The sequence below is a fragment of the Paraglaciecola sp. IT1134 genome, assembly GCF_058068185.1.
The window spans coordinates 4,670,901-4,786,243 of the sequence record NZ_CM176486.1; the positions used below are offsets into that span (position 1 = coordinate 4,670,901).

Sequence of the window (115,343 nt, forward strand, 5' to 3'; positions counted from 1 at the left end):
CATCCCAATCAGTCGAAGCACAGAAATGACCTTCGCCATTTGGTCCAGCCGAACCACCTGCAGGTGCCTTGCAATCTCCCCATACTGTATCCACGTTTGCAACGGGGTCAGCCAGTTCAGCTGCGGCTACAATTTCATCAAAGTCAGCAAACCAGATCCTATCGAATAAATCATATTCACCTTGAGTGGCGGTACCAGAGAAGTCACCTGATTTTGCTTCAAATTTGTCTAAAATTGTATCTTCTTTCCAATTAACTCCAGCAAAATCCCCTTCTACACCGACACCACCCCAGTCAGCACGCTGAACTTGAGTATGACGGAAACGGTTATTAACGGTATTAATTGATGCGCCAAAATCGATGTTGAATTTATCGGTTAAATGGTACTGACCTGTTAATTGCGTTTGGTCAATTTCAGAGGTGTAATAATCATTCGCAAACCAGCTACCTGAGAGGCGTATTGTTTGTGGATTGAACTGCTCAATATTGCCGGTCGCAATACCGGGCAATTCACCCGTTAAGTCCAACCCTGTGCGATTACGAGTATAAGAAGGCAATTGAATATTGTTGCGCGTACCATGGCGAGGATCCGTTGCTTTCATTTCGGCTTCTGAACTATGGTGATCAAGTTCGAATGAAAGATCATCTGTGGCTTGCCATTCTATGTTTAAGCCGATTGAGTCTGTGGTTTGTTCATCTCCCCAAGCTCCAACTGTTAAAGATGTATCGCGGTAATCGGTACCAGCAGCGTTAATTGTATATATCTCAGAATAGATTAGCGGTACGGCACTTGGACCATCGGTCCAAACTGACTCGCTGCGGTCGCCGTTATAACCAAACCATACAGAAGCATCGGTATGTTGCTCCTCAATCGTATTTTTGATCAAGGTGTAATCAAGAGTCGCAGTAATATTATCAGTTGGTTTGAACTGTAATACCAATTGCCCGTTCAAACGTTCACGTTGACGCTCTTCGAACGAATAACGTGGCTGTTGTGGGGTAGAATATATTCCTGAAGTAGGACGATTTGTGCCGCCTGCAGCACCGGCAGGTACGCCACCCCAGCCTGTATTTTCGAATGTGCTGCCACGATAGCCTTGGGTATCAATAAATTCTTGCGTGCCACTTTCACGCTCTTGGTAGCTACCAGAAATGGATACACCAAATGTGTCATCAGCGAACGTTTGTGAATACAAACCACTAATTTCTGGCGTTGTGCTGCCTTTATCTGTAGACGTATCTTCGACAAGTTTTGCACCAATAGTCGCTTTAATACCTGGGCTGCTTAACGGTCTATGTGTAGATATATTAATGGTTGCACCAATACCACCAGAAGTGACGGCTGCGTCAGCAGTCTTATATACTTCTACACCAGAAACACTTTCTGACGCTACATTTCCAAAATCAAAAGTTCTATCACCCGTGGTATTGGGTAATTGACGACCATTTAAGGTAATAAGGTTGTTGGCTGCGCCAAATCCACGAACCGTTACTTTGCTACCTTCACCATTTGAGCGATCGATCGAAACACCAGTAATACGCTGAAGTGACTCTGCAAGGTTAGTATCAGGGAATTTCCCCATATCTTCAGCTGAGATAGCATCTACAATGCCAGAAGACCCTCGTTTTACATCCATTGCACGAATTAAGCTGCCGCGAATACCACTGACTTGAATAACTTCTACGTCACCCTCTGCCACTTCTTGGGCCATAGCAGGCATTAGCACTGCACTTGAGAGGAGAATTGAAATGCTTCGAGTCAGCAATGATTTGTTAAATTTTTTATTGTGTCTCATTTATGTGTGTCCTGTATTTCTGTTGATTTACATTAACTAAAAACCGCAAACATCTAAACGCAAACGCATTCACAAATTTGTTTGCCGCCCTATGTCGTCCTTTCAAAACCTAGGTTTCACCAGAAAACGTATAGACTCTAAAGCCAATAAGTAGTGAAACGATATAGCTTCTAAAAGTTTCCAGTTGCTCTACTTTTATTCAAAATCTACACTTCAATATGTCAATAAACGTTTTCATAATGTGTGATTTAATTTAACAACTTATCAACAATATACGCGCGGATTAATATAGGATATTCATTATCTTCTTGAGACCATTATGTTTTTCCACATTCTTATCTTGTAAGGTTAACGTTAAAAATCGGGTTTTATGCAAAATAGCTTTCAATGACGTTGAATTGTATTTTGAGATCAATTTTTTGACGACTCTAACCCTGAGGGATCCCCACGAATTTAATTGACACCTGCTGAAGCCTCCCGAATGCCTTGCTTGAGTAAATCTATTGCGTCTCTTAAATGCCGCTTGTGTAACCTCAATCGTTTATCAGCCACCGCTCGTAGGCCTAAAAAATGAAATGATAGTATTGTTCTGGTTTTGACTGAATTTGCTTGGTAGCGTCGGTGCAGGTTGGCACTTTTAACGGCTAGTCCTACCAACATGAGGACTAAACTAGCCAACGTGGCAATCAATATTAGTAAAGTGAGTCGGCGTTTTAGAGTGCTTTTATTTTGTTCAAAACCCAGCCCATATAAGCGACTTTTCATATCTCTGAAGCCTTCTTCAATCTGCATTCTGGTGCGATAAATAGCCACCACTTGTTTCGCCAATTTACTACTTTTGGGCAATGAAGTACTAAGCAACCACGGGTCTTGGGCGCCTCTGGCATGGGTCTTTGATGTTTTAGACTTTCGCGGTACTCCAACACGATTTAGGTTATGCCGCCCTTTGCTTTTTTGTTTGTAACTTATCAGTCGACAGGAAAGCGGATTGCTGCGGTTAATACTGCCACTGATGAGTTTAGGTGTGCTGGTGGCGATGGCATATAAATCCGTAACGTTGTGCCAACTTTTGCCTTTATCAAGTGTATAGAAATTAGGTTTTCGTGTCCGTCCTACGAAGTCCCCATCCAGCGCTATTACCGCTCTGAACCAGGGCGTTTTGAACCCTGCATCAGTCGCAACGACGGGCTTAACATCCTTGCCTACCATGGTTTTCAGTTTACTCAGAAACTGTTTGTGAGTGGCAGGTTTCTCTTTCGTTTTAAGACCATGCACTTCTTGATAAAGTGTGACACTGCGGCCATCAAAGGCTAGCGATGCACGCAGCAGAAAATGGCCTTTGTGCTCATCTAAATCTGACCAGTCTACCAATATGATCGGACGGGATGAGATGCGACCAAACAGGTAACATATTGCGGTATAAATGTGATCCGACTCAATCAGCAGATGTGGATTGGAGCACAGCCTGTCGGTGCGTTTAATGTTATGTTTTTCAAACGCTTTATGATCTATCCTCCGGCCCTTGCCGGTCACGCTGGCAGCGCCACCGTGCAACAGGCTATGCACACATGCACAAAGCGCCTGAAAACGCATTTTGTGCATATTGAGGGTGACAAGTGACAGCGTATTGTTCAAGATAGTGTTTACATTCATGGTGTTTACCGGTTAGTGATTTTTGGCGATTGATCTGATCACCAAATGCCATGAATGTTCCCCAGTTTTTCAACTATCCTTCTGATTTGTATATATTATTCGTGGGGATACCTCAGACTCTAACCCTTTGTTTTAAATATCAAAATGTGAACCTGATATGATTGAATAACCAAGCATCGTTGGAAAAATGACTATTCATTTCGCTAGATAAGTTCAACTTTATTTTTTGGAACGTGATGGGGGGTGATACTTTTATTCAACCGTTAAATATGATTTCTGAACAACGTTCCGTTGCTGCTCAGCTTTACACAGCAACGGTATAAGTTCAAAATCTTGATGGGAGATAACTGGTTTTTCTTTGCCCTTTTTACAAGGAAAAGAGGTTGGGTTCATTGGCCGGAGTTAATGCCCACTACATTATCAAACTGGCAGTTGCTAGTGCATCTTCGAACAGCTATTTCTGATCTATTCCAGTACCAATGATCAACATATCGGGTTCTGAATCCGGCAATTGTAAGGCTTCAATTTGGCTTGTGAGTAAGCCGTTCGCATAAAATGGTCCAAGCGCGCTTGCAACCTTTGGCTTAAAATTTCTGGACTGGTGTGCAAAAGCATAAAAAGAGAATTAAAACCAAGAGCGCGAAATCGTTACCGATGTTGGTGCCGCAAACCTGAATATGCCAGCACCGTATTGCTTTGAAATGGCGGTGTTAAATGCTGGCACAAACGATTTATCCAAGGCTCACGCATCGTATTATCTAGTGGCAAACCTCTTGCCATATGATCTATCGTAGCAGCACTATGAAAATCGTCAGCTTCAACAAACCGATAACCCAATTTTATCGCCAGTTGACTGCCTATTGTCGACTTTTCCCTCGTCATCCAAAGCGGAACCAAACACCCTGCCGGCATCGTTTATACCCCGGGCAAAACGCTGACGATCAAGGCATAACCCATATGCTTAAAGACGGCTTTGACCAAGGTTTGTGAACAGCCACCATGGAGGGCCATCTTCTCGACATAAGGAAAAGACCCTTAGCCTGTGGCTAACTGTATTTTCAATTTTTTCTGGGGGGAAACTTCATCAGCGGTTGGGAAAAATGACAACAAAAAATCGAGAGGGGTCAGGCAAACAGTGTTGAAACTTTACCCACAGCGTTATGACGTACTATATATATACCCAAGTAACCTTTTAACGGTATCGGATCACCATTCGTTTCAGTCCAGTAGCTGATCGATACGTGGCACATCGCTGCCGCTGTTAGTCACGGGTTCAAATCCGGTTCTGGGCTCACTGTCCAAATCGTTGATGGCATTTTCAAAACGCTTAAGGAAATCTGTGGTGCAGGGATCTGGATGGTTTGCGCTGGTGCCTGGCTCACCTTGGCTTGACTCGCTTTAGGTTCGCTTACCACTGATTGTTTGGCTACAGTTTTTTTGCTATCCGTCTCATCCTGGCTTCGTATTGCTTGGGGACGGGCAACATCATCTGGACTTGAACTCTGGGTTGCTACCTTAACAACATAATGCTCACGAGTCCGACAAACTTGAACGCCTGCGGGGCTACATTAGTCCCCCGCAATAAGCGAGCAGCGCTTAAGCAAGAAAAAAAACGGATAGGTCAGATATGAGCTAAAACCCCATATCGTGATGGCACTACCGGTGACCGGCTCGGGCACGTCTTCTTTTCCCCATCGATTTCATCGGCAAACTTGCCGCATTCTCTTTATAAAAAACGCCACCACCTAAACGGGATCTCACTCGATTTTACGGTTGCCCTTGTGAATAAAGGGTGCGCCTAATAGTAACCTTAGAGCGGCAGTAACGGCGTCACAAAGGGGAAAGAACAGTCCCAACTTACCATCAAAAGAAAATAATGAGTCCGACAAGCCCTACCAGGCAAGAAGCATGAGTTAGGCGCAACGATTCAAACGGGTATTCAACATTGATATCACTGAATGTGAAAAATGTAACAAACACAATGTGAGAATTATCGCCTGTATTACCGCCCCCCATGGTTATCCAAAAAGTACTGTCATACCTAGATAAAAAGACGTCACCGTCACCCATACCAAAGCCGCACAACTTACTGCCACCGGTGCGTCCGCCACCACAACATGTTGTCGACTGCGAACTTAGCGTACACCCATTACCGTTACGTATTGTCTTTTTCAACACATTGACGCGCTCACAAAGAGTGGGGTGGGGCTGTGTCATTAAGACCGATTTTGAGGCAAGGCTAACCATACCTGGCCGATCCACACATTTAAACAATATAGTGTGCCCAAGTTTTATGCATACATAAAAAAGGCCACTTAAAAGTGGCCTGATAAATATATTTCAAAGATGCTGAAATGCTGCAGGTCTTAGCCTGGCATATCTTCCAGCTCTTTGCCTTTGGTTTCAGTCACAAACTTCACCACAAAGAATGCAGAAACAAGGGCGCCAATGGCATATAAGCCATATGCTCCCGCTAGGCCAATACCACTAAGCATAATGGGGAAAGACCAGGTAATAAGGAAGTTTGCACTCCACTGGGCAAAGCCGGCAATGGCCAGACCCGAGCCGCGGATTTGATTGGGGAACATTTCGCCCAACATGACCCACATCACTGGCCCCCAAGACAGATTAAAGAAAAACACATAAGCGTTGGCCGCGATTAACGCCACGATCCCTTGCTCACCCAGGGATAAATTACCGTTGGCATCCACGCCTGAATTAGCAAATACATAAACCATAACCGACAATGTGATAGTCATGCCGATAGAGCCAATTAATAAAAATGGTTTACGACCCAGTTTATCAATCAGATACATGGTCACAAACACCGCAGCAATGCTTACTGCGCCACCGATCATGTTGATCATCAGGGCATCAGATTCGGAGAAGCCAGCCGCCTGCCACAACACCGCGCCATAATAAAATACCACGTTGATGCCGACTAATTGTTGAAATACCGCCAGACCAATGCCGACCCACATAATAGGTCTGATTTTGCCCGTCACTTTATCAAGTAAATCTGACAAGCGGGGTTTATGGTGATCGGTCGCTAGAGAGGTTTCAATTTCACGCATTTTTAGTTCACCATCTAATACGCCGTATAGGTTGCCCAACACTTTTTTAGCTTGTTCGGTATTTTTGCTGATCACCAGGTAACGGGGACTTTCTGGGATAAAAAATAACGCGATTAAAAAAGCCGTGGCAGGAATAAGTTCAATCCAAAACATCCAGCGCCACGCCTGATAACCCAGCCACAACTGTGCCATTGACGAACCGGCAAAATCAGCCAGAAAATAGTTACTGACAAAAGCGGAAAACAACCCAAAAATAATCGCAAACTGCTGTACTGACGTTAGGGTGCCACGGAAACGAGCCGGGGCAATTTCACTGATATAAGCCGGCGCCATAACCGAAGCGGCACCAACGGCTAAACCACCCAAGATGCGAAAAAAAACAAATTCCATTGAGGTACCGGCGATACCCGACCCCCAGGCGCTGATTATGAAGAATACGGCTGCAACCATTAGCAATGGACGACGGCCAAATTTATCCGCCAGTCTACCGGCAGAAAAAGCGCCCACAGCACACCCCAACAACATACTTGAGACGTTAAAACCGGTACCGACACTGTCAGATCCAAACGCATTTTGCAGACCATCTACCGTACCGTTGATGACGCCACTGTCAAAGCCAAATAAAAAACCGCCTATGGTGGCCACGCAGCTGACCAGGATGATCATTATTATATTTTCGTTATTTTGAGCCAAAATTCTTTCCTCATTGAAATTACCGCAAGGGTACATCGCACCAGTTTTGATATTAGTAATATTTGTTTGCTAGCCGATGTTGATGTTTACTGATTAAAGCCTAAGCGCACTTGCTCAGGTTGTTGAAAAATTAGTCATAATAAGCCATAAAGGGAACAATAGAACCATCATCGTTGTATTCTAACGGGGCCATTTTGACACTGCGCAAATGGGTTTTGCCCTCTGATAAGGTACTGTCATGATAGAACAAATACCATTGACCGTTAAATTCAGCAATGGAATGATGGTTGGTCCACCCTTCTACAGGAGACAGTATTACCCCACGATAGGTATAAGGTCCCATCAAGTCTTTACTGGTAGCATAAACAATCCGATGGGTATCTCCAGTCGAATAAGAAAGGTAGTAGTTATCTTGATATTTATGTACCCAAGCGGCTTCGAAAAAACGACGTTGGCTATCGCCTTGCGTAATGGGCTGGCCTTGTTCGTCGAGGATCATGATGTCTTGTGGCTCACCGCTCATGGATAACATGTTATCGCTAAGCTTGACTGCCTTAGGCATTAACGCCGGTTCATCATCTTTTGGATAATGATCCTCGCCTGTATATTCACCGTCTTGGAATTGTTGTAACTGTCCTCCCCAGATACCACCAAAAAATAAATAGTGTTGGCCATCATCATTGGCATAAACAGCGGGATCCATGCTGAAACTGCCCGAAATTGGTTCGGGTTGTGCTTTAAATGGCCCGGTAGGTGAATCGCTAATAGCGACCCCGATACGAAAAATATCTTGTTTGTCTTTCAGGGGGAAATATAAATAATATTTGCCATTTTTAGTGGCAGCATCCGGCGCCCATAATTGACGTCCGGCCCAGGGTATATCATCTACCGACAGCGCGACCCCGTGATCCGTTACCTTGCCCCCCACGTCCTCCATGGATAAGACGTGATAGTCGCGCATCGCAAAATGATCGCCATTGTCATTTTGGGCAATACCGGCCTCATAATCATGAGACGGGTAAATGTAAAGCTTGTCCTCAAACACATGGGCAGAGGGATCGGCAGTGTATATGTCTTTTATCAAAGGCAGCGATTTAGACTTGTATTGATCCAGATAGGTTTGTTGTTCACCCGTTGCCGGCAGTTCCGCCGGTGCATTTTGCGATACGTGTGGATCATCTAGTGCTGGCTGGCAAGCACTGAGTAGTGCAGTAACATAACTTACGGCAAGTATAGATTTGATTTTCACGTTGTCTTCCAAAAAGAGTAGTTATAGTCATGTTAACTACTTGTTATGATCCCTGTCCATAAATTATCTGCACAAAGCCACCTTTTCGCAAAAATAGTAAAGCGAGAAGGAGATAGCTGAACTAAAAAAGCGTGGTACTTAAAACTCGAAATTAAAGCCCTGCTCACACAACTTTTGATATACCACCGTGTCAAACCTATACAGGCTAGCAGCCCGGTGTGTTACCCCGCGTTGCTTCTCGCGACAATTGATCAGCATGTTCATTTTGAGAATTTTACGGCGAAAATTGGGTTTATCTAATTTGACATCCAGAATAGCTTCGTACACTTCCTGAAGCTGCAATAAGGTAAATTTCTCTGGTAATAAGTTAAAACCCACGGGCTCATGTCTAATTTTATTCTTGAGGTGGATCAATACCTGCTCAACAATTTGACCATGATCATAAATCAATTCGGGCAGTTGACGAGCGTCTTTCCATTCCACATGGGATGCGGTACCCCCGGGTATAAGGTTGTAACGTTCAGGGCGAACCAGGGCATAATAAGCAATAGTCACCACTCGCTTGGCCGGATAACGCTGCACTTCCCCAAACGCCCGCAATTGCTCCAAATAAAGATCATCCACACCGGTAATGGTTTTTAATACCCGTTTTGCGGCCGCGTCGATGGGCTCATCTATCGCCACCCAGCCTCCTAGCAATCCCCATAGTCCGTCTGCCAAACCCGCCTTATATTTGGCCGTCAATACCATCAGGCGCCCCTGCTCAATGCCCAAAACCACATTGTCTATCGACAGTTGTTCAATAGTATTTGTGTGAGCCTTGCCAGCTGTTAGGTCAGATGTTCGTTGAACATTCAAAAGTAAGTTTCCTGTGCTGTAACTTAAAGGAATGATAAGGGCGTAATAAACATTCGGATCTCACCGCGCCTATCAGCCTTCTTATATCCATTAACTGAAAAATAGTAAATGACTTACAAATTGTCATAATGACTATTATATTAGTAACCCGCTAGTATTATATTTTTTGCAAACTCAATGCACTGGCTAGGCTTAACAAACCCATCATACACTTGTTGATTTACCACCTTATTAGAGATGAAATATGAAAATGCATACATTGCCGCGCCTGTTAGGTGTCAGTCTATTGACCTTGATGTTTAATGTCCATGGCGCCACTGGTTATCAAGACGCCAGCCTACCGACCGAAAAACGGGTGGCAGATTTGTTGCAGCAGATGACGTTGTCAGAAAAGATAGCCCAGTTACAAACCATCTGGCATGAGGGGCGTCTATTACATAGCGATACAAATCTGATTGATACCGCCCAAGCCGAGAAAATTCTGCCTTTGGGCGTCGGTCAGGTGGCTCGGCCCAGCGAAGACAAGTCGCCATTGGAGTCGGTCCGATATACCAATGCCATTCAGAAGTGGTTAATTGAAAATACCCGTTTGGGTATTCCGGCTATTTTTCATGAGGAAGCCCTGCATGGCCATGCAGCGAGTGAGTCTACCAGCTTTCCTCAAGCTATCGCTTTAGCGAGCACCTGGGACCCAAAGTTAATATATCAGGTCTACGCTGTTAGTGCGCAAGAGGTGCGAGCGCGAGGTGGTAATCAAGCGTTAACTCCCATACTGGACGTGGCTAGAGACCCGCGCTGGGGACGTATAGAAGAGACCATGGGTGAGGATCCCTACCTGATTGCCGAACTGGGTGTGGCTGCGGTCAAAGGTTTTCAAGGAGAAACCAGCAAAATCCCAGCCGACCGTGTTATGGCAACCTTAAAACACCTGGCGGGACACGGTCAACCCGAGGGCGGCTTGAATATTGCCCCGGCTCCCATAGGGGAGCGCGCCCTACGGGAAATTTTTCTTTTCCCATTTGAAGCTGCGATCACCCAGGCAAATGTGCGAAGTGTCATGGCATCTTATAATGAAATAGATGGCATTCCTTCTCATGCCAATAAAATGTTGTTGACGGATATTTTGCGTGATGAATGGGGCTTCGACGGATTGCTAGTCAGCGACTATTACGCCTTAAATGAGTTAATCACCCGCCATGGGATAGCGGGTAGCAAAGAAAACGCTGCGCTCATGGCGATCAATGCCGGTGTTGACATAGAAATGCCCGATAGGGATGTTTTTTTGCTGTTGGAGAAGCTTGTGGCCGAAAATCATATCAACATGGCGCAAATTGACCAGGCCGTGGTGCGCATTCTGACCGAGAAATTTAATCTGGGGTTATTTGAAAACCCATATACTGCCGAAGAGGGCGTGAGTGAATTCATCGGCAATGCCGAGCACCGAGCATTGGCGTTGAAATCGGCCGAAAAAGCCATAGTATTATTGAAAAATGACGGTTTGCTTCCCCTCCAATTAAAGCAGTTAAGTAGTGTCGCGGTAATCGGACCTCATGCAGATGAAACCTTATTAGGTGGTTACAGTGATATCCCCCGGCAAACTGTGACAATATTGGATGGCTTAAAAGCCAAACTGGCAGGCAAAGCGACGATCGAATTTGCCCGTGGCGCCCTGCTCACTCAAGACATTGCCAACCCGTTGCCCGCCTCTGTTGCTGCCCAAAGCTATTCCAAAGAACGCTGGAATAAAGAAAATATGCAACTGGCGGATCAATCAAACAGCCAGCAATTGCTTGAAGATGCAGTGGCGTTGGCAAAGCGCAGTGATGTGAGCATAGTGGTCGTGGGCTCAAACGAGGGTACGTCTCGAGAGGCCTGGGCAGAAAATCATTTAGGGGATCGCTCATCGCTCAACTTGCTGGGCGGCCAGCAAGCCCTGGTTGAGGCGCTACTCGATACAGGTAAACCCATAGTCGTTGTTATGGTAAATGGCCGACCGCTGACTCTGGGAGATATTAACAATAAGGCACCTGCAATCATTGAAGCCTGGTATTTAGGTCAAGAAACCGGTACGGCAGTAGCTAATGTATTATTTGGCGACGTGAATCCAAGTGGTAAATTACCCCTGAGCTTTCCTAGAGAGGTTGGCCAATTGCCGGTATTTTACAATCACAAGCCGTCCGCGAAACGTGGTTATATCTTTGGCGATACATCCCCCCAGTATGCTTTTGGACACGGGTTAAGCTATACCAGCTTTAACTATGACAAGTTGAGCATTGACGATAGCCAGGCAAACGCAAATGGTGTGGTCAAAGCCAGTTTCCAGCTAACCAATAATGGCAAGGTGGATGGCGAAGAAGTGGTGCAATTTTATATTCGTGATGTGTTTGCCTCGGTTACACGCCCGGTAAAAGAGCTCAAAGGCTTTAAACGAGTACCACTCAAAGCAGGGCAAAGTGTGCAGGTTAACTTGGAACTGCCTATTAACTTGCTCGCTTTTTACGACAGTCAAATGAAGCTGGTAGTAGAGCCTGGGGATATAAAACTGATGATTGGCAGCGCGTCAGATGATATTCGTTTGGAAAACGTGTTTAAAATTACTGGGCAAACCAGTGAGGTTAAGCAGCAACAAAAGGCCTATTTAAGCACGGTGACTTTGGGTCGATAGCATAAACCGGGTAGCATTTGCTGTTATCAGTCAAGGCTCTCTGACTGATAACACCTGCGCCTAAAGCTGCAGCGACTTAGAGAGTTTTAACCGAATCTCGCCACACCAGCTCTGGCTGAAAGACATGTACGGTGTCCTGCTGTTTGGTTTTGTAAATATTCTTCAATATCCAGCTGGCGGCCATGCTGCCCATTTCCGATACCGGGTAATTTATGGTGCACAATTTTGGGTAAATATAGTTAGCCAAGATTACATTATCGAATCCCATGATAGAAATATCATCGGGAATGCTCAAACCTTTATCACGAGCCGTATGAATGGCACCGGCGGCAGTTTCATCGTTGGCGCAGACCACCGCACTAAAAGGGAGGGTTTTGTTTAATAATAGACTCATTCCTTCACTGCCTGCCTCCTCCTGAAAGGTACCTTCGAACAGCAAATCCCCTTTACAAGTTACGCCAAATTCGGCCAGGGCCTGTTGATGACCCAAATAACGATCGCTAGCATCCTTTTTCCACAAAGGTCCAGATATATAGGCGATATCCCGATGGCCGTGTTCCAAAAGGGCTTTAGTGGCGATGTAGCCACCTTGGCGATTGTCCAGGCTAATGCAGTTTTCGGCTATCTGCTCAATATGGCGGTTGATTAAGATGAAAGAATGGTCAGTTTTTGCCAATTCTATTAAATATTCGTCACTGACTGCTTCTACGTGCAGAATTAAGGCATCACAACTACGGTCAATTAAAAATTCGATACCGTCTTTCTCACTTGCCGCATCACTGTGCCCGGCGGCGATGATCACGTGTTTGCCGGCAGTGCGTAATTGTTTTTCTATGCCACTCATCATCGCACCGTAAATAGGCCCGTGTAATTCAGAGACCAATATACCCACACTGTTTGAGCAGTTAGAGGCCAAGGATCTAGCCATAGAGTTTGGCCGGTAATTCAAAGCGGCCATTGCTTCTATTACTTTTTCGCGAGTTTTATCACTAACCCGGGTACCGCCGTTCATAACCCGGGAGACCGTGGCCAATGACACTCCCGCCAACTCTGACACTTCGTAAATTGTCGCCATAGTTTATCTTTCTCGTTTGTATCTCATGCTTATTATTAAGCAGTTGAACTGGCCAATCTGGTCAGTTCAACTTGAATTTCCTCGACTTCTTTATGCACCAAAGTGTAATGACGCATAATAATAACTACCAACACAAAGGCAATAACAATAGCAAGAAAAATGGTAAAGCATGGCAGTATACCCTGGAGTGTTTCTGATGACTGGTTTATGTCTGGTTGGTAATCATAATAAGCCAATAACCAACCGCTAGGGCCCCACCAATAGCTAACCCCATCTTGATGAAAAAAACACAGCAGAATAGGTCATACCCGTAATTCTAACACCCGTTTACACCTGACCATAATCTACTGTATCGGCAATTTTGGCCCATAACAAAGGGGTGGCCATTTGTAACAGGACACGCCAGGCAAAATAACTGATAAATGCCAATATGACGTATTCTTGGTGGATAAATTAACTTAATACACTAAGAATCGCAGAGATCAGTTGCAGACCGAGGTAAGTTTTGACTTTGCACATATATTTGTGCCAGGTAAACGGCCAGGGCACAACCCAAAATATTAACCAGCCTACCTAAGGTAACAAACTGGGTAATCCGCTCTTCCCTACCTAAAGAATACTTGACGTAATAAATCGCCAAGGTCGAATGCATAACCAAGCCCATAAGCTACCTTCTTTTTAATTCTTAACATGTGGACTCCATAAACGGAATGCCTCAGTGATTTTCGTGCCTAAATTTCGAGCACTAATAGTATATTCAAACGCTGCTCGACCTTGCTTGATGGTCATTTTTTTGTAGGGTTAATCCAAAGGTAGATTACTTAAATGTTTGATGTTGCCAGCTTATTCTCGGTGCTCAAATTAGCAGCCATTAGATATTTTACGTAAGGAGATTTTCATTTTGTCGGTTTCTATTGTCGATTTTGACGAGGAAGTCCCGGCACGTTACCTAACTATATGTAGTGGAAAATCACGCTCTAAAAAAAACTAAGCCAAAATTAATAGCAAATTAAATTAATAATATGAAATGAAAGCGCTTACATAGATGTTATAACTTTGTTATCCTTTGGTCAATTAACTCCAATTTAGGTGGAACAATGACAAACCCTGCTGTACAAACTAACCAAACATCTGCTGCCCACTTGCATACTTCAGATGGAAATCGATTCGCTTTAATCTCATTAACCTCGTTATTTTTTATGTGGGGTTTTATTACCGCCATGAATGATATTCTCATTCCTCACCTAAAAGGCGTATTTTCCCTCAATTACACTCAAGCCATGCTGATCCAATTTTGCTTCTTTGGTGCCTATTTTATTGTGTCTGTACCCGCGGGGCGTTTGGTAAAACAAATAGGTTTTCAAAAAGGTATCAGTGCAGGATTAACCATTGCTAGCATTGGCTGCTTGCTGTTCATACCTGCAGCAACCAATAAAATTTACTGGGTATTTTTAGCTGCGTTATTTATCCTGGCATCAGGAATCACTATTTTGCAAGTGGCTGCCAATCCGTTGGTCACCCTGCTTGGTAACCCTGAAACTGCCTCGAGTCGATTAACACTGACTCAGGCGTTTAACTCGTTAGGCACCACTATCGCCCCCATTATCGGCGGCATTTTGATATTTTCTGCTGTAGCTGGCGAAAGTGAGGCTTCAGCAGATAGCGTCATTTTACCCTATGTGGCATTGGCTGCCATATTGTTTCTATTGGCTATCATTTTCCTTAAATTAGCCCTGCCTAATATGGACACGGCCCATCAAAGTACGACGGACAATCAAACCGTGCAATCTCCTCTTCGTCATCGTCACCTGCTACTCGGTGCGATTGGTATTTTTGTCTATGTGGGGGGGGAAGTTTCAATTGGCAGCTTTCTGGTTAATTTTTTCGGTGAGGCACATATTGCCGGGCTAGCAGAATCACAAGCAGCCGGCTATATTGCCTACTATTGGGGTGGTGCCATGGTTGGGCGCTTTATCGGTGCTGCGCTGATGCAAAGAGTGTCCGCCACAAAGCTGCTGGCGTTCAATAGTATGGCCTCTATAACACTGATAGCTATCGCCATAACGACAAGCGGTAGCCTTGCCATGTGGTCCATTTTATTGGTTGGTTTTTTTAACTCCATTATGTTCCCCACTATCTTTAGCTTGGCTTTAGCCGGTCTGGGCTCACAGACGAGCAAGGGTTCCGGGATATTGTGTTTGGCCATAGTCGGCGGCGCCTTAGTCCCCCTAATGCAGGGTGTTCTGGCAGATAACATCGGTTTGCAACTATCCTTCATCCTGCCCTTAACCTGTTACCTATATATTGCCTATTACGGCCTTTGGGGTTCAAAACCAAGGACATGGAAATGAAAAAACTTGTGCAACTAACAGATCCCCCCACAAAGACGAGACAAAATATGCGTACCCTGGCCAAAACATCTATCTATGCCGGACTGCTGACTATAGTTGCCTGTACCGGTAATGCTCCGCAAAATTCTGCTGAAATTGCTGAGAAAGGTTCACGTCAACCAGAGCTTATCTGGCCCAAACTGGATATCGCAGTACCAACGGATCCTAAAATTGAACAGCGCATAGCGAGTATTTTGCAAGGCATGACCCTGGAGCAAAAAGTCGCTCAGATGATCCAACCAGAAATCCGCGATATCACAGTGGCCGATATGCGACGCTATGGTTTTGGCTCTTATTTAAATGGCGGCGGTGCGTTTCCACAGGGGAATAAACACGCCACCCCAGGAGACTGGATTGCGTTAGCTGAATCTATGTACCAGGCTTCGGTTGACAACAGCATTGACGGTTCCACCATACCCACTATGTGGGGGACAGATGCGGTTCATGGCCATAACAATGTAATTGGCGCGACCCTTTTCCCGCACAACATAGGCCTGGGCGCCGCTCATGATCCAGAACTGATTAAGCAGATTGCCCAGATCACCGCCAAAGAAGTGTTGGTCACGGGTATTGACTGGATATTTGCACCCACCGTTGCCACCGTCAGGGATGATCGTTGGGGACGAACTTATGAAGGGTATTCCGAAGATCCGGAAATTGTCGGCCAATATGCTGAGGCCATAGTGGAAGGTTTGCAAGGTACACCTGACGTTAACTTTTTTGGCGAAGGACGGGTTATTGCTACGGTCAAACATTTTATCGGTGACGGGGGCACAGTTGGGGGTGACGATCAGGGCAATAACATCAGTGACGAACAAAGCCTGTTTGACATCCATGCCCAGGGATATGTGGGGGGGTTAAGTGCAGGTGCCCAGACAGTGATGGCGTCTTTTAATAGCTGGAATGGCGATAAATTACACGGAAACCATTATTTGCTAACGTCGGTGCTTAAGGAACGCATGGGATTTGACGGTTTAGTCGTAGGTGACTGGAATGGTCATGGTCAGGTAGCTGGGTGTAGCAATGAAAGTTGCCCCCAAGCGATAAACGCTGGTTTGGATATTTACATGGTACCAACCGGCGCCTGGAAACCATTATTGCAAAATACCCTGGCCCAGGTTAAATCTGGCGTGATCCCCCAAAGCCGTTTAGATGACGCGGTAACCCGTATTTTACGGGTTAAAATCAGAGCAGGATTACTCGATAATCCTTCTCCGGCCAACCGTGCTCTGGCGGGCAAAAAGGATATTATTGGTCAGCCAGCACATAGAGCCGTGGCGAGACAGGCGGTACGTGAATCTTTGGTACTCCTAAAAAACAGCGAGCAGTTGCTGCCCCTCTCTCCTTCTCTAAACGTGCTGGTCGCGGGCGAAGGAGCGGACAATATAGGCCAACAATCCGGTGGCTGGTCTATCACCTGGCAAGGCACTGGAAACGAAAATCAAGACTTCCCGGGGGCAACGTCAATTTATGCAGGGATCAAGCAAACCGTAACGGCGGCGGGCGGTACTGCTGAGTTGTCGCCTGCTGGCAACTACCAAAACAAACCTGATGTGGCGATAGTGGTATTTGGCGAGCAACCTTATGCCGAAGGCAATGGCGATTTAGACAATCTGGAATATCAGCGTGGTAAGAAGACGGATCTGGCACTGCTTCGCTCCTTGCAAGCCAAAGGCATTCCTGTGGTGTCCGTATTTCTTTCAGGCCGCCCCCTGTGGATCAATCCTGAACTAAATGCGTCAGACGCCTTTATCGCTGCATGGTTACCCGGCAGTGAAGGTGGTGGTATTGCAGAGGTGATATTTAGTCAACCAAATGGGCAAATAAATTACGACTTTACCGGTAAGTTGTCTTTTTCTTGGCCCAATACGCCGAATCAAACCAATATTAATCGTTATGATAAAGACTATCATCCGCTGCTTCCCTATGGGTTTGGTCTGGGATATGGCGACAAAAGCACGTTGCCCGACAACTTAGCGGAAGACACCCGTAGTGATGACCATCGGGCCTTGTCAGCTATGTCACTATTTGACCGTAGCGTGCAAGCCCCCTGGAAAATGGCTCTCAGTGACCAAGAAAATATAGTGCCAATCAACGCCAGCGCGGTTTCAGGCGAAAGTTTGAAATTCAGAACCATAGACAGACGAGTGCAGGAAGATGCATTCCAACTCCAGTGGCAACAAAGCACAAATGGGCAGTTACGCATATACCATGATTTTCCAGAAGATTTGCGTGCTTACAGTGAAATCGATGGTGTATTAACCTTTGACTACTTGCTAATTACCGCTCCCACCTCACCTGTATGGCTACAAATGGGTTGTAGGGATAAATGTGTTAGTGATCTGGATATTACGGAACACCTGAAACCGGATGCAGCTGGCGGCTGGCAAAGTATTGCAGTTGAGCTAGCATGCTTTACAAGCAAGGGAGTAGAATTTGGCCAGGTAATTTCGCCTTTTGCAATACGCACAAGTGGTGATCTCACTCTGTCCTTATCAGACATATCTATCCGCCCTTCTGCCACAAATAACCCTACTGTCAGATGTGATTAATGCTGAGTTGAATTTTAGCCCGTCAAGCCAGTAAAAAATTTATATGACAGCTGTCCTGTCTGTCATATAAAGCCATATGCCGAGTCGAATCGTATTTTGATTGACTCGGCATATCCTTCAAACTTCTGAAAACCTACGCCGATAGACCATGTCTATGCAGATTTCTTATATTTTATATCTAAATAAAATCTGTTGACTGGTTGATTTTGTAAGCGCTTACAGATATGTTGCTTAAATGTAAAATATACGTTAATTCTTACATTCGAGGAGTAATGTAACGGATAACTTCTGGGTATAATTAAGTATCCCACTATTCTGGGTACTTTTGCGTAGCTTTGCTAAGTAAAGCTGTGAAGAAACGTTATCAGATATAAATGTAAGCGCTTACAGGCTTGCGAAATAGCTCCTACAACGAAAACAAGAGAGAAGTCATGTATAAACTCAGTCGTACAACACTAGGTGTAGCGGTCTTAACGTCCGGCCTCGTCAGCTTTCCCTCATTCACCCTCGCACAGCAATGCCAAAACCCAACGCCAATCTGGGCCGACGAATTTGATGGCACTGAAATTGATACCAGTAAATGGGATGTCATGCTTGGCGACGGCTGTAGCTATGGCATTTGTGGTTGGGGCAATAACGAGTTGCAATCCTATCAAGCAGAAAATGTGACCGTTGCAAACGGCGTACTAAGCATAGCGGCCAAGAAAAAACGTGTTCAAGCAAAGAATTATACTTCTGGGCGTATTCGCACTGCCAATATGCCTAATGGCGGGCAATGGACTAATGGGCGCTTTGAAGCGCGCATAAAAATACCGAATGCTACTGGCTTATGGCCTGCCTTTTGGATGCTACCCACAGATCCTAACGTGGGTTGGCCGACAAGCGGTGAAATAGATATTATGGAAGCAACGGGCCAGGCTGACATGATTGCCTTTGGCACCCTTCATTATGGCCAAGCCTGGCCAGACAATGAGTGGACCAGCGGCAGGATCCTAAAACAACCTGACACTTGGTCGGCGGATTTCCATGAATATGCGGTTGAATGGGAACCTAACGAAATGCGCTGGTATATCGATGACGTATTGTACTCAGTGAAAACACCCGCCGAGATGAGCGATCCATCCTATTGGAGCTTCGAACAGTATCAGTACCACTTTATTCTTAACGTGGCCGTTGGCGGCAATATAGGTGGTGTAGTAGACGACAGCACGTTGCCTAATACCATGCAAGTGGACTATGTGCGAGCCTATGACTTTGCCCAGCCCTCACTTAGCGGTGAGCATATCGTTGAGCCTAATACTAGTCATAGTTACAGCGTGATTGATGAGGCAGGCACCGGCAGTTCATATAACTGGACATCGCCGACAGGTGAGGCATCAAGCATCAATAACCTGAATGTTAATTGGGGCACCGCAGGGGGAACCATCAATGTAGCGGTGACCAATAGTTGTGGCAGCAGTAATCTGGCCCTTGATGTACATGTACTACCTGTATTGTCTCAGGAAACCGTACTGGACAATTTTGAAGGCACGAGCAAGTTAAGCTATCAGAGCTGGGCGGGAGATTTCAACCAGAGTATTGGCAACCCTGCCCCTGATGCAGTAAATAGTTCGGCATTGGTGGCTCAATACACACGTGACGCCGCTTCACAATGGGATGTAATTGCCGCTGCGACCAGCACAATACCCGATGTTGCTCCTTACGTTTCCGGTGACAAAAGCTTCTTCATGGATGTGTATACCGCAGCCCCAGTCGGCACCGAGATATTAATCCAACTGGAAAACAGCAATGTCGCCACAGCCTCCAACTACCCTGCTGGTCGTCATTCAAAATACATTGCCCACACCGAAGTACAAAACGCGTGGCAGCGCCTGAAGTTTAAATTGGAAGATCGCATCGACGGCAGCACCACAGAGACTCAGGTTAACAGCGTGATCTTACTGATAGAGCCCAATGCATTTGGCGGCGATACCTATTACTTAGATAACTTTGATATCTATGGTGCAGACAGCAGTACTGGCACAGCAACCAGTATTTCTGTAGGCAGTGTCGTGACCGGCACACAGGCGGCAGGTAAAGGCAAAAATTTTGGCGCGGCGACAATCACCGTGGTGGATGATTTAGGCAATCCTGTTGCCGGAGCCAGTGTTTCAGGTGCATTTTCAGGTAGCTGGACAGAATCCGCTTCGGGCATAACCGATGTTAGTGGCAATGTCACTTTTGTTACCAGCACGGCCTTAAGTGGCGGGGTGACCGTTGACTTTTGTGTCAGCAGTCTAAGCGGCGACCTGCCACATGACTCAGCAAACAGCTTTGGATTATGCCAGTAGCACTGCATAGCTGAGAAGAACAAACATGAAAAACACCGAAGGTACTACCTTCGGTGTTTTTTAACGTTGGTGTAAGTTTAGTTGGGCACAACAAAACTAACTAATACTGAAATTTTTTGCTTATACAGCAAGGTTACGTATCAACATCGTGTACTGTTTAAGCAGCAACCTAAAACACTAAAACAACTGGGCCCAAAAAGCTGCTTACATTTATTTATTATAACTAGAGCCATTTTGTAAAATTCTTTTCCCCCGCAAAGTGCGCGCACTAACCTCTCGCCCAGATAGAATTAATACTAATATAATTCAAACGCTTATAAAAATAATTTCAGCAAAAACAAGTACACCATTATCTTCAATAAGGCGCCAACCCATTACTGTGCACAGAATATGTATCAGACTGTAAAAACCTAATGTTAACTTTTTGTTGACCTAACGAAACAATTGTTTTAACTTTAATGTAAGCGCTTACAAAAAAAGAGAGTTTTTTTGTCGTTGAATGAAAGCGCTTTCAGCCAGGTAAGCGCAAGCACCCGTTTAATATCGGAACAAAGGACACACACTAAAATGAAAAACTTTTATAAAACACGAATAGCGACCAGCATGTCTTTAATATTAGGGGCCTCAGTAATGGCCCCAGTATCAGCCCAAGAAATTTCTGAGAATGAGGTTGAAGTCATTCAAGTAAGTGGCATTCGTGGCAGCATGATTAAATCCATGGACGTCAAGCGCTCGTCAAGCGGCATTGTTGATGCAATTAACGCTGAAGATATCGGTAAGTTCCCTGATACTAACCTGGCAGAATCTTTACAGCGCATTACTGGTGTGTCTATCGACCGCAATAATGGTGAAGGTAGTAAAGTAAGCGTGCGTGGTTTTGGTCCGGAACGTAACCTGGTGACACTCAATGGTCGTCAACTGCCCACTACCACAGGTGATCGCTCATTCGATTTTGCCAATCTGGCGGCTGAAGGAGTAAGTGGAGTTGAGGTGTACAAAACCTCCAATGCCAGAATACCCACAGGTGGCATAGGCGCCACGATTAATATCTTGACCAATAAACCCTTAAACAACCCTGGCTTGCGTTCAGTGGTTAGCATACAAGCAATGGATGATACCTCCACTAACGAAGGGGGTATTACACCGGAGCTTTCTGGTATTTATTCTAATACCTCTGATGATGGCCAATTTGGTGTATCTATTTCTGGCAGTTATTCTGAGCGTGAAAGTGGTAACCAGCAAGCGAATGTCGGCACAGGCTGGCGTTCATTTGACGGTACAGCTGATCAAGATTGGAGTGGAGCGCCTGGTGCAAACCCTCAATGGGGTGGCGTACCTAAAGATGAGTTTCAAACCAATCGCCCGGGTGCAGGTGATATATATTCAGTTCCGCAAACGACCATCTACAAGTTTGAAGAACAGCAACGTAAACGTACTAACGCTCAGTTAGTCTTGCAATATAGTCCACTGGATGAATTTACAGCCACCCTGGATTACACCTATGTCAAAAAAGAAACAGATACTCAGTTCAACGACATTTCAGCATGGTACGGCTTTTCTCCTTCGAAAAACGTGTGGACAGATGGGCCCATTTCTTCCCCCTTACTCTATTCAGAAGATTACGAAGAAAATGGTGTGGGCTTGCAAGATGTCGCCATGGGCGGCGGCGATTACGGGGTGCGTGATGAAACAAAATCTTTGGGCCTGAATCTTGAGTGGCAAGTGAATGACAACTTAAACTTAGAGCTGGACTACCACAACTCTTCTGCTGAAAATACGCCGAATAATGAATTCGGTTCAAATAATACTTTAGCCATGGCGGGTTTTGTACGCCAAGCGGCAGCGACTGACTTTACTGGCGATCTGCCTATCCTGGCTGTACGTGGCGGTAACGCTATTCAGCCAGCAGATATGGTAGTTACAGGTAGTGTATTTACCAACAATCAAAATCATGCCGACACCGAACAAACCCAATTTCGCGGCGAATATATTTTAGAAGACGCCGGCAGTATCGATTTTGGCCTGTCATTGACTACCGCTGAAAACCGTGGTCAAACCAAAAATGTGCAACGCAATAACTGGGGCGGCGAAGGCGAACCAGGGGCTTACGATGCCGCTTTGTTCCCCCGTGAAACAATTCATGACAAGTTCACCGATGTCAGCGGTGGCAACTTCGCCGATTTTAATGGCCTGTATGGCGAAGACTACGAAATCATGAATACTTATTTTGCCTTCGATTTTGCTGGCGTGAGAGATCAAGCGGCGCAATTGTTGAGCGTGCAAGCTCTTGGCGATTGTGGCAACTCCTTCTGCCCATCGACCGATTATGCATCGGATACCGACCGCTATAATAAAGAGGAAATGACCTCAGTTTACCTGCAATATAATTATGACGGTGAATTTGGTGACATGCTGTATGACGTTCACGTAGGTCTGCGTTACGAAGAAACTGATGTCACCTCAACCTCTGCAGTACCCGGTTTTAATGGGGCAGTATGGAACGGTACGACCGAAGTATTTTTACTTTCGTCAGGCCAACGTGAATTCCAAACTCAAAATGCTAGCTACGACCATACATTACCGAATATCAATTTTAATATTGAAGTGGTTGAAGACGTTATGCTACGTGCGGCGTATAGTGAAACTATAGGTCGTCCCAATTATGGGCAAATGATAGGGGGTACTTCACTCAACGAAGGGGCGCGATTTGATGGGGGAAGAGGGACTTCTGGAAGTGCGGCATTGTTACCCCTTGAATCTGAGAACATAGATCTTTCAGCCGAGTGGTATTACGCTGAAGGAAGCTATGTGTCATTGGGTTATTTTAAGAAAACAACCACCAATAACGTGACCATTGAAGGTATCCCTATAACTACAGGTATCGCAAATCCTGCAGATGGACCCTACCAACAAGAGGCCCTGGCAGCTGAGGGTGCTGATGGCGCCTTGCAACGACAATATATATTCGCTACCTATGGTGCCACCGACCCATTAGTCAGCTTGGTTAATGGCAACATTGAAATTCAAGGTAATCCCGCCACAGATAACTTGATGGTTTTCGAGATTGATACCCCAGTTAACGAAGCAGGTGAATCAACATTTGACGGGATAGAATTTGCGGTTCAACACCTGTTTGGTGAAAGCGGATTTGGTGGAATTATTAACTATACCAAAGTGGACACTGGTGCTGAATTTGACAACTTTAATATAGGGATTAGTACTCAAGACGTCGAATTAGGGATCAGTGATACAGCAAACCTGGTTGCTTTCTATGAAGATTACGGCTGGTCCGTGCGTTTGGCTTACAACTGGCGTGATGAATTTCTTGAATCTCAGTTCCAAGGCGATGTGGGTGTATCTCCAGTTTACGTTGAGGCCTATAGCCAGTTAGATATGACCATTAGCTATGATGTTCCTCAGGTCGAAGGCTTAAATATTTTCTTTAATGCCATCAACTTGACTGACGAATACATTCGCAAACATGGCCGTGCGGATCAACAAGTATTAAACGTAACTCAACAAGGTGCTCGCTACAACCTGGGCGCTCGCTATACATTCTAAGGATAGCGTAAGCAATCACTAGTGTGTTGCATAAGGCCGCTGAATTATTTAATAATTCATGCGGCCTTTTTCTTCTGACTCTTAATGAATACAGTTAAATGAGTGTTTTCTAAAGCTTCGGTTAACTAGACCTATAAACAGCTTGGGTTTAAGTTGACCCGATATTCGCTTCTAGTGAAGGCTTCAAGCGCAACAAACACAATCATCGTGCTGATTGTTGGAAGTTTCGGCCAGGTTGGTTAAATGCCTGGCAGTTTTACAAAATATTTTATAACTCGGGTGGCATAGTATGGGCGATAGGATAACCAAAATAGTCATAGTAGGGGGTGGGTCGGCAGGTTGGTTAACGGCCGGCATACTCGCGGCTGAATATGCCACAGACAAAGATTCATCAATTGACATTACCTTGATTGAATCCTCCGATATTCCAACGATTGGGGTCGGCGAAGGTACTTGGCCTTCCATGCGCACCACCTTAGAAAAAATGGGCATTGCTGAAACTGATTTTATACGCGAATGTGATGCTAGTTTTAAACAAGGTTCAAAATTTGCCAATTGGATCGATGACGACAACGACTATTACTATCACCCTTTTTCGTTACCTATCGGCCTGAATGAAATCAGCTTAGCGCCTTTTTGGCAACCTCATCGGCACAAAATATCCTTTGCCGATGCAGTGTGTACCCAAAGTCATTTATGCAATAAAGATCTGGCCCCCAAACAAATTTCGACTGCCGAATATTCGTTCAATGCTAACTACGGTTATCATCTCGACGCGGGCAAATTCAGCGCTTTTTTGCGCAAGCATTGTGTGGCTAAACTTGGGGTAAAACACATTATTGATCGGGTAAGCCAGGTTAATTCAGCCCCAAATGGCGATATCACCTCGTTAACCACCGACCAACATGGGTCTGTACAAGGCGACTTATTTGTCGATTGCAGTGGTTTTGCCTCAATTTTATTGGGTAAACATTTCAACATCCCATTTATCAGCAAAAAACACATCTTATTTAATGACTCGGCCCTGGCCATTCATGTGCCTTATGCACAGGCTGATAGTCCCATATCTTCCATTACATTATCGACCGCTCAAACTGGCGGTTGGATTTGGGATATAGGATTAACGACCCGGCGAGGGGTGGGCCATACCTATTCCAGTGCCCATGTTAGCCACGAACAGGCGGAACAACAATTACGCCGCTACATTATGCCAACCATGGGTAAAACCGCTGCAGAAGCAGCCACGGTGCGCAAAATCCCGCTAAACCCTGGTCACCGAGAAAAATTTTGGCATAAGAACTGTGTGGCTATTGGTATTTCCGCTGGCTTTGTTGAGCCGTTAGAGGCATCGGCACTGGTGTTAATCGAGCTGTCGGCGAAAATGCTCTGTGAACAACTGCCAACGACCAGGCAAACTATGGATATTGTCGCCAAGCGTTTTAACCAAAAATTTCTTAATCGTTGGCAACAAATTATCGACTTTTTGAAATTGCATTATGTGTTGAGCAAACGAACAGACTCACGTTATTGGCAAGATAATCGTGACGGTCAGAGCATTCCTGAAACTTTGCAGGAGCTGATTGCCTTATGGCAGTATTGCCCGCCGAGTAATTATGATATTACCCAAACCGATGCATTGTTTCCGGCAGCCAGCTTTCAATATGTGTTGTACGGTATGGGCTTTGAAACAAAGCCCATATTACCCGCCAAGCGAAAAAATCAAGCGGCGTTAGCGGAAAGGCTATTTAAGCAAAATATGCAACAAACCCGACAGTTGTTAGGTGCTTTACCGACTAACCGCGAGCTGATAAACAAAATAAAACAATATGGTTTACCTAAAATATAGAGATAAACATATCCGCGTCTCTACCGGGCTAGGCTTGTCTATTTAACGAAATGGGATTTAACATGGCAAACAATGTATTACTCAACAGTATCGATCATCAAAATGTAAAAGTGATTACCGATCATTCACCCGCCTATGGCGATGATTTATGGTACAGCCTCACCTTCCCGGGTGAATTCAGAAGTGTGCAAGCTTATTACCCGATTTTTTTTAACAAAGATCCCAACACCGGAAAATTTTTTGCCATAGCCTTGTTCGGATTTCAGGATCAAGAAAACTTGTTTCTCAAAAACAATAAATGGCAAGCAGGCTACATACCTTTAACTGTAGCCCGCCAGCCTTTCTTGATCGGGGTACAAAAGGTCAACGAAGATGGGGTCGAAAAAGAACAAAGAGTATTACATATCGATCTTGATAATCCGCGAGTCAATCAACAACAGGGCGAGCCTTTATTTTTAACCCATGGTGGCAACAGCCCCTATTTAGACCGGGCCGCTGACATGCTAGAGGTGATACATCATGGCTTTGTGGATAGCGCAGTATTTATCGACTGTTTGCTTGAGCATGAACTGTTAGAGACCTTTACTCTGGACATCACCCTTAATGATGACACTAAATACCAAATGCTCGGATTTTATACGATTAACGAAGACAGACTGAATGAGCTCGATGGAGATGTATTGGCCAAGTTGCATGAAAAAGGCTATTTGCAGGCCATTTATATGACGATCGCCTCGCAAGCTAATATCAGAACCTTGATGAACAAGAAAAACGAACTATTAGGGCTATAACGGCCAGTTGAGCCGAACCTAGCTGGGTATTATACAATGTTGGCAGTCAAAAAAACCGTTAAACAAATTACCAATTGTCGGCCGGGCGACATCCCGCCGTTTGTTTTATCGTCCACCGAACCCCTTATATTAAATGGGTTCGCGGGTGCCTGGCCAATAGTCGAGGCTGGGCTGAAGTCTGCTGAGAAGGCCGCCGACTATTTGCGCAGTCTGTATAATGGCAAGCCAGTGTTTAGTGCATACGGTGAGCCAGAAACCCAAGGCCGGGTTTTTTATAATGATGATATGACAGGGTTTAATTGTCAGGGGGTAAAAGCAGATCTCAATCTGGTATTGGATAAACTGATAGCCCATTTTGGCGATCCCAAACCACCCACCATTTATGTGGCGTCCGCGGACGTAAACAACTGGCTACCCGGCTTTAATCAACACAACAATGCCGGGCTTGATGCTTTTAATCCACTGACCAATATATGGATTGGTAACCAAAGTAAGATTGCCGCGCATTATGACGTGCCAAATAATTTGGCTGTTTGCGTCGTAGGCAAAAGACGCTATACGGTTTTCCCCCCGGAACAAATAGCCAACTTGTATGTTGGCCCCATGGAGTTATCGCCAGGGGGACAAGATATTAGTTTGGTAGATTTCAGCAATCCGGATCATGCCAAATTTCCAAAATTTAAACAGGCGTTGGCCGCAGCTCAAGTCGCTGATTTAGAGCCAGGTGACGCATTATTTTTGCCCAGCATGTGGTGGCATCATGTTGAAGGGTTAACCCCATTTAACGTGTTGCTGACCCATTGGTGGCGAGATAGCCCGGCTTATATGGGCAGACCAGAGAACGCGTTAAAACTGGCGATATTAAGTTTGCGCAATCTGCCACCGGAGCAGCGCAGAGCGTGGAAGGCAATATTTAACTATTATATTTTCGACCACCAGCCAGGGGATTTAGGGCATATTCCCGATGCCGTAAAAGGCATGTTATCGCAACCCTTAGACCCCATAGCGGCCAAGAAAATTAGAGCGGAATTACTTAATAAATTGAAAATATGAATGCCGCTGGTTTTTTATTGAATATCCTGATTATTGAGGAATAATTTTGCACACAAACAATAGAGCAGTAAAAAAAGTCGTGATTGCCGGTGGCGGAACGGCCGGCTGGATGACCGCCGCAGGATTAAGCAAATTATTAGGCAAAAACTTACAGGTTAGTTTGGTCGAATCAGATGACATCCCTACTGTCGGCGTAGGCGAAGCGACCATCCCTACCCTGCATATTTTCCATAAGTTATTGAGCATAAATGAAGCCGAATTTATGGCGGCCACTAATGCTACCTTTAAACTGGGGATCTCCTTTGAAAACTGGCGAGACGTAAGCAAAGACTATATTCATTCGTTTGGTTTTCTTGGCCAGGATTGCTGGGCGGCGGGTTTTCAGCATTTTTGGCTGAAGGGCAAAAAGCATAATATGGTATCCCAAATTGGCGATTATGTGCCGGAACATCTAGCCTGTCGAGAGGGGCGCTTCGCGGTATTAGCTAATCAGGACTTGAATCACGCTTATCATCTAGACGCCGGTTTATATACCCAGTTTTTACGAAAAATTGCCGAGAAACATGGTTGTAAGCGCATTGAAGGCAAAATACAGCAAGTCACCCTGGACGAAGATTCCGGCCATATCAATTCCTTGACCCTAGCCTCAGGCGAAGTGGTCGAAGGGGATTTATTTATTGACTGTACCGGTTTTAGGGGCTTGCTCATCGAGCAGGCGCTGCATACTGGTTATGATGACTGGAGCCACTGGTTGCCCTGTGACAGTGCCATCGCCGTGCAAACCAAAACCGTGGGTAAGCCAGTACCCTATACCCGCTCTATCGCTCGGGATGCTGGATGGCAATGGCGGATCCCGCTGCAAAACCGCACGGGAAACGGTTTTGTATTTTGCAGTAAATACTTGTCTGATGAACAAGCCAAACAAGCCTTATTGGCTAATATTGAAGGCGAATTGCTCACCGAACCCAGGGTGATTAAATATAAGACCGGCACCCGCCGTAAACATTGGAATAAAAACTGTGTGGCGATAGGGCTCTCTTCCGGTTTTATTGAGCCACTGGAATCAACGGGGATCCACTTATTTCAACGGGCGATTATTCGCCTGATGCTAATGTTTCCCTCTGCCGGCATCAATCAAGCGGATGTAGATGAATTTAATACCCAAACCAAGACCGAAGTGGATGGCATAAAAGATTTTATCATTTTGCACTATCATCTGACGGAGCGTAAAGACACTGCGTTTTGGCGATATTGCCGCAATATGCCCATACCCGACACCTTAAAACACCGCATGGCATTATTTCAGCAAGGCGGCAAAGTGTTCAAAAAAGCCGAAGAGTTATTTGGTGAAACGTCATGGATCCAGGTGATGCTGGGACAGGGTCTAATGCCAGAACAATACCACCCCATTGTGGATATGATGTCTGACGACGAATTGCGCGGGTTTTTAGATAACATCAAGGCTGGGGTTAAACGTAAGGTCAACAATTGGCCAGACCATATTGATTTTATCAACCATTATTGTAAGTCAAACTCGATGTAATCTAGACCGATGCAAAATTTTAGGGTAATGCTCAATTCGGCAAATCAAGCTCAAGTGCACTTCATAGGCTATGAAGAGACACCTGTGATGATCTTTGACGATTTTGCCCTAAACACACACCAATTAATTGAGCATGCCTGCAACAATGGTGATTTTAGCCGAGATAGTAATTCTTACTATCCGGGTATTCGCACTGCACTACCACGACAATATGTCATTGATGTACTGCAGTGCGTTTATCAGCAAGTCTGTGAACTTTACAAAATCCCCCTGAAACTGCAGCTAAAGGTACAACCGTCGTTTTATTCACTGTTAACGTTCGCGCCAGAAGAGCTTAATTTGCTGCAACGCTTACCCCATTTTGATACAAGTAAGCCGTTTTATTTTGCGGTCTTGCACTATCTAAATGCCGGCCCCCACGGCAATACTGGATTGTTTAGACACAAACAAACCGAATTTGAGCGAATTGGTGATAAACGGGTCGACGAATATCTCAAATCCGCCAATGACTATGTGCAACGAGTGGGCGAGCCAGAGGCCGCTTACTTTTCGTCGTCAAACGGCCAGTACGAGCTTTACCATGAGATAGAATACAAACCCAATCGATTGGTGATTTACCCGGGTAATTTGTTGCATTCCACTATCGTTTGCCCCGATAGCGATATAGATGCTGACCCGCGAACCGGCAGGTTAACCGCCAACCTGTTTATCGATTTCAAGTAACTCCTAGAACTTGCATGAAGAAGCCCTTACAGGGCGATATCGAGCAAAACAGGATAATGATCTGAATAGTATTTGGTGTGTGCTGTTTTCAAAACCTGAACGTTGTTAACCGTCAAATCAGCACTGGTCCATACGCGATCAAGGCGGAATAGCGGCCAAGACGTGGGGAAAGTTGCTCCCACACAATGCTGGATCAGCACCTTATTCAGCCGGGTAAACGCCCGGGTGAAAAACTGCCACTCATTAAAATCTCCAGCCACTATTATAGGCATAGACGACTGCCCCATGTTTTGCCTGATATATTCGTCGAGCAAGGCAAACTGTTTACGCCGCTCATGTTTTTTCAAACCTTTATGAGTATTGATTAACGTGAGTGGGCCGCGCTCTGTGGTAACGACTAATTCCTGGATATTACGCGGCTGAAATCCTTGCTGGCTGACATCAATAGTCTTATTGGTCACGACCGGGAAACGACTTAAAATAGCATTGCCGTACCAGCCCTGGGGCTCGGTAATAGCGGGGGAGGCAGTCAGAGAGCGAAAATGGTCTCCACAGATATCTCGCACGTCTTGCTCGCTATCCCGAGTAACATCTCTCGTGTCCATTTCCTGCAGCAGAGCGATATCGATTTTATGCTCTTTCAAAAAAAGACCAATACGCTGGTAACTCTGCACTTTATCGCTGCCCACTCCGCTATGGATGTTATAGGTTAAAAGACGCATCAACCTGTGGCACGGCTAGCTTGATACATTTTTGCCAATTTTTGTGAGACCACTATCATCAGGATCCAAAATATTAACCCTCCAACCAAATAACCAATGCTCTGAGGTGACGGATCGATGAATATTTTACTCAAAGAGTCGCCGACTAAGCCTTTGGCTATCATGGGCGGGAACATGCCTAAAAAGGTACCAGCCAAAAACTGCCACAGGCCGATGGACGAAATACCTGCCACCAAATTGACTAAACTAAAAGGCGCTATGGGTAACATGCGGATAGCCGCCACACCGACTATGCCACTGTCTTTAAACTTTTCATCCACGTTTTTTACTCGCTGCCCGCCTATTTCACGTAACCCTTTATCACCCATAAAATTACCGAGTATAAACATCAGGGCCGAACTCAATAATGCGCCGGCCATGCCATAAATTGGCCCCCAAATGGGCCCGAAAACAGCGGCCACTGCCAAGGACAATACAGTAACAGGGAAAAATACCAGGCCGCCGATCACGTATGCCAAACAAACAGTAGGTAGGGCCCAAAGGGTGCCCCGGGTATTTTCCAGAAATTGTTCGAGATTCTCCGCAGTTAACCAGGGGATCGCCTGACCAGCTAAAAAAATGGCCCCAGCAAATACTGCAATAAAGGCAAAAACGATTAAATACACAATCGTTTTTTGACGGGGATTACCAAATCCTATCAGTTTACCATTAGCCATTTGGATAGGGGCAATCAGAGGTTCTTCTGGGTCCGAAAGGGAACTGAGCATGGGTTGCCAGGTTTTGTTGGTAAATTGCTCATCCTCTACTTCAGCGAGTTGGTAACGATCTGGATGTTGATCACTCATTAAAGCGAATAAGGGATCGTATTGCGCAAATATCTTTTCAATTTGCCCAATACTACGCCCGGTATGTTCGGCTAACAGGTCATTTCTAACCCGGGCGATATCCTGTTTGTTTTGCTCAGAGTCACCGGCAAACACCAAATCAATTTCAGTGTCCAGGCTCATGGAGCGATTGCTTAAGTTAGATGAACCGATAACCAGATAGTTATCATCGATAGTCATTACCTTGGAATGTACCCTTTTATGGGCAACATTGCCGGTGGCATCAGTTAACGTAGAGTAGGTCATTTTGATGCGCTCTGGGTCGATACCATTTTCCAGAATATGTTTAAAATCGATCCTGCTTGCCCAGTATGCTTCAGTCTCAACTTTGCCTTTAGGTTCATAAGAGCTAACCACCACCACTTGTAAACCAGGGCAAGTTTTCAGGCGTTTGTTTAAGGCTTCTGCAATTTCTTGTCGAGTAGTAAACTGATTTTCGATGAAGATGAAATGCTGCGCTTTATCGATCAAGTCCAGCAACATAAGCCTCACCTCTTGCACGGGTTCGACTCCGTCCATAAAGGGAATAGTTCGCGCAAGCGCACAATTAATATGACTAATAGTAGGAGGGAAACCATCCGGCCACGACGGCGGAAGGTGTCCCTGATGCTGCGTGCCTTGATTGGCCAGTGGAATAGCGGCCATTTCGCTGATCCGATCCCAGCGCCAACGAACTAACTTAGCCAGCTCCCCAACCAAAGGACCGGCAGTGACAACTTGCACATCGTGTAAGGGACCATGCGGCCCGTCTGGTCCAACCCGTTCTGGATGCTCACATAAATGTTCTCTGGTATCCCATCTATTTGTTGACACATCCATGCCTCCGGTGAAGGCAATTTGATCATCGATAACCACTATTTTTTGATGCTGACTGCCCCCCATGGGAATAGTGTCATCCAGGTGGGTCTTGACGTTATCCGGGGTTTTTTCATCCCATACTTCTTTGGCCCACATTTCTCTTTGACTAAAAAATGCCAAAGACGAATCCCAGCGTAATAAATAGATTTTGATCTCAGGATCCTGCTCGGCTTTCCACTTAAGTAACTCGCTGATAACAGAAGGCGCTTGAGCATTGTTTTCCTCTTCCCCTCTGAGCAAGCGAATGCGGCTATCGATATCCCAACCCACAATGAAAATACTGTGTTTGGCTTTTACAATGGAACTATGTAGAGCCTGATAATAATTAGCCCCGTCAATTAAAGGGGTGGCATAGTCCACATGGTCTATTCTCCAGCAGTTTTCATCCAGCTTAAATAAAGATGAAGCTTTGGTTGTCATTCTCAGGTTCTCCTAATAATTCTTGGCGCCAATTTTAGGTTGTACGGTTTACTAAAGGGGATATACAAAACAAAGTAACTTCAAACGACCGTAAAAAATTTACACAGCCCTGCCCTTTTTTTAAATAGGTTGCCAGTCAACGCTGATCGCTCCGCGGTGGCGGTTAAGCCTAGTTTGCAACATGCATGGAGCACTTTTTGCTTAATAGCTGCCTCAGTAAAAAGCAAAAATTGCGCCAGTGAGGACGAGGTTGAAACACCTCAAGTAATGACTTGATACCTTGGGAGACTCTTTTGAACAAACATTTACTATTTCACCCACCAACATAATTAAGCAAACAAACGAGTATCCGGCACTGCCAAATTTTTGACGGGTACAAGTCGTGGTAGTGAGGTGTAAACGGCATATTCAACAAAAAATAGCGCTAAAATGGTGTCTTTTAAAATTAATTTAAAATATTTATTTTCCCTTGCCGCTGACCTGAGGGCTACTATTTACATGGGGTTAACCGGTTTTTGGCGTGGATTGATCAAGGCTCTTTGACCGGTTTTTCGTTAATTGTTCGGATTTAAAGCAGAATAGCGGTTATACTGTGCTCGCAGGTTTCTGCAAACAATGAAATTTATTAATTAAAGAGTATAGTATGAGTAAAGGTACAGTTAAGTGGTTTAATGCAGACAAAGGTTTCGGTTTCATTACTCCAGAAGACGGAAGCAAAGATTTATTTGTTCATCACTCAGAAATTAAAAACGGTGGTGGATATGCAACTTTAAACGACGGCCAAGCTGTTGAATTTGAAGTTGGCCAGGGTCAAAAAGGCCCATGTGCAAATAATGTTGTTCCTGTTTAATTTATTAAATAAATAACAACATAAAAGATTGTAAGTCGGACCGCCTCGCGGTCCGCAGCTTTTCATCTTAAACAGTCAGCATCAGTAAAACGCTTTATCCTCCCTTAGTTATTGAATAAACCCTCAGTCAAACTTTTCTTAAACATACGATCCAGTACATTCAAAAAAAGCTTATTAGTACCATAATACCCATCAGCCCATTATTGTTAACTCGGTTTACTATCTTGTTGTCCTAGCATAGGGAAATTAGGTCTTTTAGCGTTTTCAAATATCAAATTACCTGCAACGTCTCTGTACCGAGGTTAATTTTGCTCGTCTCTGCAAAATACCAGCTTGTGTCCGTCACTCATACGCTTATCAAAGTGGTAACCGGCCACATCAAAATCTTGCAGCTGTTTTACGTCACTTAACTGATTTTGAATTATAAAACGCGCCATCATGCCACGGGCTTTTTTGGCGTAGAAACTAATAATTTTGTACTGACCATTTTTGCGATCTTTAAATACGGGCTCAAATATTTCAGCCTGTAAGGCTTTGCGATTAACGGATTTAAAATATTCGTTGGACGCCAAATTAATCAGCTGTTTGTCGCCTTGCTCTGCCAGTGCATCATTAAGCTTATCGGTGATCTTGTCTGCCCAAAATTGATACAAATTGCTGCCGCGCTTGGTATCCAGTTTAGTGCCCATTTCCAAACGATAGGCTTGCATTAAATCCAGAGGTTTGAGTACCCCATACAAACCGGAGAGAATGCGTAAATGCTTTTGCGCGAAAGTTAGATCCGGTGAATTAAAAGATTGGGCATCTAATCCTGTATACACATCTCCGTTAAACGCCAATAAGGCTTGTTTGGCATTATCTTGCGTAAAAGGGGTCTGCCAACTGGCATAACGATCGGCGTTGAGCCCGGCTAGCTTGTCGCTGATTTTCATCAGTGAGCCGATTTGAGCCGGGCTTAACTTACGACAACGTTTAATTAACTGGCTCGAATCGGCCAATAATTCGGGCTGGGTAAAATGCTCAGTAACTGGAGCTGTCTCGAAATCGAGATTTTTAGCTGGGGAAACAACGAGTAACATTCTAAATCCAATAAGAAATCAGAAGCGGATGATACCAACTTAAGACGTTTTCACCAGCGCAAAAAATTGATGAGCTTAATCGTTCAATGCACCTGACTGCGTCCTAAAGCATTAAGCAGACTCTGATGGGTCATCTCATCAAAGGCACAAAAGATCACTTTGCGCAGGTGAACATAGTGCCCCAGTTCTTCAATCACAGTGTTAACGGCAATACTGCAGGCTTCGTCGATGGGAAAACCATAGGCACCACAACTTATGGCGGGAAAGGCTATGGAACGTATTGAGTATTGAGCGGCCAGGCTGAGTACGCTGCGATAACATAGGACGAGATCGTTGCGTTCGTTATTTAATCCACCTTGCCAAACAGGACCTACAGTATGGATAACATACTGACTAGGCAACAAAAATCCCGGAGTGATTTTTGCTTCACCAGTCTTGCACCCAGCCAGTTTTTTACAGGCACGCTGTAAATCTGGCCCGGCAGCGTGATGAATAGATCCATCGACTCCGCCGCCACCGAGTAAGCTGTGATTGGCGGCATTCACTATTGCTTCCACTTGCAGATGCGTTATGTCATCTTGCAATAACGTTATTTTTGCTGACATTGGCGTAGTTTTACTCGCGTCTGTAATTTAACGGTTATATCCTATGTTAAACTGTAACACGCCGTTTCGCCTGATACGCCAACGTTTGTGCAAGTAGTAAACCGTTATATAATAGGCACTAATAATGCCGGGAAAAGCCACAACAGTCCGCACAGAACATATACTTTTGTTGATTAAAATGTTGTAATTTTACAACATAATGAATTCGAGGTTACCATGACCAGTCAGTTACAAGCATTACGTGAAATCACCACTGTCGTTGCCGATACCGGTGACATTGAAGCAATAAAAAAGTATCAGCCTGTTGATGCCACGACGAACCCATCGTTACTGTTAAAAGCCACAGAGATAACACAGTACCGGCCCCACCTGGAAAATGCCGTCGCCTGGGCCAAAGAACAGTCGAATGACGCTGAGCAGCAAATCATTGATGCTGGTGACAAGTTGTCGGTAACTATTGGAACAGACATAGTCAACATCGTTCCCGGACGTATTTCCACCGAAGTTGATGCGCGTCTTTCATTTGACACCCAAGGCAGCATAGAAAAGGCCCATAAACTTATCGCTTTGTATCAAGATGCCGGTATCGACAAAAGCCGAATTTTGATCAAACTGGCTTCTACCTGGGAAGGCATTAAAGCGGCTGAGCATTTAGAAAAAGAAGGCATCAATTGTAACCTAACCTTGTTGTTTAGCTTTGCTCAAGCCCGTGCTTGTGCCGAAGCGGGTGCTTATCTTATTTCACCTTTTGTGGGTCGTATTCTCGATTGGTACAAGGCCAGTACAGGCAAAACCAGTTACCCGGCCAGTGAAGATCCGGGCGTGCAATCTGTTACCCAAATTTATAACTTCTACAAAGAACATGGTTATAAAACTGTAGTCATGGGTGCAAGCTTCCGCAATATCGGTGAAATTACTGAGCTTGCCGGTTGTGACCGTTTAACGATTAGCCCTGGATTATTGGAAGAATTATCCAACAGCGACGCGCCACTTGAAGTGAAACTAAAAGATAACGGTGCCACCAAAACAGCTGGCCAGCCTCTTGACGAAGCCGCTTTCCGCTGGGAAATGAACCAGGATGCCATGGCCACTGAAAAGTTGTCCGAAGGGATCCGCAATTTCGCAGCTGACCAAGTTAAGCTTGAAACACTGTTAAAAAACTACCTGTAATACTAGCATTATATAAAGAGCGTCTGATTAGACGCTTTTTTTTACTTTATACATTCTACATTAACTCCCAAGGAGTCCTGCATGACTGCGTTGACTGATACCCCTACTTGGCAAAAACTTGCTTCTTTAGCTGAAGATGTTAAACAACAGCATATGCGTGATTGGTTTGCTAACGATAGCGAACGCGCCAGTAAATATCAGCAGGTGGCCTGCGGAATCGAACTAGACTTCTCAAAAAACCTGATCACCGACGAGGTGATGCAAACCTTGTTCAAGCTGGCCGAAAAATGCCTAGTCAGCTCCAAACGGGATGCGATGTTTGCTGGCGAGTTAATCAACCACACAGAACAACGTGCTGTGCTGCATACCGCCTTACGCAATTTTTCTGGTCAGCCCATATTTCTCGATGGCGCAGACGTGATGCCTGATATTTTGGCCTGCCAACAAAAAATCAAAGACTTTGTGGCCAGTGTGCACAGCGGCAACCGCAAGGGGTATACAGGCCGCCCCCTTAAACAGATTGTAAGCATAGGCATAGGTGGTTCCTTTTTGGGTCCGAAAATCATGTCGGAAGCTCTTAAACCTTATTGGTTTGAAGGTGTTAAAGTGCATTTCGTGGCTAACGTCGATGCTTGTCACATTCAAGACGTACTGGCTACGCTGGATCACGAAGAAACCCTGGTGGTTATGTCGTCTAAGTCGTTTACCACCCAAGAAACCCTGCAAAATACCTTAACCGCCAAAGCCTGGTTTTTAAAGGCCGGTGGTACCCAACAAGACATTGCTAAACATTTTATAGCTGTGTCGTCTAACATCAAAGCAGCAACCGAATTTGGTATGGCCGAAGAGAACATATTCCCCATGTGGGATTGGGTCGGTGGACGTTATTCTTTGTGGTCAGCCATTGGTTTACCCATCGCCTTAACTATGGGTTACGACAATTATCGTCAGTTGCTTGAGGGTGCTTTCGCCATGGATGAGCACTTTAAAACCGCTCCACCCGAGCAAAACTTACCAATGATAACGGCTCTACTTGGCGTATGGTATATCAACTTTTTTGGTGCCCAAAGCCATGTTCTTTTACCCTACTATCACTATTTACGTGGATTCCCTGCTTATGTCCAGCAGCTGGATATGGAAAGCAACGGCAAAAATATTGCCGGTGATACTACCCAAGTCGATTACGCCACAGGTCCGATTATTTGGGGTAGTGAAGGCACTAATGGTCAGCATTCATTCCACCAGCTTATTCACCAAGGTACCTTGTTGATCCCGGCTGACTTCATGCTGCCGTTAAATGTAGCCAACCAAGATCCCACCCATCACGCCATGTTGGCGTCAAATTGTTTCGGCCAAACTCAAGCCTTGATGCAAGGTAAAACCTTTGAGGAATGTTACAGCGACCTTGCTAATAAAGGTTTAAACGATGCCGAACGGGTTGAATTGGCCACACATAAAACCATGCCAGGTAACAAACCCAGTAACACCTTGTTGTTTGAAAAAATGGATCCAAAAACGCTAGGAGCACTTGTGGCCATGTACGAACACAAAGTGTTTGTGCAAGGGGCAATATGGGGTGTGAATTCATTTGATCAGTGGGGAGTAGAGCTTGGCAAAGAGTTAGGTAATCAAGTGCTGGATAAAATCGTCAACACCGACGCGACGCTGGCATTTGACAGCTCAACCAATGCATTGATCGCGCGCTTCAGACAAGCTAACAGCTAGCCTAAACGGAAAAGGAGGCCCTAAGGTCTCTTTTTTCTTAACCACCGATACCGACGTGAAATGATAAAGGGCATTATACAGCAAGTCTTGTTGTGACGATCAATACTGACCAAATAGACTGCCCATTATGGTCATTGCCCCAAACCAAGCACCAGGGCCGCCGCCTTCAAACATATGATAACGACCGAATGGCGTCACCCTGTCTTTTAGGCTTTAGGTGATATCAGACAACCGCATGCTGAGCTGGACTTAGTTCAGTGCTTGCTCAAGCGCCACTTTAAAGCGCGCAAAGTCCTCGATCTGCGGCAGATGTCCCACGCCAGCTAAGTTATATAATTTGCCGCCATCAATCTTTTGCAACACCCGCTCTCCGAGCAGATCGTAGCGACCCAGTTCGTAGGTATTGCCCATTTTTTGCCAGTTTCGCCCTGGGCCTGTTCTGTCTCTGGTGCCCAATATTAAGCGAACCGGCACTATCAGGTTTTCAAATTCGTTGATGACAGGTTGAGTGAATATCATATCGTAGGTCAAAGCATTTACCTTAGCGATCCTCTCTTTGTCTGGCCCCTGGGCTTGGCCAATTAAAAAGTAGGTTAGCTGGGCGTAATCCTGATTCCATTTACCAGCGTAATAATTACGTTGTTGATAAGCCTGAATCGACTCTGCATTTTTTTTCAGTTCTTGCTGATAGAAAAAATCCACGTCTTTATAATCACTATAAGTCAGGTAGTTCTCAAGCCCGATGGGGTTAACTAACACTAAGCGGAATGTTGTTTCAGGAAACATCAAGGCAAAGCGGCTGGCCAACATGCCCCCCATTGAGTGGCCAAGCATAATGCCTCGCTCTACCCCAAGGGCGTGCATTAACGACTTGGTATGCTTGGCTAACGCAGCAAACGAATATTGGAAATCCACAGGTTTAGAAGATTTCCCAAACCCTACTTGATCAGGGATGAGCACGCCGTAGCCCTGATCGTGCAAATATTTAGCGGTTGTCTGCCAATACGCGCCGTTGAAGTTTTTACCGTGTAATAACACCACCACTTCTTTTTTGGCGGACGCGGGTAAATACATATAAGCCATGTCTAAAGACTGGCCTTGAGACTGCAGTGCAAAGTGTTGCACTGGGAACGGATACTGCACTTCACTCAATGTAGCGTTGTAATTTAACGTTTTTAAATCTAGTGGTTTGGCCGATAACGACAAACTAAAGATTAAGCCTGCCAATATACATAACATTTTCATTTATAGCCCTTAATGCTGAATGCACAGAGTGTAACTCGGTAGAAATAGCGTAAAAATCACAATCAATAACGCGGATGCTAGCACGTACAAGCAACGCAAAACCTATTCATTAACTAATAGGGTGAGTTTTAAGTTAACGCTCGTCAAAGCCCTCATGTAAGGGGTTTTGCTACCTCATACGCGCCTTCAGCACTGAGCATACGTAAACTTTCTTCCGCCAAACCCGCTCCGGCTTCGGTAAACATGTTAAACACATAATCTGTGCCCGTAGACATCAGCTTTTCGACTTCATCGTCGTAACGCGCAATGGCAGCAATTTTACCCTGGTAATTGGCCACGCGAAGCTGCTGCGTTATATGCGCGGTGTCATCAATTGAGGGCAGCGCCAGCAGTATGAGTTTAACGTCTGTGGTGTCGACATTTTCCCACATGTCGGCATCTTCTCCGTCACCGACTATCACCCGCATGCCGTCTGCTTGCAACGTGTGAACTCGTGCCGGGTCAGCATCAACACCACACAATTGATGGCCTAAGTTAGGCCGCAAGGCGCCATAAGCCCCTTTGCCTACCCGGCCCATGCCGATCAACAAAACTTTGGCACCATCGGGTTGTTGATAAATATCTTCTTTGAGGCGTTTTTTACTTTCATATTTCCGCAACCTTAACTTAAGATCCAGATACTGGCTGTGGGCTGTTTTATAACGAAAACTGGTAAAAACAAAGGAAAATGCTACAGACAAGGCGATGATGACTAACCACTGTGCTTCAAGCCAGCCCGTTCCCACCGCGAGTGCCGCAACGATCAACCCAAACTCACTGAAATTACTCAAAACTAAGCCAGACAAGTAAGCTGTGCGGGCGCGTAATTTGAATTGTACCAAGGTAAAAAAGAATAATAGGAATTTAAGAGGAACCAGTGCACAAAGTAACAGAGCGATGGCAACCATTTCCAAGTTTGGTAAGGCGATCAGGCCAATCGATAAGAAAAATCCCACCAAAAATAAATCTTTAAAACTTAGCAATGATTTATTCAACTCGGCGGCTTTGGCATGAGGGGCGATCAACATACCCAGGATCAGCGCCCCTAAATCACCTTTTATACCAACGAGATCAAATAGATAGTAGCCGCCTAAAGCGAATAGAAAACCGGTTAATGGCAATAATTCGCCATGACCCGCGCTATGGACCAAGCGATACAATACCGGACGCACAAACCACAGGGCAAACAACGCCAAAGCCCAAATAGTGGGGACCTTGCCTGCGGCCACTACCAAAAATAAAACCGCAAAGATATCCTGCATAACCAGGATCCCGATGGCTATTCTGCCATGGCGGGTTTTGAGTTCACCGCTCTCCTCGAGTATTTTAACGATGCACACCGTGCTGCTAAAACTTAGGGCAAAAGCTAAAAGCGCACATTGTCCGGCACTCATGCCGCTAAAATAAGATAACCCCAAATAACTTAAAGCTAATAAGATAGCAGAGGAACCCAATACCCAAATTAACATATGCTGGGCGCTGGCAACCAACACTTCGGGCTTCAGTAAGTCTTTAACTTTGAGCTTTAAACCTATGGTAAAAAGCATCAAGGTAATACCCATATCCGCCAGGGCCTGTAAATTATCTGACGATTGAAAACCCATATAATTGAGCAAAAAACCTGCGCCCAGAAAACCGATCAGTGGTGGTAAGCCAAGCTGCTTCATGCTTAACCCACCGATAAATGCACATACTAACCAAATGATTTCCATTACGATTAAATCTTATAAACTTAGTTGGCTGTAGCATGGCAAGATTGAATTTTTTATCAAGAGCCAGGGACCATTTCGACGAGGAAAACCTAGAAAAACCTGCGGTTAACATATAAATGCGATTTGCCGAATTTTTTAGATCCGACTACATCGGTCAGAAAAAAATAAAGCTCAAATGAAATAGACTGGGAATATATCGGCTTCACTCGCAGTTTTTTGATACGCAAAAAAAAAGCGCCAAACCTGAATTAGATTTGGCGCCCTTAACGCAATCATTGACCGCGGATTATTTCTTTCTAAATAACAAACCGGCTAGTAATACTGACAGCCAACCAAATGATCCACCACCACCGGAACTTGGGGGCGTAGTCGGCGCTGGAGTAATGGGCGCTGCCGCTTCGTCATTATCCAGAATTTGTGCAGTCGACTGGCTATTGGTGATCACTATAGATTGGTCATTAGTAACCGTGACTGTAAAACCTTCGGTCTTCTCAACCAGTATATCGTCCGTGGTCGCAATATTAACGGTTTTCTGAGTTTCACCGTCCGCGAATATTACCGCTGTATTTTGCGCTGTAAAGTCACTAGCAGAAGCAGCATCTAAACTGGTAGTAGCTGTCATTAAACTGGTAGCCACATTCAGGGTGATCTCACCGTCCGAACCGTTAATTCGATCAAGAGTGACAACAACATTCCCACCCTCTGCTTTAGCGGCACTAACCGATACCGTAATTTCTCCCGGTGCAGGAGTAACTGCCACGCCATCATCGATCGTTAAGGTCGCCTGAGTCGAAGACACTGTGGCCGCACGAGGATAACGCAATGCCAGATCGACTGATTCTTGTGATTCACCGTCTCCATCGACGACCAAATCAAGTACAACCGTAGCCGAACTTTCACCAGAGGCGAAGATCACACGTTTGCTGCCAGATGCCACCGCAATATCGCCACCGACCGTAGCACTGCCATCTATTACCGCCACGTTCACTTCAGATTCACCGGTCAGACTGCCTTCTCTAGTCAGCGCGATGGACACCGTACCGTCTATTTCATTCACCGTATAATTTGCTTGGCTAAAAGAAATAGTGCCTGAACTAGCAGGAGCATCCCAACGATTAGCGGTCAGTACAGCGTTGGAGTTCAGTACCCTGGCGTTATCTGTCTTGCCCAATTCACCGCAAAACTCACCACCGAGCTGGATATTAGGATTTGAATAGACGTTCACAACATTATTTTTGACGTAGCCGCTCCACATAATAGTATTTTTGCCGCCATCACAGGTCGTTGCTCTCGCATCCGGGTCAGACAATATCGTAGATATGCTGCCCGCCTCGTGGTCGCCACCTAAGTTATGCCCAATGACGTGCATAAAGATACTGTAGGCTTCAAGTTCAAACTCTGCAGACAGGCCGTCATAACGATCGAAAACAGCGCTTAACTGCCCTTCGTTGGTACCGACACCCAATGAGAGTTCGGTTTGGTCCGATTCACGGAAATCCCGCACATACATCACCAAATCGGCGCCATAGGCTTCATATTGATTGTACTCGTAGTAGGGTCCCTCGGCACGCGCTTCTGCATTGAGCACGACAGAATTGAACCGATCTAACGCACCTTGAGTAATAACATTGCCACCACTATCTTTTGTACTTTGCAAAGGCAACTCATCTGATACATTTTGTAATGGCTCTGCATTTACCAAACGTACGGAAGCATCTACTTCACTGCGCACAAATGCTTCGTTTATTCCCGCGACCATCTCACTAAAGCGGGTATGGGCTGATTGCTCGCCAACCTTAGACAGGTAGGCTGGCTGGAACCACACAAAAAGATCTATTACCACCGGATCGGCTTTGGTCGAAGCGCCAGGCGACGATTTGGCACTCGCTTGATAGGCCAAAGGGCGAGATTTAAGTTGCTCAAGTGTGATCTCAAACTCGCTAGGAGCCAGTGCATCGTCTAAGTAAGCTGGAATTTGACTTTCGTTGGCTGCAGCTGAAGAAACCGCTAAACTCACACCGAAAGCCACAAGAGAGGTGAAGAAAACTTCTTTTTTAATCATATGACACCCTAAACATTAATTACAAAAAAGGTACCATTAATACTTTAATTATTAGTTTAGAAACCCACTTAACTAAAATCTAAAACATCAATGAAACTTTAGATACAAATTTAATATAGTCGGTGACATCATCAATACAAGAATTGAGTAACTACCAACGTCCATATCAGAAAATTCATTTTGACAACTTAATCTTAACAGTAGCTGAACAAACTAGCTGCTATTACTGTCACCGTGCAATATTTATCGAAATTCTTTAACGACTTCATTATCACCGTTCAGGCAATTTACAGCAATATATTAGTCAATGTTCATACAAATTTCACACCACTTTTATTAATCTATATAATACAATGACTTATACTTAATAAATGAGTGGTGACGGGAAAAAAAATGTAAGTACTGCGTACAGATTGCAAGTTTTTCATTACCGAACATAAAGATGTAAAAACACCTGCTGCATATTGGGTAGCCGACAAAATGTTCGATTTTAACTAGGCAATCTGACGCCTTTTCACGCCGTGGCATATACAGATATGACTGAGCCTTTACATTTAGTAACTACACTGCAAAGCATTGGAAAAAGTTGCAATCCTCGCGTAGTTATTACACCAAATGCGTGCTGCGATGGCAAAAAAACCAACTTAACAAACTGTTATTTAAGGACTTTTATTACTGGCATGCAAATTGTTTATTCGTTTCGTAGTTAACTATCCCGCTTAAGGGAATGTCATTTAAAGGAGATTCAATATGAACAGATTTACGTTAGCCTCAGTTATTGCCGCCATCTTAGCCGCGCCAGCTTTTGCCGAAGAGAATAGTTCAATGGACAAAATTAGCAGCTCGTTTGAGAGCTTAGATAATGACAGTGATGGTTTCATTTCTAAGGAAGAAGCCGATGACGATGATATATGGGAACACTTTGCCAAGATAGACGGTATGGTTGATGGCACTAAAGACGGTGAAATTAGTCGATTGGAGTTTAATGCATACATGGAAAAGCATGTCGGCGAAGTGGCAGAAAATAAAGAAGTCGCTGAATCCGCACAGACAGCCAAAGTTAAACAACTTGACCCTATTACCAGCTCGTTTTCAGATCTGGACGAAGATGACAATGGTTATATCTCTATAGAAGAAGCGTCAGGAAACAAGATGGATAAACACTTCGGATACATGGATGTAGACAGTGATAGCCGAGTAAGTGAGTCTGAATTTTCCAGCTATACTGGAACCACGCACGCTGATAAATACGTACCTAAGACTAAATAGTATACGTAATTATTCCATAAGTAATTCTCGCTGACTTTTGTGAGAATTACTTAACTCCCTTATTATCAACGATATAAATCTCTTAAGATAATAAAGTCGAATTACAACTCAACATACTGCTAAAGGTAACGGTACCAAGAGTCAACTGCCCACATTGGTGTTAATACTAGCCCAGCCCCCCCTTACTAATGCAACCTAACCCAACAAAAATCAAAAAAACTTCATTAGACGTTAATAAAAAGTAAACAAATGTATTCTATTTTAGCGGCTCCTATGGTAAACAGTTGTTTGAGTTTTTTATTTTTACTAAATAAAAAGTTTAAAGATTTCAATATTATGCACAAAGTAATCAAGGAGATCTCAATGGATAAGTCTGAATTATTGTCAGTGATTGATGCAGAATCCCGCCCTTCTAAAAACAAAGCAACTAAACGAAAGTGGAGAGAGATTGAGGCAATCCATGATCGCTACAGATTACGACAAGAATTAAAGGAATTGGGTATGAATGCCCAGGACGAATTGGAGATGTATTAACATTTGATGCTATTACCGGTTCTCTAAATAATATGTAGTACCAGCAATTTGAAAATGAGAAAATCCGATAACGAGTCATTCGTTATCGGATTTTTAGTATCTGTACAAAAGAAGCCGGATAACCGGCTTCTTTTTATCAGATTGAGTGACTATGCAAGTATGTCCAATAGTTCAACATCAAAAATCAGGGTACTAAACGGCGCAATTGCACCACCGGCACCCTGTTCGCCATAAGCTAACTCATGGGGTACATATAAACGTAACTTGGCGCCCACTTGCATCATCTGCAAAGCTTCGGTCCAGCCTTTAATGACACCGTTTACCGGGAACTCAGCAGGTTCGCCACGATCATAGGAGCTATCAAAAACCGTTTCATCGAGTAAGGTACCATGATAATGAACACGAACCGTTGAATCCGCTTGGGGAGTTTCTCCTTCACCGGCATTAAGTACTTCATACTGTAAACCGCTATCGGTAACGGTTATTTCTTGTCGCTGAGCATTTTCGGCCAGGAACTTCTCACCGGCGGCAACCGCATCGGCAAACTTGGCTGATTTTTCTGATTGCATACGTTCATGAATTTCGTTGAAAGCAACCCGTAGTATGTCATTAGTTACTTGCGCGGGTTGCAGATTAAATGCATCCGCCAAACCTTCCTGAACGGCAGAAATGTCTAAACCAGTGAACGGGTTGGCACGCAATTGCTCACCCATTTGCAAACCAATACCATAACTTGCCTGAAGCTCTACACTCGAAAATTTATCTGTCACATTGACTCCTAACTTAAAAAGCACACGTTTTATTACGTTGCTTGGTAAAAAATGGCGGGTATCATAACACAAAGGCACAGCGACCAAAAAGCCCACATACAGGGGTATTCTGGTAAGTGTGTTAGAAAACTTACAGGTGCAAATACACCTGTCACTGGGAGCTACTTTAAGGTAAAAGTATCTATCTTATTCAGCCAATCTCTCTCCCCTGACTTGGACAAAGCAACGCTTTGTCAGTATGGTAGGCGGCTGTTTTGGATATAATGTTAACTTTCTATTATTTCAGCGGAGGCAACTGTGCCAAAAATTCTCGACTCACAATTAAAAGAAACCGTACGTAATCTCGGGACAACTTTGGGCGACATGATCAGAGCCCAGCTTGGTGATGAATGGCTGCAACGAATAGAAACCATCAGATTAGACGGCCGTCAATCCTATCAAGGCGACAGTGAATGTTCCGACAAATTAAAAGCGCTTTTTAGCGAGCTCGAAGATGAGCAGTTATTGGTGGTTGGTCGTGCTTTCTCACAGTTTCTAAATTTGGCAAACATCGCCGAACAAGAGTTCAACAGCGTCCATCATGACGACGATCCCATACAAGAATTATTTAGCCATTTAGATAAAGCTAATGTGTCAGCTGAGACGTTCGAAAAAGCGGTTGATCAACTCAGTATTGAGCTTGTCTTAACGGCACACCCCACAGAGGTGACGCGTCGAACTTTGATCCATAAACACAGTGAACTTGCTCAGTGTTTGCGAAAAGTGCATCAAACAGGCTTATCCGAAATTGAGCGCGATAAAATACGCACTCGTATCGCAGACTTGGTTGCCCAAGCATGGCACACCGAGGAGATCCGTACTGTGCGTCCCACCCCGGTTGACGAAGCTCGCTGGGGCTTTTCGGTTATAGAGAACTCCTTATGGGAAGCCGTGCCCGATTTCGTCCGTGAGCTAAGCAGTCAATTCGAATCTAAGTACAATTTAGCGCTGCCACTTGACGTCGCGCCAGTAAAATTAAGTTCATGGATGGGCGGCGATCGGGACGGTAACCCGTATGTTACCTCTAAAGTAACCCAGCAAGTATTGTTGTTGGCCCGTAAGCGCGCCGCTAAGCTCTTTGCTCAAGACGTAGATATGCTGCAAGTCGAGTTGTCCATGAGTGACTGTGACGAAACCATACGCACACAGGTTGGCGACGAGCTTGAGCCTTATCGCGCACTGTTACGTCCTTTATTGAGCAAACTTACCGCTACAAAAACCGGTATTGCAGACTTCCTAATTGATGAATCAGTGGATGATAGCAAGTGGATTGCCAGTAAAGAAGAACTGCTAACCCCATTGATGCTGTGTTACAACTCATTGCAAGCCTGCGGTATGAGCGTAATTGCCGATGGTCGCCTGCTGGATACTATTCGCCGCGTACATTGTTTTGGGGTGCATTTGCTCAAATTGGATATTCGTCAGGACGCTGAACGTCATGCCGACGTATTTAGTGAACTGACTCGCCATCTGGGCATGGGTGATTACACCAATTGGAGCGAAGAAGACAAACAAGCCTTCTTGCTTAAAGAGCTTAGCTCTAAACGCCCCTTGTTCCCGTCAAATTGGCAACCTTCTGCTGAGGTACAAGAAGTCATAGATACCTGTAAGGTCGTGGCTCAGCACAGTGAAGAAGGCTTCGGCATTTACATTATCTCAATGGCAAGTTTGCCCTCAGACGTACTCAGTGTGCACTTGTTACTACGAGAGTTTGGTGTGACCTGGCCGATGCCGGTTGCTCCGCTCTTTGAAACCTTGGACGATTTGAATGCCGCTGCCAGCGTAATTGATGCGCTAATGAATATCGATTGGTACCGTGGCTTTATTCAAGGCCATCAGTACGTCATGATCGGGTACTCGGATTCAGCTAAAGACGCCGGTGCCATGGCAGCCGGTTGGGCACAATATGAGTCACAAGAAGCCTTAGTTGGCGTTGCTGACAAGTATGGTATTAACTTAACCTTGTTCCATGGCCGTGGCGGTACGATTGGACGTGGTGGCTTACCCGCTCACGCCGCAATTTTGTCTCAACCTCCTGGCTCGTTAAAAGGTGGCTTTCGTGTTACCGAGCAAGGTGAAACCATCCGCTATAAGTTTGGCATGCCCCAATTGGCTCAGCACAGTCTATCGTTATATGCCAGCGCTATCTTAGAAGCATTGATTTCACCGCCACCGGCACCGAAACAAGAATGGCGCGAGTTAATTACCGAGGTTGCCGCCAACGCTCGTGACAATTACCGGAATACTGTACGTCACGATCCAAGCTTTGTGCCTTATTTCAGAGTAGCTACTCCTGAACAAGAGCTAGGCAAGTTACCCCTGGGTAGCCGCCCTGCCAAACGTAAACCCAGTGGCGGCATTGAAAGCTTGCGTGCTATTCCGTGGATTTTCGCCTGGGCACAGACTCGTTTAGTGTTGCCGTCCTGGCTTGGTGCGATGAAAGCGGTGCAAACTGCGATTGATGCAGGTCAGCGTCCGTTAATCGATGATATGTTGCAGAATTGGCCTTTCTTCCATTCGCGTTTTTCTATGTTGGACATGGTTTTTGGCAAAGCTGACCCGCGTATCAGTGCTGAGTATGATAAACGCTTGGTGCCTGAAGAATTGCAGCATTTAGGCGATGCATTACGCGATGAGCTCAAGATGAGCATGGCGCTGTTACTTGACATATTGCAGCAAAAAGAAGTCATGGAATCGGATCCCAAGGGCAAAGAGTCGATGAATATTCGTGCTGGTTACTTACAACCCCTGCACTTCTTACAGATCGAATTGCTAGAGCGCATTCGAGCTAAAGGCGATGAAGCCGACCCTACCCTAGAGCGCGCCATGATGGTAACCATCGCCGGTATCGCAGTGGGCATGAGGAATACGGGGTAGCGGCTACCGGGTAGCGGCTACCGGGTAGCGGCTACCGAGTAACGGCTACCGAGTAGTACTCTAGCGGCCAGTCTAAACCTGGCCATTTTCATATTTGATAACTATCTCAAGGTGGTATTTAACCTGAGATAGTTTTATCACCTTGTTCACGTTTAATGCAGTTTCAAACCCTGTAATGATGGTACGCCTGTAATATTTGTCATGTCTTTAGCACCTTATTTCATTCCCAATGCCACCGCCTGCGCGACACAAGAAATAAAGCGCAGTCGATTTATTACCCAGTTGGCCCATACCCCTGGTATCACCAGTGCGAAAGCATTTATTCAACAGATCAGAGATGAGCACCCTACTGCTAGGCATCATTGTTGGGGATTTGTCGCCGGTGCACCTAGTGATCCCATGCAATTAGGATTTAGTGACGACAAAGAGCCTTCAGGCACTGCGGGAAAACCTATCCTGGCTCAGTTAAAAGGCAGTCGGATCGGTGAAATAAGCGCTGTGGTTACCCGCTATTCTGGCGGAATTAAACTTGGAACAGGAGGATTGGTGAAAGCTTACGGTGGTGGTGTACGCCTTGCGTTAGCACAACTCATCCTGATAAAAAAAATACCCAGCAAAACAGTAAACATAAATTATGTTTACCATCAGCAGAACGCCATAGATGGATTATTCAGACAATTTCAGGTGACAGTGGTTCGTTCTATTTTTACGACCACAGTCAGCCTCACCGTCACGGTTAACGCCATACAAGTAGATGAGTTTATTAACATGGCCAGAACCATCGGTTCACAGCAGATTGTGATCACTGAAGCAACCGACCACTAAATTTAGAGATAGGCTAATTAGCCCATCAAAATTCAGTGCCAACACTGATTATTGTTAGCACAATTTCAGGTAAAAAAAAGGCTCCCTAAGGAGCCTTTGTTAACTAGCTAAATTAGCTACTTATAGAATTTTAGCTACCACGCCTGCACCTACTGTGCGGCCACCTTCGCGGATAGCGAAGCGTAAACCTTCGTCCATCGCAATCGGTGCTATCAATTCAACAACAAATTTCAAGTTGTCACCAGGCATAACCATTTCTACGCCTTCAGGAAGCTCTACAGCTCCTGTTACGTCCGTTGTACGGAAGTAAAACTGTGGACGGTAACCTTTGAAGAACGGAGTATGACGACCGCCTTCGTCTTTAGACAACACGTACACTTCAGCTTCAAACTTGGTATGCGGGTTGATGGAACCTGGCTTAGCCAATACTTGACCACGCTCAACGTCTTCACGTTTAGTACCACGTAACAACGCGCCGATGTTCTCGCCTGCACGACCTTCGTCAAGCAATTTACGGAACATTTCAACACCCGTACAGACACTTTTGGTGGTGTCTTTCATGCCGACGATTTCTACTTCGTCACCGGTTTTCACGATACCGCGCTCAACACGACCTGTTACTACCGTACCACGGCCTGAGATTGAGAATACATCTTCAATAGGTAACAAGAATGGCTTGTCGATATCACGCGCTGGCTCGGGGATATACGTATCAAGGGCTTCGGCAAGCTCAAGAATTTTCGCTTCCCATTTCTCATCGCCTTCAAGGGCTTTAAGGGCTGAACCTTGGATAACGGGTAAATCGTCGCCCGGGAAGTCGTATTCAGAAAGTAATTCACGTACTTCCATTTCAACCAACTCAAGCAATTCTTCGTCATCTACCATGTCACATTTGTTCATGAAAACGACCATGAAAGGTACGCCAACCTGACGGCCTAACAAGATGTGCTCACGGGTTTGTGGCATAGGACCGTCTGTCGCCGCTACAACCAGGATAGCGCCATCCATTTGGGCCGCACCGGTGATCATGTTTTTCACATAATCGGCGTGTCCAGGACAGTCAACGTGGGCGTAGTGACGAGCCGGTGTATCATATTCAACGTGAGACGTTGAAATGGTGATACCACGTGCACGCTCTTCAGGTGCGTTATCGATTTGATCGAATGCAGAGGCAGAGCCACCGTAGGTTTTAGCCAACACAGTAGTAATTGCCGCTGTTAAAGTGGTTTTGCCGTGGTCAACGTGGCCGATTGTACCGACGTTTACATGCGGTTTTGTACGTTCAAACTTTGCTTTTGCCATTTTACAAATTTCCTAAGTTAACAATCCGGTCCTACTTCTGTAGAAAACCGGACCAGACCTTCATTAAGATTGACGAGCGTCAACAATGGCTTTCGCAACATTATTAGGCGCTTCTGAATAATTAAAAAATTCCATTGAATATGATGCACGCCCCTGAGTTGCACTACGCAAGTCAGTAGCGTAACCGAACATCTCGGATAATGGCACCTTTGCATGTACAATTTTTATACCTGCGATGCCATCTTCCATCCCTTCGATTACACCGCGTCGACGATTTAAATCACCAACTACATCACCCATCCAGTCTTCTGGAGTGGTCACTTCAACTTTCATCGTGGGTTCAAGTAACACAGGCTTTGCCTCGGCAGCACCTTTTCTGAAACCCATTGAACCAGCGATTTTAAACGCCATTTCTGAAGAGTCAACATCATGATATGAACCATCGAATAAGGTGACTTTTACATCTAGCACCGGGTAACCCGCGACCACACCATTTTGCATCTGTTCCTGAATACCTTTTTCTACTGAAGGAATAAATTCCTTAGGAACCGTTCCCCCAACAATAGCATTAACAAACGTGTATCCAGCTCCCTCTTCATTTGGCTCGATTGTCAACCAAACATGACCAAATTGACCACGACCACCTGTTTGGCGCACAAACTTGCCTTCAACGTCAACTTTGCCGCGGATGGTTTCGCGATAAGCAACTTGAGGTTTACCTACATTACATTCAACGTTGAACTCACGCTTCATGCGATCGACAATAATATCCAAGTGTAGTTCACCCATACCGGATATGATTGTTTGACCTGACTCTTCATCAGTTCTGACTTTAAACGACGGGTCTTCGGCGGCTAATTTCCCTAACGCCATGCCCATTCTTTCTTGATCGGCTTGTGAGCGAGGTTCAACTGCAATAGAGATAACAGGCTCAGGAAACTCCATGCGCTCTAGGGTTATAATGTGATTGGGATCACACAAGGTGTCACCTGTAGTCACATCTTTGAGCCCTATCGCGGCAGCAATATCCCCGGCACGCACTTCTTTAAGTTCTTCCCTGTCTTTGGCATGCATCTGGACTATGCGTCCGAATCGTTCACGTTTTGCTTTTATCGGGTTGTAAACACTGTCGCCAGAGTTAACTACGCCGGAATAACAACGAAAAAACGTTAAGGTACCGACAAAAGGGTCAGTCGCTATCTTGAATGCCAAAGCTGAAAAAGGTTCGCTATCCTCAGCCGCACGGCTCCCTTGGGTTTCGTCTTTATCGTCTAAAATACCGGTAATAGGCGGAACATCTCCAGGGGCGGGCAAATATTCAATAACGGCATCAAGCACAGCTTGCACACCCTTATTTTTAAATGCTGAACCGCAGGTTGCCAATACAATTTCGTTATTAATGGTACGGGTGCGCAACGCCGACTTGATTTCTTCCTCGGTTAGCTCAATGCCTTCCAAGTACTTGCCCATCAGTTCGTCATTGGCATCAGCAGCCGCTTCTACCAGTTCAATGCGTAATTGATCTGCGCGAGCTTGCAGCTCGGCCGGGATAGCTTCATAATTGAAGGTCATGCCTTGATCAGATTCATTCCAATTAATGGCTTTCATCTTGATAAGGTCGATGACCCCTCTGAAGTTTTCTTCGGCACCGATATTTAAGTGGATCGGTACACATATGGCACCTAGTCGTTTGCGGATTTGCTTCAAGACGCGGTCAAAATCAGCCCCGGCTCGGTCCATCTTGTTGACAAACACGATCCGCGGAACGTGATATTTGTCGGCTTGACGCCAAACCGTTTCTGACTGAGGTTCCACACCGGAAGACCCACAAAAAACCACCACAGCACCATCAAGCACACGTAAGGAACGCTCGACTTCTATCGTGAAGTCGACGTGCCCTGGTGTGTCTATAATATTAATGCGGTGTTGTTCGTATTGCTTATCCATCCCCGCCCAAAAGCAGGTCGTGGCCGCTGACGTAATAGTGATGCCGCGTTCCTGTTCTTGTTCCATCCAGTCCATGGTGGCTGCGCCATCATGGACTTCACCGATTTTGTGTGACATACCAGTGTAGAACAGGACACGCTCAGTCGTCGTGGTTTTACCCGCGTCGACGTGAGCGACAATACCAATGTTACGGTAGCGATCGATAGGCGTTTTACGAGCCATAGCTTTCTCTTATTACCAACGGTAGTGAGCGAAGGCTTTGTTGGCTTCAGCCATGCGGTGCACGTCTTCACGTTTCTTAACCGCAGAACCTTTGTTTTCAGCAGCGTCGAGCATTTCGGCTGCAAGGCGTTGAGCCATTGATTTTTCACCACGTTTACGAGCTGCGTCTACTAACCAGCGCATGCCTAGAGCATTCCGACGAATTGGACGAACTTCTACTGGTACCTGGTACGTAGAACCACCTACACGACGAGATTTAACCTCAACCGTGGGGCGAATGTTATCCAATGCGGTTTCAAATAACTCTAGGTGTTCTTTGCCAGCTTTTTCAGCAACAATTTCGAGCGCACCGTAAACAATTTTTTCAGCAGTCGATTTCTTGCCGTCTAACATCACGACATTCATAAATTTAGCAAGTAACTGTGATCCGAACTTAGGATCGGGTAGGATTTTTCGTTGACCTACAACTCTTCTTCTTGGCATCTTTAATTCTCCGTAGAATTCAGGAATATCCCAAAACTCAATTAATACTTTAGTTTGGCCTTACTAACGGAGAACCGTTAAGACTTAGGCCGTTTTGCGCCGTACTTAGAACGGCCTTTTCTACGATCGTTTACACCTGAGCAATCCAATGTTCCGCGGACTGTGTGATAACGAACACCTGGTAAATCTTTAACACGACCACCACGAATAAGAACCACACTGTGTTCTTGTAGGTTGTGACCTTCACCACCGATATAAGAAGAAACTTCAAAACCGTTGGTTAAACGAACACGACATACTTTACGTAATGCAGAGTTCGGCTTCTTTGGTGTGGTGGTATATACACGAGTACATACACCACGGCGTTGTGGGCAGGCCTGCAATGCTGCTACGTTGCTCTTCGCAGCGGGCTTTTGGCGGGGCTTGCGCACTAACTGGTTAACTGTTGCCATTAACTAGCTCCTGGTTAAAATTACGACTGAAATATCCTTTGATTAGGATATAAAACGCGAAAAATCCGCGACCCAACATCTGTTACCAAATTTCGGGTCGCGGAAGTCTAATGACCAAAGTTTGACCTGTCAAGTTTGAGCCCCTCTAAACACGCTAAAATGCGTATATTTGGGTCTTTTCCCTTTTCAGGTCAGACAAAAGTCCTATTTACTCGTCCGTTGAAGGCGATTCCATGACTTCTGCATTCAATGCATCAGTTAGGGCCTGTTCAGCGTCCGCGGCAGATACAGACGGGTCTTCAACCTGCTGTCTTTCTGCTAGTTTTCTTGCTGTACGTTTCTGATGATACGAAAATCCGGTACCGGCTGGTATCAAACGACCAACGATCACGTTCTCTTTCAAGCCACGCAACTCATCTTCTTTACCTTGCACTGCTGCTTCGGTCAGAACACGGGTGGTTTCCTGGAAAGAGGCGGCTGAGATAAATGACTCAGTCGACAACGAAGCTTTAGTGATACCCAACAACTGTGTTTCATACTGGGCCGGGATCTTACCCTGCTTTTCCAATACACGGTTGGCGATTTTCACATTAGACACTTCAACCTGCTCGCCTTCTAACAACGTACTGTCACCTGCATAAGTGATCATACACTTACGTAACATTTGACGAATAACCACTTCGATGTGTTTATCGTTAATTTTTACCCCTTGCAGGCGGTAAACTTCTTGCACTTCATTAACGATATAGTTAGACACCGCACTGATACCACGTAAACGCAAGATGTCATGAGGTGACTCTGGGCCGTCGGCGATAACTTCGCCTTTTTCCACATTTTCCCCTTCAAACACATTAAGATTACGCCATTTCGGGATCATCTCTTCGTAGGCTTCGCCTTCTTTAGGCGTGATCACCAGACGTTTTTTACCTTTGGTTTCTTTACCAAAACCTATGGTACCGGAGATTTCCGCTAAAATAGCGGGCTCTTTCGGTTTACGCGCTTCGAACAAGTCAGCTACACGTGGCAGACCACCTGTGATATCCCGTGTTTTCGAGCTTTCTTGTGGAATACGCGCTAACACATCACCTGGCTTGGCCAGCATGCCATCTGAGGCTTCGATAGTGGTGAAACTCGGTAAACGAATTTCTTGCAGACCGTGTTCTTCACTATCAAGGATCAACTTGGGTTCTTTCGCATTAGCCTTGGCCAAGTCGTTGACCACTATACGGGTCAAACCGGTTAATTCATCCTGTTGCATCTCTGTATTACTGTCATCGATATCCGCGTAGCTGATCTTCGCTTGGCGTTCGGTAACAATTGGATGCGAGTGAGGGTCCCAATTTGCCACGACTTCACCGACAGTTACTGACGCATTATCGTCCGTAGTCAAGATGGCACCATAAGGCACTTTGTAACGTTCTTTTTCACGACCTTGATCATCAATAATAGTGATCTCAGATGAACGAGAAACGATAACCACTTTGTCATCGGTATTACGCACGTATTTAGCGTTATGTAACTTCAAGGTGCCGATAGTTTTAACTTGTACACTGTTTTCAGCAGATGCCCGAGATGCCGCTCCACCTATGTGGAAGGTCCGCATGGTTAACTGTGTACCTGGTTCACCGATGGATTGCGCAGCAATAACGCCCACAGCCTCACCAAAGCCAACCATGTGTCCACGAGCCAAATCACGGCCGTAACATTTAGCACATACACCGAAGTCATTTTCACAGGTAATAACCGAGCGCACCTGAATCTGATCAACGGAGTTGGTTTCGAGCATATCAACCATGGCTTCATCTAGCAGAACGTTACGTTCTACCAAGATTTCATCCGTACCTGGTTTGAATACATCTTCAGCCACAGTCCGACCCAATACACGTTCACGTAACGGCTCGACCACGTCTCCGCCTTCGATTAACGGCGTCATTTTCACGCCTTCAAAGGTGCCACAGTCTTCGTTATTGATAACCAAATCCTGGGCCACATCAACCAGACGACGAGTCAAGTAACCTGAGTTAGCGGTTTTCAATGCGGTATCGGCCAGACCTTTACGCGCACCGTGAGTCGAAATAAAGTACTGTAGTACGTTTAGTCCTTCACGGAAGTTAGCCGTGATTGGTGTTTCGATGATTGAACCATCTGGTTTAGCCATCAAGCCACGCATACCGGCTAACTGACGGATCTGGGCAGCACTACCACGGGCTCCGGAATCGGCCATCATAAATACTGAGTTGAAAGAAGGTTGTTCTTCCATTTCACCGTCACGATTCATCACACTTTCAGTGGATAAATTGCTCATCATCGCCTTGGCAACACGTTCGTTAGCATTTGACCAAATATCGATAACTTTGTTGTAACGCTCACCCGCAGTAACCAGACCAGATTGGAATTGTTCCTGGATTTCACGCACTTCAGCTTCGGCTTCTTCAATGATGTCTTTTTTGGCATCAGGAATAACCAAATCGTCGATACCAACAGACGCACCAGCGATCATCGCATAATGGAAACCGGTATACATGATTTGGTCAGCGGCAATAACCGTGTCTTTCAAACCCAAGGTACGGTAACAAGCATTCAATAGGCGAGAAATCATCTTCTTGCCCATGGCCTGGTTTATTAGCTCAAACGGTAAACCTTTAGGCAATGCCAAGGATAAAATAGCCCGGCCGACTGTCGTATCGGTTAAGGTCACTTTTTCAGTTTTGCTGCCATCTTCGGCTACGTCATATTCGGTAATACGCACTTTAACCCGGGCATGTAGTTCAGCAAAGCCGGTACGGTAAGCTTTTTCAGCTTCGTTAGGACTAGTGAACATCATACCTTCGCCAACACCATTAACCCGATCACGGGTCATATAATACAGACCCATGACCACATCCTGTGAAGGCACGATAATCGGCTCACCGTTGGCAGGGGAAAGAATGTTGTTGGTTGACATCATCAAGGCACGAGACTCTAGCTGTGCTTCGATCGTCAAGGGCACGTGTACCGCCATTTGGTCACCATCGAAATCGGCGTTATATGCCGCGCAGACCAATGGATGCAATTGAATGGCTTTACCTTCGATTAGGATAGGTTCAAACGCTTGGATCCCCAAACGGTGAAGTGTGGGTGCCCGGTTAAGTAATACAGGGTGTTCACGGATCACTTCGTCCAGTACATCCCATACTTCTGCGTCTTCACGTTCTACTAATTTCTTAGCGGCCTTGATAGTGGTCGCTAAACCACGGGCTTCCAATTTACCGTAGATAAAGGGTTTGAATAGCTCAAGTGCCATCTTCTTGGGAAGACCACACTGATGCAAGCGTAGTGTAGGGCCAACAGTAATGACCGAACGACCGGAGTAATCTACCCGTTTACCCAATAAGTTCTGACGGAAACGACCTTGTTTACCTTTGATCATGTCGGCCAAAGATTTAAGGGGACGTTTGTTAGAACCCGTAATAGCACGACCGCGACGACCATTATCCAACAAGGCATCAACCGCTTCTTGCAGCATACGTTTTTCGTTACGTACTATGATGTCAGGGGCGGCAAGATCAAGCAGGCGTTTCAAACGGTTGTTACGGTTAATCACTCGGCGATACAGATCATTCAGATCCGATGTCGCGAAGCGGCCACCGTCCAGCGGTACCAAAGGACGCAGGTCAGGTGGTAATACCGGCAATACGGTTAAAATCATCCACTCAGGCTTGTTGCCTGATAATTGGAATGACTCAAGTAATTTCAAACGTTTGGTGATTTTTTTACGCTTGGTTTCCGAGTTGATAGTTGGCAACTCTTCACGCATAGAAACAACATCAGCATCCACATCCAGGGCTTTAAGCAATTCGTACACTGCTTCGGCACCCATCTTGGCTTCAAACTCGTCACCGTGCTCTTCGAGCGCATCCAGATACTCTTCTTCAGTCAGAAGCTGGCTACGTTCAAGAGTTGTCATGCCTGGCTCGGCTACTACGTAAGATTCGAAGTAAAGTACACGTTCGATATCACGTAATGTCATATCCAGCATCAAACCGATACGAGACGGTAAGGATTTCAAAAACCAAATATGCGCAACCGGGCTGGCCAATTCGATGTGGCCCATACGCTCACGGCGCACTTTGGTCAAGGTGACTTCAACGCCACATTTTTCACAGATCACACCGCGATGTTTAAGGCGTTTGTATTTACCACATAAACATTCGTAATCTTTAACCGGACCAAAAATACGCGCACAGAACAAACCATCACGCTCAGGCTTGAAAGTACGGTAGTTAATGGTTTCTGGCTTCTTAACTTCACCAAACGACCATGAACGGATCATGTCGGGTGACGCAAGACCAATTCGGATGTTATCGAATTCTTCGGTCTTGTGTTGTTGCTTAAGAAACTTCAATAAGTCTTTCACATTTCTCTCCCAGCGGAGTCAGTTGCAAAAGCCCGGCATGTGGTTCACACACCCCGGACTGTCCAGTCTATAAGCTCAGCAAGAGCAGCTTACTGCTCTTCTAACTCGATGTTGATACCCAATGAACGGATTTCTTTCAGCAATACGTTGAAAGATTCCGGCATACCGGGTTCCATGCGGTGATCGCCATCCACGATGTTTTTATACATCTTGGTCCGGCCATTCACGTCATCGGATTTAACTGTCAGCATTTCCTGCAAGGTATAAGCAGCACCATAAGCTTCCAGTGCCCACACTTCCATCTCTCCGAAGCGTTGTCCACCAAACTGGGCTTTGCCACCAAGAGGTTGCTGAGTTACCAAGCTGTACGAACCAGTTGAACGAGCATGCATCTTGTCATCAACCAAGTGATTCAGTTTCAACATATACATGTAACCCACTGTTACCGGACGCTCAAATGCGCGACCAGTGCGCCCGTCGAACAAAGTAATTTGTCCGCTTTGCGGGATATCAGCCAAGGTCAACATATGTTTGATTTCAGCTTCTGTGGCACCGTCAAATACTGGTGTCGCCATAGGCACACCTTTACGCAGGTTATCCGCCAAACGCTTGATTTCGTCGTCACTGAAGCTATCAAGATCCACATTTTGATGCGTTTTACCTGCGCCGTACACTTCTTTAAGGAAGCTACGTAACTTGGCCATCTCTTCGTGCTCTTTAAGCATGCGATCAATTTTGACCCCGATGCCGTGAGCAGCCATACCCAAGTGAGTCTCAAGTATCTGTCCGATGTTCATCCGCGAAGGTACACCAAGAGGGTTAAGCACGATATCAACAGGCGTCCCATAATCATCATAAGGCATGTCTTCGACAGGCTTGATGGTAGAGATAACACCTTTGTTACCGTGACGACCCGCCATTTTATCGCCGGGCTGTATATGACGCTTAACCGCTAGGTACACTTTAACAATTTTTAATACGCCTGGTTGCAAGTCATCACCTTGGGTGATTTTGCGACGTTTCATTTCAAACTTCTTATCGAAGTCATCTTTGATTTCGGCGTGTTGCTGGGCAATTTGATCCAGCTCGGTTTGCACATCTTCGTCGGTCAGGTTTAAATCGAACCATTTCTCACGAGGTAAAGAATCCAGCTTAGCTTCATCTGTACCAGACCTGACAAGCAGATTTCTCGCTCGGGCAAAGATACCGTCGGCCAGGATATTAAATTCATCCGACAAGTCTTTTTTGACTTGACGTAACTGCATGTCTTCAATTTCCAGAGCACGTTTATCTTTTTCGACACCATCACGGGTGAAGACCTGAACATCGATAACGGTTCCGTGCACACTGTTAGGCACACGCAATGAGGTATCTTTCACGTCAGATGCTTTTTCGCCGAAGATGGCTCGTAATAATTTCTCTTCAGGGGTCAGCTGGGTTTCACCTTTAGGTGTTACCTTACCGACTAAAATATCACCGCCTTTGACTTCGGCACCGATATACACAACACCGGATTCATCTAACTTACCTAAAGCTGATTCACCAACATTGGGTATATCAGCACTGATCTCTTCTGGCCCAAGCTTAGTATCACGAGCGACACAGCTAAGTTCCTGAATATGAATAGTGGTAAATCTGTCTTCCATCGCTACGCGCTCTGAAATCAAGATTGAATCTTCGAAGTTGTAACCATTCCAGGGCATAAATGCGATACGCATATTCTGTCCCAAAGCCAATTCACCCATGTCGGTGGACGGACCATCAGCCAGTACATCACCGGCAACAACAGGCTCACCAACATTACAGTTAGGACGCTGATTGATACAGGTATTTTGGTTAGAACGGGTGTACTTGGTTAAGTTGTAGATATCAATACCGGCTTCGCCAGCAGTGGTTTCTTCTTCATTAACCTTAACAACAATACGACTGGCATCAACGAAGCTCACTGAACCACCACGTTTCGCTACCACAGTTACGCCTGAATCAACCGCTACGGTTTTCTCCATGCCGGTACCCACTAACGGCTTTTCAGCGCGCAAAGTAGGAACAGCTTGACGTTGCATGTTTGCACCCATCAATGCCCGGTTAGCATCATCGTGTTCCAGGAACGGGATAATGCTGGCGGCCACCGAAACGATCTGCTGAGGAGACACATCCATATAGGTGATCTCGGAGCTCGCTTTAAGCGTGGTTTCACCGCGGTGACGACAAGGGATCAAGTCATCAGCCAGCTTGCCACTGTCATCCAAGACTACGTTAGCCTGGGCGATGGCATATTGGCCTTCTTCGATGGCTGACAAATAATCAATTTCATCTGTCACGATACCGTCGACTATCTTACGATAAGGCGTCTCCAGGAAGCCGAAATCATTGGTTCGGGCAAAACTCGCTAAGGAGTTGATCAAACCGATGTTTGGACCCTCTGGTGTTTCAATGGGACATACACGGCCATAGTGGGTCGGATGTACATCTCGTACTTCAAAGCCTGCACGTTCACGGGTCAAACCGCCCGGGCCTAAGGCTGAAATACGACGTTTATGGGTAACTTCAGATAACGGGTTATTCTGATCCATAAACTGAGACAACTGACTAGAACCGAAGAACTCTTTAACCGCTGCCGAAATTGGCTTGGCATTAATCAAGTCCTGAGGCATAACCGCATCCAAATCACCCAAGCTCAAACGTTCCTTAACGGCACGTTCGACCCTGACCAGACCAACACGGAACTGGTTTTCGGCCATTTCGCCAACAGAACGAATACGACGGTTACCCAAGTGATCGATATCATCTACTTCGTCTTTACCGTCTCGTATAGTGATCAGCTGCTTCATTACCGCGACGATGTCTTCTTTATTCAAAGTTCCTGAGCCGGTAGAAATTTCACGACCTAAACGGCGGTTGAATTTCATGCGACCAACAGATGACAAGTCATAACGGTCTTCAGAGAAGAACAGGTTAGTGAACAGGGTTTCCGCGGCGTCTTTTGTCGGTGGCTCACCAGGACGCATCATGCGATAAATTTCAACCAAGGCTTCTAACTTGTTGGTTGAGCTATCGATACGCAAGGTGTTTGAAATATAGGCACCATGATCAAGTTCATTGATATACAAAGTCTCGAAACTGCTATAACCGGCTTCTTTAAGCCCCAGCAGATTTTCTAGTGTTAACTCATCGTTGGCAGCAGCGACTAACTCACCGGTTTCTTGATTGACGTAATCACAAGCGATCACGCGGCCGACCAGATACTCGGCTGGCACTTCAAGTTCTACGATTTTGGCTTTTTCCATGGCGCGCGTGTGGCGAGCCGAGATACGACGACCAGACTCGACAATCACATTGCCTTTTTTGTCTTTTATGTCAAATTGCGCTGTTTCACCACGTAGGCGATCAGGCACGATATCAGACATGAAAACATCACCGGTAATTCGTACCTGGTTTTTCTCGAAAAACAGATCCAAAATTTCTTCGGTTGGCATTTCCAATGCACGTAACATAATAGTCGCCGGCAATTTACGGCGTCTGTCTATACGGACATAAAGATTATCTTTAGGGTCAAATTCGAAGTCTAACCACGAACCACGGTAAGGAATAACGCGAGCGTTATACAATACTTTACCTGAGGAGTGAGTTTTACCTTTATCATGGTCGAAGAATACGCCTGGCGAACGGTGTAACTGAGAAACGATTACGCGCTCAGTACCGTTGATGACGAAAGTTCCGTTTTGAGTCATGAGTGGAATTTCACCCATGTACACTTCTTGCTCTTTGATATCTTTTACTGTGCCCGGTGCTGCTTCACGATCAAACAACACGAGACGTAACTTGACTCGCAGAGGTGCTGAAAAGGTAACACCGCGTATTTGACATTCTTTCACATCAAATACAGGGTCACCTAGACGGTAACTTACGTACTGTAATTCTGCGTTACCAGAGTAACTTTTAATTGGGAAAACCGATCGAAATGCTGCTTCCAGTCCATGCTGACCATCGACGTCTAGGTCAATAAACTTTTTAAAAGAATCAAGCTGGATTGAAAGTAGATAGGGTATTTCCAATACCTGTGGGCGTTTGCCAAAATCCTTACGGATACGTTTCTTTTCGCTATAAGAGTAAACCATGGGTTCCTCAGCCTGCCGATTTTTGACCCAACTTGCTAAATAGATTATCTATAGAGCAAACTTCCAGCACCCTTTATTTTACACTAATAACCGTTTACCAAAGTCGTCAAGAGGCTTACTTAACTTATTGGTTTTATTTGGGTTTAAATGTAATTTGCGCCAACTAACTAGGATAAACTCCAAAGGATGAAAAACCTTTATCCTACAGCGCAAAAAGGCTGGTGATTATAAAATCACCAGCCCAAGCCCTTTCAGGCTAATAATCTGTGTTTAGACAGATTATTTAAGCTCAACTTCAGCGCCGGCTTCTGTAAGCGTCTTCTTAAGTTCTTCAGCTTCTTCTTTAGTCACACCTTCTTTAATTGCTTTAGGTGCAGACTCAACTACGTCTTTAGCTTCTTTCAAGCCAAGACCAGTTGCAGCGCGTACTGCTTTGATAACAGAAACTTTGTTAGCACCGAAAGATGTCATTACAACATCAAAAGCGGTTTGCTCTTCAGCAGCTTCAGCAGCGGCAGCAGGGCCAGCGGCAGCAACAGCTGCAGTTGCAGTAACACCGAATTTTTCTTCGGCAGCTTCGATAAGCTCAACAAGATCCATAACAGGCATCTCAGCAATCGCGTTCAATATATCTTCTTTGGTTAGAGCCATTTCTCTAAACTCCTGGGTTTAATGTTAAAAAATTCAAAAGTACAAAGGAACCAAATTATTTGGTTTCTTTGATCGCTGCCAATACACGCACAAACTTGGTAGGAATTTCGTTGATAGTTTGAACGAATTTCCCAACCGGTGCTTTGAAGGTAGCAAGAAGTCTTGCAAGCGCTTCGTCGCGGGTAGGTAGAGCAGCTACTGCGTCCAATTTCTCAGGACCCAACAAACCACTACCAATTGAAAGGGCAGTTACGTTTAACTTCTTATTCCCTTTAGCAAAGTCTTTAAAAAGACGTGCTGCACCACCAGGTGCATCTAAAGAGAATCCGTAAATTAACGGACCAGTTAACGCACTTTCCAAATCAGAGAACTTGCTGTCGGTTAAACCACGTTTTGCCAGGGAATTTCTAATGACTTTTAGAAATACACCTTGCTCACGAGCCTTAACACGTAGTTCAGTTAACTCTGAAACTTCCATACCACGGTATTCAGCAACGGCAACGGATAGAGCTCGAGACGCTACATCGCTAACTTCTGCGACTATCTCTTTTTTTGCTGCTAAGCCTAGTGCCACTGAGTTCACCTCTTAAAGTCTGAAAAGCATGTCTATTATAAAATGCTTTCCAGGATTCACAGATTGATAAAACGCTAATAATCAATTAACTCGACATTAGTATTTTACCGCTCTACGGTGTTCGTTAATCCCAGAGAGTCTGAGTCGAAATCACCGTCTGCGCCGGCTGGCATTTTAAGTAAAACATTTAAGGTTACTAGCCTATCTATAGATGCTCTCTTACTTCATCTACTGTTTTACGCCTGCGGTCTTGGACGGGAGTCAAATATTCTTGCGAACAATGACTCCAACCCATAACTTTGCAGAGAGCCAGGCTGCTAAATCTTAATGCAGCCTACAAGCCCCTTGGTTACACCAAGGTTTGAAAATTAAGCGCTTAAGCTTTCGCTTCCAAGCTAGCTTGGTCGATGGAAACACCAGCGCCCATAGTTGTGCTCAGGCTAATTTTCGAAATATAGATACCTTTGGCAGAAGACGGCTTGGCTTTTTTAAGCGCTTCAACCAATGCTGCCAGGTTTTCTTGGATTTGATTTGTTTCAAACGCAATTTTGCCTATGCTCGCATGGATAATACCGTTTTTGTCGTTGCGATAACGAACCTGACCGGCTTTAGCATTACGAACCGCAGTCGCAACATCTGGTGTCACTGTACCAGTTTTAGGGTTAGGCATTAATCCGCGAGGACCAAGGATTTGACCTAATTGACCCACTACGCGCATTGCATCTGGAGAAGCAACCACTACGTCGAAGTTCATTTCGCCTTTTTTTACCAGTTCAGCCAAATCTTCCATGCCCACTATGTCGGCACCGGCTTCTTTGGCTAATTCAACGTTTGCGCCTTGGGTAAATACCGCAACACGCACATCTTTACCTGTACCGTGGGGTAACACTGCAGCGCCACGAACGTTCTGGTCAGATTTACGTGCATCGATACCAAGGTTAACGGCAACATCTATGCTTTCAGCAAATTTGGCAGTCGCCAATTCTTTCAACAAGCTTATCGCTTCATTGAAGGCATATTCTTTAGTAGTATTGATTTTTTCACGTGCAATACGGGCGCGTTTTGATAATTTAGCCATCTTCTATCCCTCTACTACCAAGCCCATGCTGCGTGCGGAGCCAGCTATGGTACGAACAGCTGCTTCTACATCAGCTGCAGTTAAATCTGGTTCTTTTATTTTAGCAATCTCTTCTAATTGCACGCGCGTCACTTTGCCCACTTTTTCAGTGTTAGGACGGCCAGAACCACTCTTGATACCAGCGGCTTTTTTCAATAAGTAAGAAGCCGGTGAGGTTTTGGTTACGAAGGTAAAAGAACGATCTTCATAAACAGTAATTTCTACTGGAACTGGAGAACCTTTTTCCATATCGCCTGTTTTAGCGTTAAACGCCTTACAGAATTCCATGATATTAACGCCCTTTTGACCCAAAGCTGGACCAACTGGCGGACTAGGGTTAGCAGCGCCTGCCGCAACCTGTAACTTGATAATGCCTGTGACTTTTTTCGCCATGATAATACTCTCAAATTTGGGTGTAACGCCTTGCAAACACCGAGTATGTTTGCTCAATCGGCTTCCCGTTCAACAAAAAGGGCCGCGAATTATAGATTAATCCCCGGCCCTTATCAAGTCTAATTATTGACTTTTATAATTTTTGTGCTTCTACGCGAAACGCCGTGTTAGCCTTTTTCAACCTGGCCAAACTCTAATTCCACTGGTGTTGATCGACCGAAGATAAGCACGGACACTTTCAAGCGGCTTTTTTCGTAATCCACTTCTTCGACTACACCATTGAAATCTGCAAATGGACCATCGGCAACCCGCACCACTTCACCTGGTTCGAACAAGGTTTTGGGTTTAGGTTTATCAACTGACTCTTCAAGGCGGTTGAGTATGGCATTTGCTTCTTTTTCGGTAATAGGTGCGGGGCGATCAGACGTGCCACCGATAAAACCCAGTACTCTTGGAACGCTTTTGACCAAATGCCACGAATCTTCATTCATGTCCATCTGCACTAATACATAGCCAGGAAAGAATTTACGTTCACTTTTACGCTGTTGACCAGAACGCATCTCAACCACTTCTTCAGTAGGGACTAATATTTCACCGAAATAATCTTCCATCTGATGCATCTTGATGTATTCAAGCAAGGTTTTTTTGACGCGGCCTTCATATTGAGAAAACGCTTGAACTACGTACCATTTTTTATCTGACATGGTTTAAATTCCTAAGCCGGTAATAAAGGAAACTAATTGGACGATAACCAGATCCAATCCCCAAAGTAACAGCGACATAAAAGCTGTGGCGATCAATACGATAATAGTCGTTTGGGTCGCTTCTTGGCGTGTGGGCCAGACAACCTTACGCACTTCAGTACGGGCATCTTTAGCAAAGGTCAAAAACGCACTGCCTTTAACAGTCGTTGCGGCGATCACCCCCGCTATTACTACTGCTGCAACTGCAACAAGTGCACGATAAAGCACAGATACATCTTCATACATATGGTTAGCGGCGATTATGCCAACTAGCAAACCCAACACAACTAACCATTTAACCAGGTCTAATGGATTCGAACTATTTTCCGCTTTTTCGCTCATGCTATTACCTAATACTGACTTAATCGCAACGTTATAAATAAGACTAACGCACACTTAAAAACACATTAATTGCCAAAAGTGGCAGGGGTGGAGGGATGACCTCAGTTGCATCCATGCAACTGACCGCAAGCGGCGCTATCGCGGTTCAAATCGTTCCAGACGATTTGTCGAACCCGTGGGCGTTCTCACCCCTCTACCTTAATTACCATTCTTAATTAACAGCCAGAGATAAACTAAGGCTGATTTTTTACTGTTTGGCAGGGGTGGAGGGATTCGAACCCCCAGCCATCGGTTTTGGAGACCGCTGTTCTACCAATTGGAACTACACCCCTAAAATCCTGCTTACTCTGCCCAACCCGAGGTTACGCAAAATTTAGTTACACCAACCTTGTGAAATCTTCGATTTTTGGAAAAATTCAGAATCACTAATAAGGAGGGAGCCGTATTATACTTATTAGCTTAGCTTATACAAGCCGCAAACTAAATAAAGCCACTCCCGACCCACCCAAGCTCTATTGTGCCTGCCCGGTGCGGGCGCTATTTTGGCAGCCGCACCGCTTAGAGCAGGCCGGGCCGAAGGTTTGGGGGTCTTATTCTATGCCAATAAAACCACCGGTTTGGTGAGCCCATAACTTGGCATAAATGCCATTTTGGCTCAACAACTCACTGTGAGTGCCGGATTCCACTATCCGTCCTTCATCCAGCACCAGCAGTCTGTCCATTTTCGCAATAGTGGACAGTCTATGGGCGATAGCTAATACCGTCTTATTCTCCATCACCTTATTCAGACAATCCTGAATGGCCGACTCCACTTCTGAATCCAGGGCTGAGGTGGCCTCATCTAAAATTAATATGGGCGCATCTTTTAACATGACCCTGGCAATGGCAATACGCTGACGCTGACCACCTGAAAGTTTCACCCCCCGTTCTCCTACCTGAGCGTCATAACCGGTTTGACCGTGCAGATCGGACAAGTTTTGGATAAATTCATGGGACTCAGCTTGACGTGCGGCGCGCAACATATCGGCTTCACTGGCGTCCAGTCGTCCATACAAAATATTGTCCCGCACCGAGCGGTGCAGTAAAGAGGTATCTTGGGTGACCATGCTGATATGGGAGCGCAAACTTTCCTGGGTGATATGACTGATATCTTGACCATCGATTAAGATCTGCCCATTTTGCACATCGAAAAATCGTAACAACAAGTTGACCAAAGTAGATTTACCCACCCCTGAACGGCCAACTAAACCGACCTTTTCCCCGGGTTTAATCTCAATATTTAATTGGCTGAACACATTGATGGATTTATTTTCCGGGCCTGGGTAACTGAAGTTAACGTCTTTGAAACTGATGCCACCGCCTTTTACTTGAATATCTTTTGCGTGCGGGCTGTCTGTAACGGTGACCGGTTTGGACAGGGTATTAATACCATCTTGCACTGTGCCTATATTCTCAAACAGGGAAGATACTTCCCACATGATCCACTGGGACATACCGTTAAGACGTAAACATAAGGTTATCGCAATGGCTATGTCGCCCGGTGTAACCGCTTCGTCGAGCCACAACATGATCGCCAGGGCGCTAATGCTAAATACCAACAGTGCATTGCTAAACCACACGCAGCTATTGAGCAGGGTGACTAGACGCATTTGCGGGTGCACAGTTTTGAGAAAACCCGTCATGCCTTCCAGAGCGTAATCGGATTCTCGACTGGTATGGGAAAACAGTTTTACAGTAGCAATATTACTGTAACTATCGACAATCCGTCCCGTCATCACCGAGCGGGCATCCGCTTGGCGCTGGGAGACTTTTTTCAGTCTGGGCACAAAAAAATACAATACCGTAATATAAATCAATAACCACAGGATCAATGGCAAACTTAGCCGCCAATCGATGCTAAATACCAGCACTAAAATACTTAAAAAATAGACGCTTATATACACCAGAAGATTGAGTAACTGCATCACAGATTGTCTAACAGACAAGGCTGTTTGCATAACTTTGGTGGCTATTCTTCCGGCAAATTCATTTTGAAAAAAGCTGATACTCTGACCAATCAAATAACGATGAGCTTGCCAACGTATACGCATAGGGTAATTACCCATGAGCGTTTGATGGTTAAGCATCGATTGCAGAAATACACAACCAGGCAGGAATACCAAGACCACCACCCCCATCCAAATTAATCCAGAAGCTTCATTTTCCAGAAAGGTAGCCCTGTCCTGTTCAGACAACCAGTCGACTAACTGGCCGACAAAACCAAATAACGAAACCTCCAACATGGCGATCACTGCCGCCAACAAGGATACCCCCAAAATAGCGGGCCACATACCCTTGGAATAATATCGACAAAAAGCCACTAAACCTTGGGGAGGTTGCTGTGGAAGGGCGCTGGGAAAAGGCTCTACCAGCCGTTCAAAAAATGAAAACATGTTTATTTAACAACTTATCTGAAGGTTAATCTTGAAATCCGAGTTCGTCGAGCAACGCATTGATCTTGGTCTGGTGTTGTATTTGCCACTGGGCCAATGACATGGTGGTATCTTTATCGGTGCGTACTTTGGCGATATTATAGATGGCATCCATCTTGGATTGGGGAATAACGGCAATCCCTTCTTCGTCCGCCACTATTATATCTCCGGCATTCACTCTTACGCCACCACAGTCAATAGGCTGATTAAACGGCAGTATTTTTTCCTTGGCGCCAGGTTTTGGTATAACGCCCCGGGCGAAGACTGGAAATTTCAGAGCACGAACTTCTGCTAGATCCCGGATCACCCCGTCTATCACAAAACCTGTAATACCCCGCTGCTGGGCGATAGCACAAACGTTCCCGCCAGCCGAGGCGAAGTCTGGATCCGCATCTACCACTATGATATCCCCTGGCTTGGCCCGATATATCGCCGCATGTAAACTCAGGTGATCGCCCTTGGCACATTTAACGGTAAAGGCCGGGCCGGCAATACGCGGGATTTGTGGCCACAATTCTTTTATCGCCATATGCATAAATTGTTCACGTCCCATTCCATCTGCATATTCACAGGGTGAAATCCGTGCAAAATCGTCCATCGTTGGCATTATTTTATCCTATAAATTTTTCCATCATTAGCGTTATCCAATAAAAACAAATCACCACCTGAAGCAAAAAAAGTACAAACCGTATTTGCACAGCCAAAACTGAGGTGGACAGCAGGTGCACAATAGTTTGTGTCAGGCGTGCCGCTAAAAGAATATACGCCAGGGGATCGGTGATCACGTTTGAGTTGGTAGCCAAGGCTAACAACATCAGCCCACCGATAAAGGCAAAACTCTCCACGCAGTTGTTAAACGCCCGGGTCAGACGCTGCCCAAAAGGCGGAGAATCAGAACCATCCGCTTTGAATTGGTTAGCCGCACGCTGCCCCTTAACAGTCAGCCAGCTGCGATATCCCCCCAACATAACAACTAGCACTAATGTCCAGGTGATATAACCCAGTAAAGCAATAATGGTGGCATTCATCTCGTGTATTCATGGTAGTGACCAAAGTGACAAATACTTTAAAGGAAATGCGAACCTATACCAAATAGAATCCGTTTAAATAGGTGTTTTAGTTATTAGCCCACTACAGAAATGCATTTCTTACTTTCAATTTAGGCCTAAACTACTAATCTAAAAGCTATTTCCTTTTGCTCTGGCGGAGATCTATGATGAAAAAAAACATTCAATTTTGCACATTGGCTTGCACTTTACTGGTATCTAACTTGGCGTTTGCCGCACAACATGCCCCCCTGAGTTATGACCAGCTTAATAGCCTCCTATCGGCCCAAGATAGACCTAAAGAAGACGCCTCTCGCGATGCAGACCGTCAACCAGCAAAGGTGATGGCTTTCTCAGAAATCACGCCTGGCGACCATGTGCTGGATTTATTTGCCGGAGGTGGTTGGTATAGTGAGCTGTTTTCCATGGCGGTAGGCGATAAAGGTAAAGTCTATGCGCAAAACGATGAAGTCATTTGGCGCTTTGCTGAAAAAGACATTAAGCAGCGTACCAAAGACCAACGTTTGGCCAATACCACCCGTTTTGACAATATGCCCATAGTGGACATTGCGATTGACGATAACAGCCTTGATTTGGTTTTTACCGCCCTGAACTACCATGATCTGTTTTTTACCCAAACGGTGCAAAATGGTGAAAATGTGCAGTTAAGGGAGGATATAGTCGATTACAAAGCTGCGCTGGCGCGGATTAAAAAAGCGATGAAAGACGACGCTCTATTCGTGATTATCGACCATGTGGCTAAAGCTGGCTCAGGTTATCAAGCAGCCAATACCATTCATCGTATCGATCCTGCAATCGTAAAATTCCAGATGGATGAAGCCGGATTCGCGTTAGTTGAAGAAGCGTTTTATTTGCGTAACCCAAATGATGACACCTCTAAGTTGGTCTTCGACCCATCGGTGCGCGGAAAAACCGACCGCTTCATTTATAAATTTACTAAGCGACGCTAAAGACCCATGTATTAAAAAAGGGCAGTGAGTACCCATACTCACTGCCCTTTTTGGTTGTCAAATATCAGTTCAACAAGATTAATTAAATTTTCTAACCTTAAACTTACGCCCTTTGATTTTACCTTCACCTAATTGACGCATAGCCCGTTTTACACTGCGGGTTTTGACGGCGATATAGGCATGAAATTCAGTGATATGGATCTTACCTATATCATCCGCTGGAATTTCAGCCTCTTTGGTCAAAGCGCCGAGAATATCCCCTGGACGTAGTTTGCTTTTTTTACCACCATCTACACATAGAGTGGCGTAAATAGGCTGCATTAAGCGGTTAGCGTGGAACCTGATCGATTGGATCCCTGTCCATTTGAGCTTTATTTTTTGGTAGTCCTCGATGGCATTCGCTCTGGGGATCTCATCTGATGCACATAAAGTCAGGGCTAAGCCTTTGGCATCTGCCCGCCCGGTGCGCCCGATGCGGTGGATATGCACCTCGGGATCCGGGGTGATTTGATAACTGATCACGGCATTGACTTCTTTGACATCCAGGCCGCGAGATGCAACATCAGTTGCCACCAGCACTGAAACGCTCTTATTGGAAAAACGTACTAATACCTGATTACGTTGTCTTTGCTCCAAATCGCCGTGTAACGCCAGCGCCGACACGCCCATAGATTGCAACTCGTCGGCCACGTCCTGACAGGCAATTTTGGTATTACAAAAAACTATGGCGGACTCCGGTTGATAATGACTCAACAGCGCCGCCACTGCTTTTACCCTGTGGGCCTCTTCCACTTCAAAAAATATTTGCTCGATGGAACCGGTATCATGGGTAGACTCCACCGTCACCGTCAGGGGATTACGTTGTACCTGGGCACTGATTTGAGCAATGGAATCGGGATAGGTAGCTGAAAACAACAAGGTTTGCCTATCCACCGGTACGTTTTTGATCACAGTGCTCATTTCTTCCTCAAAGCCCATGTCTAACATACGGTCGGCTTCATCCAGCACCAGAGTATTAACTTCACTGAGATCCAGTCTGCGTTTAAACAGATGATCCATAATGCGGCCCGGTGTGCCAACAATGATGTGCGCTCCATGCTCCAGAGAACCGATCTGTGGTCCCATGGGTGTACCACCACATAAGGTCAATACTTTGATGTTATGCACAGCACGGCCCAGACGGCGAATTTCAAGTGCAACCTGCTCTGCCAGTTCCCGGGTTGGGCACATGACCAAAGCTTGAATGCGAAATCGTTTCACATCCAAATTTTGCAGCAGGGCCAAACCAAAGGCCGCGGTTTTACCGCTGCCGGTTTTAGCCTGGGCAACGACGTCACGACCGGCCAAAATAGCCGGTAAACTACCCGCTTGAATATCAGTCATTTGACTAAAGCCCATGCCCTGCAAGTTGTCCAGCAGTGCTTGGTCTAAGCCAAGCGAAGAAAATTCTTTACTCACAATACTCTCTTATTTATATGTTTTAGGTTAATTAAAGGCTGGAACCGATATCTTTTTCAATGGCTTCATCCAGAATGGCTAATAGGCCCGCCCGTGCTTTCAATTTAGTTTGATGATGAGCGCGCATATCCAGATTATTCAATGCCTGGGCGGCATCAGTGACCGTTTTCTCAAATGCCTCCTGCTCCACTACCACGTCCAAAAAGCCGGCGTTAACCGCTGCATCAGGGGAAAACATTTCAGCCAATATCACGCAACGATTAAAAAATACCGGCGCAAGTCGACCACGGGCTAACTCCACACCTGCGTGATGCATGGTCATGCCTATGGCCACTTCATTCAAACCAATTTTAAATTTTCCTTGCAACCCGATGCGATAATCTGCAGCCAGCAATACAAAGGCCCCTTTGGCCACCGCATGGCCACAGCAGGCTGCGATGATGGGAAAAGGGAATGACAGCATTCTACGCGTCAATCTCGATCCTTTCTCGACTAATTGCATGGCAGCTTGCATGCTTTGTTGCATCACAGCCAAATCATAACCGGCGGAAAACATACCCGGTTGGCCGGTCAAAACCACCACAGATTTGGCAGCTTCAGCCTTATCCAGTGCACCTTGCAGCTCATCAATCAGTTGATGAGAAAATGCGTTAACCTTGCCGTTTTGTAGGGTGATGGTGGCAATATTGTCTTCGTATTTGTAATCGACCAATTGAGTCATAAATAATCCTTAAGGGGGTGATTTGATAGCCAACAGGGTGCGCAATTATGCTGAAACTGAAGACCTTGGAAAAATCAAGGCGCTGTGTTGACAACGATTGGTTTACGCACAGTATTTTGTTCAATAATTTGCCGGATCACACCGCTTTGATGCAGCTTGTTGATGTGTTTATTGAATTCTCGTAAACGAGGCGTCCATTTTTTTGCCAAAGCCAAAGGTACGTTATCTTGGGCAAAACTTATTGGTGAACGAAAAACCTTGCGGGAAAAATCTTGGGTGTTTAGCGCCCATTGGGCACGAATATCATCCAAATAAATCAGCTCACAATGGTCTTCAACTAACATATTAATCAACAAATCCTGACTTGATACATCTGTGCGCAGTATAATTTTTTGTTTAAACCATTCATCCAGCTCCGGGTAAAGATAATCTTGGCGTATACACGTTTCCTTACCTCTGAGCGCATCTTTAATACTCTTTACCGTTTGTTTTCGCCCAAAAGACGTTAAGCTAAAAAAGTATTGTTTATGGCTTAATACAGGATCAGTAAAAGCCATTTGGTCTTGCCGTCCCACCCATTGGGGGGCCAGAAACGCGCCATCGGCGCGACCCGCTATAATATCATCTTCTATTTTCTTACGTGCCGTCGGTAAAAACGTTATCTGTAAATTCATGCTATTGCCCAACTTCTGCAGAAAGTCAGCAAATATGCCAACGGGTGCATGAGTAAGGGGATCGAGTGAATAAAACGGCGGACCTTCAGGATAGATCACAGCTACCACAAAAGCTTCTGGCCTCTCAGGGGTAGGCTGGGCCTCAGATAAGCGGCAGTATAGCCCCCCCATAATTAGCAAGGCTTTAATAACAGGAAACAAAAATAACGTCTCTCTAATATATGATAATAGGTTAACTTGGTGGCTCCTGAACTATTTTTCCTAGGATAGCTTACTGGATAAATTTAGTCTTACCCGATTTAAATGCCAGCGGCGTAGTCATCCATCCATCATGGGGCCAGACCATGGAAACTAAAACGGCTATATTAATGCGGCGATTGCCATAAATTCAATACCCCATTTTCGGCATGCAACTCAAAAAAACGCTGCTGTTTAAACTGATCTACCCAGCGACTTGTCAACTGTTTGAATTCATCGCTTTGCTTAAAGCGCAGGGCGGCCGCAGTTATGGCATTGATCTGCTGCGATTGACTGTTTTTAGACAGCGCTAGATAACTTAACAAGATTGTGTGACGGTACACCATTTTAATAGCAGAACAATCTTGCTGGAGTTCGTGGCAATATAAACGTAAACCCGCATCAGAAAAAAACAACGACTTTATTTCGCCACTTAACAGCTGCTGCACCGCACTAGTATAATCGTTAAATAGCCGTATATCCTTTACCCCTTTGCTCTCAAGCAGGTGCTGACGAAAGTCCCCTTCCAGTACGCCTATGGGCAGCACCGCTTGCAAATCGTGCAAACCAGAAGGATTAACTTCCAATTTCTCTTTGCTCAAGATCCCGTAAGCATTCGCCGTCAAGGGTGTCAACCAGTGATACTCGGACTCGCGTTCAGGGGTTCTAGCTAGGGGAAAGAGCAATACATTGGGTTTGGCCTGGGCTTCTTTGATCACCCGCTCCCATGGCGCAGCCAATATCTGCTGCTGAATACCGGCTTGGTCTAAAATACCCTGGATCAGCTCTATCAAATAACCCTCCAGCTGACCACGTTCACTTTGTTGACTAAAGGGTGGCTCCAACTCGGTCAGCACCCAAAAATCTGGCCCTGGCAGTGACGTTTCACTACTGACCTGGGCGGCACCCGATGCTGATAACCACAAGGCCAGCAGCCCCAAAATCACTTTGGATAAGGAGCCCAGGCGCATATTATTGCAGCTTCCAAGCTAAGGTTTGGCCAGCAAAAAATGGCACTATCGGCCTGCCGTTAGGTAAAGTAATCAGTTGGGGGACTTGCCACTGCTCTTTAACTAGGGTGACCTTTTTGCTATTCCGGGGCAAAGCATAAAAATCTGCACCATAATGGCTAGCGAAGCCCTCCAGTTTATCCAGCACACCGAGCTCTTCAAATACCTGAGCATACAGCTCTAATGCGCTCCAGGCACTATAGCAGCCAGCGCAACCACAGGCCGATTCTTTTGCCTGCTGTTCGTGGGGAGCCGAATCCGTACCCAAGAAAAATTTGGTTGAGCCTGAGGCTACAACTTGGCGCAAGGCCTGCTGGTGAGTGCTACGTTTAAGTACAGGCAAACAAAAATTATGCGGTCGAATGCCGCCTACCAACAAATCGTTGCGATTCAATAATAGATGCTGTGGGGTAATAGTGGCCGCCACGTTATCCGAGCTGCGGATTACAAAGTCCACGGCTTCGCTGGTAGTAATATGCTCCAGCACCACTTTAAGGGACGGAAAAGCACTGACAATTTTTGCCAGATATTGTTCAATAAACAATTTCTCACGATCAAATATGTCTACATGAGATTCTGTGACTTCACCATGTACCAATAAAAGCATACCCTGCTCAGCTAACTCGGCGAAAATCGGATAAAGATTTTCAACACCTTTGACTGCCGCGTCTGAATTGGTGGTTGCCCCTGCTGGATATAACTTGGCTGCCACCACACCTGCGAGTTTGGCCTCACGTATATCTTGTGTGGTAGTGGTGTTGGTCAGGTACAGTGTCATCAGGGGAAGAAAATCACTGCCCTTTGGTCTGGCGGCCAATATCCGTTGTTGGTATTCCCTGGCCATTTTTGCATTGACCACGGGAGGCACTAAGTTAGGCATCACAATTGCCCGGTGAAACGAACGCGCAGTTGCGGGGACGGTTTCCATTAACATATCCCCATCGCGAAAATGTAAATGCCAATCATCGGGCTGGGTGATGGTTATTTGTTGCATAGTTAAACCTTGAAAATGAAGGGTGGAGCCAGCAATCAGGACAGTTGTGATGACTAAAGTAAAACTGCTTATTCACTGACAGAATAATGTCTAAAAACTAAGCAAAAGTATACACTTCTTGCACTAAATACCCATTGCCAACAAGTTTAGTCGCAGAGTACGTGTTAGTTAGACCGGTGATAAATCAAAATAGAGGCGTCAATCCCTATACTTTTTTAACGAATTCCGATTTTAACTTCATGGCGCCTATGCCATCTATTTTACAGTCAATATCGTGATCCCCGTCCACCAGACGGATATTTTTAACTTTAGTGCCCACTTTAACCACTGAGGATGAGCCCTTTATTTTGAGATCCTTAATCACGGTGACCGTATCTCCGTCGGTCAAAGTATTGCCATTAGCATCCCGGACCACTTTTTCTTCATCATTATTCTCAGAGCTATTTTTTGCCCATTCATGAGCACATTCAGGGCATACAAACATATTCCCATCTTCGTAGGTAAATTCAGACTGGCAGTTAGGACAGTTGGGTAAATCACTCATGGTGTATTCCTGTAGTTCAATAGATGCCGGACAAACATATTCGGTGAAATGCTGACAGGCCAAATTTTGCGATATTATCCATATATTGAGGTAGGAACACCAATTACTCGGGCAAATACTCAGATCAGGGGCCACAACAACGATTAGTGTTTTACATAAATAAGTTGCCGGGTATCGAATCCCTGGTTCTTGGCTTGCTTAACCAGAGCATTTAAACGCTGGGCTGACAAATTTGGCTGACGGGCTAAAATCCACAAATAGTCCCGATCCGGACCGGTAACCAGGGCGTATTCATAACCTTCAGTGTCTAATGCAAAGATCACATAGCTCGCGTAAAAGGGGCCGAAAAAAGACACCTTTAAATGCCCGATATGTTTATCCGCTACAAAGTAGGCTTTTCCTTGAGCCTCATCCCATTGCTCATTTTTCACATTAAATCCGCGATTAACCACCTTTACCCCGCCATCATCTTGCAGAGAATAGGAAGCAGTAACTTGTTCTAAACCCCGTTCAAAAGAATGATCTAACCTGGCGATTTCATACCAGGTTCCCAAATAACGGGATAGTTCGAAGTTGTTAACGGGTGCGATCCCGTCCGGTACCGTCACACAACTTGCTAACAGCAAACATAAATAACTGAAGGTTAGGCGACAGATAAATTTTTGTACCAATATTGGGAATTTCATAATAAGAGCAATTTCTTAGATTAGCGGGATAGCTATTATAGTTAAGCTATTTGTACTTCCAAATGTTATCAGATTAGGCTCTATATTCTTGGAATATTTGGCTGCACATAGTCGTGTACCAGTTGCGTTAAGATAAAAAAATCACTCAACATGAATACACAGATACACCGTTTAGATGCGCGTATTTTCTGTGCTCATCCAGACTTATCACCGGGGCAGTTGATAATATCAAGCCCCACCTCAGAAAGACGGGATGTTTTAAAACACCTTATGACGTATTTACTGGCCAGTCAGAAATATTAGTGGCTACCTAACCGAGCGCAGTTATTTAGCAGGCATACAATAAAGAGCGGGTTCGTTCAGATAGATTGACACAGGTCATTTGATTTGCGCTATTTCATGTAATCATTATATGTGAAATTAACACTAGCCAATTTACAAAGCTAACCGATACTCTTTTATGTGGTGCACAATGTCATGACTAAAAAAAGATTCAATCCGACGTTCCTCCAACCAGTTCATTCTATTCAAATGCAATTCCATGCGGGCAAACTGGGATCAACACTCTGCTCTACGGTAGCTTGTGTCAACGTAAAATCCATTTGCGGCCCAGCCTACCGGCGCTTAAGCAAACAGTCCTATATGCCACAGTTCGTCAAGAGTGGAGGCGGACATGGAGCAACTGAAATCTGAGCCAGCTCAGGCCATATGGCATAGTGTTTTTGCAGACGTTGCTCTTGAAAATCTGCAAACATCCACCACTGGCTTGGACCAAGACGATGCCATAACACGTCTTGCAACCCATGGTGCCAACCGCCTGCCACAGGCCGTTCGGCGTAGTTCTTTCATGCGCTTGCTGCTGCAATTTCACAATATTTTGATATATGTGCTGCTCGGTTCTGCCGTGATTACAGCGATTCTTGAGCACTGGATTGATACCAGTGTGATATTGGCGGTGGTCATTGCCAATGCCATTATCGGCTTTGTTCAAGAAGGTAAGGCGGAACAAGCCATGGATGCCATTCGCCATATGTTAGCCCCCAAAGCCAAAGTGATCCGTGGTGGCCAGCGAATCACTATCGATGGCGAGCAATTAGTTCCCGGCGACATTGTATTATTAGAGGCAGGCGATAAGGTCCCAGCTGATCTTCGACTATTTAGCGCGCACAGCACGACCGTACAGGAAGCGATTTTAACGGGCGAATCTGTGCCCGTAGATAAACACACACAGCCGGTGGCCGAGGATTCATCACTGGGGGATCGAACCTGTATGGCCTTCTCCGGCACGCTGGTCACCAGTGGCCAGTGCAAAGGGGTGGTAGTTGCCACCGGCTCAGCCACAGAGATTGGTCGTATCAGCGGCTTGTTGTCGAAAGTAGAAACGCTGACCACGCCACTGGTGACACAGATGGGCGTGTTCGCCAAATGGCTGACCGTTTTGATCCTTATCATAGCGGCTCTATTACTCGTCTTCGGTTATTTTGTCGGGCATCATGACTTTGGAGAAATGTTCATGGCTGTCGTGGGGCTATCGGTGGCTGCTATCCCCGAGGGCCTGCCGGCCGTGCTAACGATAACATTAGCAATCGGCGTGCAGGCTATGGCCCGGCGTAACGCGATTGTGCGACGTTTGACTGCCATTGAAACACTGGGGGCGGTATCCGTAATTTGCACCGATAAGACCGGCACGCTAACACGCAACGAAATGATGGTGGCCTCGGTGCTCACCCACCGTTACCTCTTTAAGGTGCAAGGCAACGGATACGAACCCAAAGGTGCACTAAAACTGGACGACTCCCATGTTTCTCCTGCCGAACATACTGTACTGGAAGAGCTCGCCAGGGCAGCAACACTTTGCAATGATGGCGCGCTGCGCGAGCATGATGATGTGTGGGTGGTAGAAGGCGACCCGATGGAGGGAGCGTTACTGGCCTTTAGCGGGAAAATGAATGTAGATATCCGCCAGGAACAGGCCATATGGACACGCACCGATGCGATACCCTTTGACGCTCGAAACCGTTTCATGGCAACTCTGAATCACGACCATGAACACCATGCCTGGGTATTCGTCAAAGGCGCACCGGAGAGGATCCTGGCCATGTGTGGCAACCAACGTGACGCAGATGGAAAAACAGAACCACTGGATAACGCTTATTGGAACGAGCAGGCAGAATCCATCGCCGCTCTCGGCCAGCGTGTACTGGCTTTTGCCGTCAAACAGGTTCCGCCGAATAATACCGTACTGGAACATGCAGATGTGGAAGGTTCGCTAACGCTGCTGGGTATGGTGGGGATGATCGACCCACCTCGGGATGAAGCGATTGCGGCGGTTGCCCAATGCCATGGTGCAGGTATCCGTGTAAAAATGATAACCGGTGACCATAGCAAAACCGCTGCCGCAATCGGCAAACAAATTGGTCTGCAAAATTCAGAAACAGTGTTAACCGGCGCAGATCTCGATGGCCTGGATGACGTAAGCCTGCGCCAGGCAGTGTTGAATTGCGATATCTTTGCACGCACAAGCCCTGAACAAAAATTGCGGCTGGTCATGGCATTGCAATCCCATGACTTTACAGTAGCGATGACCGGAGATGGGGTGAACGATGCTCCGGCGCTCAAACGAGCCGATGCGGGCATCGCCATGGGACTAAAAGGGAGTGAGGCTGCCAAGGAGGCAGCGGAGCTCGTACTTGCCGATGATAATTTCGCTTCTATAGTCGCAGCTGTGCGCGAAGGGCGCACCGTTTATGACAATCTCAAAAAGGTCATCAGCTGGACGCTACCAACCAACGCCGGTGAAGCAATGACGATAATCGTGGCATTGCTTATGGGCATGACGCTGCCGATTACAGCCATTCAAATCCTTTGGGTCAACCTCATTACCGCTATTACGCTCGGTATCGCACTGGCTTTTGAACCAACCGAAGAAAATACCATGCGCCGGCCACCCCGCGCTCGTCAAGAGCCACTCCTGAGCAATGATTTGGTCTGGCATATTATATTGGTATCTTTTTTGTTCCTCTGTGGCGTATTTGGTACTTACCATTACGCCATCGACCAGGAATATTCAGTGGAACTCGCCCGCACTATCGCCCTCAATACCCTGGTAGTGATGGAAATTTTCCACCTGTTTTTCATCCGTAATATCTACGGCACCTCGCTAACCTGGAAAGCGGTGCGCGGTACCAAAGTAGTCTGGTCGGTAGTGATTGCTGTTACTGCTGCACAATTCGCAATCACCTACCTACCCCCGCTACAATCTATATTTTCTACCGTAGCCATTCAATTCTGGGACGGCATACTGATCTTGGGTGTCGGTGTGACATTATTTACTATCATTGAGGTCGAAAAGCAGGTTCGACTGGCGTTGCGACGCACGAAAGGCGCGTGATGTTATTCCTAAGCTTTATTCACCCTTGCCCTTTTTTATTAGCTGACGGCACTGATCACAATAGCTGCAATAATAGGCTTTATCGGAGTGTTGATGCACCAACCGATGATTGTCAGCTTTATTGCCGTTGATTCGCGCATTTTTGCCCTTCGTTTAAACAATTTTTGTCCGTTGTTGACACATTTCTGTGTATAGGACTGACTTGCAGGATTGGACCATTGAGCGCTAAATGCACGAAGAGATGCTTAAGTCTCCCGCGCTGCCCTTAGCCGTAAGGCCCATTCCGATTTCCCAGCGCAAAACTCATATGCCAAAATTCATCAAGGAATTTGATTGACTGACGCTGAATAACATTTAAACTTTCAGTAATTTCTGAACATTCACTAATATAGATAACTAGAGTGATTACAACGTGAAAATGACGCCGATGATCGAATCCTTTGTCATGCATTTCGGTGAAATGGGCAGCCGTTGGGGTTTTAACCGCACTGTGGGGCAGATGTATGCCTTACTGGTTATTTCAGAAACGCCTTTAAGCGCCAACCAGATTGCAGACGCCCTTAGTATTTCCAGAGGCAATGTTAGTATGGGACTAAAAGAGCTGCACTCCTGGCAGTTAACTAAACAACATCACGTACCGGGAGATCGTAAGGAGTATTATCAAGCCGCTGGCAGCATTTGGGAAATGGCCAATAAAGTCTTTGAAGAGCGGCGTAAACGAGAAATGGATCCAACCTTGAGTTTGTTGCGGGATATTCTGCTGGATCACCCGGCCAACAGCGCTGAACAACATGCCCAAATCAAGTTACAAGAAATTCATGACTTACTGGAAGCCATCAGTAAGTGGACCAGCGAATTACAGAGCATGGATCCCAATACCCTCAATACTCTGATGAAACTCGGTTCTGGGGTCGGTAAGGTTATCGAACTCAAAAATAAACTGATCAACCGGTCTCAAGACCTTCCGCTGAAAAACAATTGATGACGTTAACACATAGCTGGGGATGTGGGACGCAATTCTGTTTTGTTACCCTTTCCCCCACAACACGAGGTGCCACATGGCCGATGTACTGATGCTCTCCAGGCTGCAATTTGCCGCTAATATGAGTTTTCATATCCTGTTTCCCACTATCACTATCGCCCTGGTCTGGTTGTTATTTTACTTCCGGGTACGTTTTAATTTTTCCGGCCACCCGGTGTGGATGCGTGCCTACCGATTCTGGGTCAAGATATTTGCATTGTCATTTGCCCTGGGGGTCGTCAGCGGCATCACCATGTCGTTTCAGTTTGGCACTAACTGGCCGGGATACATGGCCAAAGTAGGTAATGTGGCTGGTCCGCTGCTGGGCTACGAGGTACTTACGGCATTTTTTCTCGAAGCCACCTTCTTGGGAGTAATGTTATTTGGCATTACCCGGGTACCCGGCTGGGCCCATACCCTGGCGACCTTTATGGTAGCCGTTGGCACCTCATTGTCGGCGTTTTGGATCCTAGCGCTGAATTCCTGGATGCAAACCCCCACAGGCCATGAAATAATTGACGGCGTGGTCTACGCAAAAGACTGGATGGAAATTATTTTCAATCCCTCCTTTCCCTATCGATTCAGTCATATGATGATTGCCTCAGGTTTGACCGCTGCCTTTTTAATGGCCGGATTATCGGCATACAGACTGCTAAGAGGAGACAATAAAAAAGCACCTCACCTGGCCCTAAAAACCGCGATATTTTTAGCCGCCATACTCATGCCCCTGCAAGTATTTGTCGGTGATTTGCATGGCTTGAATACTCTGGAATACCAACCGCAAAAAGTCGCAGCTATGGAAGGGGTCTGGCAAACACAAAAAGGCGCACCGTTATTATTATTCGCCATACCCGATGAAAAGACCCGCAGTAATCATTATGAAGTGGCTATCCCGAATATGGCCAGTATCATTCTAACCCATGATCCACAAGGTGAAATACGCGGTCTTGACGAGTTCAAAGGCGAACATTCCCCTGTCGCCCCGGTGTTTTTCGGCTTTCGCATCATGGTCGGTGTGGGCATGCTGATGTTGCTCGTTTCCTGGTTTGTCAGCTTCAAACTCATACGTGGCAAAGAGCTTTCCAAACCCGTACTCAGGGTATTGGTAGGCATGACATTTTCCGGCTGGATCGCAACGCTGGCTGGCTGGTATGTGACCGAAATTGGCCGTCAACCCTATTTAGTCAGCGGTTTGCTCAAAACCACAGATGCAGTAACTGATATCGCTCCCGATAATGTGCTTATTACCTTTACCCTATTTATGAGCGTGTATGGGGTGCTACTGATTGTTTACCTGCGTACCTTGTTTTTAATGGCCCGCAATGCCGTTCAAATTGAAGAAATTCAACTGGATGAACGCTCCACTCAACGCAACTTCCAGCCCGATGAGAGTTATAACGCCACTACTGATGAACTCAAAGGAGCTAAATCATGATCGCAGATGCCTCCCTACCTATTATTTTTGCCGGTTTAATGGGGCTGGCCATACTGGTGTATGCAATTTTGGATGGTTATGACCTCGGGGTAGGTATTTTGTTACCCCTGCATAATGAACAACACAGCGATCAGATGATTGCCTCAATCGGGCCGTTTTGGGACGCCAACGAAACCTGGTTAGTGTTAGCTGTTGGCTTAATGCTGATCGCGTTTCCCAGCGCCAATAACGTCATATTCAAGGCGTTGTATTTGCCGGCTACTATTATGTTAATAGGCTTGATTTTACGCGGCGTGGCCTTCGATTTCAGGGCCAAGGTAAAAGTCACTAGAAAACCTCTGTGGGACAAGGTGTTTAAAACCGGCTCTATAATCGCCTCATTGAGCCAGGGTTTTATGTTGGGCATGTATGTGATGGGTTTCGACTATTCAGTACAGGGCATATTTTTTGCCTGTATCAGTGCCTTTGGGGTAACCATGGCATACACCTTTATCGGTGCCGCTTGGCTGGTAATGAAAACCGAAGATGAATTGCAACTTTCCGCCATTCGTTGGGCGCGCAAGGCCGGACGTATATGTTTTGGCGGCATATTGGCTGTGTGTATCGTTAACCCATTGGTTAACCCTTTGGCGTTGGAGCGCTGGACCAACTTTCCCTTAGCCTATGTTATCTATGCGATCCCGGCCCTGAGTTTTGCCTTGTTTGCCATAGGCGATAGGGTGTTAAAACGCATGCCTCTGGTCGATGACAATGGCTGCTGGCTGCCCTTTGTAGTGGCTGCCCTGATATTTTGTTGTTGTTTTGCCGGTCTGGCGTTAAGTTTTTACCCTTATGTGGTACCCGGTCAACTGACTCTCTCAGAAGCGGCCAGCGCACCAGGGTCTTTAAGGTTTATCTTGTATGGGGCAATAATAGTTATCCCTTGCATCTTAGGTTACACCCTGTTTTCTTATCGCGTATTTTGGGGCAAGGTGCGGGACTTACGTTATTATTAGACATCCATAGTTTTTTTCTTTTGTCCGCAGCACCTGCTGTGGACAAAAGTTTAGCTCACGTAACTAGCTCCAATTGGCGCTCCACTGACAATTTTTCACACCTTTTGAACAATCTAATATTTCCTTAAGTTTAAATACCTAGACTGGGATCCTAGAATTATCCATTTTGGTGTCCCATGCGTCTGTTACCCCTGCTTTTATTACTTACATCATTGACCAGTGTGGCCAGCCCGGCACCTGACTTTGCCTTGCCCCTGGATGGTCAGACCGTTCAGTTAAGTGAGCTCAAGGGCCGGGTCATATACGTGGATTTTTGGGCATCCTGGTGCAAACCCTGTCGCAAGTCTTTTCCGTGGATGAATCACATTAGTCAACAATATGCCGATCAGGGTTTAGTGGTGGTTGGGATAAACCTGGATGCAGATACCGCATTGGCCACAACATTTTTACAGAAAATCCCAGCGGACTTTCCCGTAACTTACGATCCAGAGGGTGAATTGGCCGAACAATATCAAATAATCGGTATGCCCAGTAGTTACTTTATCAATAAAAAGGGCGAAATTCGGTTCACGCACAAAGGTTTTTTTAGCGCCAAACAAGTCCACTACGAACAGCAATTAATCACTTTATTGAATGAAACGGAGTAGCACCTATGCTTACTAACCTTACCCTTGCAAAAGTCGCCGTTATAACGGCTATTGTATCGCTCAGCGGTTGCGCTAATCTGGGTGTCAAACCCTGGGAGCGCGACCTGTTAGCGACCCAAGAAATGGCGCTCAATTCACAGGGGATCGATATAGGCCTAGACGATCATATTTACTTTAGTAAAGAAGCCACCAGTGGTGGCAGATCCTTTGCCGGTGGAGGTTGTGGATGCAACTAAAAGCGGCAAAAAACGTTAGTCTGAGTCTCGCAGCAGCGACCTGTGCTTTGCTTGGTACTCAACTCCAGGCGCAAGAAAGCAAGGGCGATGAGTGGCAATTTGATACGGCAATCTTATATTACGGCGAGACTGATCGGGTACAACTTGCTGAAGGTGTATTTAACGCGAATAAGACCTTCGCTGGTGAACGAATTTTTAATGGTAAAATAGCCATCGATACCCTAACTGGCGCTTCAGCATCCGGTGCAGTGGCCCAACCTGGGGTGCAAACCTTTACCCGCCCTTCCGGTAATGGACAATATGTCATCAATCCTGGCGATACCCCACTGGATGATACGTTTAAAGATACCCGGGTGCAGCTTAGCGCCCAATGGACTCAACCTTTATGGGAAGATATGCGCGGCAGTGCAGGTGCACATATGTCTAAAGAATACGACTACCTATCGCTGGGGATCAACGGCTCGCTGGAGCGCGACTTTAACCAGAAAAATACCACTGCCTCTTTGGGTTTATCCTACCAGTATGACGCCATTAATCCCGTCGGTGAAGCGCCCATTGGCTTGTCGGGTATGGTGGTCAATAATGGACAATTTGCCGATGATACCGCCTTCGATCAGGCGTTCGCTGCGACTCGCAGCAATGACAGCAAAGATAAAAACACCCTGGATGTTTTGTTTGGGATAACCCAGATCATCAACCGCCAGATGTTAATGCAATTTAACTACAGCTTTTCCGTGGCCGATGGTTACCTGACCGATCCCTACAAGTTGTTAAGTGTGGTAGATGATGAAGGTTTGACCCAGGACATAGTGCACGAAAACCGACCAGATAAACGCACTAAACATAGTTTCTACTGGCAGACCAAATATGCCTCAGATTATGGCGTGGCGGATGTGTCATACCGCTTTGCCACGGACGATTGGGATATTAATTCCCACACCATTGATTCGCGATTTAGGATCCCCGTGACGGATAGCAGTTATCTGCAGCCACACTTTCGTTATTACCAGCAAAGTGCGGCAGACTTCTATCAACCCTTTTTGTTAGCTGATTCGCTTTTACCCTCGCTCGCCAGTGCAGATTACCGCCTGGGTGAAATGACAGCTTATACTCTGGGTCTGAAATACGGTATGGAACTAGAAAATGGACGTGAGTGGGCGGTGCGCCTGGAATATTATCAGCAGGATCCCCAAAACGCCGGATTTGCTGAGCCGGGTGCCTTACAAGGTGAAGAATTATATCCCGCCGTGAAGGCCGTGATTGCCCAAGTCAGTTACCGTTTTTAAAAACTAAACAAGTTATAGTATGCACAACCTAGACAGTGGAAGTGGAAGCCATGGCTGTACAACATACCTTGACTCACAACGAAGGTTACTGGCATGGCCGTTTCACGGCTATGGCCAGTGATTGTGAATTACTCATTGATACCGATGATGCCTCACTGGCCAAACACTTGCTTAAACTGGCGATGGCGGAAACCCAACGCATCGAGCAAAAATACAGCCGCTATCTGCCCCATAATTTGATGTTTGACATCAACCATAGCAATGGTCAAAAGGTGCAGCTAGACCCTGAAACCCTTAGGTTATTGACCTTCGCCCAGAGCTGTTTTGAATTGAGCGAGGGCCTTTTCGACCTCACGTCCGGAATATTACGCAAGGCCTGGACATTTAACGCACAAGGGATGTTTCCCACTCCTGCTCAAATCAGCGATCTGCTACCGTTTGTGGGCTGGCAGCAGGTTGACATTGATGCCACGAGCATCACTCTGCCCCCCGGTTTCGAACTGGATTTGGGGGGTATAGGCAAAGAATACGCAGTGGATGCTGTGGCCAAGTTATGCCGCAAGGAAGCTCCTCACGTATCAGTGCTGGTGAACTTTGGTGGTGATATTCAGGTTACCCGGCCTCGTTCATACGCCCCTTATTGGCATGTGGGCATAGAGGATCCGAAAAACAATTATCAAAGTCAGGCCATGGTGCAGATAGCCTCTGGAGGCTTGGCCACCAGTGGCGACAGCCGCCGTTTCATGATTAACGAGGGTAAACGTTACGGCCATATTCTTAATCCCAAAACCGGTTACCCAGTTAATGACGCTCCCCGTTCAGTCACGGTTGCCACGACTTACTGTGTGCAGGCGGGATTATTGGCCACCATGGCGCTATTACAAGGCAAAGATGCTGAATCATTTTTACAGGCCCAGGGGGTCAATTATTGGTGTTTCTGGTGATCACTAGCCCCTTGATGGTCCAGTGAATGGTTCGGTTTTAAATATCATGCTGGCATAAGCGCAGGCAAGAAGTACGCCGTCAAAACCACTTTGGCTGGGTTAAGCGCCAATCCAAGTTGTTAATATCAAGTATTTTGCACTCAAAATTAAGACCCCGGCACTACTCATTTTCGTTAAACTTTCCCACTATTAACTGTTCAACAGCAGCCAGCGCCTGTTCGGCATCGACCCCTTCGCTGACCACCCGCACTTTTTTGCCCTGGTGACTCTCCAACATCATCAAGCCAAGCACGCTGCTTGCTGAGGCGGTTTTGTCCCCCTGATACAAAGTAACCTGTGCATCAAACTGATTGGCCAGCTTGACTAACTGGGTGGCCGCCCGTGCGTGCAGGCCCAGCTTATTGACGATCAACAACGTCTTTTCCAAACGTATCGAACCACTCAACGGTTTAATTCCCGGTGGCGGATCTGTACATCCGGATGCGAACTGCTAAAGGTTTTGGCCAGCATTTCCACCACATACACGGAGCGATGCTGACCGCCTGTGCAGCCTATCGCCACTGTCACATAGCTGCGATTATTGCGTTCAAGATGGGGCAACCAAGTGGAAATAAGGTTCTGAATTTGCCAGATAAATTTGGTCACTATGGGTTGTGAGCCGAGAAAGATTTCCACCGCAGAATCCAGACCGGTCAGATGTTTCAGATCCGGTTCCCAGTGGGGATTGGGTAGAAAACGTCCGTCAAAAACGTAGTCCGCATCTTTAGGAATACCATGTTTGAAACCAAAAGATTCAAAAACCAGTACCAGGCGCGAGCTTTTTTTGCCAAGAATACGCTCCCGTACCAGCTCAGCCAGCTGATGGACAGATAACTGATCCGTATCCAGATACAAATCTGCTCGCTCGGCAATGGGGGCCAATAATTGCCCCTCGGCCTGAATGGCATCCGACAGAGATTTATTCTGTTTTGACAAGGGGTGCAAGCGGCGGGTCTCGCTAAAACGCTTGATCAGTACGTCATCACTGGCATCCAGATAGAGTATGGTCATTTCCCATGTCGACGGCAGATAATCCAGAATTTCCACCAGTTCACTGGGATTTTTGGGTAAGTTACGCACATCGATGCTAACCGCCACCTGGTCGTATTCATCTACTACTGTATGGGTGAGCGTGGGCAGTAGGTTTACCGGAATGTTATCCACACAGTAATAACCGAGATCTTCCAGTGAACGTAAAACGACGGATTTCCCTGAGCCAGAACGCCCGCTAATGATGATGAGCTTCATATCAGCTGATTACCTGAAATAATTCTTCAGCGCTGATGGCACTGCGCAATTGTTTGAGCAACTCTTTGTCACTGAGTTTGGCGGCAATGCTAGAGAGGGTCTGCAGATGTTCCTTGGCTTTTTCTTCCGGCACCAGGATAGCGAAAAAAACGTCCACCGGCATATTGTCAATGGCATCATACTCTATAGCAGGTTGACAGGTTACCAACACTGCCAATGCACTTTCCAAGCCTTTGAGCCGACCATGAGGCAATGCAATACCGCCGCCAATCCCCGTACTACCCATTTTTTCCCGGCTCACTAAACTGGCCAAAATAGTTGCTTGATCTATGTCGATCAAATGCTGATTGGCAATCAGACTGATAAGCTCAAGAATGCGTTTTTTGCTGCTAGCCTGAACTGCGCATAGTACGCAGTCAGGATTAAGTATGTCTGAAATTTCCATTATCTGCCTAATGGGTTAATGGCGTTTAACTTTTTCTTTATGCTTGAGCACCTGACGGTCTAATTTGTCAATCAGGCCATCGATGGCCGCGTACATATCGGTATGTTCCGCGGTAGCAAATACTTCGGCGCCGTTGAGATGCAAGGTAGCTTCTGCTTTTTGATTGAGTTTTTCAATATTCAATATGACATGCACATTGTTGATTTGATCCGAATGTCGCTCAAGCTTAATAAATTTACTATCGACATAATCTTTAAGTGAATCGGTAATGTCCACGTGATGACCTGTAAGATTTATTTGCATATCGCCTCTTCCTTCTACAATCAGTCTAAAAAAGACTTTTACGTTGGTTAGACGGGGGTATCAATAAAGACTCCCGATATTTTGCTATTGTTCGCCTTGCAACCATAATACCTTGATCGGCCAACAATTGAGCAATCTTGCTATCACTTAACGGTTTGCTGGGTTTCTCTGCAGCCACCAGTTTTTTGATTAATGCACGTATCGCCGTAGATGAACATTCACCGCCTGTTTCGGTCGCCACATGACTGGAAAAGAAATACTTGAGCTCGAAAATACCCCTGGGAGTATGCATATATTTCTTGGTAGTCACCCGGGAAATAGTTGATTCGTGCATCTCGACCATTTCGGCAACATCGTTAAGCACCATAGGTTTCATCATTTCCGGGCCGTGTTCGAAGAAACCCATTTGCTGCTGCACGATACAATTGGAGACTTTCAGCAAGGTTTCATTACGGCTTTCCACACTCTTGATAAACCATTTTGCCTCTTGCATATGTGAACGGATAAACTGGCTGTCACTGGTGTTTTTCGCATTACGACTCATGGCCGCATATTGTTGATTAACATTCAGCTTGGGTAAACTGTCGGGGTTGAGTTCCACCGTCCAGCGGCCATTCTTTTTCGCCACTGACACATCCGGGATCACATACTCTGCTTCACCTTTAATCAAGGCACTACCTGGCCTCGGATTCAGGGTTTTGAGCAAGCGCATGGCTTCGCGTAATTCTTCTTCCTTGAGCCGGGTTTTGCGCATCAGGGTGCGGTAGTCTTTGCTACCCAATAATTCAGCGTATTCGCCAATCAACATCTTGGCTTCTTCCAGCCAAGGCGTATCCGGGGCAAATTGGCGTAATTGCACCAGTAAACATTCTTGTGGGGTACGTGAGCCTGAACCAACAGGATCGAACATCTGAATACGTTTAAGCACACATTCCACTTCATCCAATTCAATTTCTTCGTCATCCATGCTCAGCAATATGTCTTGTGCACTCATGGTTAAATAGCCGGAGTCATCGATGGAGTCAATAATGGCTGTGGCAATCGCCACGTCCGTCTCACTAAAATGTGTTAACCGCATCTGCCATAACAGATGATCCTGAATATTCTCTATGGTTTCACCCTGAAAAATCTGCTCATCATCCGAACCGCCTCCTGACATGGGGGCGGGTGCCGATGAGGCACTGATATATTCATCCCAAGTACTATCCAGAGGCAAGTCTTCGGGAATATCGCCTTTTTCCAAGGCGTCACCGGCATCGATGCTATCGCTATTGGGATCGGTTACTTCTGAGCCATCGGGTTTATTGGCCGGATCCAGTGAGGCATCACTTAAGGCACTATCACCGGAAGCATTATCGGTGGGCTCTTCGATTTCCAATAAGGGATTGGAATCCAGGGCTTCTTGAATTTCTAGTTGTAAGTCCAGAGTCGAAAGTTGCAACAGGCGAATGGCTTGCTGCAATTGCGGCGTCATGGTCAGTGATTGGCTAAATTTTAATTGTAAAGAGGGTTTCATCTACTTCTGTTTCATATCCGTTGCTAATCGATTAAGAAGCTAATTTGAATGTTAATTAGTAACTGCGTATCTGATTAAGTGACAACCTAGTTGTCGTGACGACTAATCGCGTTTAGGGAGAAAGACTTAACTATAGCCTGAATTGTTCTCCTAGGTATACATCTCTTACACGTTGATCACTTAATACTTCTTCGGCTGTTCCAGAGGCGATTAATTCCCCTTGGCTAACAATATAAGCTTTCTCACATACATCCAAAGTTTCTCTTACATTGTGATCGGTGATCAATACACCAATCCCCCTGTCCCGTAAATGCTGAATTATCTTTTTTATGTCATTGACTGAAATCGGATCCACCCCGGCGAAAGGTTCATCGAGTAAGATAAATTCCGGGTCGGCGGACAGCGCCCTGGCGATCTCAACTCTGCGTCTTTCGCCACCGGATAAACTCATGCCTGTGCTATTGCGGATATGATTGATATTGAACTCGTCCAACAGGGAATCCGCTTGCTGCTCTTGTTGTTCTTTGGTCAACTCCTTGCGGGTTTGCAAGATGGCCATCAAGTTTTGGTAAACCGTCAGTTTACGAAAAATAGAGGCTTCCTGAGGCAAATAGCCTATGCCCAGCCGAGCCCGCATGTGCATGGGCTGTAAGGTTAACTCTTGCTGATCGATAAAAATCTCGCCCTTATCTAAAGGTACCAGACCCACTATCATATAAAAAGTCGTGGTTTTGCCCGCCCCATTTGGCCCCAGTAAGCCGACAATTTGCCCCGTGGACACTTCTAAACTGACATCTCTAACCACTTGTCGAGACTTGTAGGACTTGGCCAAATGTGTGGCTTTCAAGGTTGCCATTAAGGTTTTTTTTCCTTATTAGGTTGAACGGCTGGCTCAGGTTTGACTTTTTGGGGCTTTTTTTCCGGTTGAAAAATGGTAGTCACCCGGCCACTTTCTTCGTTTTCACCCTGTGCCACAATCTGTTCTAAGGCCATATTAAACACTATAGACTCACCTTTAACACTGCTGTTATTTTGTTTCAGTTGAGCAGCGCCATCCAGGGAGAGTGTACGTTTCTCCCGGCGGTAAACAATGCGATTGGCGGAGGCGACTATCTCGCCACCTTGCTCTTGTTGCTGCCTGTATTTGGCTGGTGTACCTGTCGCAATAAAAATTTCCTTGCCTTCACCCTGACTAGCGTCCACTTCGACTTCGTCAGCATACAGATGCAAACTTCCCTGGTTAATATGCACATCTTCGCGGAACACTGACTTTTTGGTGATCCCATCGCCAAATTGATATTTTGAGTCCACTTTTATGGCCTGAGAAAAATCATCCTTGCCGGCCATACTGGCGGTGGAAAAGATCAGTATGCCCAATGCCCAGGAGTTAAGGACGAGGTTGATAAACGGTTTGAACATGGTTTAGTAGCTCGTATTGTTGAGTGGTTAGGTTAGCCGTAAAGCCGTTACTGTTGATCACATAATGTTGACCATAAATTTGCACCGGCTGATCGGATTGTATGGTTTTATCCAACAAATCAACCTCCATAAATTCAGTGCGAATTATCCTGGCGAAACCTTGCTCATCCTGGTTGCGGATCTCCACACTGTTTTCCAATTGGATGCGATTGGTATCGTACAGTGTGCCTTCATTGGCCGATACCTGCCAGGGTGTTTGCTGAGTGGTCACAAATATGGTGTATTGAGGCTGTTTGAACAAGGTAAAGCCCAGCAACTCAAAATGTTCCATTTTACTGGCAAACACCTGATGACTAATATTGCCTTGTGCATTAAAAAGGGTACTCAACATTTCACTGGCCTGGTAGTTGGGTTGCCAGGCGGTTTCCGTTTCCGTCAGCGGTATGTTCTCTTCCTCGGACAGCCACTGGGGCAAATTGGTTGCCACCACTAATATAAACAGTAACCCAATACTCAACGTTACTCTGTTCATGAACTAGTTCCGTGAGTTTTATTGATTTGTCCTTTAGCATGCAATATCAGATCACACACCTCACGCACTGCCCCTTTTCCACCGCCAAGCTGAGTCACATACAACGCGCTTTTCTGCACAAATGGGTGTGCATCTGCCACAGCTATGCTCACACCAGCCAGGTTAAACATGCCAATGTCTGGCATATCATCACCTATAGCGGCGGTCGCATCTTTTGAAATACTCAGCGCGCCCTGCAATGCCTCAAGGGCCTGGTGTTTTTCTTCGCAGCCCTGAATGATATGTTGTACTCCGAGGGACGTCATGCGCTGATCCACGATATTGGAACGACGGCCAGTGATAACGGCAACCTGTATACCTATATTCACCAAGGCTTTAACCCCGTATCCATCCCGGGTGTGAAAAGCTTTTAATTCTTCGCCGTTGTTGCCTAAATAAATACGACCATCGGAAAATACCCCGTCTACATCACACACTAACAACTTGAGACGGGAGAACCTGTCCATTATGGTTTTGGGTTTAGGTCCGTAAAGGGTATTGATTTCTCCCATCAGATCACTCCTGCGGATAATAATACCTGCATATTAATAGCACCGATAGGATGGTTATTATCATCCACTACAAACAGTGAGTTTATTTTACGATGTTGCATGATATTCAAAACTTCCGCCGCCAGGGTTTCTTGTCTGGCGGTAATGCTATTGGCGGTCATCACCGCCTGAATTTGCACACTGTGCACGTCAATTCTGGCGTCCAGTACCCGACGTAAATCACCATCGGTAAAAATACCTAACAAACGGCCATCCTGGTCGACAACGCCGGCCATACCCAAGCCTTTGCGCGAGATTTCCAGCAATGCCTCACTCAGGGTCTGCTCAGGCGCAACCAAAGGTAATTGGCCGCCTCGGTACATAATGTCCTCTAATTTGAGCAACAATTTACGCCCCAATGCCCCTCCGGGATGGGATAAAGCAAAGTCGTCCGGCGTAAAACCTCTGGCATCCAACAAAGCAATGGCCAATGCATCTCCCATCACTAAGGTAGCCGTGGTACTGGCGGTGGGAGCCAGGCCCAAAGAACAGGCCTCCTGCTCGACTTTAATGCACAAGTTGACATCGGCATATCTGCCTAGGGAACTCTGATTATTATTGGACATGGCGATGATAGGAACCCCCAGCCGTTTGACCACAGGCAACAACGCCAATAACTCGGAAGTTTCCCCTGAATTGGAGATGGCCAGCAACACATCTTGTTCGGTCAACATACCTAGGTCCCCGTGATTAGCTTCCGCCGGGTGCATGAAAAATGCGGGGGTACCTGTACTAGCAAAAGTCGCCGAAATTTTGTGGCCAATATGTCCTGACTTGCCCATGCCACAAACCACTACCTTGCCCTTACAACTCATGAGCAGTTCACAGGCCGCAACAAAGTTATGATCAATATATTGCGCCAGATGTTCGATGGCCTGTTGCTCAATGGCCAACACCCTTAACCCTGACTGCTGATAATCGCTTGGGATCATAGTTTACCTTGTACTAAAAACAATAAATTGATAGGCGGCAAAACAAGCCAGCAAGATTACCGCTTCCCAACGATTAATGCGCCGACTGCCACGCAAATTAAAACTAAAGACTATTAATAATACAGTTACGCCCAACATCACATAAATGTCTCGCCCGGCAGCGTCAGGGTCCACACGCCCTGCAGAAATTAAACCCGGCATCGCCATTACGGCCAAAATATTAAAGATGTTGGAGCCAATAATGTTACCCAGAGCCAAATCATCTTCGCCTTTTAACACCCCGGCCACACTCGCCGCCAACTCAGGCAAACTGGTGCCTATGGCGATGATCGTCAGACCGATGACCAAATCACTTAAACCAAAATGATGAGCGATAATGACCGCTGAATCCACCATAAAATGCGCACTTAAGGGTAAAAGCACCAGCCCAACCAGTAACCAAATAATGGCGTTTTTAGTCGGTACATTAGAGGGGATTTCGCTGATGGTCTCAGATTCCAGGGGATCCCCTTTTTCCATGTGATAGGACATCCAGGCCAAACCGGCAATACTAATAAAAAACAACACAATCAGCACTAAGCCTTCGTTTAAGGACAGATACAGATCAGACAGGATATAAGTGGCTAACAAAGACACCAGCAACAACACCGGCATTTCGCGTTTCAAGGTCGTTGACGCTATAGATAGTGGTTTAAGTAAGGCTGTCAGACCCAAAACCAGCGCGATGTTAGTAATGTTGGAACCAATGGCATTACCTACGGCGGTGTCAATATTGCCGTTAAAGGATGCTGTGGCCGAGACCATAATTTCTGGCGCAGACGAGCCCATAGCCACTATGGTTAAGCCGATGATCATCGGCGAAATCCCGATATTTTTAGCAAAGGCCGATGCGCCGTAAACAAATCTGTCGGCCCCCCAACTGAGAATAATTAACCACAACAGAAAAAATAACGCTTCAACTATCACAAATACTCTCTTGTTTTTAACTCGATGGCTAATTGTCGCAAAAAGCACTGCCTTTGCCTATGCCCTTAGCGTACAAATAAAAATGAACTTTTTTGCCTTGATATCGGGTCTTTACCCACGACCTAATGTGATATTAAGATTAATTCTAATTTTTCGAATATACCTTGTTACTTTTTGTCTTTGAGCTTTGCTCTTGAAAAAACGTATAATGTGCTCATCTTCATAGACTTGGTCTGACAGCCAACATTAATCATTTGTTAGGAAACCATCGACCTCAATGGAAAATTTGGTAGAAATAGATAATTTAACCTTCTCTCGCAGTGGACGCGTGCTCTACGACGATATCTCCTTGCGTATAATAAAAGGTAAAACTACCGCTATCATGGGCCCAAGTGGTATTGGTAAAACCACCATGTTACGTCTGATCGGTGGACAATTACGCCCAGACAGTGGAGACATAAGGTTTAAAGGTGAGTCAGTTCAGTCCATGCGCCGCAACCGATTGTTTACCGTACGCCGTCAAATGAGCATGTTATTTCAAAGCGGTGCCTTGTTCACTGACATGTCGGTTTATGACAATATTGCGTTTCCCCTGAGGGAGCACACTAAGCTGTCAGAAGAGGTGATCAGCACCATAGTGCTGTTAAAACTGCAGGCCGTGGGGTTGCGCGGTGCGGCGAATATGATGCCAGCTGAACTATCGGGAGGCATGGCACGCAGGGCTGCCTTGGCTCGGGCCATTGCGTTGGATCCTGAAATGATCATGTACGACGAGCCCTTTGCCGGGCAAGATCCCATTTCCATGGGGGTGTTGGTTAAACTGATAAAAGCGTTAAACGACGCCCTGCAACTAACCAGTGTCGTGGTCACCCATGATGTTACCGAAGTGATGACGATCGCGGATTATATTTATATTCTGGCGGAAAAGAAGGTCATCGGCAGTGGCACCCCCAAAGAGATTAGAAACAGCGATTCTCCCTTGGTGCAACAGTTCTTGCAAGGTCAGGCCGATGGACCTGTACCCTTTCATTATCCTGCAGACAGTTTGCAAGAATCCTTTATGGGGACAATTTGATGCAATGGTTGGCAGATATAGGCCACAATACGCTGGGGAAAACCGGCGCCTGTGGTAGAGCATTGTTGATGTTACTTGGGGCCATTATAGCCAAACCCCAGTTGCTTAAAAATACCCCATTAACTATTCGGCAAATATACGTGGTAGGGGTGCAATCCCTGTTGATAATTGTCGTATCAGGCTTATTCATTGGCATGGTCATGGCACTACAGGGATACACCATACTGGTTAGCTACGGCGCCGAGGGGAGTTTAGGCCCAATGGTAGCCTTGTCCTTGTTGAGAGAATTGGGACCCGTGGTCACGGCCTTATTGTTTGCAGGGCGAGCGGGTTCTGCCTTAACTGCTGAAATAGGGTTAATGAAGGCCACCGAACAAATAAGCAGCCTGGAGATGATGGCCATAGACCCACTGCGTAGAATCGTCGCCCCAAGATTATGGGCAGGGATCATTTCCATGCCTATGCTGGCGTTGATTTTCAGTGCTGTAGGCATACTTGGCGGTTATGCCGTAGGGGTTGAGTGGTTAGGGGTGGATTCCGGCAGCTATTGGTCAATCATGCAATCGTCTGTGGATTGGAACAAAGACGTAGTCAACGGCATTATAAAGACATTTGTCTTTGCCTTTGTCATCACCTGGATCGCCATATTTAAAGGCTATGACGCAATACCAACCTCGGAAGGGATTAGCAAGGCAACCACTGAAACCGTGGTATTTTCATCTTTGGCGGTCTTAGGTTTGGATTTCATTTTAACCGCATTAATGTTTGGTATTGAGTAGGAGTAAAAAAAATGACGTCACGGAAAGTTGAAATTCTGGTAGGTTTATTTGTGGTATTGACTGTCGCCGCTGGGATGATGTTGGCATTAAAGGTCGTCAATCAGGGCATGTCTGGACAATCTGAAACGTACACTTTGTACGCCAAATTTGACAATGTAGGCGGTTTAAAGCCCCGCTCCGCTGTTAAAGTGGGAGGCGTTACGGTGGGCCGGGTAGCCAGTATTAAACTGGACACCGAAGGTTTTACCCCTGTTGTAGCGCTGAGTATATCCAAAGATTACAACCAGTTCCCAGAAACAAGCTCAGTATCTATCTTGACTTCAGGGTTGCTTGGTGAACAATATATCGGCTTTCAGCCTGGCTTTAGTATCGAGGGTATTGAAGATTTGCGTGATGGGGATTTTATTTCTGATACAAAATCTGCACTGGTGCTGGAAGACTTGATCGGCCAGTTCCTGTTTAGCAAAGGCAACTAATTTATATTTCACATAGGCATCGAGTTAACACAATGAAAAATTTTACAAAAATTCTATTGGTAGCAGTATTTATTTTTACTGGCAGCGCACAAGCGGTAAGTGAAGAGAATCCTTACCAGTTGTTGCAAGATGTAGCGACCAAGACATTCGCACGAATTAAACAAGAGCATGGTCAAATCCAAAATAATCCGGAAATGTTAAGAGATGTTATGGAGCAGGAATTACTGCCCTATATTGATTACAATTTTTCCGCGCTAAAAGTACTGGGCAAACATTTCAGAACGGTGCCTAAAGACAAAATTCCAGAGTTTATTCAAGTCTTCCGTCAGTACTTGATCACCACTTATGCCTTGGCCATGACTTATTATACCGGGCAAGAAGTGGTATTTCAGCCAGTACGCGAAGTGGGCAGTGACAATACGGTTACCGTGCGCGCAGCTGTTAAAGAGCCTGGGCGGCCGGACATCAATATCTCGTTTAAGTTGCGTAAAAACAATAAAACAAATGAATGGAAAGCGTACGATATGGTAGCTGAAGGCATTAGTTTGCTGTCCAGCAAACAGAGTGAGTTTGAATCCATATTACGCCAGGACGGTATTCAAAAAGTCATAGATATCATGAAGGAGAAAATTTCCCAGCCTATCACTTTAGAGAAACCAGCAAAGGAAAGCTAAGTGACTGATATTACGGTAAAACAAGCTGAAACTTCCCCGGGGCACTTTATGCTTCAGGGGGCGTTAACCCGGGATACCATCCCCAAATTTTGGCCAGATTGTCTGGCTGAGCTGACGTTGGCGCAGAAAACATCCGATACGCTGAACTTGGATTTAGCGAAAGTTGAGCACACAGATACCGCTGGCTTAGCCTGGTTACTCAACCTGCTGCGCGATGCGAAACAGCAACACGTCACATTTACTCTGAGCAATGTACCGCCAACCTTACTCAATCTGGCTAAAATTAGCGACGTCGAGCCATTTTTACCGTTACAATAGGCCCAAGTTCATCTATTTGAGTACCTAATGCAAAATTCCGACATAGAACAATTATTACAGACCGCCCTTGGATTGACTGAAGTTCATGTCACAGGAGACGGATCCCATTTTCAAGTCATCGCTATCAGCGATCAATTCGGCGATATGAGTCGGGTAAAAAGACAACAATTTGTTTATGCTCCCCTAGCCGAAAAAATTGCTGAAGGTCTGATGCACGCTATTTCCATAAAGACCTTTACCGAACAGCAGTGGAAACGTGAGCGTTTGCTCAATATGCCCCAATAATACCTGTGTTATAGTCGCCACGCCCCCACCCGTAGGTTTCAACCCTAGAATAACCGTAAAGAGTACCCCCATGGATAAATTATCTATCAAAGCCAGCCCGCCCCTTAGCGGTTCAGTGCGTATATCTGGCGCAAAAAATGCGGCGTTACCTATCTTAATGTCGAGTATTCTGGCTGATTCCACTTGTCATTTCGACAACGTGCCTGAACTTAGGGATATCACTACTAGTTTAGCGTTGCTGGCTGAGTTAGGGGCAAAGACCGCACGCACCTCCGGACAGTCCGTGGAGATAGACCCCAGCACTATTGATAATTTCAACGCATCCTATGATCTGGTTAAAACCATGCGCGCCTCCATTTTGGTGCTGGGCCCTCTATTGGCTAAATACGGCGAAGCCAACGTATCCTTGCCTGGCGGTTGTGCTATAGGTGCCCGTCCGGTCAATCTGCATTTACAGGGTCTGGAAAAAATGGGCGCCCAAATAGATGTAGATGCAGGCTACATACGCGCTAAAGTGCATGGGCGTTTGCAGGGCTGCCATATCTTTATGGATATGGTAAGCGTGGGTGCCACCGAAAATCTGATGATGGCAGCCTGTCTGGCTGAAGGCGAGACCGTACTGGAAAATGCTGCCCGGGAACCGGAAATTGTGGATTTAGCTAATTGTCTCAATGCCATGGGCGCAAAAGTCCGTAATGCCGGCAGCGACAAAATTAGTATTCAAGGCGTGTCCAATCTTCACGGCTGCAGATATTCGGTATTACCTGATCGCATTGAAACCGGCACCTTTTTAATCGCCGCAGCAGTAACGGGCGGAAGCATTCGCTGCGAACAAGCTGCCCCCGATACGTTGGATGCGGTACTGGATAAACTGCGTATGGCCGGTGCCACTATCCGCACGGGTGACAACTGGATTGAGCTCGAAATGCAAGGCAAAACTTTGCGCAGTGTCAATATCAAAACCGCGCCCCATCCGGGTTTCCCCACTGACATGCAAGCACAATTTGTGGCCCTGAATTGCTTGGCAGAAGGAACAGGTGTAGTCACCGAGAATATCTTTGAGAACCGCTTTATGCATGTTCCTGAACTACAACGTATGGGCGCAAAAATTGATTTGGAGGCCAATAGTGCCGTGTGTACCGGTAAATCGAGCCTTAAAGGGGCTCAGGTGATGGCTACAGATTTGCGCGCCTCAGCTAGCTTGGTGATAGCAGGACTAGTGGCCGAAGGCGAAACCATAGTGGATAGAATTTATCACCTGGACCGTGGCTATGAACATATTGAAACTAAACTTAATGCTTTGGGTGCCAATATTACCCGTATCAAATAAACAGCCGCTAACAGGAGGCGGATATGGGTCTGGAAATGCCTAATTCATGCTGCCTAGTTCGGCCACAGTCACGGCCAAAGTGACCAGCTTACCATCACGGCTGACTTCCATTTGCAGCACTGTTTCGGGTTTAGTTTCGGCGATATAATCCAAGGTTTGAGTCACGCTATCTGAGGCACGACCATTGATGGTCAGGAGTACATCCCCGGCGCGGATACCGCCCAAATCGGCTGAACTGCCCGGGGTGACACTGGTGATTAATATACCAGAACGCCCGTATACTTCCTGTGCCCCTACGCCCAACTGCCCTCGGGTCACTTTGCCGTTAGCCACAATTTCATCCATGACTTTTTTCGCTAGACCATAGGGTATGGCAAAGGACACACCGTCGACTTCTTTCACTCTGCGCCGACTATCCAGGGTTTTGAAGTTGGCATTGTTGATGCCGATCAGGTAGCCATTACTGTCAATCAGAGCCCCGCCAGAATTACCTTCATTGAGCACCGCATCCATTTGGATAAAGTCAAAATAAGCGGCCAGGCCATTGCGTCCCACTCTGCTGACCACACCTTGGGTGATGGTCTGTCCCAAATTATAAGGGTTACCTATTGCCAGTACCAGATCGCCTACTCTAGTTCCGGGTTCTGGTAGTTGCGGGATAACGTGTAAGTTGTCTTCTAATACCTTAAGTACTGCCAAATCTGTATAAGGGTCATAACCTACTATCTGCGCCTCTGCGCGACGCCCGTCTTGCAAACCAACCAAGATGCTATTGGCATTGGCAATCACGTGCAGGCAAGTCAGGATAAAGCCATCTTCAGTCATGATTACCCCTGAGCCTAAACTAGTGCGCTCCACAGGCTGACTTCTATTGTAAATACTGCCACTTTCGATGGACTGACTGTAGATATTGACCACGGCTGGGCCAGCAAGATTGACCGCGTGATTAAAACTTAATTTTTCAACTGATTGTTTAGATGGACTAAACAGAGATATAGGCATACCGCTGCCTTGCCTAAGATCCGGCACCATAAGCAGTATCACCGCTGAGATGATCGCACCGACCAGTGCCGATTTAATCAGAAAAATAAATGTGTCTTTCACGGGACCCGCTAATAAAGGCTTAATTATCAGGGATTAAGAATACCACTGTAAGATAAAAGTTAATAGCAGCCCGGAGTCCAGGCTACTATTAATTTGTCTAGGGTTAGCGAATAACTAAATACAAGGTAGAAACACCACGTTTCACGTTAAGTGCAATCACGCCTTTGGCTTCTTCGAGAGAATTGCGCAGGTCGATAACATTATCGATTTTATTGCGATTCACCCCAATGATCACATCGCCATCTTGCAAACCAATTAAGGCTGCAGGTGAGCGCGCAGCGAGCTCGGATACTATCACGCCGTCTACACCCTGCTGGGTTTTACCATTGGTCAATGTGGCACCTTCTAACGCCGGGTGGATCTCTTTAGCCGCCACCGTACTTTCGGTTGCATCCCCTAAGGTCACCTGCACGTCTTTGTGTTTTCCTTTACGTAAAACCACCAAGTCGACCTTGGTACCTGCTCCTTTACTGCCAATCTTAGCTCGTAACTCAAGAAAACTGGCCACAGGTCGTCCGTTAATTTCAATGATAATATCGCCGGCCTGAATACCGCCTTTATCTGCTGCAGAGCCTTCAGATACTTCGCTGACAAACGCCCCCCGACTCACATCCAGGTTCATCGCTTCAGCTAGACCCGAGTCCACATCTTGGCCTAATATCCCCAGCAAGCCACGGCGCACTTCACCAAATTCAATAATTTGATCGATCAGGCTTTTCATCATATTGGATGGAATGGCAAAACCTATACCTACATTGCCACCGTTGGGGCCAAAGATAGCGGTATTGATACCTACCAACTCGCCATTTAAGCTCACCAGGGCTCCCCCTGAGTTACCCCGGTTGATGGCGGCATCGGTCTGAATAAAGTTCTCGTAACCGCCTATATTAAGCCCAGAGCGACCCAATGCACTGACTATACCCGATGTCACTGTCTGGCTCAGACCAAAAGGATTACCTATAGCTACCACAAAATCTCCCACCCGTACCTTATCTGAATCGGCAAGTGGCACAGCCACTAGACTGACAGGGTCGATTTTAAGCAAGGCAATATCACTTTGCTCATCGGCGCCAAGCTTTTTAGCTTTAAGTTCACGTCCATCGTTGAGTTTGACCGTAATTTCATCTGCATTTTCAACAACATGGTTATTGGTTACCACATAACCCTTTTCAGCATCGATGATGACCCCGGAACCCAAACCTCTAAAAGGTCTTTCCTGTAATTGCTCACCATTACCGCCAAAAAAGCGCCGAAACATCTCCGGCACCTGTTGCTTGGACACCTGCGTGCCTTCTACTGAAATAGTCACTATACCTGGCGTGGTTTTTTCCAACATGGGAGCCAGACTGGGTACCGGTTCCTTATCACTAGAGAAGAACGGTAGCGCAGCCTGAGCTGAACTGGCAACGAGAATATTTGCGGCCAAAACACAGCCCATAACCAAAGAACGGTTGATAACTTTACTCATAGTACGACATCTCCATCAATTGCATAAGTCGGAATAAACACAACAAAGACTCACGGCTAATTCGAAAAGTTCCCCCTTCGGCCTAGGACTTATTACTCTGCTTTTTGCTTTTTAGACTCAGCTTCGGTGCCACTAAAAAGACCTGAACCTTGATCCGAAAAATCCAGGGGTTGTACATCGGACGAGTCTCTGTCCCGTGGGATTTTGTTATTCTCCCGTAGTAAAAATGGTGACGCATGCTCGCCAAAATAGCTCAGGTTATCGCTCTGTGAACCACTTTGTTGGCTATTTAACTGTTTTTCGTAAGCGTCCAGTTTATCGTTCAATACTTGATTGTACTGTTGGAATTGCCCGGCAATTTTACGCGTTTCGTGTACATGAGCCCGGGATTGCTGGGCCATAATATCGCGCAACGTTTGCTCCTTTTGCGACGTCTGTGACGACTCACCTTTACCGTCGTAGACATATTTTGCAACAAAGAAACCAATCACTGAGCCGACTACCAACAACAACACACCTATTAACCAATCCATAACTACTCCAATATTGGGGTCTGCAAAACACACCATTGCATACAAACTGTTAACCTTGCCCACATGATTTTAGGCATAACCACTATGCAAAAATCGAAATTCTATCGGCGGCTAACAGCGCAAATAAAACTAAGAGTTGATATTATACCCCTGCCAAGTATTTATGCGGACAATAAATTTGTATTCAATGCCCTGACCTCACTGTTGTGCAAAGAACTGCAAAATTTATACTATTAATAGTAAACAGGAAGTATGTATTCATTATGTCAGACCCCACCCCATGGCAAAAGTATCAACAAGACCTCAAGGTTAACAATTTTCAGCATGATTTAGCCCAGGAGAAAGCGGTTAAGGAGCTGCAACGCTTGTACGACGATCTCACCCAACCTGAAAAAGAGCCAGGTTGGTGGATAAAACTGCAATTTATTGTAGGTCGGGATATACCTAAAACCAAGATCCAGGGGATCTATTTCTGGGGTGGTGTGGGTCGCGGCAAGACGTATCTGGTGGATACCTTCTACGAGTGCCTGCCGTTTGAACGCAAGTTGCGGATCCATTTTCACCGATTTATGCATCGTGTACATGATGAATTAAAGGGGTTATCAGGACAATCGGACCCATTAAAAATCGTTGCCGCCAATTTTGCCAAACAATATAGGGTTATCTGTTTTGATGAATTTTTTGTGTCGGACATCACGGATGCAATGCTCCTGGGTACCCTGATGCAGGAACTGTTCGCCCATAATATAGTATTGGTGGCTACATCAAATATCGTGCCCGACGATTTGTATCGAAACGGCCTGCAACGCTCGCGTTTTGTTCCCGCAATCGAGCTTATCAAGTTACATACCAACATAGTGAATGTCGACAGTGGCATTGACTACCGTCTGCGTACACTCGAGCAAGCGGAAATTTACCACCACCCCCTGGATCAACAAGCGACCCATAATCTTGAACTGTATTTCCAGCAACTGTCCCCCGAATCGGGTGACCAAAATGGACGTATTTCGGTGCTAGGCAGGCACATCAGCACCCTGCACTGCTCAGATGGCGTGGTTATGTTCGAGTTTAGAGCTTTGTGTGACGGGCCACGTAGCCAGAGTGATTATATGGAAATAAGTCGTTGTTACCATTCGGTGCTGTTAGCAAATGTGGAACAAATGGGCCAGGGGATTGACGATATTGCCAGGCGATTTATCGCCATGGTGGACGAGTTTTATGAGCGTAATGTCAAACTGATTATGTCTGCCCAGGTGCCGTTAGAAGAACTTTATACCCAGGGCACTCTCAATTTCGAGTTTCGTCGTTGTTTGAGTCGTCTCAAAGAAATGCAATCTCACGACTATCTGGCGAGCCAACATTTGCCCTAATATTATTGGCTTAAAATGGATAGTCGTCGTAATAGCAAAGGGTTTTGTACAAATCAGTCGTTTATCGGTAAAATCCCCCCTGAAAAATTACCGCATTAATTAAAGAGAAAATTAAATGGGCAGAAAGTTTGAAGTTCGCAAGGTATCCATGGCCAAAACAGCCGGAGCCAAAACCAAAGTCTATTCAAAATACGGCAAAGAAATTTATGTGGTCGCCAAAAATGGCGGGCCCGACCCCCAGGCCAACCTGTCACTACGGCGCCTCATTGAAAAGGCCAAAAAAGATCAGGTTCCCAGCCACGTCATAGATAAAGCGTTAGACAAGGCAGCTGGCGGCGCCGGGGAAGACTTTACCCCAGCACGTTATGAAGGTTTCGGCCCAGGCAGTTGCATGGTGATTGTGGATTGTTTAACCGACAATAATAACCGCACCATCACAGACGTGCGCAACTGCTTTACGAAGACCAATTCAAAAATCGGGGTCGCCGGTACGGTAAGCCACATGTTTGACCATCAAGCCGTATTAGCTTTCAAAGGAGACGATGAAGACGCTGTGCTGGAATTACTCATGGAAGCGGACGTCGATGTAACAGATGTTGAAAGTGAAGATGGGCTGATCACGGTTTTTGCTCCCCATACTGAATATTTCAAAACCAGAACTGCCTTAACGGAAAACGAGCCAGATCTTGAATTCGAGGTGGATGAAATCACCTTTGTTCCGCAAACTGAAACTATTGTTTGTGGCGATGATGTAGAGGTATTCGACAAGTTTATTGACATGCTGGAAGATTGTGACGATGTGCAGGATATTTACCACAATGCCACAGTGGAGCGCCCTGATGATTTGAGTAAATAAGATGTTTAATAGCTATTTAAAGCCCACTTTGACAGGGGGCTTTTTTTGGACATTGAAAAAGGACAATCCTTTCATCGTAGGCTTTTACACTATAAATATTATGCATCAACAAAAATAACTTCGCCGTTAATAAATCCATCTACCGAACGTTCAAAAGCTTTACCTACTAATGTGCTAGGAACAGGCTGAAAACCAGCCATCATTTCACCGTATACATCCCATGCTTCAGCTAATACCGTTGGGTTCACAACATTGATACGAGTATTTCTAGGCATCTCTAAAGAAACTATTTTTACAAAAGTATCAATTGCACCACTTGTAGTTGCATCTGCAATAGCAAATGGAATTGGTTTGGTATTTAAAATACCACTAACCAAGGTAAATGACCCACTATCAGCAATGTACTCTTGACCAATTCGGACTAAATTTATTTGTCCCATCATTTTACTCATCACTGTTGTCATCCACTGTGCTTCAGTCATCTCGGTAAATCTAGCGTATTCACAAAAACCTACAGTATTAACAACAGCATCGAAGTGACCGACTGTTTCATATAAAGATCTTATCGATTGTTCATTGGTAATATCGACAGTATGGTCAACATCACCAGACCGTCCAGCAGTGATAACTTTGTGGTTGCCTAAACCAGTTAATGCCGCTTGACCCATTTTTCCTAAAGCACCGATTAAAATAACTGTTTTCATTTGATTCTCTCTTTTAACTTTTACCAATTTGATTAAATTGATTTGATGGATGAATGTTAAAGGACTTGCTAAACAAATAGAAACAAACACTTATTGTTAGTGATACAAGAAAATTTTGTTATATGCTACATTTCCGTAAATAGCAAAAAGTAATAGTAGATAAGTATGAGTAAGTTAGACCGATTAGATCTTAAACAATTAAGGGTCTTTCAGGCCCTAATACGAGAACAAAACGCATCAAAAGCTGCAAACCAATTGGGACTAACTCAACAAGCTGTGAGCGAACACTTGAAAAAGTTACGTGATGTTTTTGATGATAGATTGTTTCTTAGAAAAACTAGTGGTTTTGTGCCAACACCATTTGCTGAAGCTTTATCTATAGGCGTAGACAAACTATTAATTGATTTTACCGCACTCTTATCGCCGACAAACTTTGATCCAAAGACAATCACAGGCACTTTTGTTATTGCTGCAACCGATTATGCCCAACAGGTAGTGTTACCGTCGTTAATCTCAATACTCAGAAAACAATCCCCTAAGTTAAAGTTAATCGTTCGTGATTTTGAATTAGATAAAATTCATGAATTAATGGAAAGTGGCAAAGTTAACTTGGCAATCGCATTTCCTGACTATATTCCAGATAACTATCCTATCGTGAAACTCTTTGAAGAACATCATGTATGCGTGGCCTCACCAAATGCATCTATCGTACAGAAGAAACCTTCGCTTGCTGAAATTGCAAGCTACCCAAGCATTATTGCTTCGCCTTCTAGGCCAAATTTCAAAGGCTCTATTGATGACTGGTTCAAGACATTCGGTTTAAAACGAAATATTGTGGTGTCAGCACCGTGCTTTTCTATCGTGCCAATGTACCTAGAAACTACGGATTCAATAGCATTTTTACCTTCGAGAGCAATAGCAGGCTTAGACTTGATAGAGATTAACCTTGAACAGTCACCAGATAAATTTGATGTTATTGCTGCATGGCATCCACGTTACAGTGAAGATGCGCTGCAAAAATGGGTAATATCATTGCTGCAAATTGAGCAATAAATAAATTGGTTATTTAAACTAGAAAGGTAGAGCAAATATTCATGATGAATCAATGGCTGCTTTTCGCTCACAAAAGCCAGTCGCTATCCGTCTCCCATGTGCCTTAAGGAGCCGTTCGATGATTGGCACGGCTGTTAATCAAAACTGTTTGTTAGGTTAACTGAAATTTAATAATATTGGCAATAACGTTAAACGAGAGTTATTCACAAGGGCGTACTATGTCACGCTATAAGCATGACATATACTCTGTCGAATTGTATGTAAGAGTTCGTGGGTACGTGAGCTTTTCACTGTTTTTACTTGTAAAAATACGAGTTGCTATTTCCTGAATTTATTATCTTTATATTTCATGCTAAATCCGAATGCAAACCAATAAAGAATTGCAAAAGGAGTTGCTAAAGTAAAATAAAGAACTCCAATTAATGGTGCGCCTCCTCCAGGCTCATACAAGTCATAGTAAAAAATTTGTAATAAAAACACCAAAATATAAGGCACAGCAATGCCAACGTAACGTAAACTTAATATTCGCGTCAAACCAAGCATTAACCCCAATACTGGCGCCATAACTAATAGCAAAAAAGGTGAGATAGCAATCTCCTCAAAATATGAAAAACGACCTATTTAAACCGCGTAGCTAGGCTAGTAGGATGATTTACAGTGCAATTCCAAGTAATAGTAACCACCCGAACCATTTGGAAACCTCCAAAGCTGGCAGCGAATACGATAACCCCTAGGGAAATCTGTATACACATCGCCAATAAAGTATTCTGGACTTGGGGTCACATTAACAGACTCAGGAGCGCATTCCGCAGCTGTTGTACTTTGGGTAGCTGCACAATATGCATCTTCTCCAAGTTTAGTTGTTGAAACAAGTGTATAGTAAAGGTGTGCTTGTGTTTCATAGAGTGCAGACAAGAGAGCCTCACTAACAGTGTCACCCAGAGCGTATATTGCAGAGGTTGCTGGAATGATTCTATGCATGTCTTCCAAGAAAGCAGCATCACACACAGACTTACCCGTGGTACTTCCATAACAAGTGTCATGTGTATTACAAGCGGACACGAACGGATGTTGAGGTATTGCGTCATTCCATTACCCCCCTTCTGCACCGCATCCGTTAGTGGCCCCTCCAATAGATTTAGCTGATACACCAGACGGATAAAGGTTAAAATTAAAAGTACTTAAACTATTAGAAAAGGATTGCTCTATAGAATGGTAAGTAGTAATCGCATTGCTTACCTCACTAGGGAGAGCAACTGGTGTTGCGACAACCCTCCATTCACCCTAGATTTTGCAATTGTTTCAAATTGAAACTCATAGGTGCACGTATTACACATCAACACCTCATAGCTTGATGCGTTTGCCGGTGAACACAGTAAAAAACTTGAAAGTAAAGAGACTAGAATATTAAAACGCAGTACCTTGCTCATTGTTGAAACTCCCTGTTTGAATAAAAGAAATAGAGTAAAAAAATCACTCTAGGTCATGTTCGGTGTTTGTCAAATTATATTTAACACTGTTGTAAATAGTGTTAAATAATCCGATTAACGTCTATGGACTTTCTGTCAATACTAAATATATCATATTGCCACTAAGGCCCACTTTTGGAGTTGTAACGGTCATTTTCAAGTGTAAGCGAATGGCGGGTATTCGCTCATAACAGACTGTCGTTGTAGGTCGGAATCTATCGACTCAAAGCGTCAGATTAAATGTGAGTTACTACAGTTTACTTGACTACCACATTTACCTTACGGAATTTCGTAAAACTGTACATGGGTAACTTTTGAAATTTTTACAAAGTAACCTTGAAAATCATTGTTTTTCGGGTTGTTAGACCTTAGCTCGCCTATCACCGCTGCGCTAGATGATTGTTCTGAGGTTTCACTTTCGACAATCAACGTTGTCCAGTCAGGAGGCAGTTCGTATAAATCAAAATTTCCCATACCACCATTGAAGCCAGCTAAATATATCTTATCATCAACCGAATAATACAGGTTTCCATTCTGTAACCATTTCGTCATCTCACTTATTGCATCACCAATTTCATTTTTTAACATTTTCAGTCCTTTGCCTTGGGTTCTTACATATAGAAATCAGAGTCCCTCTATATGGGCAATGAAAGGTACGTTCTAATCACGAGTAAACATCTGGTGTTAAGAAAATGTTAGTTTCCCATGTTTGATAAATCAAGTTTTTATAAGTTAAAATATTGATAAATAACACAAAAACATCAATTGTCAATACAGGTTGTTGCAAGGTGAGTACGATAACAAGAGCGAATTCTAGCTGGTGTTTTTTTGTCGTAGCTAAGATACTTATGTTTTTGTGACCAAAGCCAACTACATTTATTTATTGGTAGTTGATGATTAAAGGGGAATTTGTTAATTTAAATTCTAGCTTTATCACAGGCTAAACAGTCTGATAATAGTATTTACGCGTATGACCCGTTATGAGTGAGCGCGAGGCAGGCCGCCTTTCTATTAGATACAATCCCAAACGGGTGTATGGTGATAATTAATTGGGAGTTACTCGATATGAGGACTCTGCTCGTATACAGAAAGCCATTTGCTGGCATACGACATCAATTATTTATTGGATACTACTATGCCTGTAAAAAACTCATGTCCCAAAAGCCAATCTCTTCAGCATTACAAAAATATATCGTATGAAACTCTAGCCGCTAGTTGGTTGCTCAATGACGGCTGGGACGTATTTATGCCCATGATCGATCATGGCTTAAAAACCGACTTCGTTATTTCGGATGGTGATACATTTTATCGAATCCAAGTTAAGTCGATAGTGTCTGATGACGAAAGTACCGTCGTTGAAAATAAGTGGGGAAACGCCAGTATTGATTATGTGATTTACTTTTCTAAGACTGCTGACTGGGGCTACATCACACCACCATTTCGGCAGTGCAGAAAGAAGCTTAACTCAAAAGGTCATGTCCGATTTCATCAGCATTCTAAGAATTTTGTGAAAGCGTTTAATCAAATTTAGTCACTGGTCATTTTAAAATGGAAAACGGTAACTAAAAGCAGCTTAAGATTAAAACTGAACGTTATTACTTTAGAATAATCGTATCAGCCGCTCTGGAGAACTTTATCTCAGGATGCTTAGACGTGGTTTGTGACGACGGTGATTAAGACTAGAGTGGTTGGCTACAAACTATAGTTTCTAGTCCAAAATTTGAACCTATTAGTTTGGACGTTTCATGGCAATCATTAGAAAAATAATTGCTCTGCGACATATTAACATTGCCAGATAAAATAAATTACGCAATTGCCTTTGGCACCGAGTATGCCGCAGTCTCTCCAGATTACGAAGAGTATTTTGAAGCTATGCGTTTAGAATATTCAGAGTTAGGGTTAGTGGCTTGTTCCATTGTTGATAAATTACGTGTTACAGCGAAGCTGCTAAAGTCAAAACAAGGAATGGCATAATTAATTTATCAATTTACAGACTAGAAGTTGCCAGTAGCTCTGTACAATAGGTACTAAAAACTAAATAAAGGGTCTTCCAATTATATGATAAAGTGTATTTATTATTGATTTTAAACAAGAATAAATAGATGAAAGTATACAAAGGAGCTGTATTTTTTGTTGATATGCTTGGATTTAGTAGCCTTACTGAAGGTGGAGTCGAAATAATACGTGACGATTTTATTGCCCATCACTTTAAAACAGATTCCATAGATCCTCAGATATTTAGTGCAAAACTTCTAGCCAAATTTAGGCGACGATTAGGTGTTTTACTTGACTATAAGCCAAAAAATACAGATGTGAAAATAGCACAATTGTCAGATTGTGCGTTTATTTGGTCAAAGAATGCTAGTCTAATCGTTGAAATCGCAAGAAAATTGATGTGGTCTAATATCGGTTCAGGTTTACTGTGCCGAGCAGGTATAGCATATGGCCAAATTATTGAACCTGATCTAGAAAACAAAAGCTTGGGTGCTTTCATATGTGGGGATGCTGTTACCAAAGCAGTAAAGCTGGAAAGTACTGGCAAAGGCGCTAGAGTCTTCGTTTGCGATAGGCTTCAAGAAGCGGCCAAAGATATACCTGAGCATGCCTTTGTAAATAGTATCGAAAACTCAGATGGCCGTATAATTAGAGAGTTTCATTGGTTTAAATACGTAAAACTTGAAGAGAGCACTAACTTTTATGAATTTTATCATACAGACAGTTATCAATCGCACTCTGAAGGTAAAAGGTCAAAGTTACTTTCCGCACTTAACGATGCACCTGTATTCAACTGGAATCGGCAGAATAGTATGGGAAAATTACAAATCGAAAATACTATCAGGATTATTAATGGTAGCTAATTGAGTTTCAAAAATAGTCCTATTAATTTAAATAATGATCATTTAAAGAAAAATAAAATATGTGAATGCAGGGGGGATATGTGATCACCTATTTTTTAAACATCTTATTTCCAAAACAGGGGTTCTAAAAGTGCTGTCAAATAAGGGTGCCATTAAACATCTTATTTACTGTAAACACCTGAGTAAAAAGCCTATACTGCGCCAAAGATAGCAAAACACCGTTTAATGACAGTGTTTTGCTATCTTAGCGGGCGCTTTTTTGACTTTCCATTGCCACAATCTGGTCAAGTAAACCCAGTAGTAGTTTGGCCCCTGTGCCTGAAGCTATGCCGTCAAACACGTTTTCTACATTTTTACCTTGTTGCCCGCCAGCCAGATCACTGATAGAACGAATAACCAGCCCGTCCACATCATTGACAAAATGCACTTGCGCCACAGCCGCAGATTCCATTTCTGCAACCTGGGCATCAAACACTCTACGTAACCAGCTTCGATAGTCTGCATTATCTAAAAACACTGAGCTTGTTACCCCGTTCCCGCCTATCTTGACAGTAACGGCTTTACCCGCAGGCATCGTAATAGGGCCAAACGGCTCTAAGGTGGCGGGGCAGATTGCAAAGGTAAACAGTAAAATGAAACTAATTAAGTGCGAACGTCGGTTCGTAAGTTTGTTCATGCATAATACAGTTAACTAGCGTGCAACGGCACCACAATAGGGCAACGTCAAGCGCCCGAGATACATTACGTAGGGGATATATACCCAAGTGCTGGATAACCACGATATAAGCATGCCAACTTTTCAGATAGTTAAGCATGCTCTGAGTCAACAGAAATTATTTACCGATTAAGCGCAAAAATTCATTGCGGGTCGCACCTGAAGTGCGCATGGAGCCCAGCATTACCGATGTCACCATAGAAGAGTTTTGTTTTTGCACACCGCGCATCATCATACACATGTGTTTGCCTTCCATTATTACCCCGACCCCACTGGCTCCGGTAACTTCTTGGATCGCATCGGCAATTTGTTTGGTCAGACCTTCCTGGATTTGCAGACGTCTGGCAAACATGTCCACTATACGGGCAAATTTTGACAAACCTAACACCCGACCTTTAGGTAAATAAGCGATATGGCACTGTCCGATAAAAGGTAAAATATGATGCTCACACAAGGAATAGTACTCAATATTTTGAATGACGACCATTTCATCTGTGTCGGCTTCAAAAATCGCCCCGTTAACCACCTGATCCAGGGTTTTGTCATAACCGTCAGTCAAGAATCGCATGGCTTTAGCAGCGCGTTTGGGTGTGTCAACTAACCCATTGCGGGACGGATCTTCACCCAAGATCCCAAGGATATTGGCATAATTGTTGGTTAAATCATCTGACATTAAATCTGACTCTTAAAATAGATTGGGGACGACGTTCATCTGTGATTAGGTAGAAGGTCACGACTTAAACCGAGCGCCATTGAATAATACGGATCATAGCATTTTCTTGTGCACCGGATAAATGCCTTATGAAATATCTCTGTCAATTCACCGCGCGGATATATTGACAGATGCAAAATACACTGGCTGTGAGCCAAAGAGGGGATACACCATTGCTGCTTAATTAGTGCAGATGTTCAAGATAAATCAAAAATCGCTCAACGTAAGCGTTTTTCTATTGCGGCGCGCATTTGCGCGATATGTACATCTAATGCTGTTTTGGCCCGTTCATAGGCCTCAGCACTGGAGAGGGAGCTGGGATCGTGTTTAAGGGCTTCAAACGCCAGGTCAGACTGCCTGAGTAACGCTTTTAGTTTAGCCTGCACAATATCCATCCCTTGATTCTTTTTTTGTTCAATTTATATACGATTCCAGGTTAACAAATGCACTGATAAACGCAACATAAACGGCCAGACTTTACAAAAATTAACTTTGTTGGATCTTTGCGGTTTAGGGTTCACCCCCAAGTTTTCACTACCGCCAGGCAAATGATCACCAGTAATACCAACACCGGGGTTTCATTCAAAAATCTATAAAAACGCGATTTATGGATATTTTCATCCCTGGCGAATGCCTTAAGTAAGTAATAAAGATAAAAGTGATAAGCATAGATCAAGCTCACCAACAGCAATTTGATATGTAACCACTTTGCGGTAACAAACCAGGCTGCGCCATATTGATAAATCAGTGCCCCACCAAAAATAAGGGTTAACAAGGCAAAAGGCGTAACAAACAACCACAACCTGCGCTCCATTATTTTAAATTGCTCACGCACTGCCTGATTATCAGTTTGAGCGTGATACACAAACAACCTGGGCAGATAAAACAGCCCTGCCATCCAGGCCACCATAAAAAATAAATGCAACGCTTTGAGCCACAATATTATCATCGGTATTCCAGTATTAGATTAAACATGCCAGCAGATCATCAGTAACGCGCCTTGTGCAGGTAACTACGTAACACGTTCCAGGTGATCACCCCGACTATATTGTCCATCTGTCCTTCATATACGTACACTGCGCCTTCCCGGCTGTTTTGCAAGAGCTCGTAGACTTCGGCCAAGGTCGCTTGAAACGACACCCCGTGCATATCATAAAAAGCCAGTGCCGACTCATCCCGCCCCAAGCTGATATCGTACTGTACCAGAGAGTATCGTAAATCAATTTCGAAAGTAGAGCGTTGCACCACAGGATGAGTGGGCGCCGTATCCAGGAAGCTCAATATGTGGTGTTCCTGAACATTGTCGAACAGCTTGAACTCTCTGTCCATCACCGCCAGCACCCCAGTTTTTTGCAACGCCTCGATAACCGAAGAGGTGCTGTAGGGCAGTTTCTGATAGTCCAGTTGGCGAATAAATATAGAGCTATTACCGAGAAACTGAGTGGAGGTGACGTATGCCGGAACAATCACCAGGATGGCAGGCAAGATCAGTTCTGGACTATAAGACAACTCCATAACAGCAGATAGAGCTGCCAGTGGGGCATGGACCACCGCTGTCATCAAACCTGCCATGCCCAATAAGGCAAAACTACCACTGAGTTCTTCAACATTATCTACTGCCAAGCCCAAAGGGGCGGCCAATAACGCACCACTGAGCATGCCTATTACAAAAACTGGGCCCATGATCCCCCCAGGCACGCCCAAACCAATGGCCAGCACTGTGAGTAACAATTTGGCGCCCAGTACGGCCACCAACAGCGTGATATCCTGTTGTTGCAACACCAGCGAATGCGTGGAGTAGAAATGCGCGCCCAGTGCCTCAGGCAGTAAATACCCCACCAGCCCAGTGACACTGGCGGCGATGAGCAAGCGCTTGATCATGTTAAAACGTTGGAATACCCGCATCACCCCCATCAAAGAATTATTCAGTACACTGGCCAAACCGCCAAGCAAAATACCAAACAAAATCAGATACAAATAAATCCAACGGCTAAAGTCGTGAAATTGAATAAAGGACAACTCATGAGTTTCGCCAAACACGCTGCGGGTTAACACTGTGCCACACGCGGCGGCGAGCATGATAGGGATAAAGATATGGATCTTGTATTCGCGAAACACTACTTCCATCACAAAGATAACCGCAGCAAAAGGGGTATTGAAGGACGCAGAAATACCGGCGGCAATACCACAACCGGACAAGATCCGGATGCTGTTATAAGGCAACTTAAGCCACTGACCAAAAAAACTGCTACCCGCTGCGCCCAAATGCACAGAAGGACCTTCGCGCCCCACAGAAAACCCACTGGCTAAGGCAAACATGCCACCGAAAAATTGGTTGATACTGGTACGCAGAGGAATTTGTCCAAAATTTTGCTTAATACGATGAATAACAAAGGGGATCCCCATGCGATAGTGCTTAAAACCGGTGAGATAGGCGACCCCTAGAATAAGCATCACGCCGGCCAAAGGTAACCATAAACGCATCTGGGCCGGCAATGAGGTAAATTCGTTTACGTCATTTAGATACAACA

Annotated in this window: 96 protein-coding genes, 1 tRNA gene and 1 pseudogene (2 of these 98 cut by a window edge); 39 read left to right on the forward strand and 59 right to left on the reverse strand. The window is 45.3% G+C overall.

The features are described from left to right. The 5 genes from AC3RV5_RS20280 to AC3RV5_RS20300 form a co-directional block, all read right to left on the reverse strand. Positions 1-1,795: the 5' portion of a TonB-dependent receptor gene (locus AC3RV5_RS20280; RefSeq protein WP_489729382.1), read on the reverse strand. It extends 1,247 nt beyond the left edge of the window; 1,795 of the gene's 3,042 nt are visible here — the first part of the coding sequence; it begins with the start codon at positions 1,793-1,795; the stop codon falls past the left edge of the window. A gap of 453 nt (positions 1,796-2,248) precedes the next feature. Beyond that, positions 2,249-3,448, reverse strand: a complete 1,200-nt coding sequence (locus tag AC3RV5_RS20285; RefSeq protein ID WP_489729383.1) for an IS4 family transposase — start codon at positions 3,446-3,448, stop codon at positions 2,249-2,251. A gap of 2,366 nt (positions 3,449-5,814) precedes the next feature. Then, positions 5,815-7,215, reverse strand: coding sequence for a sugar porter family MFS transporter (locus AC3RV5_RS20290; RefSeq protein ID WP_489729384.1), 1,401 nt, complete (start codon positions 7,213-7,215; stop codon positions 5,815-5,817). Between the two features lie 130 nt (positions 7,216-7,345). After that, positions 7,346-8,359, reverse strand: coding sequence for a glycoside hydrolase family 43 protein (locus tag AC3RV5_RS20295; protein WP_489732221.1), 1,014 nt, complete (start codon positions 8,357-8,359; stop codon positions 7,346-7,348). A gap of 243 nt (positions 8,360-8,602) precedes the next feature. Beyond that, positions 8,603-9,322 (reverse strand): NUDIX hydrolase, encoded by a 720-nt coding sequence (locus AC3RV5_RS20300; protein WP_489729385.1) that lies wholly within the window; start codon positions 9,320-9,322, stop codon positions 8,603-8,605. A 244-nt stretch (positions 9,323-9,566) separates the two neighbouring features. Between AC3RV5_RS20300 and AC3RV5_RS20305 the strand changes: the two genes are divergently transcribed. Beyond that, on the forward strand, positions 9,567-11,987 hold the full coding sequence (locus AC3RV5_RS20305) for a glycoside hydrolase family 3 N-terminal domain-containing protein (RefSeq protein ID WP_489729386.1): 2,421 nt from the start codon (positions 9,567-9,569) through the stop codon (positions 11,985-11,987). Between the two features lie 76 nt (positions 11,988-12,063). Here the strand turns inward: AC3RV5_RS20305 and AC3RV5_RS20310 are convergent, their stop codons facing one another. Next, complete coding sequence (locus AC3RV5_RS20310) at positions 12,064-13,062, reverse strand: LacI family DNA-binding transcriptional regulator (RefSeq protein ID WP_489729387.1); 999 nt, start codon at positions 13,060-13,062, stop codon at positions 12,064-12,066. Positions 13,063-14,159: 1,097 nt separating this feature from the next. Here AC3RV5_RS20310 and AC3RV5_RS20315 point away from each other — a divergent pair. From AC3RV5_RS20315 to AC3RV5_RS20355, 9 genes are all read left to right on the forward strand, one after another. Further along, positions 14,160-15,413 carry a sugar MFS transporter gene (locus AC3RV5_RS20315; protein ID WP_489729388.1) on the forward strand — a complete coding sequence of 418 codons (1,254 nt, stop codon included), beginning with the start codon at positions 14,160-14,162 and terminating at the stop codon, positions 15,411-15,413. Positions 15,414-15,460: 47 nt separating this feature from the next. Next, positions 15,461-18,004, forward strand: coding sequence for a glycoside hydrolase family 3 protein (locus AC3RV5_RS20320; RefSeq protein WP_489732222.1), 2,544 nt, complete (start codon positions 15,461-15,463; stop codon positions 18,002-18,004). 431 nt (positions 18,005-18,435) lie between these two features. Continuing rightward, on the forward strand, positions 18,436-20,334 hold the full coding sequence (locus tag AC3RV5_RS20325; RefSeq protein ID WP_489729389.1) for a family 16 glycosylhydrolase: 1,899 nt from the start codon (positions 18,436-18,438) through the stop codon (positions 20,332-20,334). A gap of 567 nt (positions 20,335-20,901) precedes the next feature. Next, positions 20,902-23,895, forward strand: coding sequence for a TonB-dependent receptor (locus AC3RV5_RS20330; protein WP_489729390.1), 2,994 nt, complete (start codon positions 20,902-20,904; stop codon positions 23,893-23,895). A 289-nt stretch (positions 23,896-24,184) separates the two neighbouring features. Next, positions 24,185-25,741, forward strand: coding sequence for a tryptophan halogenase family protein (locus AC3RV5_RS20335; protein ID WP_489729391.1), 1,557 nt, complete (start codon positions 24,185-24,187; stop codon positions 25,739-25,741). Positions 25,742-25,803: 62 nt separating this feature from the next. Beyond that, entirely contained in the window at positions 25,804-26,532 is a 729-nt protein-coding gene (locus AC3RV5_RS20340) for a SapC family protein (RefSeq protein WP_489729392.1), read from the forward strand. A 36-nt stretch (positions 26,533-26,568) separates the two neighbouring features. Next, positions 26,569-27,585, forward strand: a complete 1,017-nt coding sequence (locus AC3RV5_RS20345; protein ID WP_489729393.1) for a cupin-like domain-containing protein — start codon at positions 26,569-26,571, stop codon at positions 27,583-27,585. A gap of 109 nt (positions 27,586-27,694) precedes the next feature. Continuing rightward, positions 27,695-29,128, forward strand: coding sequence for a tryptophan halogenase family protein (locus tag AC3RV5_RS20350; protein ID WP_489732223.1), 1,434 nt, complete (start codon positions 27,695-27,697; stop codon positions 29,126-29,128). Positions 29,129-29,137: 9 nt separating this feature from the next. Further along, entirely contained in the window at positions 29,138-29,851 is a 714-nt protein-coding gene (locus AC3RV5_RS20355; RefSeq protein ID WP_489729394.1) for a DUF6445 family protein, read from the forward strand. 26 nt (positions 29,852-29,877) lie between these two features. Here the strand turns inward: AC3RV5_RS20355 and AC3RV5_RS20360 are convergent, their stop codons facing one another. Beyond that, complete coding sequence (locus AC3RV5_RS20360) at positions 29,878-30,573, reverse strand: endonuclease/exonuclease/phosphatase family protein (protein ID WP_489729395.1); 696 nt, start codon at positions 30,571-30,573, stop codon at positions 29,878-29,880. Continuing rightward, complete coding sequence (locus AC3RV5_RS20365) at positions 30,573-32,735, reverse strand: VTT domain-containing protein (RefSeq protein ID WP_489729396.1); 2,163 nt, start codon at positions 32,733-32,735, stop codon at positions 30,573-30,575. The genes AC3RV5_RS20360 and AC3RV5_RS20365 overlap by 1 nt, the downstream gene beginning before the upstream one ends. A 643-nt stretch (positions 32,736-33,378) precedes the next feature. Between AC3RV5_RS20365 and AC3RV5_RS20370 the strand changes: the two genes are divergently transcribed. Further along, positions 33,379-33,585, forward strand: a complete 207-nt coding sequence (locus AC3RV5_RS20370; RefSeq protein ID WP_489729397.1) for a cold-shock protein — start codon at positions 33,379-33,381, stop codon at positions 33,583-33,585. 302 nt (positions 33,586-33,887) lie between these two features. Here the strand turns inward: AC3RV5_RS20370 and yaaA are convergent, their stop codons facing one another. Together yaaA and AC3RV5_RS20380 are read right to left on the reverse strand one after the other, a co-directional pair. Further along, positions 33,888-34,664 carry a peroxide stress protein YaaA gene (gene yaaA, locus AC3RV5_RS20375; protein ID WP_489729398.1) on the reverse strand — a complete coding sequence of 259 codons (777 nt, stop codon included), beginning with the start codon at positions 34,662-34,664 and terminating at the stop codon, positions 33,888-33,890. A gap of 83 nt (positions 34,665-34,747) precedes the next feature. After that, a complete protein-coding gene (locus AC3RV5_RS20380) occupies positions 34,748-35,269 on the reverse strand; it encodes an O-acetyl-ADP-ribose deacetylase (RefSeq protein ID WP_489729399.1) in 522 nt (173 codons plus the stop codon). A gap of 216 nt (positions 35,270-35,485) precedes the next feature. Here AC3RV5_RS20380 and tal point away from each other — a divergent pair, with 216 nt between their 5' ends. Next, the gene (tal, locus tag AC3RV5_RS20385; protein WP_489729400.1) at positions 35,486-36,439 is read left to right on the forward strand and encodes a transaldolase; all 954 of its coding nucleotides are present in this window, start codon (positions 35,486-35,488) and stop codon (positions 36,437-36,439) included. Between the two features lie 81 nt (positions 36,440-36,520). Next, positions 36,521-38,164 carry a glucose-6-phosphate isomerase gene (gene pgi / locus AC3RV5_RS20390; RefSeq protein WP_489729401.1) on the forward strand — a complete coding sequence of 548 codons (1,644 nt, stop codon included), beginning with the start codon at positions 36,521-36,523 and terminating at the stop codon, positions 38,162-38,164. A gap of 249 nt (positions 38,165-38,413) precedes the next feature. On the opposite strand, the gene AC3RV5_RS20395 is transcribed toward pgi, so the two are convergent. From AC3RV5_RS20395 to AC3RV5_RS20405, 3 genes are all read right to left on the reverse strand, one after another. After that, positions 38,414-39,409 carry an alpha/beta fold hydrolase gene (locus tag AC3RV5_RS20395; protein WP_489729402.1) on the reverse strand — a complete coding sequence of 332 codons (996 nt, stop codon included), beginning with the start codon at positions 39,407-39,409 and terminating at the stop codon, positions 38,414-38,416. Positions 39,410-39,561: 152 nt separating this feature from the next. Then, the gene (locus AC3RV5_RS20400) at positions 39,562-41,160 is read right to left on the reverse strand and encodes a cation:proton antiporter domain-containing protein (RefSeq protein ID WP_489729403.1); all 1,599 of its coding nucleotides are present in this window, start codon (positions 41,158-41,160) and stop codon (positions 39,562-39,564) included. A gap of 286 nt (positions 41,161-41,446) precedes the next feature. Beyond that, on the reverse strand, positions 41,447-43,222 hold the full coding sequence (locus tag AC3RV5_RS20405; protein WP_489729404.1) for a Calx-beta domain-containing protein: 1,776 nt from the start codon (positions 43,220-43,222) through the stop codon (positions 41,447-41,449). A gap of 750 nt (positions 43,223-43,972) precedes the next feature. Here AC3RV5_RS20405 and AC3RV5_RS20410 point away from each other — a divergent pair. Together AC3RV5_RS20410 and AC3RV5_RS20415 are read left to right on the forward strand one after the other, a co-directional pair. Continuing rightward, the gene (locus tag AC3RV5_RS20410) at positions 43,973-44,491 is read left to right on the forward strand and encodes an EF-hand domain-containing protein (protein ID WP_489729405.1); all 519 of its coding nucleotides are present in this window, start codon (positions 43,973-43,975) and stop codon (positions 44,489-44,491) included. Positions 44,492-44,854: 363 nt separating this feature from the next. Continuing rightward, entirely contained in the window at positions 44,855-45,025 is a 171-nt protein-coding gene (locus tag AC3RV5_RS20415; protein WP_489729406.1) for a DUF3545 family protein, read from the forward strand. 149 nt (positions 45,026-45,174) lie between these two features. Here the strand turns inward: AC3RV5_RS20415 and bamJ are convergent, their stop codons facing one another. After that, on the reverse strand, positions 45,175-45,795 hold the full coding sequence (bamJ, locus tag AC3RV5_RS20420) for a BamJ family beta-barrel-assembly machinery protein (protein ID WP_489729407.1): 621 nt from the start codon (positions 45,793-45,795) through the stop codon (positions 45,175-45,177). 297 nt (positions 45,796-46,092) lie between these two features. On the opposite strand from bamJ, the gene ppc reads away from it, so the two are divergent. Further along, on the forward strand, positions 46,093-48,711 hold the full coding sequence (gene ppc / locus AC3RV5_RS20425) for a phosphoenolpyruvate carboxylase (RefSeq protein WP_489729408.1): 2,619 nt from the start codon (positions 46,093-46,095) through the stop codon (positions 48,709-48,711). A 201-nt stretch (positions 48,712-48,912) separates the two neighbouring features. Next, positions 48,913-49,536 carry a YigZ family protein gene (locus AC3RV5_RS20430; RefSeq protein WP_489729409.1) on the forward strand — a complete coding sequence of 208 codons (624 nt, stop codon included), beginning with the start codon at positions 48,913-48,915 and terminating at the stop codon, positions 49,534-49,536. Positions 49,537-49,656: 120 nt separating this feature from the next. Here AC3RV5_RS20430 and tuf read toward each other — a convergent pair whose 3' ends face one another. From tuf to AC3RV5_RS20510, 16 genes are all read right to left on the reverse strand, one after another. Next, positions 49,657-50,838 carry an elongation factor Tu gene (gene tuf, locus AC3RV5_RS20435; RefSeq protein ID WP_489729410.1) on the reverse strand — a complete coding sequence of 394 codons (1,182 nt, stop codon included), beginning with the start codon at positions 50,836-50,838 and terminating at the stop codon, positions 49,657-49,659. A 63-nt stretch (positions 50,839-50,901) separates the two neighbouring features. Continuing rightward, entirely contained in the window at positions 50,902-53,007 is a 2,106-nt protein-coding gene (gene fusA, locus AC3RV5_RS20440) for an elongation factor G (protein ID WP_489729411.1), read from the reverse strand. A 12-nt stretch (positions 53,008-53,019) separates the two neighbouring features. Beyond that, positions 53,020-53,490 (reverse strand): 30S ribosomal protein S7, encoded by a 471-nt coding sequence (rpsG, locus tag AC3RV5_RS20445; RefSeq protein WP_489729412.1) that lies wholly within the window; start codon positions 53,488-53,490, stop codon positions 53,020-53,022. A 77-nt stretch (positions 53,491-53,567) separates the two neighbouring features. Next, positions 53,568-53,942, reverse strand: coding sequence for a 30S ribosomal protein S12 (rpsL, locus tag AC3RV5_RS20450; protein WP_489729413.1), 375 nt, complete (start codon positions 53,940-53,942; stop codon positions 53,568-53,570). Positions 53,943-54,150: 208 nt separating this feature from the next. After that, positions 54,151-58,338 carry a DNA-directed RNA polymerase subunit beta' gene (rpoC, locus tag AC3RV5_RS20455; RefSeq protein ID WP_489729414.1) on the reverse strand — a complete coding sequence of 1,396 codons (4,188 nt, stop codon included), beginning with the start codon at positions 58,336-58,338 and terminating at the stop codon, positions 54,151-54,153. Positions 58,339-58,427: 89 nt separating this feature from the next. Continuing rightward, positions 58,428-62,456, reverse strand: coding sequence for a DNA-directed RNA polymerase subunit beta (gene rpoB, locus AC3RV5_RS20460; protein WP_489729415.1), 4,029 nt, complete (start codon positions 62,454-62,456; stop codon positions 58,428-58,430). Between the two features lie 279 nt (positions 62,457-62,735). Beyond that, positions 62,736-63,107, reverse strand: a complete 372-nt coding sequence (gene rplL / locus AC3RV5_RS20465) for a 50S ribosomal protein L7/L12 (RefSeq protein ID WP_489729416.1) — start codon at positions 63,105-63,107, stop codon at positions 62,736-62,738. Between the two features lie 55 nt (positions 63,108-63,162). After that, positions 63,163-63,681, reverse strand: coding sequence for a 50S ribosomal protein L10 (rplJ, locus tag AC3RV5_RS20470; protein ID WP_489729417.1), 519 nt, complete (start codon positions 63,679-63,681; stop codon positions 63,163-63,165). A gap of 376 nt (positions 63,682-64,057) precedes the next feature. Further along, positions 64,058-64,759, reverse strand: coding sequence for a 50S ribosomal protein L1 (gene rplA, locus AC3RV5_RS20475; protein WP_489729418.1), 702 nt, complete (start codon positions 64,757-64,759; stop codon positions 64,058-64,060). Positions 64,760-64,762: 3 nt separating this feature from the next. Continuing rightward, positions 64,763-65,191 carry a 50S ribosomal protein L11 gene (rplK, locus tag AC3RV5_RS20480; protein WP_489729419.1) on the reverse strand — a complete coding sequence of 143 codons (429 nt, stop codon included), beginning with the start codon at positions 65,189-65,191 and terminating at the stop codon, positions 64,763-64,765. 167 nt (positions 65,192-65,358) lie between these two features. Continuing rightward, entirely contained in the window at positions 65,359-65,895 is a 537-nt protein-coding gene (gene nusG / locus AC3RV5_RS20485) for a transcription termination/antitermination protein NusG (RefSeq protein WP_489729420.1), read from the reverse strand. Positions 65,896-65,898: 3 nt separating this feature from the next. Beyond that, the gene (secE, locus tag AC3RV5_RS20490; RefSeq protein WP_489729421.1) at positions 65,899-66,276 is read right to left on the reverse strand and encodes a preprotein translocase subunit SecE; all 378 of its coding nucleotides are present in this window, start codon (positions 66,274-66,276) and stop codon (positions 65,899-65,901) included. A gap of 255 nt (positions 66,277-66,531) precedes the next feature. Beyond that, a tRNA-Trp gene (locus tag AC3RV5_RS20495) sits at positions 66,532-66,608 on the reverse strand. Positions 66,609-66,866: 258 nt separating this feature from the next. Beyond that, entirely contained in the window at positions 66,867-68,708 is a 1,842-nt protein-coding gene (locus AC3RV5_RS20500; RefSeq protein WP_489729422.1) for an ABC transporter ATP-binding protein, read from the reverse strand. A gap of 25 nt (positions 68,709-68,733) precedes the next feature. Further along, positions 68,734-69,354, reverse strand: coding sequence for an RraA family protein (locus AC3RV5_RS20505; protein ID WP_489729423.1), 621 nt, complete (start codon positions 69,352-69,354; stop codon positions 68,734-68,736). Between the two features lie 4 nt (positions 69,355-69,358). After that, positions 69,359-69,775: an MAPEG family protein gene (locus AC3RV5_RS20510; protein ID WP_489729424.1), complete on the reverse strand. Its 417-nt coding sequence runs from the start codon at positions 69,773-69,775 to the stop codon at positions 69,359-69,361. Between the two features lie 185 nt (positions 69,776-69,960). Between AC3RV5_RS20510 and AC3RV5_RS20515 the strand changes: the two genes are divergently transcribed. Beyond that, on the forward strand, positions 69,961-70,764 hold the full coding sequence (locus AC3RV5_RS20515) for a class I SAM-dependent methyltransferase (RefSeq protein WP_489729425.1): 804 nt from the start codon (positions 69,961-69,963) through the stop codon (positions 70,762-70,764). A 78-nt stretch (positions 70,765-70,842) separates the two neighbouring features. Here the strand turns inward: AC3RV5_RS20515 and dbpA are convergent, their stop codons facing one another. The 7 genes from dbpA to AC3RV5_RS20550 form a co-directional block, all read right to left on the reverse strand. After that, a complete protein-coding gene (gene dbpA / locus AC3RV5_RS20520; RefSeq protein ID WP_489729426.1) occupies positions 70,843-72,222 on the reverse strand; it encodes an ATP-dependent RNA helicase DbpA in 1,380 nt (459 codons plus the stop codon). 31 nt (positions 72,223-72,253) lie between these two features. Beyond that, positions 72,254-72,943, reverse strand: coding sequence for a crotonase/enoyl-CoA hydratase family protein (locus tag AC3RV5_RS20525; RefSeq protein ID WP_489729427.1), 690 nt, complete (start codon positions 72,941-72,943; stop codon positions 72,254-72,256). Positions 72,944-73,017: 74 nt separating this feature from the next. Continuing rightward, positions 73,018-73,818, reverse strand: a complete 801-nt coding sequence (locus tag AC3RV5_RS20530) for a substrate-binding periplasmic protein (protein WP_489729428.1) — start codon at positions 73,816-73,818, stop codon at positions 73,018-73,020. 164 nt (positions 73,819-73,982) lie between these two features. After that, on the reverse strand, positions 73,983-74,825 hold the full coding sequence (locus AC3RV5_RS20535) for a substrate-binding periplasmic protein (RefSeq protein ID WP_489729429.1): 843 nt from the start codon (positions 74,823-74,825) through the stop codon (positions 73,983-73,985). 1 nt (position 74,826) lies between these two features. Beyond that, positions 74,827-75,858 (reverse strand): dihydroorotase, encoded by a 1,032-nt coding sequence (pyrC, locus tag AC3RV5_RS20540; protein WP_489729430.1) that lies wholly within the window; start codon positions 75,856-75,858, stop codon positions 74,827-74,829. Between the two features lie 205 nt (positions 75,859-76,063). Further along, the gene (locus AC3RV5_RS20545; protein ID WP_489729431.1) at positions 76,064-76,402 is read right to left on the reverse strand and encodes a zinc ribbon domain-containing protein YjdM; all 339 of its coding nucleotides are present in this window, start codon (positions 76,400-76,402) and stop codon (positions 76,064-76,066) included. Between the two features lie 143 nt (positions 76,403-76,545). Continuing rightward, a complete protein-coding gene (locus tag AC3RV5_RS20550; protein WP_489729432.1) occupies positions 76,546-77,088 on the reverse strand; it encodes a lipocalin family protein in 543 nt (180 codons plus the stop codon). Positions 77,089-77,761: 673 nt separating this feature from the next. On the opposite strand from AC3RV5_RS20550, the gene AC3RV5_RS20555 reads away from it, so the two are divergent. From AC3RV5_RS20555 to AC3RV5_RS20590, 8 genes are all read left to right on the forward strand, one after another. Beyond that, on the forward strand, positions 77,762-80,479 hold the full coding sequence (locus tag AC3RV5_RS20555; RefSeq protein WP_489729433.1) for a cation-transporting P-type ATPase: 2,718 nt from the start codon (positions 77,762-77,764) through the stop codon (positions 80,477-80,479). A 412-nt stretch (positions 80,480-80,891) separates the two neighbouring features. Continuing rightward, complete coding sequence (locus tag AC3RV5_RS20560; RefSeq protein ID WP_489729434.1) at positions 80,892-81,461, forward strand: GbsR/MarR family transcriptional regulator; 570 nt, start codon at positions 80,892-80,894, stop codon at positions 81,459-81,461. A 76-nt stretch (positions 81,462-81,537) separates the two neighbouring features. Further along, positions 81,538-82,935, forward strand: a complete 1,398-nt coding sequence (locus tag AC3RV5_RS20565) for a cytochrome ubiquinol oxidase subunit I (protein WP_489729435.1) — start codon at positions 81,538-81,540, stop codon at positions 82,933-82,935. Further along, a complete protein-coding gene (locus tag AC3RV5_RS20570; RefSeq protein ID WP_489729436.1) occupies positions 82,932-83,930 on the forward strand; it encodes a cytochrome d ubiquinol oxidase subunit II in 999 nt (332 codons plus the stop codon). The genes AC3RV5_RS20565 and AC3RV5_RS20570 overlap by 4 nt, the downstream gene beginning before the upstream one ends. Positions 83,931-84,106: 176 nt before the next feature. Continuing rightward, positions 84,107-84,577 carry a TlpA disulfide reductase family protein gene (locus AC3RV5_RS20575; protein WP_489729437.1) on the forward strand — a complete coding sequence of 157 codons (471 nt, stop codon included), beginning with the start codon at positions 84,107-84,109 and terminating at the stop codon, positions 84,575-84,577. 5 nt (positions 84,578-84,582) lie between these two features. After that, positions 84,583-84,813 carry a DUF4266 domain-containing protein gene (locus AC3RV5_RS20580; protein ID WP_489729438.1) on the forward strand — a complete coding sequence of 77 codons (231 nt, stop codon included), beginning with the start codon at positions 84,583-84,585 and terminating at the stop codon, positions 84,811-84,813. Continuing rightward, complete coding sequence (locus tag AC3RV5_RS20585; RefSeq protein ID WP_489729439.1) at positions 84,804-86,099, forward strand: DUF3570 domain-containing protein; 1,296 nt, start codon at positions 84,804-84,806, stop codon at positions 86,097-86,099. Before AC3RV5_RS20580 ends, AC3RV5_RS20585 begins: the two co-directional genes overlap by 10 nt. Before the next feature lie 50 nt (positions 86,100-86,149). After that, complete coding sequence (locus tag AC3RV5_RS20590) at positions 86,150-87,043, forward strand: FAD:protein FMN transferase (protein ID WP_489729440.1); 894 nt, start codon at positions 86,150-86,152, stop codon at positions 87,041-87,043. Positions 87,044-87,203: 160 nt separating this feature from the next. Here AC3RV5_RS20590 and AC3RV5_RS20595 read toward each other — a convergent pair whose 3' ends face one another. From AC3RV5_RS20595 to AC3RV5_RS20645, 11 genes are all read right to left on the reverse strand, one after another. Beyond that, entirely contained in the window at positions 87,204-87,476 is a 273-nt protein-coding gene (locus AC3RV5_RS20595; protein ID WP_489732224.1) for an HPr family phosphocarrier protein, read from the reverse strand. A gap of 8 nt (positions 87,477-87,484) precedes the next feature. Then, positions 87,485-88,330, reverse strand: coding sequence for an RNase adapter RapZ (gene rapZ / locus AC3RV5_RS20600; protein ID WP_489729441.1), 846 nt, complete (start codon positions 88,328-88,330; stop codon positions 87,485-87,487). A 1-nt stretch (position 88,331) separates the two neighbouring features. Next, complete coding sequence (gene ptsN, locus AC3RV5_RS20605) at positions 88,332-88,775, reverse strand: PTS IIA-like nitrogen regulatory protein PtsN (protein WP_489729442.1); 444 nt, start codon at positions 88,773-88,775, stop codon at positions 88,332-88,334. A 15-nt stretch (positions 88,776-88,790) separates the two neighbouring features. After that, positions 88,791-89,078 carry a ribosome hibernation promoting factor gene (gene hpf / locus AC3RV5_RS20610; protein WP_489729443.1) on the reverse strand — a complete coding sequence of 96 codons (288 nt, stop codon included), beginning with the start codon at positions 89,076-89,078 and terminating at the stop codon, positions 88,791-88,793. Between the two features lie 25 nt (positions 89,079-89,103). Further along, the gene (locus AC3RV5_RS20615) at positions 89,104-90,594 is read right to left on the reverse strand and encodes an RNA polymerase factor sigma-54 (RefSeq protein WP_489729444.1); all 1,491 of its coding nucleotides are present in this window, start codon (positions 90,592-90,594) and stop codon (positions 89,104-89,106) included. Between the two features lie 130 nt (positions 90,595-90,724). Next, entirely contained in the window at positions 90,725-91,450 is a 726-nt protein-coding gene (gene lptB / locus AC3RV5_RS20620) for an LPS export ABC transporter ATP-binding protein (RefSeq protein WP_489729445.1), read from the reverse strand. After that, positions 91,450-91,941 carry a lipopolysaccharide transport periplasmic protein LptA gene (gene lptA / locus AC3RV5_RS20625; protein ID WP_489732225.1) on the reverse strand — a complete coding sequence of 164 codons (492 nt, stop codon included), beginning with the start codon at positions 91,939-91,941 and terminating at the stop codon, positions 91,450-91,452. The genes lptB and lptA overlap by 1 nt, the downstream gene beginning before the upstream one ends. Before the next feature lie 40 nt (positions 91,942-91,981). Then, complete coding sequence (gene lptC / locus AC3RV5_RS20630; RefSeq protein ID WP_489729446.1) at positions 91,982-92,545, reverse strand: LPS export ABC transporter periplasmic protein LptC; 564 nt, start codon at positions 92,543-92,545, stop codon at positions 91,982-91,984. After that, positions 92,542-93,096 (reverse strand): 3-deoxy-manno-octulosonate-8-phosphatase KdsC, encoded by a 555-nt coding sequence (gene kdsC, locus AC3RV5_RS20635; RefSeq protein WP_489729447.1) that lies wholly within the window; start codon positions 93,094-93,096, stop codon positions 92,542-92,544. Before kdsC ends, lptC begins: the two co-directional genes overlap by 4 nt. After that, positions 93,096-94,067, reverse strand: coding sequence for a KpsF/GutQ family sugar-phosphate isomerase (locus AC3RV5_RS20640; RefSeq protein WP_489729448.1), 972 nt, complete (start codon positions 94,065-94,067; stop codon positions 93,096-93,098). Before AC3RV5_RS20640 ends, kdsC begins: the two co-directional genes overlap by 1 nt. Positions 94,068-94,070: 3 nt before the next feature. Beyond that, a complete protein-coding gene (locus AC3RV5_RS20645; protein WP_489729449.1) occupies positions 94,071-95,033 on the reverse strand; it encodes a calcium/sodium antiporter in 963 nt (320 codons plus the stop codon). A gap of 277 nt (positions 95,034-95,310) precedes the next feature. Between AC3RV5_RS20645 and AC3RV5_RS20650 the strand changes: the two genes are divergently transcribed. From AC3RV5_RS20650 to murA, 7 genes are all read left to right on the forward strand, one after another. Beyond that, positions 95,311-96,108, forward strand: a complete 798-nt coding sequence (locus AC3RV5_RS20650; protein ID WP_489729450.1) for an ATP-binding cassette domain-containing protein — start codon at positions 95,311-95,313, stop codon at positions 96,106-96,108. Next, positions 96,108-96,887, forward strand: a complete 780-nt coding sequence (mlaE, locus tag AC3RV5_RS20655; RefSeq protein WP_489729451.1) for a lipid asymmetry maintenance ABC transporter permease subunit MlaE — start codon at positions 96,108-96,110, stop codon at positions 96,885-96,887. Before AC3RV5_RS20650 ends, mlaE begins: the two co-directional genes overlap by 1 nt. An 11-nt stretch (positions 96,888-96,898) precedes the next feature. After that, the gene (gene mlaD, locus AC3RV5_RS20660) at positions 96,899-97,363 is read left to right on the forward strand and encodes an outer membrane lipid asymmetry maintenance protein MlaD (protein ID WP_489729452.1); all 465 of its coding nucleotides are present in this window, start codon (positions 96,899-96,901) and stop codon (positions 97,361-97,363) included. 32 nt (positions 97,364-97,395) lie between these two features. Next, positions 97,396-98,037, forward strand: coding sequence for an MlaC/ttg2D family ABC transporter substrate-binding protein (locus AC3RV5_RS20665; protein WP_489729453.1), 642 nt, complete (start codon positions 97,396-97,398; stop codon positions 98,035-98,037). Then, entirely contained in the window at positions 98,038-98,355 is a 318-nt protein-coding gene (locus AC3RV5_RS20670; RefSeq protein WP_489729454.1) for an STAS domain-containing protein, read from the forward strand. 27 nt (positions 98,356-98,382) lie between these two features. Beyond that, positions 98,383-98,640 carry a BolA family protein gene (locus AC3RV5_RS20675; protein WP_489729455.1) on the forward strand — a complete coding sequence of 86 codons (258 nt, stop codon included), beginning with the start codon at positions 98,383-98,385 and terminating at the stop codon, positions 98,638-98,640. 70 nt (positions 98,641-98,710) lie between these two features. Beyond that, complete coding sequence (gene murA / locus AC3RV5_RS20680; RefSeq protein WP_489729456.1) at positions 98,711-99,970, forward strand: UDP-N-acetylglucosamine 1-carboxyvinyltransferase; 1,260 nt, start codon at positions 98,711-98,713, stop codon at positions 99,968-99,970. Between the two features lie 39 nt (positions 99,971-100,009). Here the strand turns inward: murA and AC3RV5_RS20685 are convergent, their stop codons facing one another. The 3 genes from AC3RV5_RS20685 to AC3RV5_RS20695 form a co-directional block, all read right to left on the reverse strand. After that, complete coding sequence (locus AC3RV5_RS20685; RefSeq protein ID WP_489729457.1) at positions 100,010-101,074, reverse strand: trypsin-like peptidase domain-containing protein; 1,065 nt, start codon at positions 101,072-101,074, stop codon at positions 100,010-100,012. A 103-nt stretch (positions 101,075-101,177) separates the two neighbouring features. Next, a complete protein-coding gene (locus AC3RV5_RS20690; RefSeq protein WP_489729458.1) occupies positions 101,178-102,542 on the reverse strand; it encodes a DegQ family serine endoprotease in 1,365 nt (454 codons plus the stop codon). Positions 102,543-102,634: 92 nt separating this feature from the next. Then, positions 102,635-103,075, reverse strand: coding sequence for a ZapG family protein (locus AC3RV5_RS20695; protein WP_489729459.1), 441 nt, complete (start codon positions 103,073-103,075; stop codon positions 102,635-102,637). A gap of 263 nt (positions 103,076-103,338) precedes the next feature. On the opposite strand from AC3RV5_RS20695, the gene zapE reads away from it, so the two are divergent. Together zapE and AC3RV5_RS20705 are read left to right on the forward strand one after the other, a co-directional pair. Beyond that, a complete protein-coding gene (zapE, locus tag AC3RV5_RS20700; RefSeq protein WP_489729460.1) occupies positions 103,339-104,445 on the forward strand; it encodes a cell division protein ZapE in 1,107 nt (368 codons plus the stop codon). A gap of 115 nt (positions 104,446-104,560) precedes the next feature. Further along, positions 104,561-105,301, forward strand: a complete 741-nt coding sequence (locus AC3RV5_RS20705; RefSeq protein ID WP_489729461.1) for a YebC/PmpR family DNA-binding transcriptional regulator — start codon at positions 104,561-104,563, stop codon at positions 105,299-105,301. 98 nt (positions 105,302-105,399) lie between these two features. Here the strand turns inward: AC3RV5_RS20705 and AC3RV5_RS20710 are convergent, their stop codons facing one another. Then, positions 105,400-106,005: a short chain dehydrogenase gene (locus AC3RV5_RS20710; RefSeq protein WP_489729462.1), complete on the reverse strand. Its 606-nt coding sequence runs from the start codon at positions 106,003-106,005 to the stop codon at positions 105,400-105,402. Positions 106,006-106,170: 165 nt separating this feature from the next. On the opposite strand from AC3RV5_RS20710, the gene AC3RV5_RS20715 reads away from it, so the two are divergent. Continuing rightward, entirely contained in the window at positions 106,171-107,058 is an 888-nt protein-coding gene (locus AC3RV5_RS20715) for a LysR family transcriptional regulator (protein ID WP_489729463.1), read from the forward strand. Between the two features lie 318 nt (positions 107,059-107,376). Here AC3RV5_RS20715 and AC3RV5_RS20720 read toward each other — a convergent pair whose 3' ends face one another. Beyond that, positions 107,377-107,622: a hypothetical protein gene (locus AC3RV5_RS20720; RefSeq protein WP_489729464.1), complete on the reverse strand. Its 246-nt coding sequence runs from the start codon at positions 107,620-107,622 to the stop codon at positions 107,377-107,379. 1,184 nt (positions 107,623-108,806) lie between these two features. After that, positions 108,807-109,115 (reverse strand): hypothetical protein, encoded by a 309-nt coding sequence (locus AC3RV5_RS20725; protein WP_489729465.1) that lies wholly within the window; start codon positions 109,113-109,115, stop codon positions 108,807-108,809. 547 nt (positions 109,116-109,662) lie between these two features. Between AC3RV5_RS20725 and AC3RV5_RS20730 the strand changes: the two genes are divergently transcribed. The 3 genes from AC3RV5_RS20730 to AC3RV5_RS20740 all read left to right on the forward strand — a co-directional run bounded on the left by AC3RV5_RS20730 (position 109,663) and on the right by AC3RV5_RS20740 (position 111,385). Continuing rightward, complete coding sequence (locus AC3RV5_RS20730; RefSeq protein WP_489729466.1) at positions 109,663-110,058, forward strand: group I intron-associated PD-(D/E)XK endonuclease; 396 nt, start codon at positions 109,663-109,665, stop codon at positions 110,056-110,058. Between the two features lie 257 nt (positions 110,059-110,315). After that, the gene (locus AC3RV5_RS20735; RefSeq protein WP_489729467.1) at positions 110,316-110,501 is read left to right on the forward strand and encodes a hypothetical protein; all 186 of its coding nucleotides are present in this window, start codon (positions 110,316-110,318) and stop codon (positions 110,499-110,501) included. A 128-nt stretch (positions 110,502-110,629) separates the two neighbouring features. Then, on the forward strand, positions 110,630-111,385 hold the full coding sequence (locus tag AC3RV5_RS20740) for a nucleotidyl cyclase domain-containing protein (RefSeq protein WP_489729468.1): 756 nt from the start codon (positions 110,630-110,632) through the stop codon (positions 111,383-111,385). A 244-nt stretch (positions 111,386-111,629) separates the two neighbouring features. On the opposite strand, the pseudogene AC3RV5_RS20745 reads toward AC3RV5_RS20740, so the two are convergent. From AC3RV5_RS20745 to AC3RV5_RS20765, 5 genes and pseudogenes are all read right to left on the reverse strand, one after another. Next, a pseudogene (locus tag AC3RV5_RS20745) lies at positions 111,630-111,974 on the reverse strand (phosphorylase family protein); the annotation flags it as partial. Between the two features lie 244 nt (positions 111,975-112,218). Next, complete coding sequence (gene folE / locus AC3RV5_RS20750) at positions 112,219-112,773, reverse strand: GTP cyclohydrolase I FolE (protein ID WP_489729469.1); 555 nt, start codon at positions 112,771-112,773, stop codon at positions 112,219-112,221. A 257-nt stretch (positions 112,774-113,030) separates the two neighbouring features. Continuing rightward, complete coding sequence (locus AC3RV5_RS20755; protein WP_489729470.1) at positions 113,031-113,207, reverse strand: hypothetical protein; 177 nt, start codon at positions 113,205-113,207, stop codon at positions 113,031-113,033. A 122-nt stretch (positions 113,208-113,329) separates the two neighbouring features. Then, positions 113,330-113,761: a CopD family protein gene (locus AC3RV5_RS20760; protein ID WP_489729471.1), complete on the reverse strand. Its 432-nt coding sequence runs from the start codon at positions 113,759-113,761 to the stop codon at positions 113,330-113,332. Between the two features lie 38 nt (positions 113,762-113,799). After that, positions 113,800-115,343, reverse strand: the 3' portion of a protein-coding gene (locus AC3RV5_RS20765) for a chloride channel protein (protein WP_489729472.1). 136 nt of this gene lie beyond the right edge of the window; the window shows 1,544 of its 1,680 coding nt (coding positions 137-1,680); its start codon lies beyond the right edge, outside the window; the stop codon is at positions 113,800-113,802.

Bases quoted from the DNA above. Each gene is read 5' to 3' on its own strand.
- AC3RV5_RS20285 (WP_489729383.1), bottom strand. From the start codon at position 3,448: ATGAATGTAAACACTATCTTGAACAATACGCTGTCACTTGTCACCCTC.
- AC3RV5_RS20305 (WP_489729386.1), top strand. From the start codon at position 9,567: ATGAAAATGCATACATTGCCGCGCCTGTTAGGTGTCAGTCTATTGACC.
- AC3RV5_RS20310 (WP_489729387.1), bottom strand. From the start codon at position 13,062: ATGGCGACAATTTACGAAGTGTCAGAGTTGGCGGGAGTGTCATTGGCC.
- AC3RV5_RS20315 (WP_489729388.1), top strand. From the start codon at position 14,160: ATGACAAACCCTGCTGTACAAACTAACCAAACATCTGCTGCCCACTTG.
- AC3RV5_RS20320 (WP_489732222.1), top strand. From the start codon at position 15,461: ATGCGTACCCTGGCCAAAACATCTATCTATGCCGGACTGCTGACTATA.
- AC3RV5_RS20325 (WP_489729389.1), top strand. From the start codon at position 18,436: ATGTATAAACTCAGTCGTACAACACTAGGTGTAGCGGTCTTAACGTCC.
- AC3RV5_RS20330 (WP_489729390.1), top strand. From the start codon at position 20,902: ATGAAAAACTTTTATAAAACACGAATAGCGACCAGCATGTCTTTAATA.
- AC3RV5_RS20335 (WP_489729391.1), top strand. From the start codon at position 24,185: ATGGGCGATAGGATAACCAAAATAGTCATAGTAGGGGGTGGGTCGGCA.
- AC3RV5_RS20340 (WP_489729392.1), top strand. From the start codon at position 25,804: ATGGCAAACAATGTATTACTCAACAGTATCGATCATCAAAATGTAAAA.
- AC3RV5_RS20345 (WP_489729393.1), top strand. From the start codon at position 26,569: ATGTTGGCAGTCAAAAAAACCGTTAAACAAATTACCAATTGTCGGCCG.
- AC3RV5_RS20350 (WP_489732223.1), top strand. From the start codon at position 27,695: ATGACCGCCGCAGGATTAAGCAAATTATTAGGCAAAAACTTACAGGTT.
- AC3RV5_RS20355 (WP_489729394.1), top strand. From the start codon at position 29,138: ATGCAAAATTTTAGGGTAATGCTCAATTCGGCAAATCAAGCTCAAGTG.
- AC3RV5_RS20360 (WP_489729395.1), bottom strand. From the start codon at position 30,573: ATGCGTCTTTTAACCTATAACATCCATAGCGGAGTGGGCAGCGATAAA.
- AC3RV5_RS20365 (WP_489729396.1), bottom strand. From the start codon at position 32,735: ATGACAACCAAAGCTTCATCTTTATTTAAGCTGGATGAAAACTGCTGG.
- AC3RV5_RS20370 (WP_489729397.1), top strand. From the start codon at position 33,379: ATGAGTAAAGGTACAGTTAAGTGGTTTAATGCAGACAAAGGTTTCGGT.
- yaaA (WP_489729398.1), bottom strand. From the start codon at position 34,664: ATGTTACTCGTTGTTTCCCCAGCTAAAAATCTCGATTTCGAGACAGCT.
- AC3RV5_RS20380 (WP_489729399.1), bottom strand. From the start codon at position 35,269: ATGTCAGCAAAAATAACGTTATTGCAAGATGACATAACGCATCTGCAA.
- tal (WP_489729400.1), top strand. From the start codon at position 35,486: ATGACCAGTCAGTTACAAGCATTACGTGAAATCACCACTGTCGTTGCC.
- pgi (WP_489729401.1), top strand. From the start codon at position 36,521: ATGACTGCGTTGACTGATACCCCTACTTGGCAAAAACTTGCTTCTTTA.
- AC3RV5_RS20395 (WP_489729402.1), bottom strand. From the start codon at position 39,409: ATGAAAATGTTATGTATATTGGCAGGCTTAATCTTTAGTTTGTCGTTA.
- AC3RV5_RS20400 (WP_489729403.1), bottom strand. From the start codon at position 41,160: ATGGAAATCATTTGGTTAGTATGTGCATTTATCGGTGGGTTAAGCATG.
- AC3RV5_RS20405 (WP_489729404.1), bottom strand. From the start codon at position 43,222: ATGATTAAAAAAGAAGTTTTCTTCACCTCTCTTGTGGCTTTCGGTGTG.
- AC3RV5_RS20410 (WP_489729405.1), top strand. From the start codon at position 43,973: ATGAACAGATTTACGTTAGCCTCAGTTATTGCCGCCATCTTAGCCGCG.
- AC3RV5_RS20415 (WP_489729406.1), top strand. From the start codon at position 44,855: ATGGATAAGTCTGAATTATTGTCAGTGATTGATGCAGAATCCCGCCCT.
- AC3RV5_RS20430 (WP_489729409.1), top strand. From the start codon at position 48,913: ATGTCTTTAGCACCTTATTTCATTCCCAATGCCACCGCCTGCGCGACA.
- tuf (WP_489729410.1), bottom strand. From the start codon at position 50,838: ATGGCAAAAGCAAAGTTTGAACGTACAAAACCGCATGTAAACGTCGGT.
- fusA (WP_489729411.1), bottom strand. From the start codon at position 53,007: ATGGCTCGTAAAACGCCTATCGATCGCTACCGTAACATTGGTATTGTC.
- rpsG (WP_489729412.1), bottom strand. From the start codon at position 53,490: ATGCCAAGAAGAAGAGTTGTAGGTCAACGAAAAATCCTACCCGATCCT.
- rpsL (WP_489729413.1), bottom strand. From the start codon at position 53,942: ATGGCAACAGTTAACCAGTTAGTGCGCAAGCCCCGCCAAAAGCCCGCT.
- rpoB (WP_489729415.1), bottom strand. From the start codon at position 62,456: ATGGTTTACTCTTATAGCGAAAAGAAACGTATCCGTAAGGATTTTGGC.
- rplL (WP_489729416.1), bottom strand. From the start codon at position 63,107: ATGGCTCTAACCAAAGAAGATATATTGAACGCGATTGCTGAGATGCCT.
- rplA (WP_489729418.1), bottom strand. From the start codon at position 64,759: ATGGCTAAATTATCAAAACGCGCCCGTATTGCACGTGAAAAAATCAAT.
- rplK (WP_489729419.1), bottom strand. From the start codon at position 65,191: ATGGCGAAAAAAGTCACAGGCATTATCAAGTTACAGGTTGCGGCAGGC.
- nusG (WP_489729420.1), bottom strand. From the start codon at position 65,895: ATGTCAGATAAAAAATGGTACGTAGTTCAAGCGTTTTCTCAATATGAA.
- secE (WP_489729421.1), bottom strand. From the start codon at position 66,276: ATGAGCGAAAAAGCGGAAAATAGTTCGAATCCATTAGACCTGGTTAAA.
- AC3RV5_RS20500 (WP_489729422.1), bottom strand. From the start codon at position 68,708: ATGTTTTCATTTTTTGAACGGCTGGTAGAGCCTTTTCCCAGCGCCCTT.
- AC3RV5_RS20505 (WP_489729423.1), bottom strand. From the start codon at position 69,354: ATGCCAACGATGGACGATTTTGCACGGATTTCACCCTGTGAATATGCA.
- AC3RV5_RS20510 (WP_489729424.1), bottom strand. From the start codon at position 69,775: ATGAATGCCACCATTATTGCTTTACTGGGTTATATCACCTGGACATTA.
- AC3RV5_RS20515 (WP_489729425.1), top strand. From the start codon at position 69,961: ATGATGAAAAAAAACATTCAATTTTGCACATTGGCTTGCACTTTACTG.
- AC3RV5_RS20525 (WP_489729427.1), bottom strand. From the start codon at position 72,943: ATGACTCAATTGGTCGATTACAAATACGAAGACAATATTGCCACCATC.
- AC3RV5_RS20535 (WP_489729429.1), bottom strand. From the start codon at position 74,825: ATGCGCCTGGGCTCCTTATCCAAAGTGATTTTGGGGCTGCTGGCCTTG.
- pyrC (WP_489729430.1), bottom strand. From the start codon at position 75,858: ATGCAACAAATAACCATCACCCAGCCCGATGATTGGCATTTACATTTT.
- AC3RV5_RS20545 (WP_489729431.1), bottom strand. From the start codon at position 76,402: ATGAGTGATTTACCCAACTGTCCTAACTGCCAGTCTGAATTTACCTAC.
- AC3RV5_RS20550 (WP_489729432.1), bottom strand. From the start codon at position 77,088: ATGAAATTCCCAATATTGGTACAAAAATTTATCTGTCGCCTAACCTTC.
- AC3RV5_RS20555 (WP_489729433.1), top strand. From the start codon at position 77,762: ATGGAGCAACTGAAATCTGAGCCAGCTCAGGCCATATGGCATAGTGTT.
- AC3RV5_RS20565 (WP_489729435.1), top strand. From the start codon at position 81,538: ATGGCCGATGTACTGATGCTCTCCAGGCTGCAATTTGCCGCTAATATG.
- AC3RV5_RS20570 (WP_489729436.1), top strand. From the start codon at position 82,932: ATGATCGCAGATGCCTCCCTACCTATTATTTTTGCCGGTTTAATGGGG.
- AC3RV5_RS20575 (WP_489729437.1), top strand. From the start codon at position 84,107: ATGCGTCTGTTACCCCTGCTTTTATTACTTACATCATTGACCAGTGTG.
- AC3RV5_RS20580 (WP_489729438.1), top strand. From the start codon at position 84,583: ATGCTTACTAACCTTACCCTTGCAAAAGTCGCCGTTATAACGGCTATT.
- AC3RV5_RS20585 (WP_489729439.1), top strand. From the start codon at position 84,804: ATGCAACTAAAAGCGGCAAAAAACGTTAGTCTGAGTCTCGCAGCAGCG.
- AC3RV5_RS20590 (WP_489729440.1), top strand. From the start codon at position 86,150: ATGGCTGTACAACATACCTTGACTCACAACGAAGGTTACTGGCATGGC.
- rapZ (WP_489729441.1), bottom strand. From the start codon at position 88,330: ATGAAGCTCATCATCATTAGCGGGCGTTCTGGCTCAGGGAAATCCGTC.
- ptsN (WP_489729442.1), bottom strand. From the start codon at position 88,775: ATGGAAATTTCAGACATACTTAATCCTGACTGCGTACTATGCGCAGTT.
- hpf (WP_489729443.1), bottom strand. From the start codon at position 89,078: ATGCAAATAAATCTTACAGGTCATCACGTGGACATTACCGATTCACTT.
- AC3RV5_RS20615 (WP_489729444.1), bottom strand. From the start codon at position 90,594: ATGAAACCCTCTTTACAATTAAAATTTAGCCAATCACTGACCATGACG.
- lptB (WP_489729445.1), bottom strand. From the start codon at position 91,450: ATGGCAACCTTGAAAGCCACACATTTGGCCAAGTCCTACAAGTCTCGA.
- lptA (WP_489732225.1), bottom strand. From the start codon at position 91,941: ATGGCCGGCAAGGATGATTTTTCTCAGGCCATAAAAGTGGACTCAAAA.
- lptC (WP_489729446.1), bottom strand. From the start codon at position 92,545: ATGAACAGAGTAACGTTGAGTATTGGGTTACTGTTTATATTAGTGGTG.
- kdsC (WP_489729447.1), bottom strand. From the start codon at position 93,096: ATGGGAGAAATCAATACCCTTTACGGACCTAAACCCAAAACCATAATG.
- AC3RV5_RS20640 (WP_489729448.1), bottom strand. From the start codon at position 94,067: ATGATCCCAAGCGATTATCAGCAGTCAGGGTTAAGGGTGTTGGCCATT.
- AC3RV5_RS20650 (WP_489729450.1), top strand. From the start codon at position 95,311: ATGGAAAATTTGGTAGAAATAGATAATTTAACCTTCTCTCGCAGTGGA.
- mlaE (WP_489729451.1), top strand. From the start codon at position 96,108: ATGCAATGGTTGGCAGATATAGGCCACAATACGCTGGGGAAAACCGGC.
- mlaD (WP_489729452.1), top strand. From the start codon at position 96,899: ATGACGTCACGGAAAGTTGAAATTCTGGTAGGTTTATTTGTGGTATTG.
- AC3RV5_RS20665 (WP_489729453.1), top strand. From the start codon at position 97,396: ATGAAAAATTTTACAAAAATTCTATTGGTAGCAGTATTTATTTTTACT.
- AC3RV5_RS20675 (WP_489729455.1), top strand. From the start codon at position 98,383: ATGCAAAATTCCGACATAGAACAATTATTACAGACCGCCCTTGGATTG.
- murA (WP_489729456.1), top strand. From the start codon at position 98,711: ATGGATAAATTATCTATCAAAGCCAGCCCGCCCCTTAGCGGTTCAGTG.
- AC3RV5_RS20690 (WP_489729458.1), bottom strand. From the start codon at position 102,542: ATGAGTAAAGTTATCAACCGTTCTTTGGTTATGGGCTGTGTTTTGGCC.
- AC3RV5_RS20695 (WP_489729459.1), bottom strand. From the start codon at position 103,075: ATGGATTGGTTAATAGGTGTGTTGTTGTTGGTAGTCGGCTCAGTGATT.
- zapE (WP_489729460.1), top strand. From the start codon at position 103,339: ATGTCAGACCCCACCCCATGGCAAAAGTATCAACAAGACCTCAAGGTT.
- AC3RV5_RS20705 (WP_489729461.1), top strand. From the start codon at position 104,561: ATGGGCAGAAAGTTTGAAGTTCGCAAGGTATCCATGGCCAAAACAGCC.
- AC3RV5_RS20710 (WP_489729462.1), bottom strand. From the start codon at position 106,005: ATGAAAACAGTTATTTTAATCGGTGCTTTAGGAAAAATGGGTCAAGCG.
- AC3RV5_RS20715 (WP_489729463.1), top strand. From the start codon at position 106,171: ATGAGTAAGTTAGACCGATTAGATCTTAAACAATTAAGGGTCTTTCAG.
- AC3RV5_RS20720 (WP_489729464.1), bottom strand. From the start codon at position 107,622: ATGGCGCCAGTATTGGGGTTAATGCTTGGTTTGACGCGAATATTAAGT.
- AC3RV5_RS20725 (WP_489729465.1), bottom strand. From the start codon at position 109,115: ATGTTAAAAAATGAAATTGGTGATGCAATAAGTGAGATGACGAAATGG.
- AC3RV5_RS20730 (WP_489729466.1), top strand. From the start codon at position 109,663: ATGCCTGTAAAAAACTCATGTCCCAAAAGCCAATCTCTTCAGCATTAC.
- AC3RV5_RS20740 (WP_489729468.1), top strand. From the start codon at position 110,630: ATGAAAGTATACAAAGGAGCTGTATTTTTTGTTGATATGCTTGGATTT.
- folE (WP_489729469.1), bottom strand. From the start codon at position 112,773: ATGTCAGATGATTTAACCAACAATTATGCCAATATCCTTGGGATCTTG.
- AC3RV5_RS20755 (WP_489729470.1), bottom strand. From the start codon at position 113,207: ATGGATATTGTGCAGGCTAAACTAAAAGCGTTACTCAGGCAGTCTGAC.
- AC3RV5_RS20760 (WP_489729471.1), bottom strand. From the start codon at position 113,761: ATGATAATATTGTGGCTCAAAGCGTTGCATTTATTTTTTATGGTGGCC.